Annotated in this window: 109 protein-coding genes, 1 tRNA gene, 1 rRNA gene and 1 pseudogene (1 of these 112 cut by a window edge); 91 read left to right on the plus strand and 21 right to left on the minus strand. The window is 75.6% G+C overall.

The window, feature by feature from the left end; translation table 11 throughout:
• Position 1: 1 nt before the first annotated feature.
• The 3 genes from rrf to ACI8AB_RS04830 all read left to right on the plus strand — a co-directional run bounded on the left by rrf (position 2) and on the right by ACI8AB_RS04830 (position 2,433).
• Positions 2–118 (plus strand): 5S ribosomal RNA (gene rrf / locus ACI8AB_RS04820).
• A gap of 995 nt (positions 119–1,113) precedes the next feature.
• On the plus strand, positions 1,114–1,974 hold the full coding sequence (locus ACI8AB_RS04825) for a tetratricopeptide repeat protein (RefSeq protein ID WP_456949150.1): 861 nt from the start codon (positions 1,114–1,116) through the stop codon (positions 1,972–1,974).
• A 99-nt stretch (positions 1,975–2,073) separates the two neighbouring features.
• A complete protein-coding gene (locus ACI8AB_RS04830) occupies positions 2,074–2,433 on the plus strand; it encodes a single-stranded DNA-binding protein (RefSeq protein ID WP_456949151.1) in 360 nt (119 codons plus the stop codon).
• A gap of 29 nt (positions 2,434–2,462) precedes the next feature.
• Here ACI8AB_RS04830 and ACI8AB_RS04835 read toward each other — a convergent pair whose 3' ends face one another.
• A complete protein-coding gene (locus tag ACI8AB_RS04835; RefSeq protein WP_456949343.1) occupies positions 2,463–3,815 on the minus strand; it encodes a DUF1015 family protein in 1,353 nt (450 codons plus the stop codon).
• A gap of 87 nt (positions 3,816–3,902) precedes the next feature.
• On the opposite strand from ACI8AB_RS04835, the gene ACI8AB_RS04840 reads away from it, so the two are divergent.
• From ACI8AB_RS04840 to ACI8AB_RS04870, 7 genes are all read left to right on the plus strand, one after another.
• Entirely contained in the window at positions 3,903–4,334 is a 432-nt protein-coding gene (locus ACI8AB_RS04840) for a tetratricopeptide repeat protein (RefSeq protein WP_387994417.1), read from the plus strand.
• On the plus strand, positions 4,331–5,407 hold the full coding sequence (locus ACI8AB_RS04845; RefSeq protein ID WP_456949152.1) for an HAD-IIA family hydrolase: 1,077 nt from the start codon (positions 4,331–4,333) through the stop codon (positions 5,405–5,407). Before ACI8AB_RS04840 ends, ACI8AB_RS04845 begins: the two co-directional genes overlap by 4 nt.
• A 175-nt stretch (positions 5,408–5,582) precedes the next feature.
• Positions 5,583–5,834, plus strand: a complete 252-nt coding sequence (locus tag ACI8AB_RS04850; RefSeq protein WP_456949153.1) for a hypothetical protein — start codon at positions 5,583–5,585, stop codon at positions 5,832–5,834.
• A complete protein-coding gene (locus tag ACI8AB_RS04855) occupies positions 5,834–6,631 on the plus strand; it encodes a TlyA family RNA methyltransferase (RefSeq protein ID WP_456949154.1) in 798 nt (265 codons plus the stop codon). The genes ACI8AB_RS04850 and ACI8AB_RS04855 overlap by 1 nt, the downstream gene beginning before the upstream one ends.
• Positions 6,632–6,743: 112 nt before the next feature.
• Entirely contained in the window at positions 6,744–7,796 is a 1,053-nt protein-coding gene (locus ACI8AB_RS04860) for an NAD kinase (protein WP_456949155.1), read from the plus strand.
• Complete coding sequence (recN, locus tag ACI8AB_RS04865) at positions 7,771–9,645, plus strand: DNA repair protein RecN (protein WP_456949156.1); 1,875 nt, start codon at positions 7,771–7,773, stop codon at positions 9,643–9,645. Before ACI8AB_RS04860 ends, recN begins: the two co-directional genes overlap by 26 nt.
• A gap of 146 nt (positions 9,646–9,791) precedes the next feature.
• On the plus strand, positions 9,792–10,508 hold the full coding sequence (locus tag ACI8AB_RS04870; protein WP_456949157.1) for a methylase: 717 nt from the start codon (positions 9,792–9,794) through the stop codon (positions 10,506–10,508).
• A gap of 107 nt (positions 10,509–10,615) precedes the next feature.
• On the opposite strand, the gene ACI8AB_RS04875 is transcribed toward ACI8AB_RS04870, so the two are convergent.
• Positions 10,616–11,236, minus strand: a complete 621-nt coding sequence (locus tag ACI8AB_RS04875) for a TetR/AcrR family transcriptional regulator (RefSeq protein ID WP_456902372.1) — start codon at positions 11,234–11,236, stop codon at positions 10,616–10,618.
• A 441-nt stretch (positions 11,237–11,677) separates the two neighbouring features.
• Between ACI8AB_RS04875 and steA the strand changes: the two genes are divergently transcribed.
• Genes steA through ACI8AB_RS04915 form a run of 8 tightly spaced genes read left to right on the plus strand, consistent with a single transcriptional unit; the run spans position 11,678 to position 22,038 of the window.
• Positions 11,678–12,814, plus strand: coding sequence for a putative cytokinetic ring protein SteA (steA, locus tag ACI8AB_RS04880; RefSeq protein WP_456949158.1), 1,137 nt, complete (start codon positions 11,678–11,680; stop codon positions 12,812–12,814).
• Positions 12,811–13,761 (plus strand): copper transporter, encoded by a 951-nt coding sequence (locus tag ACI8AB_RS04885; RefSeq protein ID WP_387994394.1) that lies wholly within the window; start codon positions 12,811–12,813, stop codon positions 13,759–13,761. The genes steA and ACI8AB_RS04885 overlap by 4 nt, the downstream gene beginning before the upstream one ends.
• Positions 13,758–14,600, plus strand: a complete 843-nt coding sequence (locus ACI8AB_RS04890) for a hypothetical protein (protein WP_456949159.1) — start codon at positions 13,758–13,760, stop codon at positions 14,598–14,600. Before ACI8AB_RS04885 ends, ACI8AB_RS04890 begins: the two co-directional genes overlap by 4 nt.
• Complete coding sequence (gene murJ / locus ACI8AB_RS04895) at positions 14,597–16,243, plus strand: murein biosynthesis integral membrane protein MurJ (protein ID WP_456949160.1); 1,647 nt, start codon at positions 14,597–14,599, stop codon at positions 16,241–16,243. Before ACI8AB_RS04890 ends, murJ begins: the two co-directional genes overlap by 4 nt.
• Complete coding sequence (locus tag ACI8AB_RS04900) at positions 16,236–17,366, plus strand: glycosyltransferase family 4 protein (protein WP_456949161.1); 1,131 nt, start codon at positions 16,236–16,238, stop codon at positions 17,364–17,366. Before murJ ends, ACI8AB_RS04900 begins: the two co-directional genes overlap by 8 nt.
• Complete coding sequence (locus ACI8AB_RS04905; protein ID WP_456949162.1) at positions 17,363–19,723, plus strand: hypothetical protein; 2,361 nt, start codon at positions 17,363–17,365, stop codon at positions 19,721–19,723. The genes ACI8AB_RS04900 and ACI8AB_RS04905 overlap by 4 nt, the downstream gene beginning before the upstream one ends.
• Positions 19,701–21,437 carry a CTP synthase gene (locus ACI8AB_RS04910; protein ID WP_456949163.1) on the plus strand — a complete coding sequence of 579 codons (1,737 nt, stop codon included), beginning with the start codon at positions 19,701–19,703 and terminating at the stop codon, positions 21,435–21,437. Before ACI8AB_RS04905 ends, ACI8AB_RS04910 begins: the two co-directional genes overlap by 23 nt.
• A gap of 1 nt (position 21,438) precedes the next feature.
• Positions 21,439–22,038: an NUDIX domain-containing protein gene (locus ACI8AB_RS04915; protein WP_456949164.1), complete on the plus strand. Its 600-nt coding sequence runs from the start codon at positions 21,439–21,441 to the stop codon at positions 22,036–22,038.
• A 78-nt stretch (positions 22,039–22,116) separates the two neighbouring features.
• Here the strand turns inward: ACI8AB_RS04915 and ACI8AB_RS04920 are convergent, their stop codons facing one another.
• Together ACI8AB_RS04920 and ACI8AB_RS04925 are read right to left on the minus strand one after the other, a co-directional pair.
• The gene (locus ACI8AB_RS04920) at positions 22,117–22,788 is read right to left on the minus strand and encodes a hypothetical protein (protein WP_456949165.1); all 672 of its coding nucleotides are present in this window, start codon (positions 22,786–22,788) and stop codon (positions 22,117–22,119) included.
• 48 nt (positions 22,789–22,836) lie between these two features.
• Positions 22,837–23,490: a hypothetical protein gene (locus ACI8AB_RS04925; protein ID WP_456949166.1), complete on the minus strand. Its 654-nt coding sequence runs from the start codon at positions 23,488–23,490 to the stop codon at positions 22,837–22,839.
• 180 nt (positions 23,491–23,670) lie between these two features.
• Between ACI8AB_RS04925 and ald the strand changes: the two genes are divergently transcribed.
• The 7 genes from ald (at position 23,671) to ACI8AB_RS04960 (ending at position 30,116) form a co-directional block, all read left to right on the plus strand.
• Positions 23,671–24,786, plus strand: coding sequence for an alanine dehydrogenase (ald, locus tag ACI8AB_RS04930; RefSeq protein ID WP_456902380.1), 1,116 nt, complete (start codon positions 23,671–23,673; stop codon positions 24,784–24,786).
• Positions 24,787–24,902: 116 nt separating this feature from the next.
• Entirely contained in the window at positions 24,903–25,820 is a 918-nt protein-coding gene (locus tag ACI8AB_RS04935; protein ID WP_387988050.1) for a site-specific tyrosine recombinase XerD, read from the plus strand.
• Positions 25,821–26,019: 199 nt separating this feature from the next.
• Positions 26,020–26,925: a ParA family protein gene (locus tag ACI8AB_RS04940; RefSeq protein ID WP_456902382.1), complete on the plus strand. Its 906-nt coding sequence runs from the start codon at positions 26,020–26,022 to the stop codon at positions 26,923–26,925.
• Positions 26,922–27,416, plus strand: coding sequence for a hypothetical protein (locus tag ACI8AB_RS04945; RefSeq protein ID WP_387988051.1), 495 nt, complete (start codon positions 26,922–26,924; stop codon positions 27,414–27,416). Before ACI8AB_RS04940 ends, ACI8AB_RS04945 begins: the two co-directional genes overlap by 4 nt.
• An 82-nt stretch (positions 27,417–27,498) precedes the next feature.
• Positions 27,499–28,344, plus strand: a complete 846-nt coding sequence (locus ACI8AB_RS04950; RefSeq protein WP_456949167.1) for a segregation and condensation protein A — start codon at positions 27,499–27,501, stop codon at positions 28,342–28,344.
• Complete coding sequence (gene scpB, locus ACI8AB_RS04955; RefSeq protein ID WP_456949168.1) at positions 28,341–29,195, plus strand: SMC-Scp complex subunit ScpB; 855 nt, start codon at positions 28,341–28,343, stop codon at positions 29,193–29,195. Before ACI8AB_RS04950 ends, scpB begins: the two co-directional genes overlap by 4 nt.
• Before the next feature lie 54 nt (positions 29,196–29,249).
• A complete protein-coding gene (locus tag ACI8AB_RS04960) occupies positions 29,250–30,116 on the plus strand; it encodes a pseudouridine synthase (protein WP_456949169.1) in 867 nt (288 codons plus the stop codon).
• Between the two features lie 18 nt (positions 30,117–30,134).
• Here the strand turns inward: ACI8AB_RS04960 and ACI8AB_RS04965 are convergent, their stop codons facing one another.
• From ACI8AB_RS04965 to ACI8AB_RS04980, 4 genes are all read right to left on the minus strand, one after another.
• Positions 30,135–31,241: a LacI family DNA-binding transcriptional regulator gene (locus ACI8AB_RS04965; protein WP_456949170.1), complete on the minus strand. Its 1,107-nt coding sequence runs from the start codon at positions 31,239–31,241 to the stop codon at positions 30,135–30,137.
• 164 nt (positions 31,242–31,405) lie between these two features.
• Positions 31,406–32,242: a carbohydrate ABC transporter permease gene (locus ACI8AB_RS04970; protein WP_456949171.1), complete on the minus strand. Its 837-nt coding sequence runs from the start codon at positions 32,240–32,242 to the stop codon at positions 31,406–31,408.
• A gap of 37 nt (positions 32,243–32,279) precedes the next feature.
• Positions 32,280–33,185 (minus strand): carbohydrate ABC transporter permease, encoded by a 906-nt coding sequence (locus tag ACI8AB_RS04975; protein WP_456949172.1) that lies wholly within the window; start codon positions 33,183–33,185, stop codon positions 32,280–32,282.
• Between the two features lie 79 nt (positions 33,186–33,264).
• A complete protein-coding gene (locus tag ACI8AB_RS04980; RefSeq protein ID WP_456949173.1) occupies positions 33,265–34,527 on the minus strand; it encodes an extracellular solute-binding protein in 1,263 nt (420 codons plus the stop codon).
• A gap of 135 nt (positions 34,528–34,662) precedes the next feature.
• Between ACI8AB_RS04980 and ACI8AB_RS04985 the strand changes: the two genes are divergently transcribed.
• From ACI8AB_RS04985 to ACI8AB_RS05020, 8 genes are all read left to right on the plus strand, one after another.
• Positions 34,663–35,937: an endo-1,4-beta-xylanase gene (locus tag ACI8AB_RS04985; RefSeq protein ID WP_456949174.1), complete on the plus strand. Its 1,275-nt coding sequence runs from the start codon at positions 34,663–34,665 to the stop codon at positions 35,935–35,937.
• Positions 35,938–36,019: 82 nt separating this feature from the next.
• A complete protein-coding gene (locus ACI8AB_RS04990) occupies positions 36,020–38,377 on the plus strand; it encodes a beta-xylosidase/alpha-l-arabinosidase (protein ID WP_456949175.1) in 2,358 nt (785 codons plus the stop codon).
• Positions 38,377–39,363, plus strand: coding sequence for an acetylxylan esterase (locus ACI8AB_RS04995; RefSeq protein WP_456949176.1), 987 nt, complete (start codon positions 38,377–38,379; stop codon positions 39,361–39,363). Before ACI8AB_RS04990 ends, ACI8AB_RS04995 begins: the two co-directional genes overlap by 1 nt.
• Positions 39,363–40,865: an arabinosylfuranosidase ArfA gene (gene arfA, locus ACI8AB_RS05000; protein ID WP_456949177.1), complete on the plus strand. Its 1,503-nt coding sequence runs from the start codon at positions 39,363–39,365 to the stop codon at positions 40,863–40,865. The genes ACI8AB_RS04995 and arfA overlap by 1 nt, the downstream gene beginning before the upstream one ends.
• 50 nt (positions 40,866–40,915) lie before the next feature.
• Entirely contained in the window at positions 40,916–42,106 is a 1,191-nt protein-coding gene (xylA, locus tag ACI8AB_RS05005) for a xylose isomerase (RefSeq protein ID WP_456949178.1), read from the plus strand.
• Positions 42,106–43,530 (plus strand): xylulokinase, encoded by a 1,425-nt coding sequence (gene xylB, locus ACI8AB_RS05010; RefSeq protein ID WP_456949179.1) that lies wholly within the window; start codon positions 42,106–42,108, stop codon positions 43,528–43,530. The genes xylA and xylB overlap by 1 nt, the downstream gene beginning before the upstream one ends.
• Before the next feature lie 50 nt (positions 43,531–43,580).
• Complete coding sequence (locus tag ACI8AB_RS05015; RefSeq protein ID WP_456949180.1) at positions 43,581–44,651, plus strand: ABC transporter ATP-binding protein; 1,071 nt, start codon at positions 43,581–43,583, stop codon at positions 44,649–44,651.
• On the plus strand, positions 44,648–45,565 hold the full coding sequence (locus ACI8AB_RS05020) for an aldose 1-epimerase family protein (RefSeq protein ID WP_456949181.1): 918 nt from the start codon (positions 44,648–44,650) through the stop codon (positions 45,563–45,565). Before ACI8AB_RS05015 ends, ACI8AB_RS05020 begins: the two co-directional genes overlap by 4 nt.
• A gap of 15 nt (positions 45,566–45,580) precedes the next feature.
• Here ACI8AB_RS05020 and ACI8AB_RS05025 read toward each other — a convergent pair whose 3' ends face one another.
• Together ACI8AB_RS05025 and ACI8AB_RS05030 are read right to left on the minus strand one after the other, a co-directional pair.
• Positions 45,581–45,835 (minus strand): hypothetical protein, encoded by a 255-nt coding sequence (locus ACI8AB_RS05025; protein WP_456949182.1) that lies wholly within the window; start codon positions 45,833–45,835, stop codon positions 45,581–45,583.
• Positions 45,832–46,170, minus strand: a complete 339-nt coding sequence (locus tag ACI8AB_RS05030; RefSeq protein WP_456949183.1) for a hypothetical protein — start codon at positions 46,168–46,170, stop codon at positions 45,832–45,834. Before ACI8AB_RS05030 ends, ACI8AB_RS05025 begins: the two co-directional genes overlap by 4 nt.
• Before the next feature lie 314 nt (positions 46,171–46,484).
• Here ACI8AB_RS05030 and aroH point away from each other — a divergent pair, with 314 nt between their 5' ends.
• The 3 genes from aroH (at position 46,485) to der (ending at position 48,984) form a co-directional block, all read left to right on the plus strand.
• Positions 46,485–46,847 (plus strand): chorismate mutase, encoded by a 363-nt coding sequence (aroH, locus tag ACI8AB_RS05035; RefSeq protein WP_456902392.1) that lies wholly within the window; start codon positions 46,485–46,487, stop codon positions 46,845–46,847.
• A 95-nt stretch (positions 46,848–46,942) separates the two neighbouring features.
• A complete protein-coding gene (gene cmk, locus ACI8AB_RS05040) occupies positions 46,943–47,641 on the plus strand; it encodes a (d)CMP kinase (RefSeq protein ID WP_456949184.1) in 699 nt (232 codons plus the stop codon).
• Positions 47,638–48,984 (plus strand): ribosome biogenesis GTPase Der, encoded by a 1,347-nt coding sequence (gene der, locus ACI8AB_RS05045; RefSeq protein ID WP_387988070.1) that lies wholly within the window; start codon positions 47,638–47,640, stop codon positions 48,982–48,984. Before cmk ends, der begins: the two co-directional genes overlap by 4 nt.
• 5 nt (positions 48,985–48,989) lie before the next feature.
• Here der and ACI8AB_RS05050 read toward each other — a convergent pair whose 3' ends face one another.
• Complete coding sequence (locus ACI8AB_RS05050; protein WP_456949185.1) at positions 48,990–50,513, minus strand: MDR family MFS transporter; 1,524 nt, start codon at positions 50,511–50,513, stop codon at positions 48,990–48,992.
• 176 nt (positions 50,514–50,689) lie between these two features.
• Between ACI8AB_RS05050 and ACI8AB_RS05055 the strand changes: the two genes are divergently transcribed.
• The 7 genes from ACI8AB_RS05055 to ACI8AB_RS05085 all read left to right on the plus strand — a co-directional run bounded on the left by ACI8AB_RS05055 (position 50,690) and on the right by ACI8AB_RS05085 (position 60,213).
• Entirely contained in the window at positions 50,690–52,114 is a 1,425-nt protein-coding gene (locus tag ACI8AB_RS05055) for a cytochrome ubiquinol oxidase subunit I (RefSeq protein ID WP_456949186.1), read from the plus strand.
• A 2-nt stretch (positions 52,115–52,116) separates the two neighbouring features.
• Positions 52,117–53,151, plus strand: a complete 1,035-nt coding sequence (cydB, locus tag ACI8AB_RS05060) for a cytochrome d ubiquinol oxidase subunit II (protein WP_387988073.1) — start codon at positions 52,117–52,119, stop codon at positions 53,149–53,151.
• A gap of 2 nt (positions 53,152–53,153) precedes the next feature.
• Positions 53,154–54,806, plus strand: coding sequence for a thiol reductant ABC exporter subunit CydD (gene cydD, locus ACI8AB_RS05065; RefSeq protein ID WP_456949187.1), 1,653 nt, complete (start codon positions 53,154–53,156; stop codon positions 54,804–54,806).
• The gene (gene cydC, locus ACI8AB_RS05070; protein WP_456949188.1) at positions 54,803–56,434 is read left to right on the plus strand and encodes a thiol reductant ABC exporter subunit CydC; all 1,632 of its coding nucleotides are present in this window, start codon (positions 54,803–54,805) and stop codon (positions 56,432–56,434) included. Before cydD ends, cydC begins: the two co-directional genes overlap by 4 nt.
• A gap of 76 nt (positions 56,435–56,510) precedes the next feature.
• A tRNA-Pro gene (locus ACI8AB_RS05075) sits at positions 56,511–56,584 on the plus strand.
• Between the two features lie 255 nt (positions 56,585–56,839).
• Positions 56,840–57,142: an alpha-L-rhamnosidase C-terminal domain-containing protein gene (locus ACI8AB_RS05080; RefSeq protein WP_456949344.1), complete on the plus strand. Its 303-nt coding sequence runs from the start codon at positions 56,840–56,842 to the stop codon at positions 57,140–57,142.
• A 32-nt stretch (positions 57,143–57,174) separates the two neighbouring features.
• Positions 57,175–60,213: an ATP-binding protein gene (locus tag ACI8AB_RS05085; protein WP_456949189.1), complete on the plus strand. Its 3,039-nt coding sequence runs from the start codon at positions 57,175–57,177 to the stop codon at positions 60,211–60,213.
• A gap of 528 nt (positions 60,214–60,741) precedes the next feature.
• Here the strand turns inward: ACI8AB_RS05085 and ACI8AB_RS05090 are convergent.
• Positions 60,742–62,451: an IlvD/Edd family dehydratase gene (locus ACI8AB_RS05090; protein ID WP_456949190.1), complete on the minus strand. Its 1,710-nt coding sequence runs from the start codon at positions 62,449–62,451 to the stop codon at positions 60,742–60,744.
• A 231-nt stretch (positions 62,452–62,682) separates the two neighbouring features.
• Here ACI8AB_RS05090 and ACI8AB_RS05095 point away from each other — a divergent pair, with 231 nt between their 5' ends.
• The 3 genes from ACI8AB_RS05095 to ACI8AB_RS05105 are packed head-to-tail and all read left to right on the plus strand — an operon-like array spanning position 62,683 to position 65,304.
• On the plus strand, positions 62,683–63,534 hold the full coding sequence (locus ACI8AB_RS05095) for a fumarylacetoacetate hydrolase family protein (protein WP_456949345.1): 852 nt from the start codon (positions 62,683–62,685) through the stop codon (positions 63,532–63,534).
• A complete protein-coding gene (locus ACI8AB_RS05100; RefSeq protein ID WP_456949191.1) occupies positions 63,531–64,562 on the plus strand; it encodes a zinc-dependent alcohol dehydrogenase in 1,032 nt (343 codons plus the stop codon). Before ACI8AB_RS05095 ends, ACI8AB_RS05100 begins: the two co-directional genes overlap by 4 nt.
• 1 nt (position 64,563) lies before the next feature.
• Positions 64,564–65,304, plus strand: coding sequence for an SDR family NAD(P)-dependent oxidoreductase (locus tag ACI8AB_RS05105; protein ID WP_456949192.1), 741 nt, complete (start codon positions 64,564–64,566; stop codon positions 65,302–65,304).
• Positions 65,305–65,367: 63 nt separating this feature from the next.
• Here the strand turns inward: ACI8AB_RS05105 and ACI8AB_RS05110 are convergent.
• Positions 65,368–66,036: pseudogene (locus ACI8AB_RS05110) on the minus strand (heme-binding protein); the annotation flags it as partial.
• Between the two features lie 17 nt (positions 66,037–66,053).
• Between ACI8AB_RS05110 and ACI8AB_RS05115 the strand changes: the two are divergent.
• Complete coding sequence (locus ACI8AB_RS05115; protein ID WP_456949193.1) at positions 66,054–67,022, plus strand: SDR family oxidoreductase; 969 nt, start codon at positions 66,054–66,056, stop codon at positions 67,020–67,022.
• A 20-nt stretch (positions 67,023–67,042) separates the two neighbouring features.
• Here the strand turns inward: ACI8AB_RS05115 and ACI8AB_RS05120 are convergent, their stop codons facing one another.
• On the minus strand, positions 67,043–67,903 hold the full coding sequence (locus ACI8AB_RS05120; RefSeq protein ID WP_456949194.1) for a helix-turn-helix transcriptional regulator: 861 nt from the start codon (positions 67,901–67,903) through the stop codon (positions 67,043–67,045).
• A gap of 235 nt (positions 67,904–68,138) precedes the next feature.
• Between ACI8AB_RS05120 and ACI8AB_RS05125 the strand changes: the two genes are divergently transcribed.
• From ACI8AB_RS05125 to ACI8AB_RS05270, 30 genes are all read left to right on the plus strand, one after another.
• The gene (locus tag ACI8AB_RS05125) at positions 68,139–69,176 is read left to right on the plus strand and encodes a zinc-binding dehydrogenase (RefSeq protein WP_456949195.1); all 1,038 of its coding nucleotides are present in this window, start codon (positions 68,139–68,141) and stop codon (positions 69,174–69,176) included.
• A gap of 237 nt (positions 69,177–69,413) precedes the next feature.
• Entirely contained in the window at positions 69,414–69,821 is a 408-nt protein-coding gene (locus ACI8AB_RS05130; RefSeq protein ID WP_456949196.1) for a YciI family protein, read from the plus strand.
• Positions 69,818–70,975 (plus strand): RNA polymerase sigma factor, encoded by a 1,158-nt coding sequence (locus ACI8AB_RS05135; RefSeq protein WP_456949197.1) that lies wholly within the window; start codon positions 69,818–69,820, stop codon positions 70,973–70,975. Before ACI8AB_RS05130 ends, ACI8AB_RS05135 begins: the two co-directional genes overlap by 4 nt.
• Positions 70,976–71,091: 116 nt before the next feature.
• Positions 71,092–72,357, plus strand: a complete 1,266-nt coding sequence (locus tag ACI8AB_RS05140) for an ROK family transcriptional regulator (RefSeq protein ID WP_456949198.1) — start codon at positions 71,092–71,094, stop codon at positions 72,355–72,357.
• Positions 72,358–72,577: 220 nt separating this feature from the next.
• Positions 72,578–73,735: an ROK family protein gene (locus ACI8AB_RS05145; RefSeq protein WP_456949199.1), complete on the plus strand. Its 1,158-nt coding sequence runs from the start codon at positions 72,578–72,580 to the stop codon at positions 73,733–73,735.
• A gap of 266 nt (positions 73,736–74,001) precedes the next feature.
• Positions 74,002–75,243, plus strand: coding sequence for an ABC transporter substrate-binding protein (locus ACI8AB_RS05150; protein ID WP_456949200.1), 1,242 nt, complete (start codon positions 74,002–74,004; stop codon positions 75,241–75,243).
• 63 nt (positions 75,244–75,306) lie between these two features.
• Positions 75,307–76,260, plus strand: a complete 954-nt coding sequence (locus tag ACI8AB_RS05155; RefSeq protein ID WP_456949201.1) for a carbohydrate ABC transporter permease — start codon at positions 75,307–75,309, stop codon at positions 76,258–76,260.
• A 13-nt stretch (positions 76,261–76,273) separates the two neighbouring features.
• On the plus strand, positions 76,274–77,107 hold the full coding sequence (locus ACI8AB_RS05160; protein ID WP_387988095.1) for a carbohydrate ABC transporter permease: 834 nt from the start codon (positions 76,274–76,276) through the stop codon (positions 77,105–77,107).
• A 185-nt stretch (positions 77,108–77,292) separates the two neighbouring features.
• On the plus strand, positions 77,293–78,372 hold the full coding sequence (locus ACI8AB_RS05165; protein ID WP_456949202.1) for a Gfo/Idh/MocA family protein: 1,080 nt from the start codon (positions 77,293–77,295) through the stop codon (positions 78,370–78,372).
• Positions 78,369–79,268, plus strand: coding sequence for a thioredoxin family protein (locus tag ACI8AB_RS05170; RefSeq protein WP_456949203.1), 900 nt, complete (start codon positions 78,369–78,371; stop codon positions 79,266–79,268). Before ACI8AB_RS05165 ends, ACI8AB_RS05170 begins: the two co-directional genes overlap by 4 nt.
• A gap of 28 nt (positions 79,269–79,296) precedes the next feature.
• Entirely contained in the window at positions 79,297–80,523 is a 1,227-nt protein-coding gene (locus ACI8AB_RS05175) for an ABC transporter ATP-binding protein (protein ID WP_456949204.1), read from the plus strand.
• 15 nt (positions 80,524–80,538) lie between these two features.
• Positions 80,539–81,546: a sugar phosphate isomerase/epimerase family protein gene (locus ACI8AB_RS05180; RefSeq protein WP_456949205.1), complete on the plus strand. Its 1,008-nt coding sequence runs from the start codon at positions 80,539–80,541 to the stop codon at positions 81,544–81,546.
• Positions 81,546–81,932: a C-glycoside deglycosidase beta subunit domain-containing protein gene (locus ACI8AB_RS05185; RefSeq protein ID WP_456949206.1), complete on the plus strand. Its 387-nt coding sequence runs from the start codon at positions 81,546–81,548 to the stop codon at positions 81,930–81,932. Before ACI8AB_RS05180 ends, ACI8AB_RS05185 begins: the two co-directional genes overlap by 1 nt.
• A gap of 11 nt (positions 81,933–81,943) precedes the next feature.
• Complete coding sequence (locus ACI8AB_RS05190) at positions 81,944–82,354, plus strand: C-glycoside deglycosidase beta subunit domain-containing protein (RefSeq protein WP_456949207.1); 411 nt, start codon at positions 81,944–81,946, stop codon at positions 82,352–82,354.
• Positions 82,351–83,382: a sugar phosphate isomerase/epimerase family protein gene (locus ACI8AB_RS05195; RefSeq protein ID WP_387988102.1), complete on the plus strand. Its 1,032-nt coding sequence runs from the start codon at positions 82,351–82,353 to the stop codon at positions 83,380–83,382. Before ACI8AB_RS05190 ends, ACI8AB_RS05195 begins: the two co-directional genes overlap by 4 nt.
• Entirely contained in the window at positions 83,379–84,920 is a 1,542-nt protein-coding gene (locus tag ACI8AB_RS05200) for a GMC oxidoreductase (RefSeq protein WP_456949208.1), read from the plus strand. The genes ACI8AB_RS05195 and ACI8AB_RS05200 overlap by 4 nt, the downstream gene beginning before the upstream one ends.
• The gene (locus tag ACI8AB_RS05205) at positions 84,917–86,443 is read left to right on the plus strand and encodes a GMC oxidoreductase (protein WP_456949209.1); all 1,527 of its coding nucleotides are present in this window, start codon (positions 84,917–84,919) and stop codon (positions 86,441–86,443) included. The genes ACI8AB_RS05200 and ACI8AB_RS05205 overlap by 4 nt, the downstream gene beginning before the upstream one ends.
• 54 nt (positions 86,444–86,497) lie before the next feature.
• A complete protein-coding gene (locus ACI8AB_RS05210; RefSeq protein ID WP_456949210.1) occupies positions 86,498–87,280 on the plus strand; it encodes a nuclear transport factor 2 family protein in 783 nt (260 codons plus the stop codon).
• Positions 87,280–88,749: an MFS transporter gene (locus tag ACI8AB_RS05215; protein WP_456949211.1), complete on the plus strand. Its 1,470-nt coding sequence runs from the start codon at positions 87,280–87,282 to the stop codon at positions 88,747–88,749. Before ACI8AB_RS05210 ends, ACI8AB_RS05215 begins: the two co-directional genes overlap by 1 nt.
• A 108-nt stretch (positions 88,750–88,857) precedes the next feature.
• Positions 88,858–89,826 (plus strand): sugar phosphate isomerase/epimerase family protein, encoded by a 969-nt coding sequence (locus ACI8AB_RS05220; RefSeq protein WP_387988107.1) that lies wholly within the window; start codon positions 88,858–88,860, stop codon positions 89,824–89,826.
• Entirely contained in the window at positions 89,823–90,797 is a 975-nt protein-coding gene (locus ACI8AB_RS05225) for a sugar phosphate isomerase/epimerase family protein (RefSeq protein ID WP_456949212.1), read from the plus strand. The genes ACI8AB_RS05220 and ACI8AB_RS05225 overlap by 4 nt, the downstream gene beginning before the upstream one ends.
• Entirely contained in the window at positions 90,794–91,759 is a 966-nt protein-coding gene (locus ACI8AB_RS05230; RefSeq protein WP_456949213.1) for a sugar phosphate isomerase/epimerase family protein, read from the plus strand. The genes ACI8AB_RS05225 and ACI8AB_RS05230 overlap by 4 nt, the downstream gene beginning before the upstream one ends.
• On the plus strand, positions 91,756–92,748 hold the full coding sequence (locus ACI8AB_RS05235) for a sugar phosphate isomerase/epimerase family protein (protein WP_456949214.1): 993 nt from the start codon (positions 91,756–91,758) through the stop codon (positions 92,746–92,748). The genes ACI8AB_RS05230 and ACI8AB_RS05235 overlap by 4 nt, the downstream gene beginning before the upstream one ends.
• On the plus strand, positions 92,748–93,158 hold the full coding sequence (locus ACI8AB_RS05240) for a C-glycoside deglycosidase beta subunit domain-containing protein (protein WP_456949215.1): 411 nt from the start codon (positions 92,748–92,750) through the stop codon (positions 93,156–93,158). Before ACI8AB_RS05235 ends, ACI8AB_RS05240 begins: the two co-directional genes overlap by 1 nt.
• On the plus strand, positions 93,155–94,213 hold the full coding sequence (locus ACI8AB_RS05245; protein ID WP_456949216.1) for a sugar phosphate isomerase/epimerase family protein: 1,059 nt from the start codon (positions 93,155–93,157) through the stop codon (positions 94,211–94,213). Before ACI8AB_RS05240 ends, ACI8AB_RS05245 begins: the two co-directional genes overlap by 4 nt.
• Before the next feature lies 1 nt (position 94,214).
• Positions 94,215–94,991, plus strand: coding sequence for a TIM barrel protein (locus tag ACI8AB_RS05250; protein WP_456949217.1), 777 nt, complete (start codon positions 94,215–94,217; stop codon positions 94,989–94,991).
• On the plus strand, positions 94,988–95,905 hold the full coding sequence (locus tag ACI8AB_RS05255; RefSeq protein WP_456949218.1) for a ThuA domain-containing protein: 918 nt from the start codon (positions 94,988–94,990) through the stop codon (positions 95,903–95,905). The genes ACI8AB_RS05250 and ACI8AB_RS05255 overlap by 4 nt, the downstream gene beginning before the upstream one ends.
• A 26-nt stretch (positions 95,906–95,931) precedes the next feature.
• Entirely contained in the window at positions 95,932–97,197 is a 1,266-nt protein-coding gene (locus ACI8AB_RS05260) for an ROK family protein (protein ID WP_456949219.1), read from the plus strand.
• Positions 97,194–98,303: an FAD-dependent monooxygenase gene (locus tag ACI8AB_RS05265; protein ID WP_456949220.1), complete on the plus strand. Its 1,110-nt coding sequence runs from the start codon at positions 97,194–97,196 to the stop codon at positions 98,301–98,303. Before ACI8AB_RS05260 ends, ACI8AB_RS05265 begins: the two co-directional genes overlap by 4 nt.
• A 434-nt stretch (positions 98,304–98,737) precedes the next feature.
• The gene (locus ACI8AB_RS05270) at positions 98,738–99,115 is read left to right on the plus strand and encodes an amphi-Trp domain-containing protein (RefSeq protein WP_456949221.1); all 378 of its coding nucleotides are present in this window, start codon (positions 98,738–98,740) and stop codon (positions 99,113–99,115) included.
• Positions 99,116–99,149: 34 nt separating this feature from the next.
• Here the strand turns inward: ACI8AB_RS05270 and ACI8AB_RS05275 are convergent, their stop codons facing one another.
• From ACI8AB_RS05275 to ACI8AB_RS05285, 3 genes are all read right to left on the minus strand, one after another.
• Positions 99,150–99,803 carry an ATP-binding protein gene (locus ACI8AB_RS05275; protein ID WP_456949222.1) on the minus strand — a complete coding sequence of 218 codons (654 nt, stop codon included), beginning with the start codon at positions 99,801–99,803 and terminating at the stop codon, positions 99,150–99,152.
• A gap of 99 nt (positions 99,804–99,902) precedes the next feature.
• Positions 99,903–100,676, minus strand: coding sequence for a HupE/UreJ family protein (locus ACI8AB_RS05280; RefSeq protein ID WP_456949223.1), 774 nt, complete (start codon positions 100,674–100,676; stop codon positions 99,903–99,905).
• A 225-nt stretch (positions 100,677–100,901) separates the two neighbouring features.
• Positions 100,902–101,204, minus strand: coding sequence for a hypothetical protein (locus ACI8AB_RS05285; protein WP_456949224.1), 303 nt, complete (start codon positions 101,202–101,204; stop codon positions 100,902–100,904).
• 176 nt (positions 101,205–101,380) lie between these two features.
• Here ACI8AB_RS05285 and ACI8AB_RS05290 point away from each other — a divergent pair, with 176 nt between their 5' ends.
• The gene (locus ACI8AB_RS05290) at positions 101,381–101,974 is read left to right on the plus strand and encodes a hypothetical protein (protein WP_456949225.1); all 594 of its coding nucleotides are present in this window, start codon (positions 101,381–101,383) and stop codon (positions 101,972–101,974) included.
• A gap of 199 nt (positions 101,975–102,173) precedes the next feature.
• Positions 102,174–102,659 carry a universal stress protein gene (locus ACI8AB_RS05295; protein WP_456949226.1) on the plus strand — a complete coding sequence of 162 codons (486 nt, stop codon included), beginning with the start codon at positions 102,174–102,176 and terminating at the stop codon, positions 102,657–102,659.
• Positions 102,660–102,684: 25 nt separating this feature from the next.
• Here the strand turns inward: ACI8AB_RS05295 and ACI8AB_RS05300 are convergent, their stop codons facing one another.
• Positions 102,685–103,182, minus strand: coding sequence for an Lrp/AsnC family transcriptional regulator (locus ACI8AB_RS05300; protein ID WP_387988120.1), 498 nt, complete (start codon positions 103,180–103,182; stop codon positions 102,685–102,687).
• A 155-nt stretch (positions 103,183–103,337) separates the two neighbouring features.
• On the opposite strand from ACI8AB_RS05300, the gene hppD reads away from it, so the two are divergent.
• Positions 103,338–104,543, plus strand: a complete 1,206-nt coding sequence (gene hppD / locus ACI8AB_RS05305) for a 4-hydroxyphenylpyruvate dioxygenase (protein WP_456949227.1) — start codon at positions 103,338–103,340, stop codon at positions 104,541–104,543.
• An 87-nt stretch (positions 104,544–104,630) separates the two neighbouring features.
• Positions 104,631–105,836, plus strand: a complete 1,206-nt coding sequence (locus tag ACI8AB_RS05310) for a cupin domain-containing protein (protein WP_456949228.1) — start codon at positions 104,631–104,633, stop codon at positions 105,834–105,836.
• Here the strand turns inward: ACI8AB_RS05310 and ACI8AB_RS05315 are convergent.
• Positions 105,797–106,417 (minus strand): hypothetical protein, encoded by a 621-nt coding sequence (locus tag ACI8AB_RS05315; protein WP_456949229.1) that lies wholly within the window; start codon positions 106,415–106,417, stop codon positions 105,797–105,799. The two genes, ACI8AB_RS05310 and ACI8AB_RS05315, sit on opposite strands and share 40 nt — an antisense overlap.
• Before the next feature lie 224 nt (positions 106,418–106,641).
• On the opposite strand from ACI8AB_RS05315, the gene ACI8AB_RS05320 reads away from it, so the two are divergent.
• Entirely contained in the window at positions 106,642–107,514 is an 873-nt protein-coding gene (locus tag ACI8AB_RS05320; protein ID WP_456949230.1) for an MIP/aquaporin family protein, read from the plus strand.
• On the opposite strand, the gene ACI8AB_RS05325 is transcribed toward ACI8AB_RS05320, so the two are convergent.
• On the minus strand, positions 107,477–108,046 hold the full coding sequence (locus tag ACI8AB_RS05325) for an N-acetyltransferase family protein (protein ID WP_456949231.1): 570 nt from the start codon (positions 108,044–108,046) through the stop codon (positions 107,477–107,479). The two genes, ACI8AB_RS05320 and ACI8AB_RS05325, sit on opposite strands and share 38 nt — an antisense overlap.
• 93 nt (positions 108,047–108,139) lie before the next feature.
• Here ACI8AB_RS05325 and ACI8AB_RS05330 point away from each other — a divergent pair, with 93 nt between their 5' ends.
• The 4 genes from ACI8AB_RS05330 to ACI8AB_RS05345 all read left to right on the plus strand — a co-directional run bounded on the left by ACI8AB_RS05330 (position 108,140) and on the right by ACI8AB_RS05345 (position 110,609).
• On the plus strand, positions 108,140–108,391 hold the full coding sequence (locus tag ACI8AB_RS05330) for a hypothetical protein (RefSeq protein ID WP_456949232.1): 252 nt from the start codon (positions 108,140–108,142) through the stop codon (positions 108,389–108,391).
• A 91-nt stretch (positions 108,392–108,482) separates the two neighbouring features.
• On the plus strand, positions 108,483–108,986 hold the full coding sequence (locus tag ACI8AB_RS05335; protein ID WP_456949233.1) for a copper chaperone PCu(A)C: 504 nt from the start codon (positions 108,483–108,485) through the stop codon (positions 108,984–108,986).
• Between the two features lie 90 nt (positions 108,987–109,076).
• On the plus strand, positions 109,077–110,045 hold the full coding sequence (locus ACI8AB_RS05340; protein ID WP_456949234.1) for an NADPH:quinone oxidoreductase family protein: 969 nt from the start codon (positions 109,077–109,079) through the stop codon (positions 110,043–110,045).
• A 108-nt stretch (positions 110,046–110,153) separates the two neighbouring features.
• Positions 110,154–110,609 (plus strand): RDD family protein, encoded by a 456-nt coding sequence (locus ACI8AB_RS05345; protein WP_456949235.1) that lies wholly within the window; start codon positions 110,154–110,156, stop codon positions 110,607–110,609.
• A gap of 10 nt (positions 110,610–110,619) precedes the next feature.
• On the opposite strand, the gene ACI8AB_RS05350 is transcribed toward ACI8AB_RS05345, so the two are convergent.
• Positions 110,620–111,303 carry a hypothetical protein gene (locus tag ACI8AB_RS05350; RefSeq protein ID WP_456949236.1) on the minus strand — a complete coding sequence of 228 codons (684 nt, stop codon included), beginning with the start codon at positions 111,301–111,303 and terminating at the stop codon, positions 110,620–110,622.
• A 193-nt stretch (positions 111,304–111,496) separates the two neighbouring features.
• Here ACI8AB_RS05350 and ACI8AB_RS05355 point away from each other — a divergent pair, with 193 nt between their 5' ends.
• From ACI8AB_RS05355 to ACI8AB_RS05375, 5 genes are all read left to right on the plus strand, one after another.
• Positions 111,497–111,748, plus strand: a complete 252-nt coding sequence (locus ACI8AB_RS05355; RefSeq protein ID WP_456949237.1) for a lipopolysaccharide assembly protein LapA domain-containing protein — start codon at positions 111,497–111,499, stop codon at positions 111,746–111,748.
• A 7-nt stretch (positions 111,749–111,755) separates the two neighbouring features.
• On the plus strand, positions 111,756–112,181 hold the full coding sequence (locus ACI8AB_RS05360; RefSeq protein WP_456949238.1) for an ester cyclase: 426 nt from the start codon (positions 111,756–111,758) through the stop codon (positions 112,179–112,181).
• Between the two features lie 79 nt (positions 112,182–112,260).
• Complete coding sequence (locus ACI8AB_RS05365; RefSeq protein ID WP_456949239.1) at positions 112,261–113,112, plus strand: MEDS domain-containing protein; 852 nt, start codon at positions 112,261–112,263, stop codon at positions 113,110–113,112.
• Entirely contained in the window at positions 113,109–114,044 is a 936-nt protein-coding gene (locus tag ACI8AB_RS05370; RefSeq protein WP_456949240.1) for an anti-sigma factor RsbA family regulatory protein, read from the plus strand. The genes ACI8AB_RS05365 and ACI8AB_RS05370 overlap by 4 nt, the downstream gene beginning before the upstream one ends.
• A gap of 93 nt (positions 114,045–114,137) precedes the next feature.
• Positions 114,138–114,391: the start of a Gfo/Idh/MocA family protein gene (locus tag ACI8AB_RS05375; protein ID WP_456949241.1), read on the plus strand. 964 nt of this gene lie beyond the right edge of the window; only the first 254 of its 1,218 coding nucleotides appear in the window; it begins with the start codon at positions 114,138–114,140; the stop codon falls past the right edge of the window.

Genomic DNA, 114,391 nt, shown 5'->3' on the forward strand with positions numbered 1-114,391 from the left:
TTACGGCGGCCATGGCGAGAGGGAAACGCCCGGATCCATTCCGAACCCGGAAGCTAAGCCTCTCAGCGCCGATGGTACTGCCCCGGAGACGGGGTGGGAGAGTAGGACGCCGCCGGACAACTCTTCAGGAACGGGGGTCGGAGCCATTGGCTCCGGCCCCCGTTTCGCGTGTCCGGCACACCATTCCGGTGCTCGAACGAGTGCCGCCCTTGCGACCGAGGTACTGACGACGACATGACTGCTCCTCGACGAGGCTCCGCCGGACGTGGCCGGCCCGACGACCAGGACCCGCGCGGCGGTGCACGCCCGCGGCGGGACGACCGGGCGGGCGGCTCCTCCGGCGGGGGTGCGACCGGTCAGCGGGGGTCCGGCTCCGGCCGGCAGAGCGTCCAGAGCCGCCGTGACGGCGCAGCCTCCGGTGAGCGCAGCGGTCGACCGTCGGCCAGTGGCCGCCGGACCGGCGGCCAGCAGGAGCGGCGCGCCGGTGGCGACCGCGGTGACGCGGGGTGGCAGGACCGCCGTCCGGTCGCCGGTGGACGGTCGGAGGGTTCGTGGCGGGACCGTCGTCCCGCCGGCGACCGGGCCGAGCGCTCCTGGCAGGACCGCCGTCCCGGTGCCGACCGCACCGAGCGGCCCGGTCAGGACCGCCGTCCCGGTGCGGATCGCCCCGAGCGGGCTGGTCAGGACCGCCGTCCGGGTGGGGATCGCACCGAGCGGACGTGGCAGGACCGCCGTCCCGGCGGTGACCGCCCGCAGCGGTCCTGGCAGGACCGGCGTCCCGGTGCCGACCGCACCGAGGGCTCCTGGCGTGATCGCCGGACCGGTGGCGACGACCGGCCGGAGGGCGCGTGGCGGGACCGCCGCCCGTCCGGGGACCGTCCTGGCGGCGACCGTGGCCGGGACGGCCGCGGAGCCGGCCCCCAGGGCGGCGCCCGGTCCTGGGAGGACCGCCGCTCCGCCCGTCCGGCGGACCGGAGCGAGCGCCCTGCCGGCCGGGACCAGGCCGCCGGCCGCCCGGCGGGTGCGGGACGTCCCGACCGCTCGGGCGGGGGGAACTGGCGCGAGCGCCGGCCGAGCGAGGACCGTCGCGGCCGCCCCGGTGGGCCGGCCCGGGTGGACCGCACGCCCCCGGCGCCCGCCGGTCCCCCGCTGCCCGACTGGGCCGACCCGCGAGACCTCGACCCCGCCGTCCGCGCGGGCCTCCGGGGGCTCGACTTCCGCAACGCCGAGACCGTCGCGCGGCACCTGGTGGTCGCCGGCACGCTGGTCGACGAGGACCCCGAGCAGGCGCTCGCGCACGCCCGGGCGGCGCGCGACCGGGCGTCCCGGATCGCCCTCGTGCGGGAGGCCGTGGGGGTCGCCGCCTACCACGCCGGTGACTACGCCGAGGCCTCGCGCGAGCTCCGCGCCTACCGGCGGATGAGCGGCGACCAGGGCTACCGAGCCGTGCTGGCCGACTGTGAGCGGGCGCAGGGACGTCCCGAGGTGGCGCTGCGGCTGGTCCGCGAGGCGCTGGCCGAACAGCCCGACCGCGACGAGATCGTGGAGCTGCGCCTCGTCGAGGCGGGCGCCCGTCAGGACCTCGGTGAGGAGCCGGCGGCCCGGCTGGTGCTCGAGGGCGCGCTCGGCGGACGGCCCCGGCCCGACGGCGTGGACTGGGACGACGAGCCCACCCGTCGGCTGGCGGTCGCCTACGCCGACCTCCTCACCGCCACCGACGACCCGGCCGCCGACGCCTGGCAGGAGGCCGTGGCCGCTGCCGCGCCCGAGGAGGACGACGTCGCCTTCGGCGAGGAGGAACTGCCGGAGGTCCCCGACGTGGATCCGGCCGCGGACGACGACGCCGTGGCGGCGGACGGGGACGACGCCGACGCGGGGGACGACGAGCCGGACTTCGACGCCGACGTGGAGCGCGAGGTGGCCGAGCTGCTCGGTGAGGTCGAGCCGCCCGCCGAGGACGAGCCGGGGCACTGACCACCGACGATCGAGTCCCCGTCGTCCACACGGCGGCCGCCGGTCCACAGGCGCCCCGGGGCGCCTCCCGGGCGTCCGCGGCCGGGTGAGGCTGCCGCCATGAGCGTGGCAGTCATCGACCGGAACGACGTGGTGCTCCGCGGGCGGCTCTCGGCCCCCGCGGAGCTCGAGGCCCTCCCCAGCGGGGACAACCTGGTCACCTTCCGCCTGGTGGTGCGCCGGCCCGAGACCCGGGCCCGCGGGCAGTCGGTCGACGTGCTGACCTGCGTCACCTACGACCGCGCGCTGCAGCGGCGGGTGGCGGCCTGGGAGGCCGGGGACGTCGTCGAGGTCGAGGGCGCGCTGCAGCGGCGGTTCTGGCGCACGCCGGGCGGCACGGCCTCGGTGTGCGAGGTCAACTGCCGGCGCGGTCGCAAGGTGCCGCGGAGCGGTGCCGGGGGGACGGTGCGGACGGCGTGAGCGGCGGCGGGCCGGGCCGGCGCCGTCGGTCAGTCCCCGTGGGGGCGCAGGACCAGCCCGGTCCGCGGCTTGGGCACGAACAGCGTCGACTTGCGCGGCATCCGGGCGCCCGCCCGCGCCACCGCGGCGACGTCCGTGGGGGAGGGCGGCCGCAGCAGCAGCGCCACCCCGTGGCGCCGGTCGGCCAGTCCCAGCGCCTCGGGGACGTCGTGGGCGACGAGCACCGACCCGGGGTCGTCGGTCCGGCCCCACAGGTGCCCGATCAGCCCGGTGGTGGCCAGCACGACGTCGAGTCCGCGCCAGGCCGGCGGCGCCTCGGCCGGCACGGTCGCCCGGACCTCGGCCGACGGCTCGGACAGGCGCAGCAGCCGGCGGCCGTCGCTGAGCAGGAACAGACCCCCGGCCGAGGCGTGCGCCTGCCGGACGGCGACCTCGAGGTCGTCGGGGTCCGGGCCGGCGGGGACCTCGGTGACGGTGAAGCCGCGGGCGGCGGCCTCCGCGGCCACGTCGAGGGAGAGGTCGGGCACGACGCGGTGGATCGCCTCGACCCGCAGCCCGCCGGCGCCCATCGGCGTCAGCAGCGCGAGCACCCGGCAGTCGCCGTCGGGACGGGTCCGGTGGAGCGCGCGCGCCGCGGCGAAGCGGTGGTGGCCGTCGGCGATCACCGCCCCGGTGCGGGCGAGGGCCCCCGACAGGCGGCGCAGCACCTCCCGGTCGGCGACCCGCCACAGGCGGTGCCGGACGCCGTCGGGATCGGTGACGTCCATCGTGGGCGGGCCCGCCGGCGCCGCCTGCGTCAGCGCGGCGACCTCCGGCTCCGGGTCGTGGGCCAGGACGATCGGCTCGAGGTCGGTGGCCGTGGCCGCGAGCAGCGCCCGGCGGCCCTCGACGGCGGCCGGGAAGGTGTCCTCGTGCGGCAGCACGGCGCGGCCACCCGCGGCGGCGACCGCGACCGCTCCCAGCCAGCCGACCGTGGCCGCGCCCTCGACCGGCTGCATCCCGTACAGCCACAGGGCCGCCTCGCCGTCCCGGACCAGCACCCCGGCGTCCTCCCACTCGCGCAGCGTGCGGGCCGCGCGGGCCGCGGTGCCCTCGCCGGTGCTGCCGCCGCAGGGGCCGGTGGCCCCGGCCGTGCCGGGTCCGGACGTGCCGCCGGGCAGGATGAGGCGGACGATGTTGTGCGGATCGGCGGCGGCCAGCCGCTCGCGGCCGTCCGGCGTCACCAGGTCGTAGGCTGGCGAGCTCACTCGGGCCAGGTGCCCGGGGTCGTGTCGCCGGTAGGTCAGGGCCCGGAACGGACGGACGTCCAGTCCCGCCACAGCGTGGGGCAGGGGGCCCGCCGACGACGAGTGCACGACGGGATCGTAGGAGCCGTCGGCCACGCACCGCCGCGGCAGCCGGGTCTCCGGTCCCTGCCGGGCCTCGCGCCGGCCGGCGCGCACGCGAGCGGCAGGAGCGGGAGGACAGCGGTGTCGACAGCAGGCTCACCGGAGGACGACCTCCCGGGCGGGGGTGTGCCCGGGGGCGGGGTCTACGAGTGGTACCGGCGCGGCCTGGACCTGCTCAGCGGCGGCGACCCGGCGGCCGCGGCGACCCTGCTCGCCCGGGCGGCGGAGGCCGAGCCCGGCTCGCGCAGCATCCTCGAGGCGCTGGCCCGCGCGCAGTACGACGCCGGGCGCTACCGGGACGCCCTCGACAGCTTCGCCGAGCTCGCGGCGGTCAACCCCACCGACGACTACGCCCAGTTCGGCCTGGGCATGGCCGCCAGCCGCGCCGGCGAGCTGGGCCTGGCCGCCGAGCACCTCGCGCTGGCGGTCGCCATGCGCCCGGACCAGGCGCACTACGCCCGCGCGCTGCGCGGGGTGCGGGCGCGGCGGGCGTCGGGAGGGGGCACGGCGTGAGCGACCCGTCCGCGCGGCCGGCTCTCGCGGCCGGCAGCCCCCGGCCGCCGGCCGAGGGGCACGACGTCGCGCTGCTGGACCTCGACGGCGTCGTCTACGTCGGGCCGGACGCGGTGCCCGGCGTGCCGCAGGCCCTCGCCACCGCCCGCGGGCGGGGGATGCGGCTGGGCTTCGTCACCAACAACGCCGCCCGACCGCCGGAGGAGGTGGCCCGGCACCTGACCGACCTCGGCGTGCCGGCGAGCGCGGACGAGGTCATCACCAGCTCCCAGGCGGCGGCGTCGGTCGTGGCCGGGATGCTCGGGCCGGGCGCGCGGGTGCTGCCCGTCGGCGGTCCCGGTGTCGCGGCGGCGCTGCGGGCGGCCGGGCTCACCGTCGTCGAGCGCGCCGAGGACGAGCCGGCCGCAGTGGTGCAGGGCTACGGCCGCGAGGTGGGCTTGGCGCAGCTGGCCGAGGCGGTGGTCGCCGTCCGCAACGGCGCCCGTCACGTGGCCACCAACGCCGACGCGACCATCCCCTCGCCGCGGGGTCCACTGCCCGGCAACGGGGCGATGGTCGGCGTGGTCCGCGACGTCACCGGCCGCGAGCCGCTGGTCACCGGCAAGCCGGACCCCGCCATGCACGCCGAGTGCGTCCGCCGCACCGGGGCGGAACGCCCCCTGGTGGTCGGCGACCGGCTGGACACCGACGTCGAGGGCAGCCACCGGGCCGGCGCGGCCAGCCTGCTCGTCCTCAGCGGGGTCACCGTCCCCGCCACCCTGCTGGCCGCCGGCCCGCTGCACCGTCCCGACCTGCTGGCCGCCGACGCCGGCGGGCTGCTGGTGCCGCACCCGCCGGTCACCGCCGAGGACGGCGGGTGGCGCTGCGGGGGCTGGCTGGCCACCGCGGACGGCGACGGCCTGCTGGAGCTGCGCGGCGGGGAGGGCGCGGGCGCCGGCGACGGCCTGGACGGGCTCCGCGCCCTGTGCCTCGCCGCCTGGACGGGGACGCCCGGGGGCGGGCCGGCCCGGGTGCTCGCCGCGGACGGGGAGGCGCGCCGCGCGCTCGCCACGTGGGGGCTGGCGGAGCGGTGAGACAGCGGGCCGGCACGAGCGGCCGGGGGAGCCGACGGGGTGTCCTCGGTGTCCTCGGGCGGCCCGCGCCGTCGTCCCCGGCCGGTACCCTCGCGGGCCAGGGGCGCCGCACCGCGCCGCCCCGTGCCCGCCGTCCGGCGACCCCGTCCCCCATCCCGTCCGAGAGGTCAGCACCATGACCGAGCCGACCCGGCCGCGACCGGTCCCCGGCCCGCCGCGGCCCGGTCCCGCGGGCGTTTCGGCCCGGCCCGTCCCCGCGGGGCCGGTCGTCGACGCGACGGACGCCGACCGGGTCACCGACGTGCCCGGGCAGCCGGGGACACGGTTCGCCGACCTGGCGCAGCGCCCGGCGGGGGAGCACGTCGCCGTCTTCGAGGCCGAGCACGACCGGCTGGAGCGCGAGCTCGGCACGATCGACCAGCTCTGATGCCGCGCCGCAGCCGACTCGACGCCGAGCTGGTCCGCCGGGGCCTGGCCCGCTCCCGCGAGCACGCCGTCGAGCTGATCACCGAGGGGCGGGTCGCCGTCGCCGGGCGCGCCGCCACCAAGCCGGCCACCGGCGTGGAGGCCGGCACGCCCGTCGTCGTCCGCACCGACCCCGACGAGCACCGCTGGGTCTCCCGCGGCGCGCACAAGCTGATCGGCGCCCTGGACGCCCTCGCCGTACCGGTCGAGGGCCGCCGCGCCCTGGACGCCGGCGCCTCCACCGGGGGCTTCACCGAGGTGCTGCTGAGCCGGGGCGCCCGCGAGGTGGTCGCCGTCGACGTCGGCTACGGCGAGCTGGCCTGGTCGCTGCGCACCGACGACCGGGTGCGGGTGCACGAGCGCACCAACGTCCGCACGCTGACGCCGCAGCAGATCGACGGCCCGGCCGACCTGGTGGTCGCCGACCTGTCGTTCATCTCGCTGCGGCTGGTGCTGCCCGCGCTCACCGCCTGCGCGACCGACGACGCCGACCTGCTGCCCATGGTCAAGCCGCAGTTCGAGGTCGGCCGCGAGCGGCTGGGCTCGGGCGGGGTGGTCCGGGACCCGGCGGCGCGCGCGGCGGCCGTGCTCGAGGTCGCCGAGGCCGCGGCCGCGCTGGGCTGGGGCACCGCCGGCGTGGTCGCCAGCCCGCTGCCCGGCCCGGCCGGCAACGTCGAGTTCTTCCTGCGGCTGCGCCGCGACGCCGGCGCGCCGGCCGAGGAGGACGTGCGCCGCGCCGTCGCGGAGGGACCACGGTGACGCGGGGGACCGGCCGGGCGGGCACGCCCGTCCGGGGGGACGCTGGGGACCGGCGGCGGACACCGCGGCACAGGGCACAGGCGGGCAGAGCAGCCCGGATCGAGGAGGACCGATGAGCGAGGCCGGCCAGGGCGGATGGCGCCCGGGAGGCGGGCGGCACGTGCTGCTGGCCGTGCACACCGGGCGGCAGGACATCACCGAGCTGGCCCGCAGCTCCGCCGCGCGGCTGGCACGCGCCGGCATCACCGTGCGCGTGCTCGACGACGAGGCCGAGGCGCTCGGCATCGAGGGCGCCGAGGTGGTCCCCGCCGACGCCGAGGCCGCCCGCGGCGCCGAGATCGTCATGGTCTTCGGCGGCGACGGCACCTTCCTGCGCGCCGCCGAGCTCGCCCGCTACAGCCACGCCGCGCTCATGGGCGTCAACCTCGGCCGCGTCGGCTTCCTCGCCGAGACCGAGCCGGAGGCGGTCGAGGAGACGCTGACGGCGATCGAGCAGTGCGCGTACGCGGTCGAGAAGCGGCTGGCCATCGAGGTCGACGTGCTCGACGCCGCCGGCAACGTCGTCGCCGGGACGTGGGGGCTCAACGAGGTGTCGGTGGAGAAGGCCGAGCGCTCGCGGGTGCTCGACGTGGTGGTCTCCATCGACGGGCGGCCGCTGACCAGCTTCGGCTGCGACGGCGTCCTGTTCGCCACCCCCACCGGCTCCACCGCCTACGCGTTCTCCGCCGGCGGCCCGGTGGTGTGGCCCGACGTCGAGGCGATGCTGCTGGTCCCCAGCAACGCGCACGCGCTGTTCTCCCGGCCGCTGGTCACCTCGCCCGACGCCGTGCTCTCGGTCGCGGTCCCGCCCGACGGCAACCGCGCCCGGGTCTCGGCCGACGGCCGGCGTGCGCTCGACGTCCCCGACGGCGGCCGCGTCGACGTGCGGCGCGCGGCCCGGCCGGTGCGCATCGCGCGGGTGCACACGACGACGTTCGGGGACCGGCTGGTCGCCAAGTTCGGGCTGCCGGTGCGCGGCTTCCGCGAGGTCCGCCGGCACGACCCCGGCCACGAGCTGCGGCCCTCGCGCAACGTCCTCGCCCGCGACGTCGTGTCCTACCCGGGCAACGGCGACGGGGGCGTCCGGGAGGAGGTGCGCGGTGGCGCCGCGGACCCCGACGCGTGAGCGCACCGGCCGCGCGCGCACCGCGCCCGCCGCCGACCCCGCCGTCCCCGCCGACACCGACGGCGGCCGCCCGCCCGCCCGCCGTGAGGACGCCGCGCCGCGCACCGCGCACGGCCTCGGCCGGCTGACCGAGCTGCGCATCCGCGGCCTGGGCGCCATCGACGACGTCACCCTCGAACTCGGCCGCGGCCTCACCGTGGTCACCGGTGAGACCGGCGCCGGCAAGACGATGGTCGTCACCGGCCTGACCCTGCTGTTCGGCGGCCGCGCCGACCCCGGCCGGGTGCGCGCCACCGGGCGGGCCGGCATCGAGGGCCGGCTCGAGCTGCCGCCGGACTCACCGGTGTGGGAGCGGGCCGCCGACGCCGGCGCCGAGCCCGACGACGACGGCAGCCTGATCCTCGCCCGCACGGTCAACGCCGAGGGCCGCTCGCGGGCGCACCTGGGCGGGCGCAGCGTGCCGGTCGGCGTCGTCTCCGAGCTCGCCGAGGGCCTGCTGGCCGTGCACGGGCAGAGCGACCAGCTGCGGCTGTCCCGCCCGGCCGAGCAGCGGCACGCCCTCGACCGCTACGCCGGTCCGGCGCACCTGCAGCTGCTGGAGACCTACCGCGCCGCCCACGCGCGGTGGCGGGAGCTCGCCGCCGACCTCGACCGCCGCCGCGGCCAGGCCCGTGAGCTGGCCCAGGCCGCCGAGGTGCTGCGGCACGGCCTGGACGAGATCGAGGCGCTGGCGCCCGAGCCGGGCGAGGACGAGGCGCTCGACGCACAGGCCAAGCGGCTGGGCGACGCCGACGCGCTGCGCGCCGCGGTCGACGAGGCGCGCACGGCGCTGGTCGGCGACGTCACCGGCGACCTCGGCGCCGAGGGGCTGCCGCAGGACGCCACCGCGGCGCTGGCCACCGCCGAGCGCGCGCTGGCCGGCACCGACGACCCCGCGCTGGTCCTGCTCGCCCGCGACCTCGCCGACGCCGTCGCGGTCGTGTCCGACGTGAGCGTGCAGCTGGCCGGCTACGTCGCCGACCTCGACGCCGACCCCGCCCGGCTGGCCGAGGTGCTCGACCGGCGCGCGGCGATCACCGCGGTGGTGCGCAAGTACGCCGACCCGGGCGAGGGGTTGGCCGGCGTCCTGCGCTGGGCCGAGGACGCGCGCGCCAAGCTCGACGCGCTCGACGTCTCCGACGAGGCCCTCGAGGCGCTGGAGGCCGCCCGCGACACCGCCCGCGCCGAGGTCGACGACCTCGCCGCCCGGGTGTCGGCCGGCCGCCGCGCCGCCGCCGACGGGTTCGCCGCCGAGGTGGGCCGGGAGCTCGCGGGCCTGGCGATGAAGAGCGCGCGGGTCTCCTTCTCGATCGACAGCCACCCCGACCAGCCGGGGCCCGACGGCGTCGACGAGGTCGCGCTGCTCATGGCCGCCCACCCCGGCGCCCCGCCGCGGCCGGTGCACCGCGGCGCCTCCGGCGGTGAGCTGTCCCGGGTGATGCTCGCGATCGAGGTGGTCTTCGCCGGCGCCGACCCGGTGCCGGTGATGGTGTTCGACGAGGTCGACGCCGGTGTCGGCGGGCAGGCGGCCGGGGAGATCGGGCGGCGGCTGGCCCGGCTGGCCCGCGACCACCAGGTCGTCGTCGTCACCCACCTCGCGCAGGTGGCCGCCTTCGCCGACACCCACCTCGTGGTGGACAAGTCCCCGGACACCGCCGCGGGCGTCACCGCCACCGACATCCGGGCCGTCGACGGCGAGGACCGGGTGCGGGAACTGGCGCGCATGCTCTCGGGCCTCGCCGACAGCGAGACCGGGCAGGCGCACGCCCGGGAGCTGCTCGCCGTCGCCGCCGCGGCCCGCACCGCGTAGGAGCCCGCCCGGTCGTACACGACCGGGTGGTGGGACGCAGGAGTGTCGATCGGGTGACGGGGGTAGGCGGGACCCGTGCGCGTCGACGTCCCGCTCCCGTCACCCCTCGCCGCGGCCTGCCCCGCCCGGACCGCCGGGGGTGACCGGTGAGCTGCTTCAGCTCCGCCGACGAGTCGGCGCACTACGGCTTCTCGGTCTGCATGCTGCTGCAGCAGTACCGCGAGCAGCTGGGGTGGGAGACCGCGCCGCTGGTCGAGCTGGGCACCGGTGACGCCTCGGCGATCGCCGACGTCGTGCAGGGCCTGCCCGGCCTGCGCGTCCGCAGCTACGACATCAGCGAGGACTCGGTGCGGAAGGCGCGGGCCAACATCGCCGGGCGCGGGGTCGCCGACCGCTACACCGTCGAGCTCGGCGACTTCTTCGACCAGGCCGACGCGGCCGGCGGCGAGCCGGTGACCACCGCGATCGCCAACCCGCCCTACATCCCGGCGCCCGACCGCGACATCCTCATGCCCGAGTTGTGGGGCGGCGTCCGCGGCAACGACCTCACGCTGCAGCTGCTCAAGGCCGGCTACGACCACGTGGTCACCGCGGTCGCGAGCTACGCCGACCCGGTCACCACCGTCAGCACCGCCGCCGACCTCGGCTACCGGGTGGTCAACTTCCTCGCCATGGGCCTGGACTACGGGCCCTACAGCAGCGAGCCGAAGGTGCGCGAGCAGATCCGCCGGATCGTCGCCGAGGGCCGCGGCTGGGCCGGCGACGACGAGTACATGGTCGCCGTCGCGCTGTTCACGAAGGACCCGGACATCCCCGGCGACCGCGCCGACCAGCTGCTGCGGGCGCTGCAGCTGCCGGCCTGAGCCGGGCGCTCAGCGCAGCGGCACGCACAGCGCGGCCGGGTGCCCGCCCGCGGGGCGCCGCCGTCCGCGGCGGTGAGCTCGACGGTCGCGGCGAGCCCTCGGCGCGGTCAGCGGCGCTTCGCGTAGCCCGCCAGGCCGAACTGCAGCAGCGACAGCCCGCGGCGACCGGCGGTGCGCAGCTCCTCGGCCAGCTCGGGGCCGGTGACGCCGGCCAGCACCCGGTCGCGGGCCAGCTCCAGCAGCCGCCCGTAGAGCGCGGTGACCGCCGCGGCGGTGAGCTCGGGTTCGACCGCGCCGTCGCCGGCGCCGGTCTCCGCGCGGATCTGCGCCGCCAGCGCCGCGGTGAGCTCGCCGAGGATCTCCCGCTCGCGGGCCTGCAGCGTCCGCGAGCCCCGGACGACCTGGGCCATCGCGGCCACGCCCTCGGCGGCCTCGGGCGTGCCGAGCATGGACATCGCCCGGACGACGAACGTCCCCGCCGCCGCGGCCACCGACTCCCCGGCCGGGCGGGTGGCGACGGCGTCGAGCAGCGCGGCCCGCATCGGCGGATCGGCGGCGAGGACCAGCCCCTCCTTGACCGGGAAGTGGTTGAAGACCGTCTTCTCCACCACGCCCGCGCGCTGCGCGATCTCCACGACGCTCACCGCGTCGAAGCCGCGCTCGGCGAACAGCTCGGCAGCGGCGTCGACGATCCGGTCGTGGGTCTCCCGCCGGCGGCGCTCCCGCACGCCCGAGCCGCGCCGCTCCCGCCGCCGGGCGGCCCGGCGCTCCCCGGCCGGCGCGTCCCCGGGCCGCCTCGCGGGGGCGGGCGGCGGGCCGGGCACGGGGGCCGGTGCGGGCGCCGGGCCCCCGGGCACAGCGCGGATGTGCGAGGGAGCCGTCGTCTCCGGCCCTTCCTCCGCGGCCCCGGGACGGGTCGCCGGGATGCTGGCAGCAGGAGCCCCACGTGTCACAGCGGGCAACGCTAGACAGCGCCGCTGGGAGATGGAGCGGTGCTGGTGGGGCGTGCGTGCCGGGCGTGTCGCGTCGGCCGTGGTGTCGGGCACCCTGCGTGACCAGACCGTTGCAGTTGCGCGTCGGAGGAGAACCGCCGACGGCGTGCGTGGGACCATCGGCCAATGCGCATCGGCACCCTGCGACGGAGCCGGGCCCAGGAGGCGGCACCCGGGGTGAGCGGCACCGTCCGGCTGGACCGTCGCACGAAGAACCTCACCAAGCGCCTGCGGCCCGGCGACATCGCCGTCATCGACCACGTGGACATCGACCGGGTCAGCGCCGACTCCCTCGTCGCCGCCCGGGTCGGCGCCGTCGTCAACGCCGCCCCCAGCATCTCCGGGCGCTACCCGAACCTCGGCCCGGAGATCATCACCGCGGCCGGCATCCCCCTCGTCGACGGCGTCGGCAAGGACGTGTTCGCCGCGCTCAAGGAGGGCGCGCAGGTCCGCGTCGAGGGCGACACGCTCTACGGCCCCGACGGCACGGCCGTCGCGAAGGGCACCGAGCAGACGCCGGAGACCGTCGCGACCGCGATGGCCGAGGCCAAGGCCGGGCTGTCCACGCAGTTGGAGGCGTTCGCCACCAACACGATGGAGTACATGAAGCGCGAGCGCGCGCTGCTGCTCGACGGCGTCGGCGTGCCCGACGTGCAGACGGCCATCGACGGCCGGCACGTGCTCGTCGTCGTCCGCGGCTACGACTACAAGGAGGACCTGCAGGCGCTGCGGTCCTACATCCGGGACTACCGGCCGGTCCTCATCGGCGTCGACGGCGGCGCGGACGCGCTCATCGAGGCCGGCTACTCGCCGGACATGATCATCGGCGACATGGACTCGGTCAGCGACCACGTCCTCAAGAGCGGCGCCGAGGTCGTCGTGCACGCCTACGTCGACGGCCGCGCCCCCGGCCTCAAGCGGGTGCAGGACCTCGGCGTCGACGCGATCACCTTCCCGGCCGCGGCGACCAGCGAGGACATCGCGATGCTGCTGGCCGACGAGAAGGGCGCCAAGCTCATCGTGGCCGTCGGCACGCACGCCACGCTGGTGGAGTTCCTCGACAAGGGCCGCGGCGGCATGGCCTCGACCTTCCTCACCCGGCTGCGGCTGGGCGGCAAGCTGGTCGACGCCAAGGGCGTGAGCCGGCTCTACCGCAGCCGCATCTCGACCGCCGCGCTGGTCGTGCTCGTGCTCGCCGCGCTGGTCGCCATCGTCGCCGCCCTGGCCGTCACCACCGCCGGGCGGATCTACTTCGACCTGCTGGTCGACCAGTGGGACAGCTTCGTGTTCTGGTTGGAGAACCTCTTCTCGTGATCGACTTCCGGTACCACCTGGTCTCCCTGATCGCGGTGTTCCTCGCGATCGCCCTGGGGCTGGTGATCGGCGCGACCCAGCTGTCGGGCCCGCTGCTGGACAACCTGCAGGGCCAGGTCACCTCGCTGCAGGACGACAAGCGCGCGCTGGAGGACACCACCCAGGACCTGCAGACGCAGGTCGACAGCAGCCAGGCCTTCGAGTCCGCCGTCGCCCCGGCCCTGGTGCAGGGCGCGCTGACCGGCCGCAGCGTGCTGCTGGTGCAGGCCTCCGAGGAGGTCACCACCGACACCGTCGAGGAGGTCACCGCGCTGGTCACCGAGGCCGGCGGGACGATCTCCGGGCAGGTCTCGCTCGCGCCGGAGTACAGCGACCCGGCCAGCGAGGCGGGCCTGCAGAGCTACGTGACCGGCCCCGGCCGCCCGGCCGGCGTCGTGCTGCCCGAGACCGACGACACCGGCCAGCTGGTCGGCGCGCTGCTCGCCCAGGTCCTCATGGTCCCGGCCGACGGCACCCCGGCCCCCGACACCGCCGCGGTGTCCACCGTGCTGGCCGGGCTGTCGGCGCTGGAGGTCCTCTCCCAGGACTCCGCGTCGGTCACCCCGGCCGACTTCGCCGTGGTGCTCACCGCCGGGGCGCCGACCGGCGAGGACGCCGCCGACCGCAACGACGTGCTGCTGGACCTGGTCACCGCCCTCGACGCCGAGGGCTCGGGCGCGGTCGTGGCCGGCGACGCCGACTCGGCGGGGGAGACCGGCCTGGTGGGCGTCGTGCGCGCCGACCCCGCGGTCTCCGCGGCGGTCTCCTCGGTGGACAACGTGACCAGCCCCTCGGGCCAGATCAGCACCGTGCTGGCGCTGGGCCGCGAGCGCGAGGGCACCTCCGGCAAGTACGGCACCGGGGAGGACACCCAGCCGGTCCCGCCGGTGCCCGCCACCACCCCGTGACCGGCCGCCGGTTCCTGCTCGCCGCCGCCGGCGCGGCCGCCGCCCGGGCGGGTCTCGCCGCCGCGGCCGCGCTCGACGCCCGCCCCGCCGGCGCCCCGTGGCGGCGCACCAACTACGCCGGGCGGCCGGTGACCCTGCTCGGCGGGCCGGCGCTGGCCGCGGCCGCCACCGCCGGCGCCGTGCTCGGCGCCCCGGCCGGCACCCGCGCCGCCGCCGCCGTCGCCGGGGCGGTGTCCGGGCTGGTCGGCGGCTACGACGACCTCGCCGGCGCCCGCCCCGAGCAGGCGCGGGACAAGGGCCTCGCCGGGCACCTCGCCGCGCTGCGGGCCGGCCGGGTGTCGGCCGGCGCGGTCAAGGTCGCCGGGATCGGCGCGGCCGCCGCGGTCGCGGCGCTGCTCTCGGCGCGCGCGCGTGGGGCCCGAGGCGAGCGGGGGATCGCCGACGCCGTCCTCGCCACCGGCCTGGTCGCCGGCACCGCCAACCTGGTCAACCTGCTCGACCTGCGCCCCGGCCGCGCGGCCAAGGCCGGCGCGCTCGCCGCCGCGGCGGGCCTGCGCGGCCCGGCCGGCGGCCTGGCCGCCGGCCCGCTCGGCGCCGCGCTGGCGGTGCTGCCCGCCGACCTCGGCGAGCGGGTGATGCTCGGCGACGCCGGCGCCAACGCCCTCGGCGCGGTGCTCGGACTGCGGGCCGCCACCGTCCCCTCGCGCCCGGCGCGCGCGGGCCTGCTGGCCGCGGTCACCGCGCTCACCCTCGCCAGCGAGCGGGTCAGCTTCACCCGGGTCATCGAGGCCACGCCGGGCCTGCGGGAGCTCGACCGGCTCGGCCGCCGCCCGGCGTGAGCGCGGGACCGGCGGTGCGCCCGCCCGGCCGCCGCGTCGCACAGGGGGTCGCCGGCGCCGCCGCGCTGATCGCCGTCCTCACCGTGCTGGCCCGCCTCGCCGGCTTCGGGCGCACGCTGGTCTTCACCAACGCCGTCGGCGCGGACAGCACCGGCGACACCTACACCGCGGCCAACACCGTCCCGAACATCGTCTTCGAGGTGGTGGCGGGCGGGGCGCTGGCCTCCCTCGTCGTGCCGATGCTGGCCGCCGGCATCGCCGCCGGGGATCGCGAGCAGGTCCGCCGGACCGCCTCGGCGCTGCTGGGCTGGACGCTGCTGGTGCTCGCGCCGCTGGCCGCGCTGCTCGCCGTCCTCGCGCACCCGGTCGCCGAACTGCTGCTCGGCGGCGGCACGCCCGCCGAGGTCGACCTGGCCGCCCGCTTCCTCGTCGTGTTCGCGCCGCAGGTGGTGCTCTACGGCCTCGCCGTCGTCGCCACCGGCGTGCTGCAGGCCCACCGCCGCTTCGCCTGGCCGGCCCTGGCGCCGCTGCTGTCCAGCGTCGTCGTCGCCGCCGCGTACGCCGCCTTCGCGTGGACCGGCGGCGGCCGGGAGGTCCGGGACCTGACGACGACGGGCGAGCTGGTCCTCGGCGTCGGGACGACGCTCGGCGTGCTGGCCCTGGCCCTGGCGGTGCTGCTGCCGGTGCGGGGGCTGCACCTGGGGCTGCGGCCCGCGCTGCGGTTCCCGGTGGGCGCGGCGCCGCAGGTGCGCCGGCTGGCGGTCGCCGGGGTGCTCACCCTCGCCGGGCAGCAGCTGGTGGCCGCGGTCGCCATCCGACTGGCCGGCGACGGGCCCGACGGCACCCAGGTCGCCTACACCGCCGGGCTCACGCTGTTCCTCGTGCCGTGGGCGGCGGTCGCGGTGCCGCTGGCCACCTCCGCCTACCCGCTCATGGCCGAGCGCGCCGCGGTCGGGGACCTGCCCGGCTACCGCCGCGCGCTGGCGCCGGTCACCGCGCTGGTCGTGGCCGCCAGCGCCGGGGCCGCCGCGGTGCTGGCCGCCGTCGCCGGGCCGATGGCGCGGGTGTTCCTCGTCGACGGGGAGGCCGACCGGGTCGCCGCGCTGCGCGACGCCGTCGTCGCCTTCGCCCCGGGCCTGGTCGGCTACGGCCTGGTCGCCGTCCTCACCCGGGCGCTCTACGCCCGCGGGCTGTGGAGGGCGCCGACGGCGTGCGTGCTCGGCGGGTGGCTGCTCGCCGTGGCCGCCGACGTCGTCCTGTCCGCCGCGCTGCCGGTCGCGGACCGGGCGCTGGCGCTGGCCGCCGGGCACAGCGTCGGGGTGACCGCCGCGGGCCTCGGCCTGCTCGTCGTCACGGCGCGGACGGCGGGGCCCACGGGGCTGGCCGGGCTGGCCCGCCTGGGGCTGCCCGCGCTGCTCGCCGCCGGGGCGGGCGCGGTCGCGGGCCTCGCGGTCGCCCGCGCACTGGGCGCCGACCCGGTGCCCGGCGGCTCGCTGCTCGCGACGGCGGGGGCGGGGCTGCTGGCGGCGGCGACCGTGACCGCCGTGGCGGCGGCGGTCATGATGGGGACGGCGCGCCGCCCCCTGACCGCGGCGGTGCGCGCGCTGCGGACGCCCGGGGGGACGGAGGTGCACGGTGGCTGAGGCCCGACCGCTGGCCGGCCGCCGGGTGGCCGAGGTGCTCGCCACCAGCACCGGCGGCGTCGGCACCCACCTGCGCTCGGTGCTGCCCGCGCTGGCCGGCGCCGGCGCCGGGGTCACCGTCTGCGGGCCCGCGGCCACCGACGCGCTGTTCGGCTTCTCCGCCGCGGCCGGCTTCACCCCGGTGGAGATCTCCGCCGGGCTCGACCCGCTCGCCGACACCCGCGCGGTGCTCGCGTTGCGCCCCGCCGCCGCCGGGGCCGACCTCGTGCACGCCCACGGGCTGCGCGCCGGCCTGGTCGCCGCCGCCGCGGTGCGCGGCGGCACCCGCCGCCCGCTGGTGGTCACCCTGCACAACGCGCTGCCCGAGCGCTCCGGCCCGCTCCGCCGGGTGCTGGCCGCCGCCGAGCGGGCCACCGTCCGCGCCGCCGACGTCGTGCTGGCCGCCTCCGGTGACCTCGCCGACAACGCCCGCCGCCTCGGCGCCCGCGACGTCCGGGTGGCGCCGGTGTCGGCGCCCGCGCTGCCGCCGGCCCGCCGGTCCCGCGACGAGGTCCGCGCCGGCCTGGGGCTGGCCGACGGCCGCCCGCTGGTGCTCGCCGTCGGGCGGCTGCACCCGCAGAAGGGCTACGACGTCCTCCTCGACGCCGCCGCGGCCCTGGCCCGTGGAGCGGCCGGGGACCGCGCGCCGCTGGTCGCGATCGCCGGTGACGGGCCGCTGGAGGCCGAGCTGTCCGCCCGGATCGCCGCGCAGCGGCTGCCGGTGACCCTGCTCGGCCGCCGCGACGACGTCGCCGACCTGCTGGCGGCCGCCGACCTGGTCGTGCTGCCCTCCCGCTGGGAGGCGCGCTCGCTCACCGCCCAGGAGGCGCTGCGGGCCGGCACGCCGCTGGTCGCCACCCGCACCGGCGGGCTGCCCGAGCTGCTCGGCGACGGCGCGCTGCTCGTGCCCGCCGGCGACGCCGCCGCGCTGGCCGGCGCGGTCGCCGACCTGCTGGCCGACCCCGCCCGCGCCGCCGCGCTGGCCGAGGCCGGGCGGGCGCGGGCGGCGGGCTGGCCGGACGAGGCCGCCACCGCCCGCACCCTGGTCGCCGTCTACCGCGAGCTGCTGGGGCCCCCGCGGTGAGGCGCGCCGCCGTCCTGCTGTCCGTGCTGCTGGCGCTGCTCGCCCTCGGGCTGCCCGGATCGGCGGCGGCGGACGACGGCCGGCGCGCCGACCGGGTGCTCGTCGTCGGCGTGCCCGGGCTGGTGTGGGACGACGTCGACCCCGGGCGGACGCCGGCCCTGTGGGAGCTGGCCGACACCTCGCCGGTCGGGGCGGTGTCGGTGCGCGCGGCCCGCTCCACCACCTGCCTGCTCGACGGCTGGGCCACCCTCGGCGCGGGCAACCGGGCCCGCTTCCCGGCGCCGGACGAGATGCTGCCGATGGTCCCGCTGCCCACCGTGCCGCTGCCGGGGGAGACACCGGACGCCCCCGGCGGGTCCGGCGCGGCCCCCTCGCAGGAGCCCGTGCCGGCCGGGCCGCCGGCCAGCCCCGAGCTGTCGCACTGCGGACTGCAGGAGCGGCTGGCGGAGGCGGGGCTGGCCGATCCGCTCAGCGCCGTCCGCGCGGTCGCCGAGGACGACGCCAGCGCCCGCTTCGGCGCCGAGCCGGGGGCCCTCGGCGCCGCGGTCGGCTGCGCGACGGTCGTCGGCCGGGCGGCGGCGCTGGCCGTGGCCGCGCCCGGGGTCGGGCTGACCCGCGAGGACGCGCTGCCGGCCGACCCGGCGGCGCTGGCCGCGCTGCTGGAGCCCTGCCCGCTCACGCTGGTCTCCCTCGACGGCCTGGTCGACGCCGGCGTCCCCGCGCCCGAGGGCAGCGAGACCGGCACCGACCCGGTCTCCCGCGAGGCCGCGCTGGCCGCCGTCGACGAGCAGGTGGCCCGGCTGCGCGCCGCCGTGGACACGCTGCCCGGCGAGACGCTGCTGCTGGTGCAGGGCGTCTCGGAGGTCAACGACGGCCGCCCGCAGCTGCACGTGGGCATCGCCTCGGGCCCCGGGTTCCCCGGACCGGGGTGGCTGACGTCGGCCAGCACCGGCCGGGCGCCGTTCACCCAGCTCATCGACGTCGCCCCGACGGTGCTGCGCGCGCTGGACCTCGAGCAGCCGGCGTCGGTCAACGGCCAGCCGCTCACCGTGGCCGGGGGCCGTCCGGCCACCGCGGAGGCGGTCGCGGAGCTGGAGCGGGCCAACACCGCCGCGGTCACCCACCACCGCAGCACCGGCACGTTCTTCACGGCGCTGGTGGCGGTGCAGGCCGCCGTCGTCGTCCTCGGCGTGCTGGTGCTCGGCCTCACCCGCGGCGCGCGGCCGCGCGCCCGGCTGCGGCCGGTGCTGGAGCTCGCGGCCCTGGCGGCCGCGGCGCTGCCGGTGGCCACCTACCTGGCCGGGCTGCTGCCCTGGGAGCGCGCCGGCTCGCCGCGGTGGGCGCTGGCCGGGGCGCTGCTGGTGGCCGACGCCGCGGTGGTCGCGGTCGCCGTCCTGGGGCCGTGGCGCCGCCGCCGGGGCGGGCCGCCGCTGGCCGTCCTCGCGGTCACCGTCGGCACGCTGGTCGCCGACGTGCTCACCGGCTCGTCGCTGGAGCTGGACGGGCTGCTCGGCTACGACGCGATCGTCGCCGGGCGGTTCACCGGCTACGGCAACCTCACCTCCGGCCTGCTGGCGGCGGCCGCGCTGGTCGGCACCGCCGTCGTCGCCACCGCGGCCGGCCGCCGCGCCGGGCGGGACGACGGCGGGCGGCGGGCGCGGCGGGTCACCGGCGCCGTGGTCCTGGGCGCCGGGCTGGCCACCGTGGTGCTGGTCGGCGCGCCGGGGCTCGGCCGCGACTTCGGCGGCGTGCTCGCGGTGCTGCCCGGCTTCCTGCTGCTGGCGATGCTGCTCACCGGCGTGCGGGTGACCGCGGTGCGGCTGGCCGCGGTGCTCGGCGCCGGGGTGGTCGCCGTCGGCACGCTGGCGTTCCTGGACTGGCTGCGGCCGGCCGCCGAGCGCAGCCACCTCGGCCGGTTCGTCGAGCAGCTGCTCACCGGTGAGGCGTGGACGGTGGTGAGCCGGAAGGCCTCGGCCAACGCCGGCATCCTGCTCGGCAGCGCGCTGGCCTGGATGCTGCCGGTGGCGCTCGTGGCCGCCGTCTGGCTGGTGCGTGGCCGCCGGCCCGCGCTGCTGCGCGGTCCCGGCCTGCTCCGCGACGGCGGCTCGGGCCTGCGCCCGGCCGACGCCGCCGTGCTGCGCGCCGGGCTGGTCGCCGCGGCGATGGGCCTGGCCCTGGGCGCCGCGGTCAACGACTCCGGCGTCGCGCTGCCCGCGACCGCCGCCGCGCTGCTCGTGCCGCTGCTGGTGACGCTGGCCACGACCGCGCCGGGCCGGCGGGGCGTGCCCGCGGACAGCCGGGACGAGGACCCGGACCGTGTTACGGTGGGTTCCCGTGGGTCGACCTGGAATGCGTGATCGCGGGCTCCTCCACAACTCCCAGCCGACGAAGTTCGTCTTCGTCACCGGTGGAGTTGTCTCCTCTCTCGGCAAGGGCCTGACGGCCAGTTCCCTCGGCGCTCTGCTGTCCGCCCGCGGCCTGCGGGTGACCATGCAGAAGCTGGACCCGTACCTCAACGTGGACCCCGGGACGATGAACCCGTTCCAGCACGGCGAGGTCTTCGTCACCGAGGACGGCGCCGAGACCGACCTCGACGTCGGCCACTACGAGCGGTTCCTCGACACCGACCTCGGCCGGCGCTCGAACGTCACCACCGGGCAGGTCTACTCCGACGTGATCGCCAAGGAGCGGCGCGGGGAGTACCTCGGTGACACCGTGCAGGTCATCCCGCACATCACCAACGAGATCAAGTCCCGCATCCTCGCCGCCGCGGAGTCTGGCACGGAGCACGACGAGGGCGTGGACGTCGTCATCACCGAGATCGGCGGCACCGTCGGCGACATCGAGTCGTTGCCCTTCCTCGAGGCCGCCCGGCAGGTGCGCCACGAGATCGGCCGGGACAACTGCTTCTTCCTGCACATCTCGCTGGTGCCCTACATCGCGCCGTCGGGCGAGCTGAAGACCAAGCCGACGCAGCACTCGGTCGCCGCGCTGCGCAACATCGGCATCCAGCCCGACGCGGTGGTCTGCCGCGCCGACCGCGAGATCGGCACCGGCCTCAAGCGCAAGATCAGCCTGATGTGCGACGTCGACGCCGAGGGCGTGATCTCCTGCCCCGACGCGCCGTCGATCTACGACATCCCCAAGGTGCTGCACCGCGAGGGCCTGGACGCCTACGTCGTCCGCCGGCTGGGCCTGCCCTTCCGCGACGTCGACTGGACCGTGTGGGGTGACCTGCTCGAGCGGGTGCACCGCCCGAAGCAGACGGTGACGATCGCGCTGGTCGGCAAGTACGTCGACCTGCCCGACGCCTACCTGTCGGTCAGCGAGGCGCTGCGCGCGGGCGGGTTCGCCCACCGCGCCCGGGTGCAGATCCGCTGGGTGCCCTCCGACGACTGCCAGACCCCCGAGGGGGCGGCGGCCGCGCTGTCCGACGTCGACGGCGTGTGCGTCCCCGGCGGCTTCGGCGTCCGCGGCATCGAGGGCAAGCTCGGCGCGATCCGCTACACCCGCACCAACGGCATCCCGACCCTGGGGCTGTGCCTGGGCCTGCAGTGCATGGTCATCGAGTACGCCCGCAACGTGGCCGGGCTCGAGCAGGCCAACTCCGCCGAGTTCGACCCCGACACCCCCGACGCGGTCATCGCCACCATGGCCAGCCAGGTCGACGTCATCGCCGGCGAGCGCGGGCTGGGCGGCACCATGCGGCTGGGCAGCTACCCGGCGCACCTGCTCAAGGGCTCGCAGGCCGCGGCCGCCTACGGCTCGACCGAGATCACCGAGCGGCACCGGCACCGCTACGAGGTGGCCAACGCCTACCGCGACCGGCTCTCCGACGCCGGCCTGGTGTTCAGCGGCACCTCGCCCGACGGCCTGCTGGTCGAGTTCGCCGAGCTGCCGCGCGAGGTGCACCCGTTCTTCGTCGGCACCCAGGCCCACCCGGAGCTCAAGAGCCGGCCCACCCGCCCGCACCCGCTGTTCGCGGCGTTCGTCGACGCGGCCATCGACCGCGCCGAGTCCGCCCGGCTGCCGGTGCCGGTGGAGGTCGAGGCGGAGAAGGTCGGGATCTGAGGTGACCGAGCCGGCCGCCGACGGCGACTACCGCGTCCTCGACAGCGAGACGGTCTACGAGGGGCGGGTCATCTCGCTGGTCAAGGACACCGTCGCCATGCCCGGCGGCGGCGACAGCGTGCGCGAGGTGGTCCGCCACCCGGGCGCGGTCGCCGTCGTCGCGCTGGGCGACGACGGGCAGGTGGTGCTGCTGCGGCAGTACCGGCACCCGGTCGGCGGCTACCTGTGGGAGCTGCCCGCCGGCCTGCGCGACGCCGACGGCGAGCCGCCGCTGGAGACCGCGAAGCGGGAGCTGGCCGAGGAGGTGCGCATGGCCGCCGAGCGGTGGTCGCTGCTCACCACGAGCTTCAGCACCCCGGGCTTCTGCGACGAGCTGGTGCTGGTCTACCTCGCCGAGGGCCTGTCCGACGTCGACCGGCCCGTGGGCTTCACCGTGGAGCACGAGGAGCTCGACATGACCGTCGAGCGGGTGCCGCTGGACGACGCCGTGCAGTGGGTGTTCGACGGGCGGATCCGCAACGCCGCCGCCGTCATCGGCCTGCTCGCCGCCGCCCAGCACCGCGCCGCCGGCCCGCGCCTGCGCCCCGTCGACGCCACCTGACGGCCCCCGCCCGCACCGGGATCGGCGATCTCGTGGCCGTCAGGCGCTGATCGCCACGACGTCGCCGATCTCGCCGCGTCAGCCGATGACGACGGGGCTGGACCAGCCGACCTGCTCGTACTCGGTGACCTGAGTGCCGGCGTCGAGGACGAGCTCCTCGAGCCAGAAGACGTAGGGGACGCCGCTGGTCAGCCCGCCGACGCCCGCGGTCACCTCGCCGCAGTCGCCGCGCTGCCCGACGGTCACCTGCGGCGGCGCCGGCTGCGGGCCGGGGACCAGCTGCTGGCTGACCGCCGTCACCCGGTAGCCCTGCACCGACTCCCGGCCGTCGGCCTGCCAGCTCACCGTCGCCGACCCCACCCCCGGGACGACGCCCGGCGGCACCTGGCGCAGGCTGCCGTAGCCGCCGCACTGCGCGGGCGGCGGCGTGGTCTGCAGCGGCTCGCCGCGCGGGACCAGCGGGCTCGGCACCTCGACGTGCAGCCGGCGCGGCACCGGCAGCGCGAGCACCGGGGCGTCGACCACCGGCCCGGGCGCCGCCGCGACCGGCTGCGGCGCGTCGGCCACGCGGGCGGGCTCCGGGCCGTCGGCGGTGCCCGCGTCGCGGAACGGCGCCCAGGACGCGGTCACCTGCGCGGCGAGGTCCGTGGCCGGTGCCGACAGCACGACCAGCCCCACCGCCGCCACGGCGGCCACCCGCCCGGCGATCCCGCCGGCTGACGGGCCCCGCCGCCGTCTCGCTCGTCCCACGGTCACCTCCCGGCTCGGGAGGTGACATCGGCACCGGTGGCCGCGTCCTCAACCCGAGAGCGGCGGCGCGGTGGCGCCGGAGCCCGCCGCGTCCGGGACGGGCAGCCGCAGCCCCAGCCGCCCGGCCTCCAGCGCGGCCAGCGCCCGCACCGCGGCGGGGTCGCCGGCCCGCCAGGCCGCGCCGGTTCCCGGCGGCAGCGCGGCCAGCCGGGGGAGCGGAGCGGTGGCGACGGCGCGGGCGGCGAGTAGGTGCAGGTCCGGGTCGGGGCCGCCGGCCAGCCGCTCCACCGCCGTCGCGTCCTGCACCCAGCGCAGCCGCCACGGCAGCCAGCGCAGCAGCAGCCAGCCCACCGGCAGCACCACCAGGACGACGGCGAGGAGCAGCGCGAGCGTGCCGACGGCGTCCTGCGCCGCCTGCCCGGCGCCCCGCACGGAGCCCGCGGCGTCGCCGAGCGCGTCGAACGGGGAGGACAGCTCGTCGCCGACCACCGGCACGTCCTGCGCGGCGTCGGCGGCCGAGCCCATGCTGTCGGCGACCGACGTCCCGAGGTCCTCCACCGCCCGGCCGGGCGCGGCCAGCGCCAGCACCGCCCCGTGCACCGCGCGCGCCACCAGCACCCACAGCACGGCCCAGGCCAGCAGTCCGGCGTCGGCCGCCGCCTGGCGCAGGCGGGCGTCGGGTCGGGCGGCGTACAGGCGCATCAGCGGGTCCTCCCGGGGGTTCGGTGACGCGTTCCGGCCTCCGCCATCGTCGGCGCTGCGCGCGGTCCCGGCAGCGCGGGAGCGGCCAGGCTCTAGGGTCCGGAGTGAGCTCCCTCACCCGGGAGCGGACGGCAGGCGCGGGCCGACGACCTCGGCCCGGTCGAACATCCAGGAGTGGTCATGCGCGTCGGTGTGCCCCGCGAGGTCAAGAACAGGGAGTACCGGGTGGCGTTGACCCCGGCCGGGGTCACGGAGCTGACCCGGGCCGGGCACACGGTGCTCGTCGAGCAGGGCGCGGGGGAGGGCAGCTCCATCCCCGACGCCGACTACACCGCCGCCGGCGCGCGGATCGTCGCGAGCGCCGACGACGTGTGGGCCGACGCCGACCTGCTGCTCAAGGTCAAGGAGCCGGTCGAGGAGGAGTACGGGCGGCTGCGCGCCGGGCAGACGCTGTTCACCTACCTCCACCTGGCCGCCTCGCGGGCGTGCACCGAGGCCCTGGTCGCCTCCGGCACCACCGCGATCGCCTACGAGACCGTGCAGACGGCCGGCGGCGCGCTGCCGCTGCTCGCGCCGATGAGCGAGGTCGCCGGGCGGATGGCGCCGCAGGTCGGCGCGCACAGCCTCGAGCGCGCGCACGGCGGCCGCGGGGTCCTGCTCGGCGGGGTGTCGGGCGTCTACGCGGCCAAGGTCGTCGTCATCGGCGCCGGGGTGTCGGGCATGAACGCCGCGACCATCGCCCTGGGCATGCAGGCCGAGGTCGTCGTCCTCGACCGCGACGTCGACAAGCTGCGCGCGGCCGACCGGGTCTACCGCGGCCACCTGCAGACGGTGACCTCCAACGCCTACGAGGTCGAGCGTGCCGTCCTCGACGCCGACCTGGTGATCGGCGCGGTGCTGGTCCCCGGCGCCAAGGCGCCCACGCTGGTGAGCAACGAGCTGGTCAGCCGGATGAAGCCGGGGTCGGTGCTCGTCGACATCGCCGTCGACCAGGGCGGGTGCTTCGAGGACTCCCGTCCCACGACACACGACGACCCGACCTTCCGGGTGCACGAGTCGGTGTTCTACTGCGTGGCGAACATGCCCGGCGCCGTCCCGAACACCTCCACGCACGCGCTCACCAACGTGACGCTGCCCTACGTCATGGCCCTGGCCGAGCAGGGGACGCGGGCGGCCGTCGCCGCGGACCCGGCGCTGGCGCACGGCGTCAACGTCGTCGCCGGGCAGGTGACCCTGTCCGAGGTGGCCGAGGCGCACGGGATGACCGCCGTGCCCTGGGAGGAGGTCCTGTCCTGACGACAGCGACGGGAGCGCCGCAGCGGGGGACGAGCGAGGAGCGGACCGGCGCGCAGGGCCGGGCCGGGGGGCGGGGCCCGACGACGACGCCGGGTGCCGGTCCCGACGTCGAGCGGGTGGTCGGCGGCTACCTCGACCACCTCGCCGTCGAGCGCGGCCTGGCCGCCAACACGATCGCCTCCTACCGGCGCGACCTGCGCCGGTACGCGCGGTTCCTCGCCGACGCCGGGGTGCGGGGCCTGGGGGAGGTCGCGGAGAGCGACGTCTCCGGGTTCCTCGCGGCGCTGCGGGCCGGCGACGACGAGCACCCGCCGCTGTCGGCCACCTCGGCCGCGCGCGCCGTCGTCGCCGTCCGCGGGCTGCACCGCTTCGCGCTGCTCGACGGGCTGGTGCCCGGCGACGTCGCCGCGGAGGTCCGCCCGCCCGCGCCGGCGCGGCGGCTGCCCAAGGCGATCCCGGTCGAGGCGGTGGTGGCGCTGATCGAGGCCGCGGGGTCGGTCGAGGGCCCGCGCGGGCTGCGCGACCGGGCGCTGCTCGAGGTGCTCTACGGCACCGGCGCGCGCATCTCCGAGGCGGTCGGCCTCGCCGTCGACGACCTCGACCGCGGCCAGGCCGTGGTGCGGCTGGCCGGCAAGGGCGGCAAGGAGCGGATCGTCCCGGTGGGCAGCTACGCGCTGCGCGCCGTCGAGGACTACCTGGTGCGCGCCCGCCCGGCGCTGGCCGCGGCGGGGAGGGGCGGCGTCCGGGGCGGGCGGCTGTTCCTCAACGCCCGCGGCGGGCCGCTGTCGCGGCAGAGCGCCTGGGCGATCCTGCGGTCGGCGGCCGAGCGGGCCGGGCTGGACCCCGACCACGTCTCGCCACACACGCTGCGGCACTCGTTCGCCACCCACCTGCTCGACGGCGGCGCCGACGTCCGCGTCGTGCAGGAGCTGCTCGGCCACGCGTCGGTGACGACGACCCAGGTCTACACCCTGGTCACCGTCGACAAGCTGCGCGAGGTGTACGCCAGCAGCCACCCGAGGGCCCTGTCCTGACGAGGGCGGTGGCGCCCGTCTGGCAGGTCCTGCCCACGGCTACCCGCCGGTACTCCGGAACCTGGGCGACATCCGCCAGCAACCGGCGTGTCCCGTGGATCGTTCGTGGTGATCTCCCTACCGTCGGAGAGGACCCGAGCGGACCGGGCCGGCCGAGACCGCGGCCGGCTCCGCCGGGGAGCACGGAGGAGTGGCACTCATGGCGATCCGAGGGGACGTGGCCGGGCAGGCCCTCGCACTCCCGGCCGACGGCGGGGAGATGGGTGCGGCCGCCTCGAAGCTGGACCCCGCCCGCGCGCGGCAGCGCAAGCTGCCCGAGCCGCCGCCGCTGACCCAGCACGGCCCGGCGCGGGTCATCGCGATGTGCAACCAGAAGGGCGGCGTCGGCAAGACGACGTCGACGATCAACCTGGGTGCCGCGCTGGTCGAGTACGGCCGCAAGGTGCTGCTGGTCGACCTGGACCCGCAGGGCGCGCTGTCGGTCGGCCTGGGTGTCCCCTCCCAGCAGCTGGACCGCACGATCTACAACGCCCTCATGGAGCAGCGGACCACGCTGGCCGACGTCCGCGTGCCCACCGACGTCCCGGGCCTGGACCTGGTGCCGAGCAACATCGACCTCTCCGCCGCCGAGGTGCAGCTGGTCAGCGAGGTCGCCCGCGAGCAGACGCTGCTGCGCAAGCTGGCCGACGTCCGCGACGAGTACGACTACGTCCTCATCGACTGCCAGCCGTCGCTGGGCCTGCTCACGGTCAACGCCCTGACCGCGGCGCACGGCGTGGTCATCCCGCTGGAGTGCGAGTTCTTCTCGCTGCGCGGCGTGGCGCTGCTGGTCGACACGATCGACAAGGTGCGCGAGCGGCTCAACCCCGAGCTGGAGATCTCCGGGATCCTCGCCACGATGTACGACACCCGGACCGTGCACTGCCGGGAGGTGTTCAGCCGGGTGGTCGAGGCCTTCGGCGACACCGTGTTCCAGACGGTCATCCAGCGCACCGTGCGCTTCCCGGAGACGACCGTCGCCGGCCAGCCGATCACCACCTGGGCGCCGACCTCGTCGGGTGCGGCCGCCTACCGCGACCTGGCCAAGGAGGTCATCGCCCTGTGACGCGTCGCCCCGTCCTCCCCGGCGCGGCCGAGCTGTTCCGCCGCACCGACGTGCCGCAGGCGGAGGTCACCGAGCTGCCGAGCGTGAGCTCGGCGGTCAGCTCCCCGGCGCTGCGGGGTTCCCGCCGCGCGGCGGAGACGGCCCCCGACGACGAGTCGCCCGCCCCGCTCACGCTGGTCCCCGGCGGCGCGCCGGCCGACGCGCTGGCCGCCTTCCGCGCGCCGGCGCCGGCTCCCGCCCCCGGCGCCCGCACCCGGGGCAAGCCCGCCCGGGCGGCGGGCAACGGCCGCACCCGGCACGACGAGAAGATCACCGTCTACCTCTCCGCCGAGGAGCTGCTGGCGCTGGAGAGCGCCCGGCTCACGCTGCGCGCCCAGCACGGCGTGGCCGCCGACCGCGGCCGCATCGTGCGCGAGGCGATCGCGGTGCTGCTCGCCGACCTCGAGGAGCAGGGCGAGGACTCGGTGCTCGTCCGCCGCCTGCGCGGCTGACGGAGGCGCCCCGTGCCCCCCGCCGCGCACACGCTCGCGGCGGGCCCCTGCACGGAGGCCAGGGCGCATACGCTTGCTCCCCGTGAGCGGTGAGGTGCAGGCGGTGGCGGAGCGCCCGGCGGAGCCGGCGCGCTTCACCGTGCGGCTCACCAACTTCGAGGGCCCGTTCGACCTGCTGCTGCAGCTGATCGGCAAGCACCAGCTCGACGTCACCGAGATCGCCCTGTCGGTGGTCACCGACGAGTTCATCGCCCACCTGCGGGCGCTCGGCGACGTGCTCGACCTCGACCAGGCCAGCGAGTTCCTCGTCGTCGCCTCCACCCTGCTCGACCTCAAGGCCGCGCGGCTGCTGCCCGCCGCCGAGATCGAGGACGAGGAGGACCTCGAGCTGCTCGAGGCCCGCGACCTGCTGTTCGCCCGGCTGCTGCAGTACCGCGCCTACAAGCAGGCCGCCGCGTTCCTCCGCGAGCGCGAGACCGTCGCCGCCGGCCGGTACCCCCGCGAGGCGCCGCTGGAGCCACGGTTCGCCGAGCTGCTGCCCGAGGTGCTGCTCGGCGTCACCCCCGAGCGGTTCGCCGCGCTCGCCGCGAAGGCGCTCACGCCGAGGGAGCCGCCGACCGTCGGCGTCTCGCACCTGCACGCGCCGCCGGTGAGCGTGGCCGAGCAGCTGCTCGCCGTCCGCACCGCGCTCATCGGCGCCGGGACGCTCACCTTCCGCGCGCTGACCGCCGAGTGCGGCTCGACCCTGGAGGTCGTGGCCCGCTTCCTCGCCCTGCTGGAGCTCTACCGCCAGCAGCGGGTCACCTTCACCCAGCTGACGCCGCTGGGGGAGCTGCACGTGCGGTGGACCGGCCCGGTGCCCTCCGGTCCCGCCGACCCGGCCGCGGAGGACCCGGCCGACGACGTCGCGACGGAGGACCTGCCGTGAGCGACCGGCCGGGTGAGCAGGAGCCGGACGGGCGGGAGGTGGAGGGGCGGGGCCCGATCTCCTGGGAGGCCCTGGCCGCCGAGCTCGAGGCCACCCGCGAGCGGGACCCCGACCGCCCCGACGCGGCCGACCCCGCGGTGTGGGACGCCGTCGCCGCGGAGCTCGCCGCCCGCGTCGCCGAGCGGCCGGCCCCGGGTCACGACGACGTCCCGCCGGTCCCCGAGGAGCCGCTGGTCCTCCCGGGGATGCCCGAGCCCGAGCCGGCGCCGGCACCCGAGCCGGAGCCGGAGGTGGCGCTCGACCCGGCGGAGCTGCGCGGCGGGCTGGAGGCGCTGCTGTTCGTGGCCGACGGGCCGGTCGACGAGGCGACGCTGGCCGGCGCGCTCCGCTGCCCGGTCGCCCGGGTGCGCACCGCGCTGGCCGACCTCGCCGCCGACCACGACGCGCGCCGGTCCGGCATCACGCTGCGCCGGGTGGGGGAGGGCTGGCGGTTCTACACCCGCGAGGAGTTCGCGCCCGTCGTCGAGCGGCACCTCGCGGAGGGGCAGCGGACCCGGCTGACCCAGGCGGCGCTGGAGACCCTCGCCGTCATCGCCTACCGGCAGCCGGTCACCCGCGCGCGGGTGTCGGCGATCCGCGGGGTCGGCGTCGACGGCGTCATGCGCACCCTGCTCGCCCGCGGCCTGGTCGCCGAGGTCGGCACCGACCCCGACAGCGGCGGCGGCCTCTACGGCACGACGCCGCTGTTCCTCGAGCGGCTCGGGCTCACCGGCCTCGACGAGCTCCCGCCGCTGGCGCCGCTGCTGCCCGACCCCACCGCGCTGGCCCGGGAGGAGGACCCGGACCGGTGAGCGTCCTCCCGCACCGACCGGCTCCCGCCGCGGGGGTGGGAGACTGGGCGCGACATGGACACCGCACCGCACAGCGACGAGTACACCGACCCGGACGAGACCCCCGGCACACCCGGCGGTGAGGGCTGGTCGGAGGACATGGAGCTCGCCCCGGCCCACCCCGGCGACCGCGAGCCGTCCGCCGCGCCGGAGGAGCGCGAGGGGGAGCGGCTGCAGAAGGTGCTCGCCCGCGCCGGCGTCGGCTCCCGCCGCGTCTGCGAGGAGATGATCGACCGCGGCCGGATCAGCGTGAACGGCCGCGTCGTCACCGTGCAGGGCATGCGGGTCGACCCGCACACCGACAAGATCGCCGTCGACGGCCGGCGGATCGAGCTGCGCGACGACCGGGTCACCTACGCGCTGAACAAGCCGGCGGGCGTCATCACCGCGATGAGCGACGACCGGGACCGGCCCACCGTCGGCGACATGATCGGCGACCTCGCGCCCGGGCTGGTGCACGTCGGCCGGCTCGACCAGGACACCGAGGGCCTGCTGCTGGTCACCAACGACGGCGAGCTGGCGCACCGGCTGGCGCACCCCTCCTACGAGGTGCGCAAGACCTACCTGGCGCAGGTGTCCGGGTCGATCCCGCGCGACCTGCACCGCCGGCTGCGCGCCGGGATCGAGCTCGACGACGGCCCGGTGAAGGTGGACGCCTTCCACGTCGTGGACACCCACGCCGGCCAGTCGGTCGTCGAGGTGGTGCTGCACGAGGGGCGCAAGCACATCGTCCGGCGGCTGCTCGATGCGGTGGGCCTGCCGGTGTCCCGGCTCACCCGCACCGCGATCGGCCCGATCTCGCTGCAGCGGATGCGCAGCGGCTCGATCCGCCGGCTCACCCGCCAGGAGGTCGGCGCGCTCGAGGAGCTCGTCGGGCTCTGACGGAGGACCCCGGCCCGGTCAGGACGCCTGCCCCGGAGGGGCGGTGGACGCCCGCAGCAGCAGCGAGGTGGTCAGCGTGCGGTGCCGCTCGGGGAGCTCCTTGCCGGACATGAGGGCCAGGAGCATCTCCGCGGCCTCCTGGCCCATCCGCCGGATCGGCTGCTGCACCGTGGTCAGCGGGGGATCGGCGAGTGCGGACTCCGGGATGTTGTCGAAGCCCACCACCGAGAGCTGACGCGGCACGTCCAGCCCCAGCTCGGTCGCGACCTCCAGCGTCGCCAGCGCCGAGAGGTCGTTGGCCGCGAAGACCGCGGTCGGTGGCTCGGGGCGCGTGAGCAGCTCGCGGGCCGCGTCCCGCGCCAGCTCCGGATCGAAGCCGCCGGACCGCACCAGCGTCTCGTCCACGGGCAGCCCCGCGGCGCCGAGCGCGTCGCGGTAGCCCTGCTCGCGTTGCTGTGCGGACAGCAGGTCCGACCGTCCGGTGATCATGCCGATCCGGGTGTGTCCGCACGCGAGCAGGTGCTCCACGCCGACCCGCGCACCCTGCAGGTTGTCCGCAGTCACCGAGGGCAGCCGCGACGGCCCGGCCTGCGGATCGACCGCCACCACCGGTCCGTCGGCCGGGACGTCCGTCACGGTCGGCGTGACGAGCACGGCACCGTCGACGAGCGTCGCCATCAGCCGGCTCAGCGATCGGCGCTCCCACCCCGTGTGCGCCTCGACGTGCCCGCCGGCGGAGTAGGCGATCAGTTCGTAGCCGGAGCCGTGGACGGCGTCGGCCACCCCCTTGAGGACCTCGGTGCTGAAGGGCTCGAAGTCCATGACGAGGAGGCCGATGACGTTGGTACGGCGGTTGCGCAGGCTGCGTGCGACGAGGCTCGCCTCGTAGCCGAGGCGATCGATCACCCGGGCCACATGGTCGACGGTCTCGGCGGACACGCCGTACCGCCCGTTGATGACCTTCGACACGGTGGAGATCGAGACGCCGGCCTCCGCGGCCACCTGCTGCATCGTCACCCGGCCGCGGAGGGACGGCGCGGGAGGGTGCCCGTCGGTCGTCCCGTTGCCCGGCCCCCCGAGGAGGGCGGAGCCGACGACGTCGTCACTCGGGGAGTCGAGCTGCATGGGTCAACCTCTTCTCGGTCGGGCCCTCGGTGGTCGGATCGCCGGGGGTGGGTGCGGCGCGGTCCTGGACAGTGCACTGTCGAGGACAGCGCACTGTCCAGGAAGTCGGACACGGAGCACCCGGGGCGGAGCCGGTCCGCACGGCTCCGGGCGCCGGAGCCGGCTCAGCCCTTGACCGCCCCCTGCAGCCCGCCCACGATGCGCCGCTGCATGGCCAGGAACAGCATCAGCGCCGGGATCATCGCGATGGTCGTGAACGCCAGCACCCCCGCGGTGTCGGCCGAGTGCTCGGTCGAGTAGTCGGCCACGCCCAGCGGGAGGGTGCGCATCTCCCCCTGGAGCAGCAGCAGCGGCAGGAGGTAGGCGTTCCAGGACGCGACGAAGGCGAGGACGCCGACCGTGACCAGCCCGGGCATCGACAGCGGCAGCGCCATCCGCCAGAAGATGCCGATCCGGGAGGCGCCGTCGATCATGGCCGCCTCCTCGACCTCCCGGGGCAGCGCCATCAGGAAGGGCCGCAGGATCACGACCGTGGTCGGCAGCGCGAACGCCGCCTGCGGCAGGGCGACCCCCCACCAGGTGTTGCCCAGCTGCAGGTCGCGCGTCACGAGGATGAACAGCGGAACGATCGCCACGGCCGCCGGGAAGAGCAACCCCAGGACGAACACCATGAACAGCGGTTCCCGGAACCTGAACTGGTAGCGCGCCAAGGGGTAGGCGGCCATCACGCCCGCCAGCACCGCCACGGCCGTGGTGAGGAGGGCGATCACCGTGGAGTTCAGCGCGTACTGCCAGAAGTCCGGGTTGGTGACGACGCCGGTGTAGTTCTCCAGCACCCACGGGTCGGGGAGCCCGGCGGGGTCCCGCGCCAGCTGCTCGTTGCTGCGGAAGCCGCCGAGTGCGCCGTAGAGCACCGGCCCCAGCGTGAGCGCCACGACCGCGAGCGCCACCAGGTAGACCAGCGGGCCGCCCCGCCCGTACGTCGTCGCCCGTCGGGCCATCACCGGGCACTCCTCTCGCGTGTCTCGTCCACCGGGTTCACGTGTCCGCCTTCGTGTCGCGGCGCAGCACCAGCAGCTGGTACGCGACGGCCATCGCGAACCCGATCAGGAACAGCACGACCGACGCGGCTCCGGCGATCCCGAAGTTGCTCCGCTGCGTGCCCTGGCTGACCAGGTACGTCGCCATCGTCGTCGTCGCGTTCGCCGGCCCCCCACCGGTGAGGATCCAGACCATGTCGAACAGCTGCAGGGAGCCGATCATGGACAGGAAGACCCAGGTCCGGATCGTGGGCGCGAGCAGCGGGATCGAGATGCGGCGCTGGACCTGCCACCACGAGGCACCGTCGAGCTGCGCGGCCTCGTGGAGCTCGTCGGGGACCCCCTGCAGCCCGGCCAGGAAGAGGAGAACGGCCAGGCCGAGGTACTTCCACGTGAGCACGACGAACACCGTGGCCAGGGCCAGGTCGGGGGTGCCGAGGAAGCCCTGCGCGGGGACCGGGAACCCCACCGACGTCAGCATGGTCTCGAGGAGGCCGGACCGGGGCTGCAGCAGCTGGAACCACACGACGCCGGCGATCACCTCGGCCAGCACGTACGGGACGAAGATGATCGTCCGCAGCAGGCCTCGCGCCCTGATGCGCCGGTTGAGCAGCAGCGCCAGCGCCAGTCCCAGCGGCAGCTGCACGAGGATCGACGCGAAGACGATGATGAAGTTGTGCACGACCGCGTCGGTGAAGACGTCGTCGGCCAGCACTCGGACGTAGTTCTGCAGGCCGACGAAGTCCACCATCGGGCCGAAGCCCTTCCAGCGGTAGAACGACATCCGGGCTGCGGAGAAGACCGGGTAGACGACGAAGATCGCCATCAGCGCCAGGGCCGGCGCCACGAAGAAGAGGATCTCCAGGCGCTTCCGGCCCCTGTCACGACCGGAACGGCCGGTCACCCGGCGCGCCTGCGCGCGCCGGGTGACCGCTGTCCCCGGGTCAGCCGCCGTCACGGCGCCCTGGGAGGTCATCGTCGGATCACCCCTCCTGGTCGGCGGCCTGCTGGGTCTGGTCCACGATGTCCTGCGGCGTCGCCTCGCCCGCGAACTGCAGCGCGATCGCGTCGTTCATCGCACCACCGACCGACGCCCCGAACGCGGTGTCGAAGTACAGCTGGACGTACGGCGCCGCATCGCGGACCTCGAGCAGCTGGGCGAGCGCCGGGTCGGAGACCGAGCCGTAGGCGGCCGGGTTCGTCGGGAGACCCATGTCGTTCCCGGCGAAGCCCGTCTGCACCTCGTCGGAGAGCAGGTACTTCACCAGGTCGACCGCCTCGTCCGGGGCCTCCTGCGCCACGGCCCACGCGTCGCCGCCACCGAGCTGGGCCTGGGGGTCACCCTCGCCGCCCTCGACCGCCGGGAACGGGAACCAGCCGGTCCTGTCGCCGAGACCCTGGCCGTCCTCGGTGAGGCCCTGCATGACGCCGGGCTCCCAGTGGCCCGTCAGCTCCATCGCGACCTGCCCGGTCGCGAGCAGGCCGGAGGCCGACGTGGCGCCCTCCTGTGCCGGCGTCGTCAGGAAGCCGGGGTTGAACGGCTCGGTGTCGATCAGCCTCTGGACCTCCTCGCCCGCCTGGACGAAGCACGGGTCGGAGAAGTCGAGGCTGGTGACCGCGTCGGTCAGCACGTCCTCGGAGCAGGCGCGCACCGCCGCGTAGTACCAGTAGTGGGCGGCGGGCCACTTGTCGCCCGCGCCGAGCGAGATCGGCGTGATGCCGGCGCCCTTCAGGGTCTCGATCGTGGAGACCAGCTCCTCCATCGTGGTCGGCGGTGCCGTGATGCCCGCCTGCTGGAAGAGCTCGGTGTTGTACCAGAAGCCCACGACGCCGACGGAGAACGGCAGCGCGTAGGTCTTGTCGTCGACCTGCCAGCCGGCGACGGAGCCGCCGATCTTGTCGACCTCCTCCGCCGCGTCCTCGGAGAGGTCGCGCACCAGGCCGGCCTCCACGTGGTCGGCCAGCTCGCCGCCGCCGCGCTCCATGTAGACGTCCGGCACGTCGCCGCTCTGGAAGGCGGCCTCGAGCTTGTCGACCATGTCCTCGTGGGCCATGGCGACGACCTCGACCTCCACGCCCGGGTTGGCGGCCTCGAAGTCCGCGGCCACCTGCTCGTAGTAGCCCTTGCCGGGCTCGTTGTTCGAGTTGTGCCACCAGGTGATCGTGTTGTCGTCGCCTCCCGAGGCGCTGCTGTCGCCACCGCCGCAGGCAGTGGCCGTCAGCAGCACCGCGCTGCTGCACAGCACCGAGAGAGCTGCTCGCCCCGTACGCCGCATATCTGACCCCTTCGTCACTCCGTACGCCTCGGTGGCGTGGAACACATTCGAAGAAGGTGGCAGCCGGGTCTTGCGCTGTCAATCGTTGTCGATAACGATTTCGGGGTGACCTGCTCCACATCCACCCTCGCCGACGTCCGGTGCTCCGAGGCGACGCTGACCGTGCGCCACGCCGACGGCTCGCCCTGCGCGGACCGGGAGGTGGTGGTCCAGCAGGTGCGGCACGACTTCGCCTTCGGCAACATCGGCTTCGACTTCGTGGGGCTGGCCAACGGGGAGCGGGGCGAGTCCCGGGAGAACGTCTTCGGCGGAGCCGACCCGGCGGCGGCCGAGCGGCTCGAGCACCTCTGGCTCGACCTGTTCAACACCGCCACCCTCCCGTTCTACTGGGCCGGCTTCGAGCCGGTGGAGGGGCAGCCCGACACCCGCCGCCTGCAGGCCGCGGCAGCGTGGTTCCGGGAACGGGGCGTGTCCGTCAAGGGCCACCCGCTGGTCTGGCACACGCTCGCCCCGGACTGGCTCAGGGAGTACTCCGACCAGGAGGTCGAGGAGATCGTGCGGGCGCGGGTCCGGCGGGAGGTCGGGTCCTTCGCGGGGCTGGTCGACACCTGGGACGCGATCAACGAGGTCGTGATCATGCCGGTCTTCGCGAACGAGGACAGGCAGAACGCGATCACCCGTCTGTGCCGCCGCATCGGTCGCATCCCGACCATCCGCCTGGCCTTCGAGGAGGCGCGCGCGGCGAACCCCGCGACCACGCTGGTCCTCAACGACTTCAACCTCTCGACGGCGTACGAGTGCCTCGTCGAGGGAGTCCTCGAGGCCGGGGTGCAGGTGGACGCGATCGGTCTGCAGAGCCACATGCACCAGGGCTACTGGGGCGAGGAGCGGACGCTGGAGGTCCTGGAGCGGTTCGCCCGTTACGGCCTCCCGCTGCACTGGACCGAGACGACGCTGGTGTCCGGGGACCTGATGCCGCCGGAGATCGTGGACCTGAACGACCACCAGGTCGACGAGTGGCCGTCGACGCCCGAGGGCGAGGAGCGACAGGCCGACGACGTCGTCCGCCACTACCGGACGCTCCTGTCGCACCCCGCGGTCCAGGCCGTGACCTACTGGGGCATCACCGACCGGGGGGCCTGGCTCGGCGCCCCCGCGGGCCTGGTGCGCGCCGACGGCAGTCCCAAGCCGGCGTACGACGCCCTCCGCGGCCTGGTCAAGGGGGAGTGGTGGCTGGCGCCGACCCGGCTGCGCACCGATGGCGAGGGCCGGGTGTCGGTGCGCGGGTGGGCCGGTGACTACCTGGTGTCGGCGGGGGACGGCTCCGGGTCCTGGACGCTGCGGCACGACGCGCTGCGGCCGGAGGTCACCCTGACCTGACCGCTGCACCGACCACCCAGCACCGCCGGCGACGCCGGCCCACCGCGATCGCAACGACGAGATTGGACGGACTCCCGAGGGCATGGGCACCAACGACGAGATCGGCAAGGACACCGGACAGGCGCCGTGGCGGAATCCCGCCGTCCCCGCGGAGGACCGGGTCGCAGACCTCGTCGCACGCATGACGCTGGAGGAGAAGGTCGCCCAGCTGTACGGCGTCTGGGTGGGCATCGACGAGACCGAGGGCGAGGTGGCCCCGCACCAGCACGACATGGCCGCGGCGCCGGTGGACTGGAACGAGCTGATCCGCAGCGGGCTGGGGCAGCTGACCCGGCCGTTCGGGACCGCGCCCGTCGACCCGTTCGTGGGGGCCAAGGGCCTGGCGGAGAGCCAGCGGCAGATCGTGGCGGCCGGCCGCTTCGGGATCCCCGCGCTGGTGCACGAGGAGTGCCTCACGGGTCTCGCGGCGTGGACGGCGACCGTCTTCCCCTCGCCGCTGTGCTGGGCGGCCAGCTTCGACCCGGACCTGGTCGAGCGGATGGGCGCGCTCATCGGGGAGGGCATGCGCCGGCTCGGCGTCCACCAGGGGCTCGCCCCGGTCCTGGACGTCGCCCGAGACCTGCGCTGGGGACGGGTCGAGGAGACCATGGGCGAGGACCCGCACCTCGTGGGCACGATCGGCAGCGCCTACGTCCGCGGCCTGGAGTCCAGCGGCGTCGTCGCGACCCTCAAGCACTTCGTCGGCTACTCCGCCTCCCGCGCGGGGCGCAACCTCGCGCCGGTCTCCGCGGGCCCGCGTGAGATCGCCGACGTGTTCCTCCCGCCGTTCGAGATGGCCCTGCGGGCGGGTGCGCGGTCGGTGATGAACTCCTACACCGACATCGACGGCGTGCCCGCCGCGGCGGACCCGGCGCTGCTCACGTCCCTGTTGCGGGAGACCTACGGGTTCACCGGCACCGTCGTCGCCGACTACTTCTCGATCGCCTTCCTCCAGACCCTGCACGGCGTGGCGGCCTCGCCGGCGGAGGCGGCCGCGCGTGCCCTGGAGGCGGGGATCGACGTGGAGCTGCCGACCGTGAACTGTTACGGCCGGCCGCTGGTCGAGGCGGTGCGGAGCGGAGCCGTGGACGAGGGCCTGGTGGACCGGGCGCTCCGCCGGGTCCTGCTGCAGAAGTGCGAGCTCGGCCTGCTCGACGCCGGCTGGTCCCCGGACTCGCCGGCGGTCCTGGAGGGAGCGGTGAGCCTGGACTCCGAGGAGTCCCGGGCCGTCGCCGGGGAGCTCGCCCGCCGCTCGGTCGTGCTGCTCGCCAACGACGGGACGTTGCCGCTGCGGCCCGGACTGCGCCTGGCGGTGGTCGGTCCCCGCGCCGACACCGCCCAGGCGATGCTCGGCTGCTACTCGTTCCCCATGCACGTCGGCGTGCACCACCCGGACGTGCCGGTGGGCGTCGACATCCCGACGCTCGCCGACGCGCTGAAGGCGGCCCCGGAGGCGTTCGACGTCGTCGTCGCGGAGGGCTGCCCGGTGCTGGGTGGCGACGACGAGGGGATCTCGGCCGCCGCGCGAGCCGCGGCCGACGCCGACGTGTGCGTCGCCGTCCTCGGCGACAAGGCGGGCCTGTTCGGCAACGGCACCTCGGGGGAGGGCTGCGACGCCGTGGACCTCCGGCTCCCCGGCCGCCAGGAGGAGCTGCTGGAGGCCCTGCTCGCCACGGGCACCCCGGTCGTGCTGGTGCTGCTCGCCGGCCGCCCGTACGAGCTCTCCCGGCAGGTCGACCGGCTCGCCGCCGTGGTGTGCGGGTTCTTCCCCGGGGAGGAGGGCGGTCCGGCGATCGCCGACGTCCTCAGCGGGCGGGTGGGCCCCTCGGGCCGGCTGCCGGTCAGCTTCCCGCGTGCGGACAGCAGCCAGCCCGGGACCTACCTCGCGGCGCCCCTGGGCCGGCGCAGCGACGTCAGCGTGGTGGACCCGACCCCGCTGTTCCCCTTCGGCCACGGGCTGGGGTACGGCTCGGCGACCTGGGCGGGTGTCCGGTCGGTCAGCGGACCGGAGTGGGGCACCGACGGGACCAGCGAGCTCGAGGTCGAGCTCCGCAACGACACCGACCGCGAGGTCACCGAGGTCGTGCAGGTCTACCTGCACGACGTCGCGGCCGAGGTGGTCCGGCCGGTGCAGGCGCTCGTCGCCGCCCGGCGGGTCGACCTCGCGGCGGGGTCCGCCGCCACCGTGCGGTTCACCCTGCACGCCGACCTCACGTCCTTCCCCGGACGCGACGGCAGGCGGATCGTCGAGCCGGGTGAGGTGGAACTGCGGGTGGGTGCCTCCAGCGCCGACGTGCGGGAGGTGCTGCGGTTCACCCTCACGGGCAGCCGCCGCACGGTCGGGTTCGAGCGGGTGCTGCACCCCGAGACCGCTGTCGACCCGGGAACGGCTCCCGCCTGATGCCGCAGACCGACCTCCCGCTGGAGGAGCTCCGGCGCTACCGCCCGGAGCTCCCGGCTCCGGACGACCTCTGGGACTTCTGGGAGGCGACCCTGGACGAGGCGGCCGAGCGGCCGCTGGACGTGTCGTGCACACCGGTCGACACCGGCCTGGTGACCGTCGAGACCCACGACGTGTCCTTCGCCGGTTTCGGCGGCTCCCCGGTGAGGGCCTGGCTGCACCTGCCTGCCCGCGCACTGCGGGGCGACGGCCCGCTGCCCGGGGTCGTCCAGTACCAGGGCTACAACGGCGGGCGGGGTCTGTCCCACGAGCACGTCTTCTGGGCGTCGGCGGGCTTCGCCCACCTCGTCGTCGACACCCGCGGGCAGGGGAGCGGCTGGAGCGTGGGGGACACCGGCGACCCGGTGGGCTCCGCAGCCGCCCAGCCGGGGTTCCTGACCCGTGGCGTGCTGTCCCCGCAGGAGTACTACTACCGGCGGGTCCACACCGACGCCACGAGGGCTCTGGAGGTGCTGCGCGGCCACCCGGAGGTCGACGGCGACCGGGTCGCGGTGACCGGCATCAGCCAGGGCGGCGGCATCGCGCTGGCCGTCTCGGCGCTCGCCCCCGGGGTGCGGGCGGTCATGCCCGACGTGCCGTTCCTCTGCGACTTCCCCCGGGCCACGCGCATCGCCGGCGGCGACCCGTACGCCGAGATCGTGCGGTACCTCAAGGCCCACCGCGACCGCGTGGACCGCGTCTTCCGGACGCTCGCCTACTTCGACGGCGCGGTCCTCGGCCGCCGGTCGTCCGCGCCGGCGCTGTTCTCCGTCGCCCTCATGGACGAGATCTGCCCGCCGTCGACGGTCTTCGCGGCGTACCACGCGTACGGCGGACCCAAGGAGGTCGAGGTCTACCCGTTCAACGACCACGAGGGCGGGGAGGCCCACCAGCAGCGCGTGCAGCTGGCCTGGCTGCGCAGCCGCCTCGAGGTGCGGGGCGTCTGATGCTGCGTGCACACCTCACCCTCGACCCGGCGCGACCGGTGGGCCCGGTGTCCCGCCGGCTCTTCGGCGCCTTCGTCGAGCACATGGGACGCGGCGTGTACGGCGGCATCTACGAGCCGGGGCACCCCGAGGCGGACGAGGACGGCTTCCGCCGGGACGTCATCGACCTCGTCAAGGAGATGGGGGTGACGACGGTCCGGTACCCCGGCGGGAACTTCGTCTCCGGCTTCCGGTGGGAGGACGGCGTCGGGCCGCGCGAGGACCGCCCCGTCCGGCTCAACCTCGCCTGGCACAGCACCGAGACCAACGAGGTCGGGTTGCACGAGTTCGCCTCGTGGCTGGAGAAGGTCGGCGCCGAGCTCATGCTGGCGGTGAACCTCGGTACGCGCGGCACGCTGGAAACGCTCGACCTGCTCGAGTACGCGAACGTGCCCTCCGGCACGACGCTCGCGGACCAGAGGATCCGCAACGGACGTGCCCGGCCGTTCGGCGTGCGCATGTGGTGCCTCGGCAACGAGATGGACGGTCCGTGGCAGCTCGGCCAGCTGTCCGCCGAGGACTACGGGAAGCTCGCCGCCCGGACCGCGAAGGCCATGCGCCAGCTCGATCCGGAGCTCGAGCTCGTCGCCTGCGGCTCGTCGGGCGCGACCATGCCGACCTTCGGCGAGTGGGAGCGGGCGGTCCTCACCCACGCCTACGACGACGTCGACTTCATCTCCTGCCACGCCTACTACGAGGAGAAGGACGGCGACCTCGGCTCCTTCCTCGCCTCCGCGACGGACATGGACCGCTTCATCGAGACGGTCGTCGCCACCGCCGACCACGTGAAGGCCGTGCGCAGGAGCCCGAAGACGATCGACGTGTCCTTCGACGAGTGGAACGTCTGGTACCTGTCCCAGGTGCCGGCGGGCCTCGCGAAGCGCATCGACGACTGGCCCCTCGCGCCACCCGTCAGCGAGGAGCCCTACACCGTGGCGGACGGCGTCGTCGTCGGGAACCTCCTGATGTCGCTGATCCGCCACGCGGACCGGGTGACGAGCGCCTCGATGGCCCAGCTGGTCAACGTGATCGCCCCGATCGCGGCCGAGCCGCAGGGCCCGGCGTGGCGCAAGTCGACGTTCTTCCCGTTCGCGACCACCGCCCGCCTGGCGCGGGGCGTCGCCCTCCACGTGGGCGTCGACTGCCCCGGCTACGACACCGCCGTGCACGGCGAGGTGCCCGTGGTCGACGCCGCCGCCACGGCCGACGCCGGCGCGGCCGCGCTGTTCCTCGTGAACCGCTCGCAGACGGAGGAGGCGGAGGTCACGGTCGACGTCGCAGCGCTCGGTGTGAGCACCGTCGAGGAGGCACTGACGCTGTCCGACCCGGACCCGCACGCGGCCAACACGACCGACCGGCCGGACCGGGTCCGGCTGCGGCCGAACACCCGAGCGGCTTTGATCGAGGGCAGACTCCGGGTCCGCCTGCCCCCGGTCTCCTGGACAGCCGTGTCCCTCCACTGACCGCAGGCTCCCGCTCCACCTGCACCACACCACCCACGAGAGGAACCCCCGTGTCGACACCTCAGCCCACCCGCGAGGACAAGTTCTCCTTCGGTCTCTGGACGGTCGGCTGGACGGCGCGCGACCCGTTCGGCGAGGCCACCCGCCCGGCGATCGACCCGGTCGAGAGCGTCCACAAGCTCGCCGAGCTCGGCGCCTACGGCGTCACCTTCCACGACGACGACCTGATCCCGTTCGGCAGCGACGACGCCGCCCGCACCCAGCGGATCGACGCCTTCAAGAAGGCCCTGGCCGACACCGGCCTGGTCGTGCCGATGGTGACCACCAACCTCTTCACCCACCCGGTGTTCAAGGAGGGCGGGCTCACCGCCAACGACCGCGGGGTCCGCCGCTTCGCGATGCGCAAGATCATGCGCAACATGGACCTGGCCGCCGAGCTCGGTGCGCAGACCTACGTGCTGTGGGGCGGCCGCGAGGGCACCGAGGTCGACAGCGCCAAGGACCTCAAGGCCGCGCTCGACCGCTACCGCGAGGGCATCGACACCCTCGCCCAGTACTCCGAGGACCGCGGCTACGGCCTGCGCTTCGCCCTGGAGCCCAAGCCCAACGAGCCGCGGGGCGACATCTTCCTGCCGACCATCGGCCACGCCATCGCCTTCATCAACGGCCTCGAGCACGCCGACCTGGTGGGCGTGAACCCGGAGGTCGGGCACGAGCAGATGGCCGGCCTCAACTACACGCACGGCATCGCCCAGGCGCTGTGGCAGGACAAGCTCTTCCACATCGACCTCAACGGGCAGAAGGGCCCGCGCTACGACCAGGACTTCGTCTTCGGTCACGGCGACCTGCTGAGCGCCTTCGCCACCGTCGACCTGCTGGAGAACGGCTTCCCGTCCGGCGGCGCCCGCTACGAGGGCCCCCGCCACTTCGACTACAAGCCGCTGCGCACCGAGGACGGCAAGGGCGTGTGGGAGTCGGCCGCCGCCAACATGCGCACCTACCTGCTGCTCAAGGAGCGGGCCGCCGCGTTCCGCGCCGACCCGGAGGTGCAGGAGGCCCTCGCCGACGCCGCGGTGCCCGAGCTCGCCCAGCCGACCCTCGGCGACGGCGAGTCCTACGAGCAGCTGCTGGCCGACCGCTCGGCGTTCGAGGACTTCGACGCCGAGGCCGCCGGCGCCCGCCGCGGCGGTCAGGTCCGCCTGTCGCAGCTGGCCCTCGAGCACCTGCTCGGCGCCCGCTGATGTCCCTGGTCGCGGGGGTCGACACCTCGACCCAGGCCTGCAAGGTCGTCGTCCGGGACGCGGCGTCCGGTGCCCTCGTGCGTGAGGGCCGGGCGCCGCACCCCGACGGCACCGAGGTGGCCCCCGCGGCCTGGGCGGCCGCCCTGGAGCAGGCGGTGGCGCAGGCCGGCGGGCTCGACGACGTCGCCGCCGTCGCCGTCGGCGGCCAGCAGCACGGCATGGTCTGCCTCGACGAGGACGGCCGGGTCGTGCGCGACGCGCTGCTCTGGAACGACACCCGCTCCGCCGGCGCGGCCGCCGACCTCACCCGCGAGCTCGGCGGCCCGCAGGCGTGGGCCGACGCCGTCGGCCTGGTGCCGGTGGCGTCGTTCACCGTCACCAAGCTGCGCTGGCTGGCCGAGCACGAGCCGGCCAACGCCGAGCGCACGGCCGCGGTCTGCCTGCCGCACGACTGGCTGACCTGGGTGCTCGCCGGGCAGCCGGGCAGCGGTGGCGAGGACTTCGACGCCCTGATCACCGACCGCGGCGACGCCAGCGGCACCGGCTACTGGTCGGCGGCGACGGGGGAGTACCGGCCCGACCTGCTGGAGCGCGCCTTCGGCCGCACCCCGGTGCTGCCGCGGGTGCTCGGCCCGGCCGAGGCGGCCGGCACGGTGGCGTGGGCAGGCGCCACCGGCGCCGTCCTCGGCCCCGGCACCGGCGACAACGCCGCCGCGGCGCTGGGCCTGGCGGCCGAGCCCGGCGACGTCGTCTGCTCCATCGGCACCTCCGGGGTCGTCTCGATCGTCTCCACGACGCCGGCCGCCGACGCCAGCGGCGCCGTGGCCGGGTTCGCCGACGCCACCGGCAACTACCTGCCGCTGGTGGCCACGCTCAACGCCGCCCGCGTCCTGGACGCCACCGCGCGGCTGCTCGGCGTCGGCCACGACGAGCTGTCCCGGCTGGCGCTGTCGGCCCCGGCCGGCGCCGGCGGCCTGGTCCTCGTCCCCTACCTGGAGGGCGAGCGGACGCCGGACCGCCCCGACTCCACCGGCGCGCTGCACGGGCTGACGCTCGCCACGTCCACCCCGGCCTCGCTCGCCCGCGCCGCCGTCGAGGGGCTGCTGTGCGGTCTCGCCGACGGCCTCGACGCCGTCCGCGCCACCGGCGCGGAGGTGCGGCGGGTGCTCCTGGTCGGCGGCGGCGCCCGCTCGGAGGCGGTCCGCCGGATCGCCCCCGCCGTCCTCGGCGTGCCGGTGCTCGTGCCGCCGCCGGGGGAGTACGTGGCCGACGGCGCCGCCCGCCAGGCCGCCTGGGTCCTGTCCGGCGCCGCCGCGGCGCCGGACTGGCCGCGCCCGGGCACCGAGGTGCACGAGGCAGACCCCACCCCCACCGTCCGCGAGCGCTACGCCGAGGTCCGCGACCTCACCGCGGGCCGGATCTGATCCACCCCGCACGACCGGCACCGTCGCCGTATCCACGAGGAGCAACTCCCATGGCCACTGTCACCTACGACTCCGCGACGCGCGTCTACCCCGGCGCCGAGCGGCCCGCTGTCGACGCGCTGGACCTGCAGGTCGAGGACGGCGAGTTCCTCGTCCTCGTCGGCCCGTCCGGGTGCGGCAAGTCCACGTCGCTGCGGATGCTCGCCGGCCTCGAGGACGTCGACGGCGGCCGCATCCTCATCGGCGACCGCGACGTCACCGACCTGCCGGCCAAGGACCGCGACATCGCGATGGTGTTCCAGAACTACGCGCTGTACCCGCACATGACCGTCGCCGACAACATGGCCTTCGCGCTCAAGATGGCCAAGGTCGGCAAGGCCGAGATCGGCGAGCGGGTGCGCGAGGCGGCCCGGCTGCTCGACCTCGAGCAGTACCTCGACCGCAAGCCCAAGGCCCTCTCCGGCGGGCAGCGGCAGCGCGTGGCGATGGGCCGGGCGATCGTCCGCCAGCCGCAGGTCTTCCTGATGGACGAGCCGCTGTCCAACCTCGACGCCAAGCTGCGCGTGCAGACCCGCACCCAGATCGCCGCGCTGCAGCGGCGCCTGGGCATCACCACCGTCTACGTCACCCACGACCAGGTCGAGGCCATGACGATGGGCGACCGGGTGGCCGTCCTCAAGGACGGGCTGCTCATGCAGGCGGGCCGGCCGCGGGACCTCTACGACCGGCCCCGCAACGTCTTCGTCGCGGGCTTCCTCGGGTCGCCGGCGATGAACCTCGTCGAGCTGCCCGTCGTCGACGGCGGGGTGCGCCTCGGCGACGCCGTCCACCCGGTGGAGCGGGAGCTGCTCGGCCGGGCCGGGGACCGGCTGGTGCTCGGCGTCCGCCCCGAGGACCTCGAGCTCGCCGAGCACGGCCTGCCCGTGGAGGTCGACGTCGTCGAGGAGCTCGGCGCGGACGCCTACGTGTACGGGCACGCCGACCTCGGCGACCAGCGGCATCCGATCACCGTGCGGGTCGACGGCCGCCGTCCGCCGATGAAGGGCGACCGGCTGCACGTCCGCCCGCTGTCCGGGCACGTGCACCTGTTCTCCACCGTCGACGGCGAGCGGCTCGGGTGAGCCTCCCGCCCACCGGCGAGCAGCACGTCCTCCGCCGCGGGGACGCCGAGGCCGTCGTCGTCGAGGTCGGCGGCGGCCTGCGCACCTACCGGGCCGGCGGCCGCGACGTCGTCGACGGCTACGACGTGGCCGAGATGGCCGCGGACGTGCGCGGGCACGTGCTCGCGCCCTGGCCCAACCGGCTGCGCGACGGCGTCTGGTCCTGGGACGGCCTCCGGCACGTCACCCCGGTGACCGAGCCGGAGCGCGGGACGGCGATCCACGGCCTGGTGCGGCACGTGCCCTGGCGGGTGCTCGACCGGGCCGAGGACCGGGTGGTCCTCGGGTACGTGCTGCACCCGCAGCCGGGCTACCCGTTCACCCTGCGGCTGCGGGTGGCGTGGGAGCTCACCGACGACGGCCTGCGGGTGACCACCACCGCCACCAACGAGGGCGGCACCGACCTGCCCTACGGCGAGGGCCACCACCCCTACCTCGCCGCCGGCCCGGGGCTGCGAGTCGACGACTGCACCCTCACCCTCCCCGCGGCCACCCGGCTGCTGACCGACGACCGGCTGCTGCCGGTCGGCCGCGAGCCGGTGGAGGGGACGCCGTTCGACCTGCGCGCCGGACGGCGGGTCGGCGACCTGGTGGTCGACGACTGCTTCACCGACCTCGCCCGCGACGCCGACGGCCTCGCCGAGGTGCGGCTGGTCCGCCCGGACGGCAGCGGCACCGTCGTCTGGATGGACGCCTCCTACGGGCACCTGCAGGTGTTCACCGGCGACGTCGTCGAGCCGCCGTCGCGCCGCCGGCACGGGCTCGCCGTCGAGCCGATGACCTGCCCGCCGGACGCGTTCCGCTCCGGCGAGGCGGTGCGGCGGCTGGCGCCGGGGGAGTCCACGACCGGCACCTGGGGCATCCGCCCGCTCTGACCGCCGAGGCGCGGGTCAGGCCGTCAGCGCGAGGCAGATCCAGCACAGCGGGTCGCCGGCGTCGTCCCGGTCCTCGGGCCAGGACCACACCGCCGGGTCGAGCAGCGTCACCGGGGCCAGGCACACCGACCGGCCGACCAGCAGGCCGTCGCCGCCCACCGCGTGCAGGCGGCCCATCGGCAGGTCCAGCGACTCCCCGCCGCACTCGAGGGGGCGCACCGCGTCCGCGCCCATCGTCCAGTGCTCGCGGCGCCGCGTGTCCGCGTTCACCGGAGGACGAGGCGCTCGCCGGCGGGCATCCGGCGGGCGAGGTCGGCGAGCAGCGCCCGGGCGTCGTCGGCGACGGTGGCCGCGTCGAGTTGCACGACGACCTTCCGGTGGCCCAGCCGCCGGAGCCCGGTCACGGTCCGGCACAGCGCCTCGGCGCCGATCCGGTCGAGCCGGCCGCGGACGCTGATGACGCCGGTGGTCCGGTCGGTGCGCGCGGTGGACAGCGGGGGCAGCGGGCGGGCCCCGTCCTCGGGTGCCCGCTGGGTCGCGGGCGGTCCCGAGGGGGCGCGCCGTCGGCTGGATCGGGTGCGGCGGTGGGCCTCTTCTCGACTCACACCCCGACCGTGACGAATCCGTCCGTAACTCCCCAGAGCCCTAGGTCCCTGCCGGCCCCGGCGGACGGCGACCCGCGTGGACCGGCACGGACGGGAGGTGCTCCGTCACAGGTGGTTGCCGGTCGGGGCGCTGAGGACTCGCCCTCCGGTCGCCGACTCCCCGTCGTCCCAACTGATCGGCACCCTGGGCGCCGTTGCGCGCCGCCGGCGACCCCGGCGGGTCCGGTCACCGGCGACCGGGAGGTGGCGCGGGGTACCTAGACTCGACCGGGCACCCCTGATCCGGGAGCCGGGACCGAACGAGGAGGGTGCACGTGGCCGTACGGGCCATCCGGGGCGCGACACAGGTGGACGCCGACGAGCGCGAACAGGTCCTCGAGGCCACGCGGGAGCTGGTGAGCACCGTGGTGGAGCGCAACGGCCTCCACCACGACGACATCATCAGCATCCTGTTCACCGCGACGCCGGACCTGGTCTCGGAGTTCCCGGCGCTGGCCGCGCGCGAGCTCGGGATGGGCGACGTGCCGCTGATGTGCGCCACCGAGATCGGCGTGCCGCACGCGCTGCCGCGGGTGCTGCGGCTCATGGCGCACGTGGAGACCGAGCGGCCGCGCGGGGACATCCAGCACGTGTACCTGCGGGGTGCCGTGGCGCTGCGACGGGACATCGCCCAGTGAGCGAGCGTCAGCGAGCGGAGACCACGGCGCGGAGCGACAGCGCGGTGAGCGAGCGCCGGCGAGCGGAGACCACGGCGCGGAGCAGCGACAGCGCGGTGAGCGCGCAGGGGTTCCGGGGGCAGGTGACGCTCGACGGGCCGTCGGGCACGGGCAAGTCCAGCGTCGCGCGCGCGGCGGCGACCCGGCTGGGCGCGGCCTACCTCGACACCGGTGCGATGTACCGGGCCGCGACCGTGGCCGTCCTCGACGCCGGCGTCGACCCCGAGGACGCCGAGGCGGTGGCCCGCGTGGTCGCCGGCGCGCGCATCGAGGTGGGGACGGCGGCGGACACCGAGCGGGTGGAGGTCGACGGCACCGACGTCGCGGTGCGGATCCGCGGCGCCGAGGTGACCCGCAACGTCTCGGCGGTCTCGGCGGTACCTGCGGTGCGCCGGCAGCTGGTCGACCAGCAGCGCGCCCTGGTGGCCGCCGCCGACGCCGTCGTCGTCGAGGGCCGGGACATCGGCACCGTGGTGCTGCCGGACGCGACCGTGAAGGTCTACCTGACCGCCGCGCCGGAGGCGCGCGCGCAGCGGCGCGCCGCCCAGCTGGGGTTGACCACCCCGGACGAGATCGCCGACCTGGCCGCCGACCTGCGCCGCCGGGACGAGTACGACAGCAGCCGCGCGGACAGCCCGCTGCGGCCGGCCGCCGACGCGGTGGTCGTGGACAGCACCGACCTGGACCGGGAGGGCGTCGTCGACCGCATCGTCGAGCTGGCGCTCTCGGCGGTCGGTGCGGGGGAGAGGGCATGAGCGAGGAGGGCACCGGCGGCCCGCTGCCGGTGGTGGCGATCGTCGGCCGGCCCAACGTGGGCAAGTCGACGCTGGTCAACCGCGTCCTGGGCCGGCGCGCCGCGGTGGTGCAGGACGTCCCCGGGGTCACCCGGGACCGCATCTCCTACGAGGCGCTGTGGAACGGCCGGCGGTTCACCGTCACCGACACCGGCGGCTGGGACCCGAAGGCCGAGGGGCTGGGCGCGTCGATCAGCCGGCAGGCCGAGCACGCCATGCGCACCGCCGACGTCATCGTGTTCGTCGTCGACAGCCAGGTGGGCGCCACCGACACCGACCTGGCCGCCGCGCGCATCCTGCGGCGCAGCGACCGGCCGGTGATCGTCGTCGCCAACAAGGTCGACGACGAGCGCAGCGAGGCCAACGCCGCCGAGCTGTGGTCCCTGGGCCTGGGCGAGCCGCAGCCGGTCAGCGCGCTGCACGGGCGGGGGAGCGGTGACCTGCTCGACCTGGTGCTCGACGCCCTGCCCGAGGCGCCGCGCGAGCAGCCCGAGGAGGGCGGCCCGCGGCGGGTGGCGCTGGTCGGGCGGCCCAACGTGGGCAAGTCCAGCCTGCTCAACCGGCTGGCCAGGGAGGAGCGCTCGGTCGTCGACTCGGTCGCCGGCACCACCGTGGACCCCGTCGACTCGATCATCACCCTCGGCGGCGAGGAGTGGCGGTTCGTCGACACCGCGGGGCTGCGCCGCAAGGTGAACACCGCCAGCGGCACCGAGTACTACGCCAGCCTGCGCACCGAGGCCGCCATCCAGGCCGCCGAGGTCGCCGTCGTGCTGCTGGCCGCCGACGAGGTGATCAGCGAGCAGGACCAGCGGGTCATCACCCAGGTCATCGAGGCCGGTCGCGCGCTGGTCATCGCGTTCAACAAGTGGGACACCCTCGACGAGGACCGGCACGCCCAGCTCGAGCGCGAGATCGAGCGCGACCTCGCCCGCGTCAGGTGGGCCAGCCGGGTCAACATCTCGGCTGCCACCGGCCGCGGGATCGGCAAGCTGCCCGACCACCTGCACGCCGCGCTCGCCTCCTGGGAGACGCGGGTGCCGACGGCGGAGCTCAACGCCTACGTCCGGCAGCTGGTGCAGGAGACGCCGCCGCCGGCCCGCGGCGGTCGCGCACCGAAGATCAAGTACGTGACGCAGGCCGACGTCCGGCCGCCGCGGTTCGTCGTCTTCTCCACCGGGTTCCTCGAGGCCGGCTACCGCCGGTTCCTCGAGCGGAAGCTGCGCGAGCGGTGGGGCTTCCAGGGGACGCCGCTGGACATCTCGGTGAAGGTCCGCGAGGGCCGGGGGAACGACCGGCGCGGCTGACCGCGTCAGCCCGCCGGGGCCGGGTCGTCGTCGAAGCGCAGCGGCTCGGTCCGGCGGGGCATGGCCAGCACCGCCAGCGCGATGACGACGGCGGTCACGGCGGTCGCGACGAACACGCCGTGCGAGGCCGTGTGCAGGCTCTCCCGCGCGAACCCCGCGACGGCGCCGCCCTGCGACAGCGCCGCGGTGGTGCTGTCGACGTCGGTGGGGACCTCGCCGTCCAGGCCCGGCGGAGGTGAGGCGAACCGGGCGGCCAGCGTGGTGTTGGCGATCGCGCCGAACACCGCCGCGCCGACCGCGGACCCCATCGACCGGGCGAACATGTTGGTGGCGGTGACGACGCCGCGCCGGTCCCAGCCGACCACCGACTGCACCGCGACGATCAGCGGCGACGACGACAGCCCGAGGCCCGCGCCGGTGACGAACATCCACGCCCCGACCTGCCACAGCCGGGCGTCCGCGCCGAGCAGCGCCGTCCCGGCGGTCCCGGCGACGGCGAGCGCGACACCGAGCAGCGCGGTGTTCCGGAAGCCGATCCGCAGGTAGAGCCGGCCGGCGAGGCTCGCCGCGATCGGCCACCCGAGGGTCAGCGCGGCGAGCGCGAAGCCCGCCTCGAGCGCGCCGGCGCCGAGGACGCCCTGCGCCCAGGTCGGCAGGTAGGAGCTCAGCCCGATCAGCAGCGCGCCGAGGCCGAGCGCGGCCACGTTGCCGGACAGCAGGATGCGGCGGCGCAGCACCCACGGCGGCAGCACCGGCTCCGCGGCCCGCCGCTCGACGAACGCGAAGGCCGCGAGCAGCACGACCGCCGTCGCGAGGACCGCGATCGAGGTCCCCGACGTCCACGCCCACGCGCTGCCGCCCTGCAGCAGCCCGAGGATGAGGAGCGCGAAACCGGCCGACAGCAGCACGGCGCCGGCGACGTCGAAGCGGTGGGTGCGGCGCTCGACGCGCTCGTTCCACCGGCGCAGCAGCGCGACGAACGCCAGCGCGCCCAGCGGCAGGTTGACCAGGAAGATCCAGCGCCAGGACAGGTAGTCGCTGAAGACGCCGCCCAGGGTGGGCCCGAGCACCGAGGAGACGCCCCACACCGAGGCGAGGTAGCCCTGGACCCGGGCGCGCTCCTCGACGGTGTAGATGTCGCCGATGACGGTCATGCCGATCGGCTGGACGGCGCCGGCGCCGATGCCCTGCAGCGCCCGCCCGACGATCAGCGCCGGCATCGACCAGGCCAGGCCGCAGAACAGCGAGGCGGCGACGAACACCGCGATGCCGAACAGCAGCACCGGCTTGCGCCCGAGGACGTCGGCGAGCTTGCCGTAGACCGGCACGGTCACCGCCTGGGTGAGCAGGTAGACGCTGAACAGCCAGGGGAACTGGCTGAACCCGCCGAGGTCGTCGACGACGGCGGGGACGGCGGTGGCGATGATCGTGCTGTCGAGGGCGATCAGCGCGGTGCTGAGCATGACCGCGCCGAGCACGGGGCCGCGCTCGGAACGGAGCCCGACGGAGGCGCGGGTCACGGTTGTCACGGACAACCACCAACGCGGGCCGGCGCGGGGCATTCCCGCGGGGCCCGGGCCCGGGCGCCACCACTCGCCGTCCGTGGTGCAGGTCACAGAGTTGCGTGCAACCCTGAGGCCCGGGAGCCCGGCCCGCGCCAGCCCGGCGCGCTTCCCCACCGGGCCCCGACCGAGGTGGTGTCCGCGTGGACGTGGTCGAGCTCTCGCGCTTCCAGTTCGCCTCGACCAGCATCTTCCACTTCTTCTTCGTCTCGCTGACCGTCGGTCTCGCCTTCCTCATCGCGGTCATGGAGACGATCGCCTACGCGCGCCGGGACCGGCGCGAGGTCTACGGGAAGATGACCAACTTCTTCGGTCACCTCTTCCTGATCAACTTCGCCGTCGGCGTGGTGACCGGGATCGTGCAGGAGTTCCAGTTCGGGATGAACTGGAGCGAGTACTCGGACTTCGTCGGCAACATCTTCGGCGTCCCGCTGGCGCTCGAGGTGCTCATGGCGTTCTTCCTCGAGAGCACCTTCATCGGGCTGTGGTGGTTCGGGAAGGACCGGCTGCGGCCCTGGATGCGGCTGGCCAGCATCTGGCTGGTCGCGATCGGCACCCAGATCAGCGCGTTCTGGATCGTGCTGGCCAACGCCTGGATGCACCACCCCGTCGGCTACGAGGTCGTCGACGGCCAGGCCCGCCTGACCGACTTCGGCGCCGTCGTCTTCAACTACAAGGCCTGGCTGTACTTCGCCCACGTCCAGGGCAGCGCCTGGGTCGTCGCCGCGTTCTTCGTGCTGGGCATCAGCGCCTTCCACCTGCTGCGCCGGCAGGACACCGACGTCTACTCCCGGTCGCTGCGCATCGGACTGGTCTTCGCCGCCGTCGGCACCGTGTTCTCCGTGGTCAGCGGGCACACCGAGGCCCAGGTCGCCCGCGAGGACCAGCCGATGAAGTTCGCGGCCATGGAGGCCCAGTGGGAGACCTCGGACTCGCCGGCCCCGTGGTCGTTGTTCGCGGTCATCGACCAGGGGCGGCGGGAGAACCCGTTCAACGTCGAGATCCCCTACGTCGGCTCGATCCTGGCCTACAACAGCCTCGAGGGCCGCTACGACGGGATCAACCAGATCGAGGAGCAGTACGACGAGGCCTACGGGGAGGACGACTACACCCCGCCGGTGGCCTGGGTGTACTGGTCGTTCCGGATCATGGTCGCGATCGGCTCGCTGCTGCTGGCCACCGCGTTCCTCGGGCTGTTCCTCTGGTGGCGGCGCAGGCGCGGACTGGACACCACCCGCTGGTTCCTCCGGGCGCTGGTCCTGTTCATCCCGCTGCCCTGGATCGCCAACTTCACCGGGTGGATGGTCACCGAGATGGGCCGCCAGCCGTTCATGGTCTACGGCGAGCTCACCGTCACCGAGGGCGTCAGCCCCAACACCGCCGGGGAGGTGCTGGCCGGACTCGTCGGCCTGTGGGTGGTGTACCTGGCCCTCATCGGCCTGGACGTCTACCTGCTCAGCGTCACCGCCCGGGCGGGCATCCACCGCAGGCCGGAGGCGCAGCTGGTGGCCGCGCCGGCGCCGGACTACGAGGGTGCCGGCTTCCAGGGGTACGAGAAGAGGGACTGACGGTGGACCTGGTCACGCTGTGGTTCTGGCTGATCGCGCTGACGTTCACGCTCTACTTCTTCCTCGAGGGCTTCGACTTCGGCGTCGACATCCTGCGGCCGACGCTGGCCCGGACCGAGGCCGAGGAGCGGGCGCTCACCGGCACGATCGGGCCGTTCTGGGACGGCAACGAGGTGTGGGTCATCGCCGCGGCCGGGCTCATGTTCTCGACGTTCCCGGTCTGGTACGGCGCGGTCTTCAGCGGCATGTACCCGCTGTTCGTGCTCATCCTGCTGGCGCTGCTGCTGCGCGGCGTCTCCTTCGAGTACCGCAACCAGGTCGACAGCGAGCGGTGGCGGGCGTTCTGGGACTGGATGTCCTTCGGCGGCAGCGTCGTCCCGTCGTTCCTGTGGGGCGTCATCATGGCCAAGCTCATCGAGGGTCTGCCGGTCAACGCCGACGCGCGGGTCGAGGGCGGGTTCGCGGCGATGTTCACCCCGTTCTCCCTGGTCGGTGGGGTCACCACGCTGCTGCTGTTCACGCTGCACGGCGCGAACTTCCTGCTGCTGCGCCTGCACACCGACACCGTCCTCTACAACCGCGCGCGCAAGGCCGCGCTGCGGTGGGGGGCGCTGGCCACGGCGGCGATCGTGGCGTTCGTCGTCATGGGCTACGTGACCGAGGACCTGTTCGAGGACTTCGGCGTCGTGCCGTGGGCGTTCCCGATCGCGGCGTTCCTGACCCTGGCCAGCATCTGGCTGGCCCTCGTCCGCCGCCGGGACACCCTGGCCTTCACGATGAGCGGCCTGACGGTCCTCTTCGCCACCGTGACGGTCTTCATCGCGCTGTACACCCGCGGCGAGGTGCTGCCCTCCACCCTCGACCCGGACTTCGGCCTGACGCTGGAGGAGACGGCCAGCCAGCAGTACACGCTGGTGCTGATGACCTGGGTGGGCGGGATCTTCCTGCCGCTGATCATCGGCTACCAGATCTGGAACTACTACGTCTTCCGCGAACGCGTCCGCCCCGACGAGGGCGCCCTGAACCACGGCTACTGACCGTGCGGGGACCCACCGGGCGCCTGCTCGCGCTGTCCGGGCCACGCCGGCTGGTGCTGCTCTGCGCCCTGCTCGGGGTGCTCACCTGGGCGCTGCTGGTGGTGCAGTGGTCGCTCGTCGCGGCCTTCGTCGCCGCGGTCGTCGGCGGTGGGGACCCGGCCGGGCACGCCGGTGTCCTCGCCGGCGTGGTCGCCGCCTGGGGAGCGCGCGCCGCCGTGGCCGCCCTCCGCGACCGGGCGGCGCGGCTGGCCTCGGCGCGGGTGCGGCGGACACTGCGCGCGGCGCTGCTCCGGAAGCTGCTCGACCTCGGTCCCGCGCGCACCGCCGGGGAGCGGGCCGGGGAACTGGTCACCACGGTGACCGAGGGCGCCGCGAAGCTCGACGGCGTGGTCGGCCGGCTGCTGCCCGGGGCGGCGACGGCGGCCGTCGTCCCGCCGCTGGTGGCCGCCACGGTCCTGGTGCTCGACCCGGCCAGCGGCGCGATCCTGCTGCTGACCGGCCCGCTGGTGCTCGTCTTCCTGTGGCTGACCGGTGCCCTCGCCGCGCGGTCGGCCCGCGCCTCCTGGGAGGCGCTGGGCCGGCTGGGGGCGTCGCTGGTCGACACCCTGCGGGTGCTGCCGACCCTGGTCGCGTTCGGTCGGGCGCGCAGCACCGCCCGCTGGCTGACCGACGTCAGCGAGGCCCACCGCGTGAGCACGATGCGGCTGCTGCGGGTCGCCTTCCTGTCCGGCTTCGTCCTCGAGTTCGGCGCGGTGCTGAGCACGGCGCTGGTGGCGGTGACCGTGGGTGTGCGGCTGTTCCAGGGCGGGATGGACCTGGAGCGGGCGCTGCTCGTGCTGCTGCTCACGCCGGAGTTCTTCGCGCCGCTGCGCGCGCTGGGGGCCGACCGGCACGCGAGCCTGGAGGGCCGGCCGGCCGCCGAGCGGGTGTTCGCGCTGCTCGACGCCCCCGGGCCGCCGCGCGGCACCCGGCCGGTCCCGGACGGGGTCCCCTCCGTCGCGCTGCGCGGGGTGACGCTGCGGTACGGCGGGCGCACTGCCCTGGCGGACGTCGACCTCGAGCTGCCGCCGCGGTCCAGGACCGCGCTGGTCGGCCCGAGCGGGGCGGGCAAGAGCACGCTCGCCCGGCTGCTGCTCGGCCTCGCCGCCCCGGACGAGGGCGCCGTGCTGGTCGGGGGCGTGCCGCTGACCGAGCTCGACCCCGACACCTGGCGGGCCCGCGTGGCCTACGTGCCGGAGCGGCCGTGGCTGCTGCCCGGGACCGTCGCCGACAACGTGCGGCTCGGGCGCCCGGCCGCCACCGACGCCGAGGTCGAGGAGGCGCTCGCGCGTGCCGGGCTCCTCGACGTCGTCCGCGGGCTCCCCGACGGCGCCGCGACGCGGCTGGGGGAGGACGCCGCCCGGCTCTCCGGCGGGGAGCGGCTGCGGCTGGCCCTGGCCCGCGCCTTCGTCAAGGACGCGGCGCTGCTGGTCCTCGACGAGCCCACCGGGCAGCTCGACGAGGCGACCGAGCGGCAGGTGCTGGCCGCCCTGGACGAGCTCGCCCGCGGCCGCACCGTCGTCACGGTCACCCACCGGCCCGGTCCACTGGCGCTGCACGACCGGGTCGTGGACCTCGACGCCGGACGGCTGCGGGCGCCGGAGGTCGCGCGGTGAGGGAGCTGCTGGCGCTGGTCCGGGGTCCGCGGACGGCGCTCGCGGTGGTCCTGGGATCGCTCACGGTGCTGTGCGGCGCGGCGCTGCTGGCCACCGCCGGGGCGCTGATCACCGGCGCGGCGCAGCGGCCCTCGACGCTGCTGGTCCTCATGCCGCTGATCACGGGGGTGCGGCTGTTCGGCGTGTCCCGCGCCGCGGTGCGCTACGCCGAGCGGCTGGTCACCCACGACGTCACGCTGCGCCTGGTGGCGCGGGTCCGCGCCCGGCTGCTCGAGCGGCTCACCCCGCTCGCGCCGGCCGCGCTCACCGGCGCCCGCGGCGGCGAGCTGCTGTCCCGGGTGCGCACCGACGTCGACGAGCTCCAGGGCGTGGTCGCCCGGCTGGTCGTGCCCACGGGCGTGGCCGTCCTCGCCGGCGGGGGCGCGGTGGTCCTCACCGCGGTGGTGTCGCCGGCCACGGCCGTCGTCGTGGCCGCCCTGCTGCTGGTGCTGGGGGTGGCCGTCCCGGCCGCGGCGGCCCGGGCGGGGAGGGCGGCCGCGCTCGCCGCGGCCCGGGCCGACGCCGACCTCGCCGCCGACTCCCTGGACCTGGTGCGCGGCCTGGCCGACGTGCTCAGCGGGGACGGCGGCGCGACCGCCCTGCGCACCCTGGGCGCCTCCCTCGACCGGCAGGAGGAGGCCGAACGGGCGGCCGCGCGGCTGACGGCGGTGACCACGCTGGCCCGGGAGGGCGTGCCCGGGGTGGGCCTGGTGGCGGCCCTGTGGCTGGTGGGGACCGGCGTCGCGGCCGGCACCACGTCGCCGCTGCTGCTGGCCGCCTGCGCGCTGGGGGTGCTCGGCGCGTTCGAGGCCGTCGGCGGGTCGGGAGCGGCCTGGAGCGCCGCGGGCGGCATCCGCGCCGCCGCGGAGCGGGTGCGGGCGCTGGGGGAGCAGCGGCCCGCGGTGACCGAGCCGGGCGACCCGCAGCCGCTCCCGGCCGGCTCCGCGCTGCGCCTCGAGTGCGTGACGCTGCGGTACCCCGGTGCCGCCGCGCCCGCCCTCACCGGCCTCGACCTCGCCGTCGCCGACGGGGAGAAGGTGGCCCTGACCGGGCGCAGCGGCGCAGGCAAGAGCAGCGTCCTCGCGCTGGCGGTGCGGGCACGCGACCCCGACGCCGGCCGGGTCACCCTCGGCGGCACGGACCTGCGCCGGCTCCCGCTCGACGGCGTCCGGTCGCGGCTGGCCTGGTCGGCGCAGGCACCCCAGGTGCTCGGCGGCACGCTCGCCACCAACCTCCGCCTGGGCCGGCACGACGCCACCGACGACGACCTGCTCGCCGTCCTGGTCGACGTCGGGCTGGCGGACGTCGCCGCCACGCTCGGGCTGCACGGCTGGGTGGGGGAGGGCGGCGAGCGGCTGTCGGCGGGGGAGCGGGCCCGGCTGGCCCTGGCGCGGGCCCTGCTCAGCCGTGCCGACGTGCTGCTGCTCGACGAGCCGACCGCCCACCTCGACCCCGCACTCGCCGCGTCCGTCCTCGACCTGCTCGGTCGCGACCCGCGGACCGTCCTGCTCGTCACGCACGACGGCGCTGCGCTGGACGGACGGTGGCGGGTGGTCGACCTCGACGCCGCGGTCACGGCGCGCGGGTGACCACCGGGCCGGAGGGGCGAGCGGGTGCGGTAACCTGCTCCACGCAGCGATCGGGCGGTGCGAGCCGCCCGGCGCTCGGGCTGTAGCGCAGCTTGGTAGCGCACTTGACTGGGGGTCAAGGGGTCGCAGGTTCAAATCCTGTCAGCCCGACAGCGGGAAACCGCAGCTCAGGGGCCGTGTCCGGAGAGATCCGGAACGGCCCCTGACCGTTCCTGGGTGGTTGACCACCTCCTCGACCACCACCGGGCCACCCTCGCTCGCCCAAGGCGCCGCCCAGGACGTCCATCGCCTCGCGCGCGACGCCAGGGGCGACGTGCCCGGAGACGTCGTGGGCGGTGGCGATCGACGCGCGGCCGAGCATCCCCGACACCTCGTCGAGGGCACTCGGGGATCGTCGTGGCCCCCATGGTCACGGGGTACAGCCCCCGGCCCGGCGGCCGGCTGACCTCCGCGTCCACCGCCCACCTCACGCCCTACGGGCGCGCGGCGGTCGCCTGGCGTCGGGAGGGCGGGCGGCTCACCGTCGACGTCGCCGTCCTGACCGGGACCACCGCCGTCATCACCCTGCCGCAGGAGGGGGCGCGGCCGGAGCGGGTCGGGCCGGGACGGCACCGGTTCGAGTGGGCCCTCCGGGCGCCCCGGTGGCGAGAGCCGCCCTCGGTGTCGCTGGCGCCGAGACCTTCCTCGGTGAGTGATACCCGTGTTTGACTTCGGGTGCGGGGACGCGGCCGGAGGTCGATGTGCTTCCCACGGGAACGGTCACCTTTCTCTTCACGGACATCGCCGGGTCGACGAGGCTGCTGCGCGAGGACGCGCTGGGCTATGCGGATGCGCTCGCGGAGTACCGATGTCTGCTCCGGGCAGCCTTCACCGCGCACGGTGGCCATGAGGTGGACACCCAGGGAGATGCGTTCTTCGTCGCCTTCCCCACGGCCGGACAGGCAGCGGCGGCGGCGGCTCAGGGCCAACGGTCGCTCGCGGCGCACCGTTGGCCTGATCGCCAACGCGTCCTGGTGCGGATGGGGCTGCACACCGGCGAGGTCATGGCCACCGAGGACGGATACGTGGGCCTTTCCGTGCACCAGGCGGCGCGGATCGCGGCGGCCGCCTCGGGCGGACAGGTGGTGCTGTCGGAGGCAACCGCGGCTCTTCTGGCTCGGGCGCTTCCCGGAGGCAGCGCCCTGCGCCGGCTCGGCGACTACCGGTTGAAGGACTTCCCTCAGCCAGAGGTGCTGTACCAGCTCGACATCGCCGGGCTACCCACCGACTTCCCGCCGCTGCACACCCTGGAGGTAGGTCAGCGGCTGCCGTCCCCGACCGGAACGCTGCTGGGCCGCGGTCGTGAACTCGCGGCCCTCACGTCCCTGCTGACCGATGTCGAGACACGGCTCGTGACCCTCACCGGCCCAGGAGGCATCGGCAAGACACGACTGGCGCTCGAGGCATCCTCCGACGTCGTCGCCGCCTTCCGTGACGGCGTGTTCTTCGTGGACCTGAGCGTGGAGCACGAACCGGAACAGGTCTTCGCCGCCATCGTCCGGACCGTGTCGCTTCCCGGCGTGACCGAGGACGAACCGCTGGAGGCGCTCCGACGCGGTCTGCGCACCGCCCGGATGTTGTTGGTGTTGGACAACTTCGAGCAGGTGGCCGAGGCGGCCACCGGTCTCAGTGACCTGCTCCAGCACTGTCCGCACCTCACGGCGCTGGTCACGAGCAGGGAGTCGCTGCGGGTGCGCGGTGAGGCCCTCTTCGCGGTCCCTCCTCTGTCGCTACCGGAGCGAGAGACGGTGACGGTCGGGGAGGCGGAGGCATCCGAGGCCGTGCGCCTGTTCGTCCAGCGAGCTGCTGCCGTGGTCACGGGGTTCGGACTGACCGACGAGAACGCCACCGACGTGGCGGCCATCTGCCGGCTGCTGGACGGCCTGCCTCTGGCCATCGAGCTCGCCGCGGCGCGAGTGAGGCTCTTCGCGGTCGACGAGTTGCGCGCACGCCTCGAGCTGCAGCTGGACGAGCTCCGGGGCGGGCCGCGCGACCTCCCGGAGCGCCAGCAGACGCTTCGTCGCGCCATCGAGTGGAGCACCGAGCTGCTCCGCGATGCGGACCGTGCCGTGCTGAGCGTGCTGTCGGTGTTCGCTGGGGCCCGCCTGGCCGATGTGGAGGCGGTCATCGGGCGTGTGCCGAGCCTCGGCGGGCTCGACGTCGTCGAGAGCCTGGGCTCGCTGGTGGACAAGAACCTCGTGCGCAGCACCCAGGCAGGCGATGGTCGGCCCCGTCTGTCCATGCTCAACACCATCCGCAACTACGCGGCCGAGCAGCTCGCGTCCTGGCCGGACGTCGCGGCGGCCGCACGTCGCGCTCACGCTGAGCACTACACGGAGCAGGCGCGCGCGTGGGGGAGCCCGTCCGGTCACGCCGATCGAGCCGAGGTGCTGGCCGCGCTGTCCCTGGAGCTCGGCAACTTCCGGGCGGCCTGGTCCTACTGGGTCCGCGAGGGCGCCGTCGCGCGGCTCAACGACCTGCTGGAACCGCTGTGGGGTTACTACGACGCGCGTGGCAACTACCGAGGGGCGGTGGAGCTGGGGAGCGACCTCCTCGCTGTGCTGTCCGTCCAGCCGGAGACGCCGGAGCGGATCCGGGATGAGATCGCCGTGGAGACGAGCCTGGCTCGGTCGATGATCGCCGTCAGCGGCTACACGGCCGAGGTCGAGCGGCGCATCCGAGCCGCCCTCGATCGGTCGGATGCTGCGGGTGGTGTGCCTCAACGCTTCTCGGTGCTCCGGACCGTGGCGACGCTGCACCTGCTCCGCGCCGACTTCGAGCGCGGTGCTGCCGTGGGGCGTGAGCTGTTGGCTCTGGCCGAGCAGAACCGGGAGCCCGCCCTGCTGGCCGATGCGCACCTCGTCGTCGGTGCCGTCGCGACGGAGGACCTCACCGGGAGCCTGCGACACCTCGACGAATCCATCGAGCACTTCCTCGAGCAGCGGACGTCCCGGGTGCAGTTCCGCGTCGGTCCGAACCCCGGGGTGGTCGCCTACGTCGTCTCCGGGTTGCTGCTCTGGGAAGCGGGCTTCCCGGACCGTGCCGAGGTGCGCATCGAGCGGGGGATCGAGCTCGCGGGGCAGATCGGACATCCCTACTCGTTGGCCTACGCCTACTTCCACGCGTCGTTCGCGGCGCTCGGCCAGCAGGACCTCGCGCGCGTGGCCGAGTACGCCGAGGAGCTGCTGCGGATCGCCGAGGCGCAGGACTACCCGATCTGGCGGGCACTGGCCTTCGTCATGCGCGGAACTGCACGAATAGGGTTCGGAGAGCGGGACGAGGGACTCGCCGACGTCGAGCGCGGCTTCGGCCTCTACGAGGGACTGTCGACCCCGCCGGTCTTCTGGAGCAGCCTGCTCATGGTCCGAGCGGCTGGGTGCCTGATGGCCGGTCAGCCGGAGCGTGGCGCGGCCTTCGTGGAGGAGGCGGTGTCCACGGTGTGGAGCCAGGGCCTCCAGGACCCGCAGCTCGACATCCTGTGGGGAGACCTGCTCCTCGCGTCCCCGGTCGCCGACGTCTCCGCCGCCGAAGAGCTGTTCGAGCGCGCCGCGGCATCCGCGGAAGCGTACGGCGCGCGGATGATCCATCTTATTGCGGCGACGCGACTCGCGACCCTACGACGTTCGACCCCTCGTCGCGACGAGGCACTCGCCGACCTTCGCGCCGCGTACGACGGTTTCACGGAGGGTTTCGACACCCCACAACTCGTCGCCGCACGCGCCCTCCTCGACGGAGCTTGACGGCCCTGGCGCACGCGCTCTCGGACGACGAGCGGCCCCTTCGTCGTGGCGCGGGCGTCCATCGGGGGCGCACACCCCAGCGACAGGGACGCGGGACCTGCAGGTGACGGAGACCGCGCGAGGCGGCTCCCACCCCGTCGACCCCGCGTGCTCATCCCCGCAGCCCCGGCCGCGCCGCGTCAGCGGGTCGCCGCCGCGTCAGCGGGTCGCCGGCCACCGTCGTCACGGCTCCCGCACCGACCTCAGCCGAGCTGTCGGCGGTCGCTGAGTCCTCGATCTCCGCTCCCGCCCGGATCCGCACGGCGACACGCGCGACCGCCGGGGGACCCGTGGCAACGGGTGCAGCAACCAGCCTCGGACGAGGGCGGATGAGCGGGAGGTGGGACGTACGTGCCCCGTCGTCGATCCACGCGGACGACTCGAGGCGAACGAGCGTGGACCCCACGCAGGTGGCCGGGGGCAAGGGGGCGCAGGTTCGCATCCTGTCGGCCCACAGTGCAGAGCAGGGCCGTTCGAGAGGTGCGGCGGTCAGTGCGACTCGCGGCTGACCCGCGAGCCGCTGGAGCCGACGAGGAAGTCCAGGTCGGCGCCGGTGTCGGCCTGCCGCACGTGGTCGACGTAGAGCCGCTCCCAGCCGCGGCGGGGGTTCGCGAAGCCGTCCACGGTGGCCTGGTCCGGGGTGCGGGCGGCCAGTTCGTCGTCGGGGACCTCGACGTCGATGCGCCGGGCCGCGACGTCGAGGCTGATGACGTCGCCGGTGCGGACCAGCGCCAGCGGCCCGCCGGCGGCGGCCTCCGGGGCGACGTGCAGGACGACGGTGCCGTACGCGGTGCCCGACATCCGGCCGTCGCAGACGCGGACCATGTCGCGCACGCCCTGCTCCAGCAGCTTCTTCGGGATGGGCGTGTTGGCCACCTCCGGCATGCCGGGGTAGCCCCGGGGCCCGCAGCCGCGCAGCACGAGGACGGAGTCGGCGTCGACGTCGAGGTCGGGGTCGTCCAGCCGGGCGTGCAGGTCCTCGATCGAGTCGAACACCACCGCCCGGCCGCGGTGCCTGAGCAGGTGGGGGGAGGCGGCCGCCGGCTTGATCACCGCACCGGAGGGCGCGAGGTTGCCCCGCAGCACGGCGATGCCGCCGTGCTCGACCAGCGGCTCGCGGCGCGGCCGGATGACCTCGGGGTCCCAGACCGGGGCGTCGTCGAGGTGCTCGACCAGCGGCTTGCCGGTGACGGTGAGCGCGGTCGGGTCCAGCAGGTCGCGGACCTCGGCGAGGACGGCGAGCAGGCCGCCGGCGCGGTGGAGGTCCTCCATCAGGAACCGCCCGGCCGGCTGCAGGTCGACCAGCACCGGCACGCCGGAGCCGATCCGGTCGAAGTCGTCCAGGGTCAGGTCGACACCGAGCCGCCCGGCGATCGCGAGCAGGTGGACGACGGCGTTGGTGGACCCGCCGATCGCGGCCAGCGCCACGACCGCGTTCGCGAACGACGCCTTCGTCAGGAACGTGGACGGGCGGCGGTCGGCGGCGACCATCTCCACGGCCAGCCGGCCGGTGCCGTGCGCGGCCTCCAGCAGCCGGCTGTCGGCGGCCGGGGTGCCGGCGAGGCCGGGGACGACGGTGCCCAGCGCCTCGGCGACCAGCGCCATCGTCGAGGCGGTGCCCATCGTGTTGCAGTGGCCGCGGCTGCGGATCATCGACGACTCCGAGCGCGTGAACGCCTCCTGGGACAGCGTCCCGGCCCGGACCTCCTCGGACAGCCGCCACACGTCGGTGCCGCAGCCCAGCGGGACGCCGCGGAAGGTGCCGGTCAGCATCGGCCCGCCGGGGACGACGACGGCGGGGAGGTCGACCGAGGCGGCGGCCATGAGCAGCGACGGGATGGTCTTGTCGCAGCCGCCGAGCAGCACGACGCCGTCGATCGGGTTGGCCCGGAGCATCTCCTCCGTGGCCATCGCGGCCATGTTCCGCCACAGCATCGCCGTCGGCCGGACCTGCGTCTCACCCAGGGAGACCACCGGGAGCTCCAGCGGGATGCCCCCGGCCTCGTGGATGCCGTTCCGCACCGACGCGGCGACCTCGGTCAGGTGCGCGTTGCACGGCGTCAGGTCCGAGGCGGTGTTCGCGATGGCGATCTGCGGCCGGTCGAACGCGTCGCCCGGTACGCCGCGGCGCATCCACGCGCGGTGGATGTAGGCGTTGCGGTCGTCCCCCGCGTACCACTGGGCGCTCCGGAGCTCCACGGCCGTCCGCCTTCCGACTGTCGACCCGACGGTCTAGCTTCTGGAACCCGATGGACGGTAACCACCCGGCCGCGGGAACGACAGCACCCGGCACGGGCAGCGGGGCCCGGCTCGGCGAGAGCCGGCTCGTCGGTTCCGACCGGGTACCCGGCGTCCGCCCGGCGACCCGGACACGCCCCTGACCTCCGCGGTCACCTCCGACGACCCCTGGAGTCCCCGCCCGTGCACCTCATGCGCATCGGCGCGCCCGGCGCCGAGAAGCCCGTCGCCCGCATCGACGACGCCACCTACGTGGACCTCTCCGACGTGACCGGGGACGTCGACGAGGCGTTCCTCGGCAGCGGCGGCCTCGAGCGCGTCCGCCCCGTCGTCGCCGAGCGGGCCGCTGCGGGCCGGGTGTCCCGGTTCGCCGGCGAGCGGATCGGCGCGCCGATCGCCCGCCCGCACCAGATCCTGTGCATCGGGCTGAACTACCGCGACCACGCCGCCGAGACCGGCCAGCCGGTGCCCGCCGAGCCGATCCTGTTCACCAAGTCCCCGAACACGCTCATCGGCCCGGACGACGACGTGCGCATCCCGCGCGGTTCCACCAAGACCGACTGGGAGGTGGAGCTCGGCGTCGTCATCGGCCGGCGCACCAGCTACCTGGACGCGGTCGAGGACGCCCGCGACGCCATCGCCGGCTACTGCGTCGTCAACGACGTCAGCGAGCGCGCCTTCCAGATGGAGCGCGGCGGGCAGTGGACCAAGGGCAAGTCCGCCGAGACGTTCAACCCCGCCGGCCCCCGGCTGGTCACCCCGGACGAGATCGACGACGTCCTGGACCTCGACGTGTGGCTGGACGTGAACGGCGTCCGCCGGCAGACCGGCAACACGAGGACGATGGTCTTCGACCCGTGGTTCGTCGTGCACCACCTGAGCCAGTTCATGGTGCTGGAGCCCGGGGACCTGATCAACACCGGCACCCCGCCCGGCGTCGGCATGGGGCTGTCCCCGCCGGTCTGGCTGCAGCCGGGGGACGTGGTGGAGCTCGGCATCACGGGACTGGGCCGCCAGCGGCAGCGCGTGCTCGCCCCCCGGTGAGCGCATCGACCGTGCGGGCCCTCGTCGTCACCGGCCCGGGGGAGGCCGAGGTGCAGGAGGTCCCGGCGCCGGTGGCGGTGCCCGGGGAGGTGGTCGTCGACGTCGAACGGGTCGGCGTCTGCGGCACCGACGTGGAGTTCTTCACCGGCGAGATGGCCTACCTGCACCAGGGGCACGCCGCCTATCCGATGCGGCTGGGCCACGAGTGGGCCGGCACCGTCTCCGCCGTCGGCGACGGCGTCGACCCGTCCTGGGTCGGCCGGCGGGTCACGGGCGACACCATGCTCGGCGACCGGACCTGCCGCCGCTGCCGCAGGGGACACCAGCACGTCTGCGCGCAGCGGCAGGAGGTGGGCATCCGCGGCGGGCGTCCCGGGGCGCTGGCCGAGCAGCTCGCCGTCCCCGCCTGGTCGCTGCACGCCCTGCCCGGCGCGGTGGACGCGGTGCTCGGCGCGCTCGTCGAGCCGGGCGGCAACGCGCTGCGCGCCGCGCAGGCGGCGGCGGTCGGCCCGGGGGACCGGGCGCTGGTGCTCGGGCCGGGGGCGATCGGGCTGCTGACGGCGATGTTCCTGCGCGCCGGTGGTGCCGAGGTGCACCTGATGGGCCGCACCGGGGAGTCGCTCGCCTTCGCCCGCGACCTCGGCTTCGCGCACACCTGCACCGAGGACACCCTGCCGGACCTGCCGTTCGACGCCGTCGTCGACGCGTCCAACGCCGCGCACCTCCCGGCCCTGGCGCTGGAGCTGGTCGAGCCGGCGGGCCGGGTGGTCTACATCGGCCTGGCCGGCGCCCCCAGCCGCATCGACACCCGCACGCTGGTGCTGGAGGACGTCACCGCGGTCGGCATCCTGTCCGCCTCCCCGGGACTGGCCGACACCATCGCCGCCTACGCGAGCGGCGCCGTCGACCCCCGCCCGCTCGTGGCCGCCACGGTGGGCCTCGACCAGGCCGGCGCCGTGCTGGCGGGGGAGCGCATCGAGGGCGCCGGCCCGGGACCCAAGATCCACGTCGACCCCAGGAGGACCTGACATGGCCGAGTTCGAGGGACTCGTCGCCGTCGTCACCGGCGGCGCCAGCGGGATCGGCGCGGCCACCGCCCGGCTGCTCCGGCAACGCGGCGCCCGGGTCGCCGTCCTCGACCGCGCGACCGACGCGGCCCCGGAGGGCGCGCTCGCCGTGCCGTGCGACGTCACCGATCCCGCCGCCGTCGACGCCGCGGTCGCGACGGTGGCCGAGCAGCTCGGCGGCCTGGACGTGCTGGTCAACAACGCCGGCATCGGCGCGACCGGGCACGTGGGCGAGAACGACGACGCCGAGTGGGCACGCGTGCTCGACGTCAACGTCACCGGCATCGCCCGGGTGACCCGCGCCGCCCTGCCGCACCTGCGGCGGTCGCAGCACGCGGCCGTGGTGAACACGTGCTCGGCCGTCGCGTTCCTCGGCGTCCGGCAGCGGGCGCTCTACAGCGCGAGCAAGGGAGCGGTCCTCGCGCTCACGCTGGCCATGGCCGCCGACCACGTGCAGGAGGGGATCCGGGTCAACGCCGTCGCGCCCGGCACGGCCGACACCCCGTGGGTCGGCCGGTTGCTCGCCGTCGCCGAGGACCCGGCCGCGGCCGCCGCGGCCCTGCGGGCCCGCCAGCCGCTGGGCCGCCTGGTGACCGCCGAGGAGGTCGCGCACGCGATCGCGTCGCTCGCCTCCCCGCTCGCCGCCTCCACCACCGGCACCGTCCTCCGCGTCGACGGTGGCATGACCAGCCTCCGCGTCTGACGGGAGAGTCCGCGGCCCGTCCGTCCGGGCTGACGCGGCGGGGTACCTCCGGATGGCTGACACCACCAGCCGGTGGCCCTCCATCTGCGGCGGCCCGGAGACGGCGACCGCGCCGACCGGTCCGACGCAGCGCACGACGACGGGGAACGCGCCGCCGTGCGCCGCGTGGTGCGGCACGTCCTTCGAGCCCGTACACGTCCCCGAAGGACGTGCCGCGCTCACGCCAGAGCCGTCCGGCAGCGAGCGAGCTGTGCCCGCAGCGCTGCGCGACGCGCGACGTGCGCTCGATCCGGTCCTGCGGGTCGCGCGGGCGACGCCCTCCGTCCGGGTCACCGCCGTCGTCCTCGACGCCGGCCGGGCGACGCTGGAGATCAACGGACCCGCGCCACGCCGGGCACACCGACGAGGTCGGGGTGGGCCACCGCGTCCCGGCCCGGATCCGCGTCGCGTTCGAGGTCCCCGATCCCAGGGCCACGACCGCGGACCTGGTCGGGGCCGGCGCGGACCTGGTCGGGGACGGCTGCTGCTGACCGTCTCCGGTCCCGTGGAGGAGCAGCCGTGGCGTCCGGGCCGCAGCGGCGGCGGCTTGCGTCCCGGCACCGGACGGGAGCCGCGCCGGCCCGCCGGGGCGTGGTGCGCCCCGGCCGGCGTCGCCGCGGCCGGGGACCGGCGATCCGCGGATCGGCCGTCCCTGAACACGGGCGCCTCGCGCGGTGAGGCTGGGGTCCCCACGACCCGAGGAGCACCCGATGCCGCGTCCCCGCCCCGACGTCCCCGTCCCCGACCTCACCGGCCGCCGCGCCGTCGTCACGGGAGGCAGCGACGGCGTCGGCCTCGTGCTGGCCCGCCGGCTCGCTGCGGCCGGCGCCGAGGTGGTCCTGCCGGTCCGCAACCCGCGCAAGGGCGAGGCCGCGGTCGCCCGGATCCGCGCGCAGGTCCCGGACGCCGACGTCTCGCTGCGCGACCTCGACCTGTCCTCCCTCGCTTCCGTCGCGGCGCTCGGCGAGACGCTCCGGGCCGAGGGGCGGCCGGTGCACCTGCTCGTCGCCAACGCCGGCGTCATGCGGCCGCCGGACCGGCGGACGACGGCCGACGGCTTCGAGCTGCAGTTCGGCACCAACCACCTGGGGCACGTCGCGCTCGCCGCCGCGCTGCTGCCGCTGCTGCGGGCCGGCCGGGCGCGGGTGACCTCGCAGACCAGCGTCGCGGCGCGCCGCGGAGCGGTGAACTGGGACGACCCGAACTGGGAGCGGACCTACGACGGGCAGCGGGCCTACGCCCAGTCGAAGGTCGCCGTCGGCCTGTTCGCCCTGGAGCTGCAGCGGCGCAGCGCCGCCGGCGGCTGGGGGATCACCAGCGACCTGTCCCACCCCGGGATCGCGCCGACCAGCCTGCTCGCGGCCCGGCCGGAGGTCGGCCGCGCCCGGGACACCACCGGCGTGCGGCTCATCCGCGTGCTGTCGCGGCTGGGCCTCACCGGCACCGTGGAGAGCGCGGCGCTGCCGGCCCTGCTCGCCGCGACCGCGCCGGACGGCGGCGGCCGGTTCTACGGCCCGGACGGTCCCGGCTCCACCGCCGGCGCTCCCGCGGAGCAGGAGCCCTACCGCGCGATGCGCGGTGCCGGGGACGCCGAGCGGATGTGGCGCCTGTCCGAGCGGCTGACGGGGGTGTCCTTCCCCGCGGCCGCGCCCGACGGGGTGCGCCCCCTCCCGCGCTGACCGTCCCGGGCCGTCCCCGCTCAGCCGGGGACGGCCCGGTCCGCGGGCGCCGCGGCGGTGCCGAGGACGGCCAGCAGCTGCAGCCGCTCGGCGCTCTCGCTGCCCGGGACGGCGGTGTACACGAGCAGCCGGTGCGACTGGTCGGGGTCGACCAGCGACTGGCAGGCCAGCTCCAGCGGGCCGACGACGGGGTGGACGAACCGCTTGACCTCGCGCGGGCGGATGCCGACCTCGTGCGCGTCCCACAGCCGCCGCAGCTCCTCGCTGCGGGCGAGCGCCAGCTCGGCGAGGCGCGCGGCCCGCGAGCCGGGGCCGCGCAGGGTGACCAGCTCCCGCAGACCCGAGGCGTAGAGCCGGGACAGGAACGCGTGCTCCTCCGGGGCGTACAGCGCCCGCGCGGCGGGATCGGTGAACCACCGGTAGCCGAGGCTGCGCGCCGGCCCGGTGCGCAGGGTCGCGTCGCCGGTGAGCGCGACGGCGAGCGGGGTCTGCCGCAGCGTCTCGCCCAGCTCCGTGACGATCTCCGCCGGGGTGTCGTAGAGCCGGTCCAGGATCCGCAGCAGGCCGGGGCCGACGTGCTCGCCGTCGGCCCCGCGGGCGGGCGGGCGATGGCCGGCCAGCCGGAACAGGTGGTCACGCTCGTCGAGCGTGAGGTGCAGGCCCTGCGCGATCGCGGCCACCATCTGCTCCGACGGCTGCGGCCCGCGCTCCTGCTCCAGCCGGGCGTAGTAGTCGGTGGACATGGGGCAGAGGACGGCGAGCTCCTCGCGCCGCAGCCCGCTCGTCCGGCGCCGCGGCCCGCGGGGGAGGCCGACGTCCTCCGGCTGCAGCGCCTCCCGACGGCGGCGGAGGAACTCCGCCAGCCCGGCCCGGTCGATCACGTCGCCTCCCTCGTCGGTGCTGCGTCGTTCCTACCGTCGCCGGGAGCGGTCATCCACGGACCGCCGGTCCCTCCCTCGGCCGGGACGAGGACCACCGCCGGCCCGGCGACCCTTCGGCGCGAACGCGATGGACCTGTCGCTGCGCCCGCCCGCCGCCCGGGCGGGCCACGACCAGGGCAGGGCGCTCGCCGGGCGGGTCACCGGGTTCTGGCGCGACGCCTGACAGCATGTGCCGGTGCGCGCCGTCGTCGTCGACTCGGTCCGGGCCCGGCCCCGCGTGCGGGAGGTGCCCGAGCCTCCGGCCCCGCCCGGCGGGGTGGTGCTGCGGGTGATGGCCACCGGGATGTGCCGCAGCGACTGGCATGCCTGGGCCGGGCACGACGAGATCGCGTTCCCCCACGTGCCCGGGCACGAGCTCGCCGGGGTGGTGGTCGAGGTCGGGGCCGAGGTCACCCGCTGGCGGGCCGGTGACCGGGTGACCGTCCCGTTCGTCTGCGGCTGCGGCCGCTGCGCGTGGTGCCGGGCCGGGGAGGCGCAGGTCTGTCCGGACCAGCAGCAGCCGGGCTTCACCCACTGGGGGTCCTTCGCCGAGTACGTCGCCCTGCACGCGGCGGACACCAACCTGGTGCGCATCCCCGACCGGGTGGACTTCGCGAGCGCGGCGAGCCTGGGGTGCCGGTTCGCCACGGCCTACCGCGCCCTGGTCGCCCGCGCGCGGGTCGGCGAGGGGGAGTGGGTCACCGTGGTGGGTGCGGGCGGCGTCGGCCTGAGCGCGGTGGCGATCGCCCGCGCCCTGGGGGCCCGGGTGGTCGCGGTGGACCGCAACCCCGAGGCCCTCGCCGTGGCCGCCGCTCTCGGCGCGGAGCACACGGTGCGGGCCGACGGCCGCGACGTCCCGGCCGCCGTCGCGGAGCTGACCTCCGGCGGCAGCCACGTCGCCGTCGACGCCGTGGGGAGCGAGCAGACCTGCGCCGACTCGGTCCTGAGCCTCCGCCGCAGGGGGCGCCACGTGCAGGTCGGGCTGCTGCCGCCGGCCGACGGTCACCCTCGGGTCCCGATGGCCCGGGTGATCGGCTGGGAGCTGGACCTGCTGGGCAGCCACGGCATGGCCGCGTCCGACTACCCGGCCATGATGGCGCTCGTCGAGCAGGGCTCGCTGCAGCCGCAGCGGCTGGTCGAGCGGACCATCGGCCTCGACGAGGCGGCGACCCTGCTGCCGGGGTTCGACCGGGCGACCGTCGCCGGGATGACCGTGGTGGACCCCGCGCGCTGACCCCCGCCCCGGGCGCCCGTCCGGCGGCGGCTACCCGCCTCCACCCTCCGCGGACGGGCCCGGGGGTGCGTCCCCGCCGCCGGCCTCCTGGACCGACCGGGCGGCGGGTGCCCGCAGGAGCCACCGCCCCGTCCGGCGCCGGAAGATCCGCAGGCGATGTCGAGAACGCGGGACCGGCTCCGTCCCCGGGGTGCGAGCGGCCAGGATGGGCCGCACCGGCACCGAGGAGAGACCACGATGGCCAAGTACCTGCTGCTCAAGCACTACCGCGGAGCCCCGGCGGCGGTGAACGACGTCCCCATGGAGAAGTGGACGCCGGAGGAGATCTCCGCCCACGTGCAGTACATGGAGGACTTCGCGGCCAGGCTGGAGGGGACCGGCGAGTTCGTCGACGGCCAGGCGCTCTCCCCGGAGGGGCTGTGGGTCCGGTACGACGGCGAGGGCCGCCCGCCGGTCACCGACGGCCCGTTCCCCGAGACCAAGGACCTCATCGCCGGCTGGATGGTGATCGACGTCGACAGCCAGGAGCGCGCCGTCGAGCTGGCCGGCGAGCTGTCGGCCGCCCCCGGGGCGGGCGGGCAGCCGATCCACGAGTGGCTCGAGGTCCGTCCCCTCCTGGGCGCACCGCCCACCATCACGGAGTGACCGCCCCGCTGGACGAGGTCCTGCTCCGCGGCCTCACCCCCGGCGTGCTGGGCGTCCTCGTCCGCCGCGGAGCCGACTTCGCGGCGGCCGAGGACGCCGTGCAGGACGCGCTGGTCGAGGCGGTCCGCACCTGGCCGGCCGATCCGCCGCGGGACCCGAAGGGCTGGCTGGTGACGGTGGCCTGGCGCCGGTTCCTCGACGCGACCCGCGCCGACGCCGCCCGCCGCCGGCGCGAGGACGTCGTCGAGGAGGAGCCCGCGCCCGGGCCCGTGCCCGCCGCGGACGACACGCTGCACCTCTACTTCCTGTGCGCCCACCCGTCGCTGACGCCGTCGTCGGCGGTCGCGCTCACGCTGCGGGCGGTCGGCGGGCTGACCACCCGCCAGATCGCCCAGGCCTACCTGGTGCCCGAGGCGACCGTGGCGCAGCGCATCAGCCGGGCCAAGCGCACCGTCTCCGGCGTGCGGTTCGACCGGCCGGGCGACGTCGCCACCGTGCTGCGCGTCCTGTACCTGGTCTTCAACGAGGGCTACTCCGGCGACGTCGACCTCGCGGCCGAGGCCGTCCGGCTCACCCGGCAGCTCGCGGCCGTGGTCGACCACCCCGAGGTGCAGGGACTGCTCGCCCTCATGCTGCTCCACTCCGCCCGGCGCGCCGCCCGGACCGCGCCCGACGGGAGCCTGGTGCCGCTCGCCGAGCAGGACCGGAGCCGGTGGGACACCGGGCTGATCGCCGAGGGGATCGGGATCCTGCAGGCGGCCCTCGCCCGCGACCGGCTGGGGGAGTACCAGGCCCAGGCCGCCGTCGCGGCGCTGCACGCGGACGCGCCCACCGCGGCGGAGACCGACTGGGTGCAGATCGTCGAGTGGTACGACGAACTCGTCCGCCTGACCGGCAGCCCGGTGGTCCGGCTCAACCGGGCGGTGGCCGTCGGCGAGGCCGACGGACCCCGCGCGGGCCTCGCGGAGCTGGCGGCGCTGGACGACTCGCTGCCCCGCCACACCGCGGTCGCGGCGTACCTGCACGAGCGCGACGGCGACCTCGCGACGGCGGCGCGGCTGTACGCCGAGGCGGCCGGGAGGGCGACCGACCTCGCCGAGCGCGACCACCTGCTGCGCCAGGCCGCCCGGCTCAACGCGGGCCGGTCCCGCTGACGGGGCCCCGACCGCTCGCCGGTGACCCCTCGGGACGATCTCGTGCCGGTGGGCCGTCACCGTGCTGCACTTGCGCCGGATGATGGGAGCGACCGGACAGGGGAGGAGACGCAGTCGTGCCGAGTGACCGCTACGCCGGCCTCGCCGCCGTGCTCGGCGCCATCCGCAGCTCGTCGGACATCACGCAGCCGATGCTCGTGGAACAGGTGGGCCTCGGCCGGAGCGTCGTCGCGCAGCGGGTCGCGGAGCTGGAGGCGGCCGGCCTCGTCGTCTCCGACGGGTTCGGGCCCTCCACGGGTGGCCGGGCGCCGCGCCGCCTGCGCCTCCACAGCGAGGCCGGCTACGTGCTCGGCGCGGACATCGCCACGAACGAGCTCGTGGTCGGGGTGGCCGACCTCTCGGGCGCGCTGCTGGGGACGCGGCACCGGGAGATCGACGTCGTCGACGGACCCGAGATCGTCATCGGCGCCGTCGAGCAGCTGGCCGCCGAGCTGGTCGACGAGGTGGGCGCCCAGCGCAGCCTGTGGTCCTTCGGTGTCGGCATGCCCGGGCCGGTGGCCTACGACAGCGGCGAACCGGCCACCATGCCGACGCTGCCGGACTGGAGCCGGCACCCCATCAGGGAGCGGCTGGCCGAACGCTTCGGGGTCCCCGTCTGGGTGGACAACCGGACCAACCTCTCGGCTCTCGGTGAGCGCAGGGTCAACCCGGTCGCGGCGCGCTCGCGGCACATGATCTACCTGGGCGGTGGTTACGGCCTCGGCGCCGCGGTGGTGCTCGACGGCAGGATCCACCGGGGCGCCCACGGGCTCGCCGGCGGCATCGACCACGTCCCGGTGCCCGGCGCGGACGACGTGGCCTGCCACTGCGGCAGGACGGGGTGCCTGGAAGCGGTCGCCGGGCGTGCGGCCCTGGTCCGCGACGGCCGGCTGCTGGCCGAGACGGCGCAGAGCCCCGCCCTCGCCCAGGTCCTGGCCCGCACCGGCCGGATCCGCCCGGTCGACGTCACCGAGGCCGCGGGCCGGGGGGACGCCGCGGCCCGTGCGCTCCTGCACCGCAGCGCCACCATGATCGGGCGCAGTCTCGCGATCCTCGTCAACGTGTTCGACCCCGACCTGGTCGTGGTCGGCGGAGGCGTCGCCCGGGCGCGCGCCCACGTCCTGGCCGCGATCCGCGAGGAGATCTACCGGTTGGCCCTGCCCTCGGCGACCCGGGACCTGCGGATCGAGCCGTCGGCCTTCGACCAGGAGATCGCCGGGATCACCGGCGCCGTCGAGTTCGCGCTGGGGGAGCTGTTCAGTCCCGACCACCTCCCGGCGGTGCTCGACGCCCGCAGCGGCGGGGCCACGGTCACGGCACTCGACGGGCACGTCCCCGCCTGAACCGGGACGAGTTCCGTCGGGCGGTTCCGAACTTCTGCCGCAGAGAGGTAGAAGTTCCGTTACGCTGCGTCCGTGAACGTGGACACCGGCCGCCCGGGCGGTGCCGCCGGTGTCCGGTGACCGGTCGGACGGACTCGTCGCCGTCCTCGACGCCATCCGGACCTCCCCCGGGATCACCCAACCCCGGCTCGTCCAGCGGGTCGGACTCGGCCGGACCGTCGTGGCCCAGCGTGTCGCCCACCTGGAGGCGGCCGGTCTCGTCGCGCCGGACGGGCTGGCTCCGTCGAACGGCGGCCGTGCCCCGCGGAGGCTCCGGCTGCGAGGGGCGGCGGGGCTGGTCGCCGGTGCCGACATCGGCGCCACCGGGATGGCCGTGGGACTCGCCGACCTCTCCGGTCACGTCCTCGTGGAGACCCACGAGCCCGTGGACGTCGCCGACGGACCCGACGCGGTGCTCGGTCGGGTCGAGGAGCTGGTCGAGGGGCTGCTCGCCGGGCTGACGGATCCGCCGCCACTGTGGGGCGTCGGGGTGGGCGTCCCCGGCCCCGTCGAGTTCGCCACCTCGCGGCCCGTCGCCCCGCCGATCATGCCGGGGTGGGACGGCTACCCCGTCCGCGAGCGGCTGGCCGGCCGCTTCGCCGCCCCGGTCTGGGTGGACAACGACGTCAACGTCCTCGCGCTGGGCGAGTTGCGCACCAACCCCGCCGCCGCCGCGACGGGCGACCTGCTCTACGTCAAGATCGGCACGGGCATCGGCGCCGGCCTGGTGTCCGGCGGGCGGCTGCACCGCGGGGTCAACGGGTGTGCCGGCGACATCGGTCACGTGGCCGTCGCCGAGGCCGGCACGGTCGTCTGCCGCTGCGGCAACGTGGGCTGCCTGGAGGCGGTGGCCGGTGGGGCGGCGCTGGCCCGCGACGGGCGCCAGCTGGCGGAGCGCGGAGGCAGTCCGGTGCTGGCCGAGGCCCTCGCGGCCCGGGGCGACCTGACGGCCGCGGACGTGACCGCCGCCGCGGAGCGCGGCGACCCGGCGGCTCGCGCCCTGCTCGCGCGGGCCGGCCGGCTGGTCGGCGGCACGCTGGCGACCCTGGTCAGCTTCTACAACCCCGGCCTGGTGGTCCTCGGCGGCGGAGTGGTGCACGCCGGCGACCACGTCCTGGCGGTCATCCGGGAGTCGGTCTACCGGCGGTCGCTGCCGCTGGCGACGCGCACGCTGCGGATCGAGCCGTCCGCGCTCGGGGCGGCCGCCGGGCTGGCCGGCGCCGTCCACCTCGTCCTGGACAACCTCTTCACGCCGGACCGCCTGGCGCTGTGGCTGCCCTGGGGCTCCCCGTCCGGTCATCCGGAGATCGTGGACACGCCGGACCGCCCGTCCGTGTGACGGCGGACCGCTGTGGTCCACGTCATCACCGCGGCTGATGCCCGGCATCACCAGCGTTACGTCCACGTTGCATTGACTTCCTCCGCTCGATGGCAGAAGTATGTGGTTGCCATCACGCGGACGGCGCTCCAGCGGCCGGACGCGGTGCTCGACATCCAGCGTCGCAGTCGTCGTCCGGTCCCCGGACACGTGGAGAGAGGCAACACATGACCCAGCACCGTCACCGGGGGCTCCGCCGCATCGGGGTCCTCGTCGCCGTTCCGGCCGTGAGCGCGCTGACGCTCGCCGCCTGCGGGGGCGGGGACGAGGAGAGCGGCTCCGGCGGCTCCGGCGGGGCCGCGAACAGCTTCAGCTTCGCCTTCGAGAACGCCTCGGGCGGGCAGGAGAACCCCTGGCAGCTGCTCGCCGACCAGTACTCCGAGGAGACCGGCGTCCAGATCGAGACGCAGGGTCTGCCGCCGGACAGCTACGGCCTGTCCATGCGCACCCAGCTGCAGGGCGGCAGCGCCCCGGACGTCCTGATGTTCTCGCCCGGCGCCGGCAACGCCAACGCGGTGCTGCCCATGGCCGAGGCCGGCTACATCGAGGAGCTCGGCGAGGAGTCGGCGGCCCTCATCCCCGAGGGGAACGAGTCGCTGTTCGAGATCGACGGCAAGGTCTACGCGCAGCCGACCAGCATCATCCCCGTCGGCATGGTCTGGAACTCCAGCGCGGCCTCCGAGACCGGCGTCGAGGTCCCCGCGGACGAGTCCGCGATGATCGACGCCTGCGGCACCCTGGCCGGGGACGGCAAGTCGTTCCTCGCCGCCGCGGGATCCGCCCCGCCGAACATGGGCCTGATGGCCATGGCCATCTCCGCCACCCGGGTCTACGCCGAGACCCCGGACTGGAACGAGCAGCGCTCGGCCGGTGACGTCAGCTTCGCCGACAGCGAGGGCTGGCAGGCCACCCTGCAGACGATCGTCGACATGAACGAGGCCGGCTGCTTCCAGCAGGGCGCGGCCGGCGGTGGCTTCGACGCCATCACCCAGGGCCTGACGCAGGGCACCTCGCTGGGCGCCTTCGTCCCCGGGGCCGCCGCCACCGAGCTGGCCAACGCCAGCCCGGGGCTCAACCTGCAGGTGCAGCCGTTCCCGCCGGCCGACGGCGGGGAGCCGTTCCTGCTCGCCAGCCCGAACTACGCGCTGTCGATCAACGCCTCGGCCGACGAGGGCGCCAAGGAGGCCGCGCGCGAGTTCCTGGCCTGGATGGCCGAGCCGGAGAACGCCGCCCGGTTCACCGAGCTGCAGGGCGGGGTCGCCATCACCGGCCCGGACGAGAACCTGTCCCCGGTGTACGAGCCGGTCGCCGACCTGCTGGAGAACGGGGACTACGCGCCGCTGCCGAACCTGGCCTGGCCGAACCCGGGCGTGTACGACGCGCTGTCGACCGGCGTCCAGGGCCTGCTCGCCGGCCAGGGCGACGTCCAGTCCGTGCTCGAGTCGATCGACCAGGCCTGGGACCAGTGACCCGGGCCGGCTGATCCCGGCACCACCTCCGACCGCACCTCCGGACGCACCGAGGGACTGACGATGACCGCAACCATGGGCACCCCGCAGGACACCGGTGCAGTCGTCCGGGGCACGGTCCCGGCCGCCGGGGGCGGGCGTTCCGCCCGCTCCCGGCGGAGCCGGCCGCTCATCACCTACGGCCGCTGGTGGTGGGCGCTGCCCGCCGTCCTGGCGGTGCTGCTGATCCACTACGTCGCCACCGCCGGCGGGGCCTTCTACGCCTTCACCGACTGGACCGGGATCGGCGACTTCGACTTCGTCGGCCTGGACAACTTCCGCCGCATCTTCGAGGACCCCACCCTCATCGGGTCGCTGAAGAACACGCTGTTCCTGGCCTTCGGCTTCCTGATCGCCACCAACGTCGTCGGGCTGCTGCTGGCACTGGCCCTCAACCGCACGCTGAAGACGCGCTACCTGCTCCGGGTCCTGTTCTTCATGCCGGTCGTGCTGAGCCCGCTGGCGGTCTCCTACATCTGGAAGTTCATCTTCGACTTCAAGGGCCCGCTCAACGGCGTCCTGGGCTGGTTCGGCATGGCGCCGAAGACGTGGCTCGCCGACCCGACGCTGGCCCTGTGGGCGGTGCTGGTCGTCATGGCCTGGCAGACGACCGGCATGGTGATGGTCATCTACCTCGCCGGACTGGCCACCGTGCCGGCCGAGATCGAGGAGGCGGCGGCGCTGGACGGGGCCAGCACCTGGCGCCGCTTCCGGTACATCACGCTGCCGTCGATCCGCCCCTCGGTGGCGATCGCGTCGACGCTCATGCTCATCCAGGGCCTGCGCGTCTTCGACCAGGTCATGGCGCTCACCGGCGGGGGACCCGCGGGGGCGACGGAGACGCTGGCCACGCAGGTCTACAAGGAGACGTTCGCGCTGAGCAACTTCGGCTTCGGCGCCGCACTCGCGCTCCTGCTGACCCTCATCATGCTCGTCTTCTCGGTGCTGCAGCAGGCTGCCACCAAGGACCGGTCGTAAGGGATCCGAGCCGATGTTCCGCTACACGAAGGCGACGGCACTGCGCGAGGTGCTCGTCTGGGCCGTCGCCCTGCTGACCCTGCTGCCGTTCTACTTCCTCGTCATCAACGCGCTCAAGCCGGACGAGGAGCTGCTCACCACCGGGTCCTCGACCCCGCCGAGCCGGCCGACCCTCGAGAACTTCACCGAGGTGCTGACGGCCGGCGGTGACTCGAACATCCTGCTCGGCCTGTTCCACAGCGTGGTGATCACCGTGGGCAGCATCCTCGGCCTGGTCGCCTTCGGCTCACTGGCGGCCTACGTCCTGGCCCGCACGACGGCGAGGTGGGGGAGCGTCGCCTTCTACCTCTTCCTCGTCGCCATCGTGCTGCCGACCCAGCTCGGCCTCATCCCGCTCTACATCGGCGCCCGGCAGGTCGGCCTGGTCGGCTCGGTGTGGGGGATGATCGTCCTCTACGTCGGCACGCTCATGCCGCTGGCGGTCTTCCTCTACGCCGGCTTCTTCCGCAACCTCCCCCGGGACTACGAGGAGGCGGCCGCGCTCGACGGCGCCGGCCCGGCACGCGTGTTCCTCCGGGTCGTCCTGCCGCTGATGGCGCCGGCGACCGGGACGGTGGCGATCCTGACCGGCCTCATCGTCTGGAACGACTTCTTCACCGCGCTGATCTTCCTGGGCGGCTCGGACAGCCAGACGCTGACGGTGTCGATGTACTACTACGTCGGCTCGCTGGTCTCGGCCTGGAACAAGATCTTCGCCATCGTGATCATCTCGATGATCCCGATCCTGGCCTTCTACCTCTTCGCCCAGAAGCGCTTCATCCAGGGCTTCGCCGGCGGCATCAAGTAGGGCCCCGGGCTCCTCCCGCCGCCCGGTCGGCGGGAGGAGCGCCCCGCGCCGCCGCGCCGGCATCGACGGCGCCGATGCGCTCCATCACCAGGAACAGCACCCTCGTCATTGACTTCCTCCGACAATCGGAAGAAGTATGAGTCCCAGGTCACGCAGGTGGCCGCCGCACCACCGAAGGAGATCCCGTGGGCGATCGGATCCGGGCCGGCATCGTCGGTGTCGGCTTCATGGGCACGGTGCACGCCCGCGCCGTCCGGCGCGGCGGCGGTGTGGTCACCCGCGTCGCCGGGTCGACGCCGGAGTCCTCGCGGGCCGGTCGCGAGCGGATCGGGGCGGAGTCGGCCTGCGACACCGTCGAGGAGCTGCTGGCCGCCGACGACGTCGACGTGGTGCACGTGTGCACGCCCAACGCCTCGCACGCGCCGCTGGTGCGGGCGGCCGTCGCGGCCGGCAAGCACGTGGTGTGCGAGAAGCCGCTGGCCGTCGACGCCGCCGAGGCCGAGGAGCTGCGGGCGCTGGCCGCCGACGCCGGGGTGACCGCCACCGTGCCCTTCGTCTACCGCTTCTACCCGACCGTGCGCGAGGCCCGGGCCCGCGTGGCCGACGGGACGGCCGGCCCGGTGCGGCTGCTGCACGGCTCCTACCTGCAGGACTGGCTGGCCGACGGCGCCGACGACGACTGGCGGGTCGACGCCGTGACCGGCGGCGCCTCGCGGGCCTTCGCCGACATCGGCGTGCACTGGTGCGACCTGGTCGAGTTCGTCTCCGGCCACCGGATCAGCCGGCTGGCCGCGCGCACGCTGACCGTGCACCCGGAGCGCGGTGGGCGCCCGGTGTCCACCGAGGACGCCGCCGTCGTGCTGTTCGAGACCGACCGGGGCGCGGTCGGCAACCTGACCGTCAGCCAGGTGACCCCCGGCCGGAAGAACCGGCTGTGGTTCTCCGTCGACGGCGCGGCCGAGAGCCTGTGCTTCGACCAGGAGAACCCCGACTCGCTGTGGATCGGCGGCCGCGAGGTCAACCGGCAGCTGCTGCGCGGCTCCTCCGAGCACCCGGCCGCCGCGCGCTACTCCGTCGTCCCCGCCGGCCACCCGCAGGGCTACCAGGACTGCTTCGACGCCTTCGTCGCCGACACGTATTCCGCCGTCGGCGGCGAGGCGCCCGACGGGCTGCCCACCTTCGCCGACGGCGCGCGCGCCGCCCGGGTCACGCGGGCGGTGCTGCGGTCCGCGGCGACGCAGGCCTGGGTGGAGGTCGCGGCGTGACCGGCACCCGGCTCACCGTCGGCGACCCCGCGCCGTCGTTCGTCCTCCCGGACACCGAGGGGGCGGCGGTCCGGCTCGACCCCGGCGCGCACACGGCGACCGTCGTCGTCTTCACCGCCAACGGCTGCCCGTTCGCCCGCGCCTGGCACGGCCGCGTCCAGGACGTCGCCCGCTCCTACGCCGACCGGGACGTCGTCGTGCTGCAGGTCGTGAGCAACGACGAGACCGACCACCCCGAGGACTCCCTCGAGGGCATGCGGCGCCGCGTCGCCGCCGGCGAGCTCGCCGGTCCCTTCCTCCGCGACGCCGAGCAGTCGGCCGCCCGTGCCTACGGCGCCACCGCGACCCCCGAGGTCTTCGTCGTCGACCGGGCCGGGCTGGTCCGCTACCACGGCGCCCCCGACGGCGACCACGACGACCCGGCCCAGGACGCCGGCTGGCTGCGCGCCGCGCTCGACGACGTGCTGGCCGGGCGCGAGGTGGCCCGGCCGCTGACCTCGCCGGCCGGCTGCTCGATCAAGTGGCGGGTGGAGCTGCTCTGGTGGGCCGGCTGCCCCACGCACGACCGGGCCGCCGCCCTGCTCCGGGACACCCTCGCCGAGCTCGGCCGGGCGGACGTGCACGTCGTCGAGCGCGAGGTCCGCACCCGCGAGGAGGCGGCGCAGCTCGGCTTCCCCGGGTCGCCCACCTTCACCGTCGGCCGCCGCGACCTCTTCCCCGTGGACACCCCGCCCGCCCTCACCTGCCGCGTCTACGCCCGCGACGACGGCCGCAGCTCGCCGCTGCCGGACGCCGCCGACCTCGCCGCCCGCCTCCGGGACGCCCTCGCCCGCCCCTGGGACCTCCCGCACTGGGTGGACCCCCGCACGCCCGCCCGCGCCGACAGCCCGTCCTGACCGACCCCCACCCGCAGCAGGAGCAGCCATGGCATCGATCACCTACGACCGGATCACCAAGCGGTACCCGGACGGGACGCAGGCCGTCTCCGAGCTCGACCTGTCCATCCGCGACGGCGAGTTCCTCGTCCTCGTCGGTCCCTCCGGGTGCGGCAAGACGACCGCGCTGCGCATGGCCGCGGGCCTGGAGGAGATCTCCGACGGCCGGCTGCTCATCGGCGACCGCGTCGTGAACGAGGTGCACCCCTCGCAGCGCGACATCGCGATGGTCTTCCAGAACTACGCGCTCTACCCGCACATGTCCGTGCGGGACAACATCGGCTTCCCGCTGCTGTGCGCCGGTGTCGGCAAGGCCGAGGTCAGGCAGCGGGTGGACAGGGCGGCCGAGTCCCTCGGCCTCACCGACCTGCTGCACCGCAAGCCGAAGGCGCTGTCCGGCGGGCAGCGGCAGCGGGTGGCCATGGGCCGGGCGATCGTGCGCCAGCCGCAGGCCTTCCTCATGGACGAGCCGCTGTCCAACCTCGACGCCAAGCTGCGCGGCCAGATGCGCGCCGAGATCCGCAACCTCCAGCGCGAGTACCGGACCACCACGCTCTACGTCACCCACGACCAGGTCGAGGCCATGACCATGGGCGACCGCATCGCGGTCCTACGCAAGGGCGTGCTGCAGCAGCTGGGCACCCCGGACGAGCTCTACGAGTCCCCGGCCAACCTGTTCGTCGCCGAGTTCATCGGCTCCCCGCCGATGAACGTCCTGAGCGCCACCGTGACCCGGACGCCCACCGGCGCCGAGATCGTGCTCGGCTCCCAGCGGCTGGTGCTGCCGGCCGGCGCGCTCGACGCCCACCCGGCGCTCGCCGGCGCGGACGCCACCCCGGTCGCCCTCGGCCTGCGTCCCGAGGCGCTGCGCGAGGCGGCCGGCGCCGATCCCGCGTGGCCGCGGCTGGTCGCCGACGTCGAGCTGGTGGAGAACCTCCCTCCGGAGAAGCTGCTCCACCTCCGCGTCGACGCCGACCCCGTCGTCACCGAGGCGACGCTGGAGATCGCCGCCGACATCGACCAGGCCGCCGCCGAGGACCTGCGGGCGCTGGGCTCCGGCTCGGTCCTCCACGCCCGGCTGCCCGGGACCGCGGCCGTCCGCGAGGGCACCCGCGCGCAGTTCGCCGTGCCGCCGTCGGCCCTGCACTTCTTCGACCTGTCCACCGGGCAGGCCATCGCCCCCCGGTCGCCGCGCCTGGCCGCGGCGACCGCCTGACCGGGAGGGATCCCCGTGAGCGCACCGGCACACCAGATCAAGCGGGGCGTGAGCCTCTACTCGTTCCAGGAGGAGTACTTCCTCCGGACGCTGTCCGTGGAGGACTGCATCCGCGTCGCCGGCGAGATCGGCGCCCGGGGCATCGAGATCATTCCCGAGCAGATGATCCCGGGGTTCCCGCACATCAGCGACGAGTTCGTCGGGAACTGGTTCTCCTGGATGGAGCGGTACGGCACCACGCCGGTCGCCACCGACCTCTTCCTGGACACCAAGCTGCACCGCGACCGGTGGCTGACCCGCGAGGAGCAGGTCGCCTCGATCTGCCGCGACGTCGACATCGCCGTCCGGCTCGGCGCGACCGTCGTCCGGGCGATCATCAACACGCCGCCGGAGGTCATGGAGGAGGCGGCGCCCTACGCCGAGGAGCAGGGCGTCCGGCTGCTGCTCGAGGTGCACGCGCCCTTCCACTACGAGCACCCGTGGATCCTCGAGCACCTCGAGGTCATGTACCGCACGGGGTCGCCCGCGCTGGGGCTGATGCCGGACATGGGCGTCTACGTCGAGCGGTTCCCGCGCGTGGTCAGCGAGCGGGCGCTGCGGGACGGCGCCGAGCCGGGGCTGGTCGACCTGATCGTCGAGACCTACGACGACCACGGCGACACCCACGCCCTGATGGACATCGTCAACTACCGCGGCGGCGGCCCGGTCGACTTCGGCCTGGCCCGTCAGGCGACGCACTACATCTGGAGCGAGCCCAAGGCGATGCTCGAGCACATGCCCCTCATCGGGCACATCCAGGCGAAGTTCTACGAGATGACCGAGGACGGGGTCGAGTACTCGATCCCCTACGACCGGATCGTCCCGGTGCTGGTCGAGGGCGGCTTCGACGGCCACCTGTCCAGCGAGTACGAGGGCAACCGCCACATCCAGGACGTGCACCCCGTGGACAGCGTCGAGCAGGTCCGCCGCCAGCACGCCATGTTCGCCCGCCTGCTCGGCGAGACCACCGGAGAGGACGCCTGATGTTCGACAGGTACATCGTCTGCGAGGAGGGCTTCCGCGCCCTCGACGACGGCCGCACCGGCGGCGTCGTGGAGGTGCGGATGCCGTACTACCGCGGCCTGGCGCTGTCGATGGTCGAGGCCGTCGACCTCGTCCTCGACGGCCGGCCCGTGCCGCCGGCGCGCACCACCTTCACCGTGCACGGCAACACCTACACGTTCGACCAGCTGCCGCAGACCACCGACGACCGGTGGGAGATGGGGGAGCGGGCCCGGCTCACCTTCGAGACCGACGAGCCGCTGACGCCCGGGGAGCACGAGGTCGCCGTCGCGGTGCGCCTGCGCATCTCGTACATGCCGGTGCCGGGCGGCGGCCGCGACAGCAAGCGCCTGACGCTGGCCGCCTGAGAGGAACGGACATGGGACCCCTCGACGACCAGGTGGTGCGCGCCGACTCGCTCACCGCCACCCCCGACGGCCTGGACATCGCCGTCTACTCGCACTGGTACCGCGCCCTGCCGCTGCCCTCGCTGGCCCGCGTCGACCTCACCGTCGACGGCCGCCGGATCGACCCCGCCGAGCTGTCGGTCACCGTCAACGGCACCCGCCACCCGCTGTCGGAGGTGGCCGGGGCCGGCGACGAGTACTGGTTCACCACCGACCCGCTGGTGCTGCACACGCCGGTCGAGACGGCGCCCGGCCGCGAGCACCGGGTCCAGCTGCTGCTGGGCCTGTCGATCCCCTACATCCTCACCGGCCCGGACCGGGTGCCCCTGGTGGCACCCAGCGCCACCGACAAGACCCTGACCGCGGCGGGAGCACGCTCGTGACGGACACCGCGCCGGGGCTGCCCCGCCTCGGCACCACCCTGTTCAGCCTCACCCTCGAGCAGCGCCGTCCCGGCGGGGACTTCGCCTCGCTCGTCCGCGAGGTGGCCGCCCGCGACCTCGGCCCCGGCTTGGAGATGGTCGCCTTCCAGAGCCTGCGCGGCTGGCCCCGGCTGTCCGGGGACCAGGAGCGGGAGGTCCGCGGGGTTCTCGAGTCCTCGGGGCTCACGCCGTCGTGCCTGGCGATCAACAACGACCTGGGCCTGTACCCGGGCCGGCTGCTGTCCGACGACGAGTCCCACGAGTACGTCGCCGTGCAGCTGCGCGGGGCGGCCGCGCTCGGTTTCCCCGTCGCGCGCGTCGGCATCGAGACCGGCCCGGCGATCCTCGAGCGGCTGCTGCCGCTGGCCGAGGAGCTCGGCGTCAAGGTCGGCGTGGAGATCCACGCCCCGCTGACGCTCGACGCCCCGCCGGTCGCCGCGCTCAAGGAGCTGTTCACCCGGCTGGACACCCCGTGGCTGGGCTTCATCCCGGACATGAGCGCGAGCATGCGGGCGGTCCCGGACGCCGTCGACGACGCCCACCGGGCCGCCGGCATCGCCCCGGAGCTCACCGCGCTCACCAAGGAGCTGTGGGCCGAGCCCGGCCCGACCATGGCGAAGTTCCCGGAGCTGGAGCGGCGGGCGGCCGAGGCCGGCGCCACGCCGCCCCAGATCGGCAACCTCAAGATGCTGTTCACCATGCACGGGCGCATGGCGCCCGAGCGGTGGGCCGACTTCTTCCCCCACGTCGTCCACGTGCACGGCAAGTTCTACGGGATCGTCGAGGGCCCCGACGGCCTCACCGACCCGTCGATCGACTGGCCGGCCGTCGCGCGCGTCCTGCGCGAGCAGGGCTACGACGGCTTCGTCTCCAGCGAGTACGAGGCCCACGCCTACAGCGACCGGTACAGCGCCTTCGACCAGGTCCGCGCGCAGCACGACATGCTCAAGCGGCTGCTCGAGGCCGAACCCGCGGTGGCCGCCCGATGAGCACGTCCCACGACGTCGACGTCGTCGTCGTCGGTTCCGGGCCGGTCGGCACCGCCGTCGCGCGGGAGCTGGCCGACACCGGATCCGGCCTGCGCGTCCTGGTGCTCGAGGCCGGGCAGGCGCTCGGTGACCCGGCCGGCGGCCACGTGAAGAACATCGCCGACGTCGAGGCCCGCGACGCCGCCCTCGCGGCGCTGGCGACGGGGCCCGGGCCGCTGCCGGGCGGCACGCCGGCCCGGCCGGGCACCGCCCTGGTCGGCGCTCCGGACATGCCCAACGCGGCGATCTCGACCAACGTCGGCGGGATGGGCGCGCACTGGACCGCGGCCTGCCCGCGGCCGGTCGACGACGAGGTGCCCGACTGCGTGGACCCCGACGTGCTGGACGAGGCGCTGACCCGCGCCGAGGCGCTGCTGGCGGTGACGACGCACGCCTTCGACCGGGCGCCGCTGACCGGCGCGGTGCAGCGGGTCCTGGGCGAGCTGTTCGACCGGCCGCACCGCCGGCCGGTCGGCGCGATGCCGGTGGCGGTCACGGTCGGCGAGGACGGCTCGCTGCACTGGACCGGCCCGGCGATCATCGCGGGGGACCTGTGGGACCGGCCGGGCGTGGAGCTGCGCACCGGCACCCTGGCCCGGCGCGTCCTGCTGGACGGCGACCGGGTGACCGGCGTGGAGGCGGTCGACCTGGCGTCGGGGGAGCGGTACACGATCCCCGCCCGCGCCGTCGTCGTCGCCGCCGACGCCTTCCGCACGCCGCAGCTGCTGTGGGCCTCGGGCATCCGGCCGCGGGCGCTCGGCCGGTACCTCACCGAGCACCCGCAGGTGATGGCCGCCTCCCTGCTCGACGAGCGGTACGTCCGCGCGGACGCCCCCGTCGACGCGGACCTCCCGGTCACCGCCGCCGCCGCGCCGGGCGGCGGGGCGATCGTCCCGGTCTCCGGTGTCTCCTGGGTGCCCTACGCCGCCGACCGGCCGTTCCACGGCCAGGTCATGCAGATGGACGCCTCGCCGGTGCCGCTGGACCCCGGCCTCACCGTCCGGCGCGGCCAGGTGGTGGGGCTGGGCTGGTTCTGCCGCAAGGAGCTCTCGCCGGACAACCGCGTCCGGTTCGACGAGGGCGACCTCGACCCGCACGGGCTGCCGGCCATCCGCATCGACTACGCCCTCAGCGAGGCCGACCGCGCCTCCGTCGCCGCGGCCGTCGAGGAGGTCGCCTCGGCGGCACGGGCCCTGGGCCGCCCGCTCGGGGAGCCGTTCGTCATGCCCCGGGGCAGCTCGCTGCACTACCTCGGCACGACCCGGATGGGCCGCACCGACGACGGCACCAGCGTCTGCGACCCGACCGGCCGCGTCTGGGGCACCGCCAACCTCTACGTCGGCGGCAACAACGTCATCCCCACCGCGACCGCCTGCAACCCCACCCTCACCGCCGTCGCGTTCGGCGTGCTCACCGCCCGGGCCGTGGCCGCGCAGCTGGCCGCGCAGCCGGCCGCTCGGCCGGCCACGACCCCCGTCGCCGAGGAGGCGCACGCATGACCGCCCGCATCCTGATCGTCGGCAGTGGGCCGACCGGCGCCACCCACGCCCGGGTGCTGCTCGAGCAGCTGACCGACGTCTCGGTGCTCATGGTCGAGGCCGGGCCGCTCGTCAGCCGCCCGGCCGGCATGAACGTCAAGAACATCCCCGACCCGGAGGAGCAGGCGGCGGCGCGGCTCGCCTCCCAGGGGCGGTCCAGCGAGAGCGGCGTGTCGGGCATCCCCGGCGGCGTCGTCGTCGAGGGGACGATCACCGCCCGGCAGGGCACCCACCTCATCGGCCGCGCCGCCGACGGCTCACCGGGCATGCCCGCGGCGGCCGGCGCCACCTGCGTCGGCGGCCAGGGCGTCCACTGGACCTGCGCCACGCCGCGACCGGTGGGCAGCGAGCGGATCCCGTTCCTCGACGCGGCCGAGTGGGAGGAACTGGTCACCGAGGCCGAGGAGCTGCTGCACGTCCACCGTCCGGACTTCGCGGGCTCGCCGCAGGCGACCGCGATCCTCGAGACGGTCCGCGCCGAGTTCGCCCCCGACGGCATCACCGTCCGTCCGCTGCCGGTGGCCGCCGACCCGCGGCCGGACGGCTCCCTGCGCTGGAGCGGCACCGACGTCGTCCTCGACGGCGTCCCGGCCGACGACCGCTTCACCCTGCGCGCGGAGACCCTCTGCGTCCGGCTGGTCAGCGAGGGGGACCGGGTGGTGGGCGCGGTGCTGCGCGACCTGCGCACCGGCACCGAGGAGGAGGTGCGCGCCGACGCGGTCGTCGTCGCCGCCGACGCCCTGCGCACGCCGCAGCTGCTGTGGGCCTCCGGCATCCGGCCCGCCGCGCTCGGCCGGTACCTGACCGAGCACCCGCTGCTGTTCGGCGTGGTGGCCGTGCGGCCGGACCTGCTGCCCGAGCGGGAGGACCCGACGGCCCCGGTCGACCCGATCCGGGCGATCGTGTCCGTCGGCTTCGACGAGGAGCGGCACCCGTACCACGCCCAGCTGATGTGGAACCCGGTGTCGCCGGCGCCGCTGCCCGAGGGCAGCCGGTTCCGGGACAACCCCGCCGGCTACGTCGGCATGGGCTGGGGCATCCGCAAGTGGCCCCGCCCCGAGGACCGGCTGACCTTCGAGGACGACCGGCCCGACGAGCACGGCCTGCCGGGCATCCGGATCGCCTACGAGCTAACCGAGCGCGAGGAGGCCGAGTTCGCCCGCGCCCGCGTGCACCAGGCCCGCGCGGCCGCCGCGCTCGGGGAGTTCGTCGACGGGATGCCGAAGGTCATGCCCGCCGGCAGCTCCCTGCACTACATGGGCACCGTCCGCACGGGACCGGCCGACGACGGCACCAGCGTCTGCGACCCCTTCTCCCGCGTGTGGGGCGTGCCCGGCCTGGTGCTCGCCGGCAACGGGCTCATCCCGACCGCCAACTCGTGCAACCCGACGCTCACCAGCGTGGCCCTCGCCATCCGGGCCGCCCGGGCGCTCGCGGCCGACCTCGCCGGCGAGCCGGCGGTGGCGGGCGCGGCGAGCGAGTAGCGGCACCCCCGACGACCCCGACGACCCCGACGACCCCCCAGGACAGGAGCCGGCATGACGACCACGGAGACCTCCGTCGAGGCACTCGCCCGACGCGTCGACGAGCTGCAGGAGCAGCTGGAGCAGACACGGCGGGAGGCCACCCGCGCCGCCGACCGCGGCGCGGTGGACAACGTCTTCAACCGCTACATGCACTACCACAACGCCTACGAGGACGAGCGGATCATCGCCGAGCTCTGGGCGAAGCCGGGCACCCCCGGCATGTGGTCCCGCTACAACAACGTCGGCCGCTACACGACCTACGAGTCGGTGACCGCCTACCACCGCGGCCGCCCGCGCCCGGTCGGCAAGCTGCTGTTCCACTACGCGACCACCCCGGTCATCGAGGTCGGCGCCGACGGGCAGACCGCCAAGGGCATCTGGATCATGGCCGGCCTGGAGTCCGGGCTCATGGACCCGGAGGTCGCCGAGAGCGTCCCGCCGTGGGTCTTCTCCGGCGGGGAGGTCGACGGCAAGCCGGTGTGGGCGCACTGGGTGTGGTGCAAGTACGGCGTCGACTTCGTCAAGCAGGACGGCGAGTGGCGGATCTGGCACTTCCGCTGCTACGAGGTCGCCCGGGCGCCGTTCAACCGGGACTGGATCTCCTTCGCCAAGGACAACCAGGAGAGCCACGACTCGCAGCTCGCCTGGTTCGGCGACGACGGCGTCCCCGTCTTCCTGCCGCCGGTCGACGAGCCGGTGGAGACCGTCTACCACCCGTACGCCAACGACCGGGCGCAGACGCTCGACCCGGTGCCGCCGGCGCCGTACACCGAGTTCGAGGACACGTTCAAGTAGTGGGCGCCGCGACCCCGGAGCAGGTGGACGCCCCCGCGGCGTCCCCCGCTCCCGGCGTCGCGCGCGCCGGCGAGGTCCGGCGACCCGGGCTGGTCCTCGCGGTGGCGTGCGCGGCGCAGTTCATCTGTGTGCTCGACACCTCGATCGTCAACGTCGCGCTCCCGCCGATGCAGGAGAGCCTCGGCCTCTCGGCCACCGGCCTGCAGTGGGTGGTGAGCAGCTACACGCTCACCTTCGCCGGCTTCCTCCTGCTCGGCGGCCGGGTCGGCGACCTCTGGGGCCGTCGGCGGGCCTTCCTCGCCGGGCTGGCGATCTTCTCCGTGGCCAGCCTGGCCGGTGGTCTGGCCCAGGAGGGCTGGCAGCTGGTGGCGGCGCGCTTCGTGCAGGGCGTGGGTGGCGCGGTCCTGGTGCCGACGACGCTGAGCCTGGTGACCACCGGGTTCCCCGACCCGCGGGCCAAGGCGCGGGCGCTCGGACTGCTCACCGCGGCGGCCGCCGCCGGTGGCGGTCTGGGGGGCGTCATCGGCGGCGTGCTCACGGGCCTGCTGAGCTGGCGGTGGGTGCTGTTCGTCAACGTCCCCCTGGGGGCGCTGCTCGTCGTCGCGGCGGCCGGCGCGCTGGCCGGCCGGCCGCCCGGGCACACCCGGGGGCGCCTGGACCTGCCGGGGTCGGTGTCGGTGACGGCCGGGACCGCCCTGCTCGTCGCCGCGGTGATCCTCGGGGAGGAGCGGGGCTGGCTGTCGGGACCGGCCCTGGCCTGCCTCGGCGGTGCGGTCGCCGCGCTGGCGGCCTTCGTGGTGGTGGAACGCCGGGTGCCGCAGCCGGTGGTCCCGCTGTCGGTCCTGCGCGTCCGGCCGGTGTCGGTGGCCAACGGCCTGGCGGCGCTGACCGGCGGCGTCCTCCCGGCGATGATGTTCTTCCTTGTCCTGTACCTGCAGCAGGTCCGGGACCTGGACCCGCTGACGGCCGGGCTCGCGCTGGCACCGAGTGCGGTGGGCATCGCGCTCGGCGCGCAGCTGGCCCCCCGCCTGCTGGACCCGCTGGGCCCGCGGGGCGTGTTCCTCCTGGGGACGCTGCTGAGCGCGGCCGCGCTCGTCTGGCTGTCGGCCATCGACGTCGAGGGCTCCTATTCCCGGGACGTCCTCGTGCCGCTGGTGCTGGCGATGACCGGCTTCGGCGTCGCCGGGCTGCCGCTCACCGTGACGGCCACCTCCGGCCTGGGGAGCGACCGGGCGGGCCTGGCCTCGGGCCTGCTCACGACGGCCAAGCAGGTGGGCAGCGCCGTGGGGCTCGCCGCCCTGGTGGCGCTGGCGACCGCGCGGACGGCGTCGGCCGGTGACCCCGGGGAGGCCGCCCTGACCGGCGGGTTCGCCGCCGGCCTGCTCGGCGGCACCGTCCTGCTGCTGGCCGCCTGCCTCCTCGGCCTGGCGCTGCCGGGCCGGCGCGGGGGGCGGCATCAGCCCGGCTGATGCCGGGCATCGACCGGATGAGCTTGTGCCGCAGGTCACCGGTCGCCACGATTTCTGTACGGAACATGCATAAATGACCCGCCGGGCTCCGGCAGAGGGGAACCGACCGTGGCATGGACCAAGTGGTCCTACATGGACCACTGGGTGACGGAGACGCCGCAGGGGCCGCAGCCCCCGTCGTTCAACCGCGCCTACATGGACCGGTACGTCAAGCAGCTGTCCGCCCTGGGCTTCACGGGCTTCGACACCTTCTTCTTCTACCTGCACGCGCTCGCCGGGATGTACGGCTCGGTGCCGGGCTTCGAGCGGTTCCTGCAGGACAACGGGTTCGAGAAGATCACCGGGATCTTCTCCGCCTACCCGTCGGCCACGAGGTACACCGCGCCCCACGTCCGGGAGACGCACGACCGGATCGTCGCCGACTGCACGAACACCCTGCGCACCTGCGAGGGCCTGACCGGCGTCGAGAACTTCATCGTCATGCCGACGTCCACCCACTGGCAGACCGAACCGGTCACCGACGACACGATCAAGGTCGTCGCGGACCTGTGGAACCGGGTCGGCAGGCTGACCCTCGAGCACGGGATGAAGACCACCTGCCACTTCGAGTTCTGGGGCGCCATCCGCACCCGCCCGCAGCTCGAGCTGTTCTTCGAGTACACCGACCCGGAGTACGTCTTCTTCTTCTGCGACACCGCCCAGCACACGATCGCCGGCGTCGACCCGATCCAGCTGTTCCGCGACTACCGGGACCGCTGCACCGGGTTCCACTTCAAGGACACCAGGAACGTCGACGAGCACGAGGCCTACCGCACGCCGCCGGACCCGGAGCTCATGGCGCCGCACGTGACCCGGTGGTTCTACGAGATGGGCGAGGGCGGCCTGGTCGACTTCCCGACGCTCATGAAGGAGATCGTCACCTCCGGCTACGACGGCTGGCTGACCGTCGAGCACGACAAGGCCGAGCTCGGCGGCGGCAGCTACGCCGAGGCCACCGCCGTGGCCAAGTGGTACATCGACAACGTGCTCGCCGAGGCCGAGGCCGAGGCGCGCCGCGGACTGGAGAGCGCGCGATGAGGGACACCCTGCGCTGGGCCTACGCCCTCAACCAGTGGAACGTCCGGCTGGACGTCTTCGTCCGGCACGAGGACCAGCAGCGCGCGCTGAAGACCGTCTCCGCCTGCGGGTTCGACCACGTCGAGCTGGCGTCGGGCACCGGCCGCTGGGACAACATCAGCCGCCCCGAGGTCATCCTGCTCAACCACGGCAGCCACGCCGGCTTCCTGGACTTCCTGCGCCGGGCGGAGGTGCGGGGCGTCTCCAGCATGTTCTGGGACCCGCAGGCGCCCGCGGAGGAGGAGGAGGGGTACGCCTTCCGCTCGACGGCGGACCCGGACGACCACGACGCGATCGTCGAGTGGGCGAGGCCGTTCGTGGACTTCCTCGCCGGCGTCGGCGCGGAGCAGCTCGTCGTCCGCCCGGTCGGCTCGGCCTGGATGAGCCCGCCGCTCGGCGCCGACGGGATCAAGGTCGTCGGCGACGTCTGGAACCGGATCGGCGAGCTGACGTCCGCGGCCGGCCTGGGCCTGGCGCTGCACTACGACTGCCTGGGCGCCGTGCACACCGCCGACGAGCTGACGGCGCTGCTCGACGCGACCGACCCGGCCGCCGTCGGCCTCGCCCTGGACACCGCCGAGTTCACGATCGGCGGCATCGACCCGGTCGCCTTCTACCGCGAGCACGCCGACCGGGTGACCCACGTGCACCTCAAGGACACCCGCTACGCCGACACCGGCGAGGAGCACCTCATGCCCGGGGCCGAGAGCACGATGCTCAAGGGCGGCGCCGGACGGCGGATCGAGCGCTGGTTCTTCGAGCTGGGCACCGAGGGCGGGCTGGTCGACGTCCCCGGCTTCGTCGCGGCCCTGCGCGAGCGGGACTTCCCCGGCTGGGTCGTCGTCGAGAGCGACCACGGCGGCAACCCGGCCGAGCTGGCGATGCTCAACAGCTGGTACCTGCAGCACGAGCTGGGGGTGGTCAAGCGATGAGCGCACCCGGGACGGACGCCGGCGAGCGGCGCGTCAAGTGGAGCTACATGGACCACTGGCGCAGCAACGGGCCCTCGGGGCCGGTCGACCAGTGGCACTCGCACAGGACGATGTCGGCGTTCCTCAAGCAGGTGAAGGCGACCGGCTTCGACGCCATCGACACCTTCGACTTCCGCATCTGGCAGATCCTCGGCGACTACGGCGGTCCCGCGAAGTACCAGGAGATGGTGCAGGACCACGGCCTGGAGCGGATCGTCAACACCTTCCACGCCGCCGACTACGACCTGCGGAACTACGCGCCCCACCTGCCGGAGACCCACGGGAACATCCTCGAGGACTTCCGGGTGACCATGGGCCGCTGGTCGGAGATCCGGCTCGACAACATCATCGTGATGCCGGCGACGCTGTACTACGACATGGAGCCGGTCACCGCGGACAAGATCAAGACCACCGCGGAGCTGTGGAACAAGGTCGGCGAGATCACCGCGAGCCACGGCGTCCGGCTCACCTGCCACCACGAGTTCTTCTGCGGCATCCAGAGCGAGCCGGACATCGAGCTGTTCTACGAGCACACCGACCCGCGGTACGTGTCGCTGTTCGTCGACACCGCGCAGCACTGCATCGCCGGCGTCGACCCGGTGGCCCTGTACCGGCGGCACGCGCACCGGGTCAGCGGCTTCCACTTCAAGGACACCCGCAACGTCGCGACCGGGGACGACCACCGGCACCGGCCGGACTCCGAGATCATGGCGCCGACCACCGGGAAGTGGTTCTACGAGATGGGCACCCCGCACGGGCTCGTCGACTTCGAGGCGATGATGACCGCGGTCCGGGACAACGGGTACCGCGGCTGGATCTCCGTCGAGCACGACAAGGCCAACAAGGAGGGCGGCGACTACTCCGAGAGCACCGCGATCTCCCGCTGGTACGCGAAGAACGTCCTCGAGGAGATCTACCGGTGAGCGGCGTCCGGTGGTCCTACGCGATCAACCAGTGGAAGCCCCAGTTCGACGACTTCGTCCGCCGCGAGCAGCACGAGCGGGCGCTGAAGACCCTCTCGATCGCCGGGTTCGAGGGCGTCGAGCTCACCTCGGGCAGCGGCCGCTGGGAGCCGCTGGGCAACCCGCAGCAGCTGGAGGCGAACTTCGGTTCCCTCGCCGGCTTCCGCGCCTTCCTCGCCGACTGCGCCGTCGACTGCGTCTCCAGCTGGGCGTGGGACCCCATGCAGCGCTCGACGGAGCACCTGACCGGCCCGCTGTCGCCGCTGTCGGCGGACGACGCCCCCGCCCTGGCCGAGCGGGCGGGCGAGTTCGCCGCGGCCCTCGCCGAGCTCGGCGGATCGGTCCTGCTCGTCCGGCCGGCACCGTCGGCCGGGGCGGCGGAGCCCCTCGACGACGACGCGATCGGCCGGCTGGCCGCCTGCTGGGAGCGGGTCGCCCGGACCACCCGGCAGCACGGCGTCGAGACGGCGCTGCACGTGGACTTCCTGTCCGCGCTGCGCCGCGGCGACGCCCTCGAGCGGCTGCTGGCACGCACCGACCCCGACCTGGTCGGCCTCGCCGTGGACACCGGCGAGGACGCCGTCGCCGGGGTGGACTCGGTCCGGGTGATCGAGCAGCACGGCGACCGGATCCGGCACGTCCAGTTCAAGGACGCCCTCGCCGTCGACGCCGAGGAGGAGTACCTGCAGCCGGCCGCCGAGTACACGGTCCGGGCCCGCGGCGGCGTCCGCGAGGTGCCCCGCTGGTTCGGGGAGCCGGGCGTGGACGGCGGCCTCGTCGACTTCGCCGCGGTCACCCGCGCGCTCCTGGCGGCGCGGTACTCCGGCTGGATCGTCGTGGAGAGCGACCAGAGCCCGCACCCGGCCGCGAGCGCCCTGCTCGCCGGCTACCTCGTGCAGCGCGAGCTGCGGCCGCTCGTGGAGGGCGCCACACCGGAGGGGGTCTCCTGATGGCCACCGGCGACACCGTCCTCACCGCCGACAGCCTGGTCCGGCGGCCGGAGGGCCTCGGCATCGCGCTCACCCTGCCCTGGTACCGCAGCCTCTGGCTGTCCAGCGTCAGCGACATCGCGGTCTCCGTCGAGGGCCGCGCGGTCCCGGAGGACGACCTGCGGGTCGAGCTGGGGGAGCGGGTCTTCGGGGTCGGCGAGCTCCGGGAGCAGTGGGACGTCCTCTGGTTCGTCCAGGACCGGCTCGTGGTCGTCGTCCCGCTCGACGAGCCGCCGGCCGAGGGGCAGGAGGTCGACGTCGAGGTGACCGTCGACCTGCGGCTGCCCTACATGCAGATCGCGCCGACGACGTACGTCACCAACCACGCCCGCGACCGCCGTTCCCTGACCGCGCACGGAGCCGCCCGATGACCGCCACCGCTCCCGCGCGTGCCGCGGAGCCCGCCGTGCCGGGCAGCGGCATCACGCTCGGGCTCACGCTCTACTCGCTGACCGGCGAGTGGGCCGCCGGCCGCTACGACCTGGCCGGCCTGCTCGACGTCGTCGACGCCGCGGGCATCGGCCCCGGGATCGAGATCGTCGCCTCCCAGACGATCCGCACCTACCCGGAGGTGACGCCGGAGTTCGTCCGGGACTGGCGGGACGCGTTCGACCGGCACGGCTTCCTGCCCAGCTCGTTCGGCTGCAACCTCGACACGGGCCGCCGCCGCGACCGGGACATGACGCCGGACGAGGAGTTCGAGTTCACCGTCGCCCAGTTCCGCAGCGCGCACGCGCTCGGCTTCCCGCTGGTGCGCATCCAGAGCGCGAAGCCGGAGCTCATCCGCCGGCTGCTGCCGGTGGCCGAGGAGCTCGACCTCACCATGGGCTGGGAGCTGCACGCCCCGCTCGGGCCGAACTCGCCGAAGGTCCTGGAGATCCGCGAGACGTACGCGGAGATCGGCTCGGAGCGGCTGGGCTTCGTCGCCGACTTCAGCTCCACCATGCGCGCCATGTCGCCGACGATCCTGCGCAAGCTCGGGAGGATGGGCCTGGCGCAGCAGGACCTCGACGAGCTGCAGCGGATCTGGGCCACCGACGCGGACATCGACGCCCGCCACGGGGAGTTCGTCGAGTACCTGCACTCCCGCGGCACCGCCCCGGAGTCGCTCGGCTCCTTCGCCCGGCTGGCGTTCAACATGCACGGACACGTCGACCCCGCCGAGTGGGCCGACATCATGCCGCAGATCACGCACGTGCACGCCAAGTTCTACGACATCGACGAGCACGGCGACGAGCCGGCCATCGACTACCCGGCGATCGTGCGCGAGTTCGTCCGCGGCGGGTACTCGGGCTTCTTCTCCAGCGAGTGGGAGGGCCACGCCTTCGCCGACCTCGACGAGGCCGACCCGGTCGACCTCGTCCGCAAGCAGCACGACCTCATCCGCCGGTCGATCACGGCCGCCCTCTCCGAGAAGGACTCCTGACGTGTACCAGCTCTCCGCCAACATCGAACTGCTCTTCACCGAGGCCGGTGCCGACGCCGGCGACCGGGTCCGCGCCGCCGCGGCCGCCGGGTTCGACGCCGTCGAGATGTGGTTCTCCACCGACAAGGACCTCGACTCGCTGAGCAAGGCGCTGGCCGACACCGGCGTGCAGCTGACCTCGCTGCTCGCCGGCCCGCGGATGGGCTTCACCTTCCCGGGCACCGACCTCGCGCCGGCCCACGAGGGACTGGACGTCGCCGTCGAGCACGCGAAGCTCCTCGGCTGCCCGCGCGTGGTGCTCGCCTCGGGCGTGGGTTTCCCGGGCATGAACCGGCAGCGGAACCACCAGGTGATCATCGACATGTACGGGGAGGCGGTGGAGCGGCACAGCGACTCGGGTGTCGACTTCGTCCTCGAGCCGGTCAACTCCCGGGTGGACCACCCGGGCGCGCTCACCGACCGCACCGAGGACGCCGTGCACGTCGCTCGCGCCATCGGCAGCGACCGGTTCGGGATCCTCTACGACCTCTACCACTCGATCGCCCAGGGCGAGGACCCGGCGACCGAGCTGGCGAACGCCGCGGGCCACGTCAAGTACGTGCAGCTCGCCGACGCGCCGGGCCGGGGCGAGCCCGGCAGCGGCGCCGTCGACTGGCCCGCCCAGCTGGCCGTCCTGCGCGCCTCCGGTTACGACGGCCCGATCGGTCTCGAGTACTTCCCGACCGTCGAGACCACGAGGTCGGTCGAGTACATCCGGTCGGTCGCGGCGCAGGCGTGAGCGGGGACAAGCTCGACGTCCTCATCGCGACCGGCCGGGTCACCGTCGAGCACGACAACGAGCACCGCAGCTTCCGGCACCACACCGGCATGCTGACGGCGCTGCTGGAGTCGACCGGCCGGTTCCGCGTCCGGGTGCTCGAGGAGTTCCGCGGCGTCGGCGACGAACTGCTCGACCGCTTCGACGTCGTCCTGGTCGTGTACGAGGGCCGCGACGACTACCACTCGCCGGCCGAGCGGCTCGGGGACACCACCGAGCAGGCGCTGATCCGCTTCGTCCGCGACGAGGGCCGCGGGGTGCTGTGGTTCCACGGCTCCTCCGTGCAGGAGCCGGAGTGGGGCTGGCCCGAGGAGTTCGACCGGATGCGGGGGGCCACGCTCAGCAGGACCACGGGCCTGCGCCCCCGCCCCCAGGCGGAGGTGACCGTCCGGTTCCCGGAGCCGCGCCACGCCATCACCGAGGGCCTGCCCGCGGAGTGGTCCGTGGTCAACGACGACGTGCTGACCGGCGCGCGGATGGACCCGTCGGCGACGGTCCTGCTCACCGTGTTCGACGACGTGGCGACCTACCGGCGGGCCGGCTGGCCGAACGCGCACACCCCGGTGGACATCCCGCCCGGCGGGATCGAGGACCTGCCCGGCATGGACACCGACCAGCCCCTGGCGTGGGCCAACGAGTGGGGTGCGGGGCGGAGCGTGAGCATCGTCCTCGGGCACGACTGGGACACCTTCCGCAAGGTCCCCTTCATGACGCTGCTCGTGCGCGGCGCCGAGTGGGCGGCCACCGGGCAGGTCACACTCGGACCGCCCGAGCGGACCGGCGCGGCGCGGTGGCGGGTGTGGCCCTACTACGCCGGTGACCCGTCGCGGTTCGACCGGGCCACCCCCGCGGCCGCGGCCGCCGCCCGCCACTGACCCGTCGTCCCCCTCCAGGAGGGCCCGTGACCCGGCCGCCGTCGGCGCGCGACGTCCTCGTCCTCGCGCAGATCGTCGACCTCGTCCGCACCGGCGTCGCGGTCACCCGGCCGGAGCTCGAGGCGGTGACCGGGCTGGGCCGGACCGTCGTCAACGACCGGCTGCGCGAGGGGGTCGACCTCGGCGTGCTCGCGGAGGTCGACCCCCTCGCCACCGGCAGCCGGGGCCGCCCGTCACGGGCGGTGCGGCTGCGCACCGAGGCCGGCCTGGTGCTCTCGGCGTCCCTGGGGGCGGTGTCCCTGCACGCGGCGGTCAGCGACCTCGCCGGCACCGGACTCGCCCACCGGTTCGAGCGGATCGACGTCCGCGACGGACCCGAGCGCGTCCTGTCCCGGGTCGAGGCGCTGTTCGGGGACCTGCTGGCCGCGGTGCCGCAGCGGCTGGTGTGGGGGGTGGCCGTCGGCCTCCCCGGGCCGGTCGACGTCGCGACCGGCCGGGTCATCGCCCCGCCGATGATGCCGGGCTGGGACGGCGCCGACGTCCGGACCCGGTTCGGCGTCCGGTACGACGCGCCGGTCTGGGTCGACAATCAGGTCAACCTCATGGCGCTGGGGGAGTGGGAACGCGGCACACCCCGCGAGCGCCGCGACCTGCTGTTCGTCAAGGTGGCCACCGGCATCGGCAGTGCCCTGGTCACGGGTGGGCGGCTGCACCGGGGGGACAGCGGTGCCGCCGGCGACATCGGCCACGTGCGGGTGACCGACGACCCGTCCGCGGTCTGCCGGTGCGGGAAGACCGGGTGCCTGGAGGCGGTCGCCGGCGGCTGGGCGCTGGTCCGGCGGCTGACCGGGGAGGCGCGGGCCGGCCGCAGCCCGGTGCTGGCCGAGTGCCTGGCGCGCACCGGGCGGATCACCGGGGAGGACATCGGTGCCGCCACCGCCGCCGGCGACGAGGCCGCCCGGGCCGCGGTGGCCCGGGCGGGGCGCGTCACCGGCACCGCGGTGGCCGGCATCGTGAACTTCGCCAACCCGGGCACCCTCGTCCTCGGCGGTGGCGTGCTGCGGTCCGGTCCGCAGTTCTTCGCGGAGTTCGAGCGCGCGGTGTACGACGGCGCCATCGAGCTGGCCGCCCGCGCCCTGACCGTCCGCACCTCCTCCCTCGACCCGCGCGAGGGGACGACCGGCGGCGCGCTGCTCGTCGTCGACGCGCTGTTCCGGCCGTCGGTGATGCCGCTGTGGCTGGGCGCCGGATCGCCCCGGACCGCGGCGCCGCGACTGCAGGCGGCGACGTGAGGGCCCTGGTCGTCGGCGCCGGACCGGCCGGGTGCACGGCCGCGGTCGCCCTGGCCGGCCGGGGCGCCGACGTGGTGCTGGTGGAGGCGCACCCGGTGATCCGCCCGTCGGGTCCGGGGCTGCTCCTGCAGAGCGCGCCGCTGCGGGCGCTGGACTCCCTCGGGCTGCTCGAGGCCTGCCTCGAGCGCGGCCGCGCGCACGAGGAGCTCGACCTGTGCGACGCGAGCGGCACGGTGCGGACGGTGCTGAGGCCGCCGTCCCTGCTCGAGGGGCGCCCGGCCTCGGTGGCCATCTCGCGGGCGGCGCTCGGCGAGGTCCTGCTCGCCGCGGTGACCGCCTCGGGCACGGACCTGCGGCCGGCGACGACCGTGGCCGCCCTCGAGGACCGGGGGGACCGGGTCGAGGTCCGGCTCTCCGACGGTGCGACCGAGGTCGTCGACGTGGTCGTCGGCGCGGACGGGCTGCACTCGCGCACCCGGGCCCTGGTCCTGCCGGCCGCGCCCGGCCCCCGGCCGAACGGGCAGCTGATCTGGCGCGCGCCGGCCCCGCGGCCACCCGAGGTGACGCGGTACTCGATGCTCGACGGGGGTCCGGAGCGGGGGAAGGTCGGCGTCGTCCCGGTGTCGGACTCCTCGCTCTACGTCTGGCTGCTGGAGCCCGACCGCGGCGCGGAGCGCCCGCACCCCGACCGGCTGGCCGCCGCCCTCCGCGAGCGCCTGCGTCCCTTCGGCGGCGCGGTGCCGCTGGTCGCGGACCGCGTGGACGACGTCGACGTGCGCTCGCTGCAGTCGCTGCTCGTCCCGCTGCCGTGGTCCCGCGGCCGGACGGTGCTGATCGGGGACGCCGTCCACACCACCACGCCGCAGATGGCCTACGGCGTCGGCCTGGCGATCGAGGACTCCGTCGTCCTCGCCGACGTGCTGGCCGGGGACGACGACGTGCCGGCCGTCCTGCTCGGGTTCGGTGAGCGGCGGTTCGACCGCTGCCGGCTGGTCGTCGAGACCTCCGTGCGGCTGGGGGAGTGGGAGCAGCACCCACCCGCCGACCCGGCGCTCCCGGGACGCCTGACCGGACGGGTCCTGGCCGAGCTCGCCCGGCCCCTCTGACCGGCACCCGCAGCCCGCGCACGAGCGTCGGCGTCCCGCCCTGCGGTCCCTGTCCGGCGACATCCCGTCCGTCGGGACGACCCCGGCCGGCGGACCACCCCGGCGCCCGCCGCCTCAGTCGTGCGGTGCCCGCACGGCGGCCACCGCGGCCCCGAGCACGGCTCCGGTGCCGATGCAGCCGGCGAGGAAGCGCGCCGCGTCCCGGTGCCACCCCGTGATCCTGGAGTCGCTCCTGCGAGGGGTCGTACGCACTGCTGCGTCCATGCCCGACACGGTCCCGCTGCGGTCGTCACGCCGGACTCATCCCGGAGGGATGGGGGACCGGATCGTCCGGATGCCGGGTCCCGGGACCGTCGACGCCGCCGGCCCGCCGTGCCACCGTGGTCGGCAGGTGCGGTGCACCGTGCGGCGCGCCCGAGAGGACGGAGAGGGCCGTGGCGGACGTGAAGATCGAGCAGGAACTGACGCTCAGCCGCCCGGAGGTCGCCCGCCTCCTCCGGTCGCTGGCGGAGGGGCTGGAGTCCGACGACGGCGAGGTCGCCGTCCGGCTGGGGACCAGCACCGTCGAGCTGTCGGTCGGCGACCGGCTCCGCTGCGAGCTGGAGGTGGAGGTCGACGGCGACGAGATCGAGCTGGAGCTGGAGCTGAAGTGGCCGACCTCGCGCGGCACGGCCTCCGCCGCGCAGCAGGACCGCGCGGACGAGGAGGTGCCGACCGCCGCGGAGAGCTGGGCGGAGCCGGCTCCTCCCGCGCCGCGGAGTGCACCGGAGACCCGGACGAAGCCGGAGAAACGCCGCCCGTCGCCGGCCTGACCGCGCGGTCGGTGCGGTCGGCGCGGGCGGCGGGTCAGGGCCGGCGGGCGGCCCGCCGGCCCTGCGCCGCGTGGCGCCGGATGACCCGGGCGACCGTGCGGTAGCTGGCGGCGCGGTCGGCCCGGCCGCGCTCCACCGCCTCGGCGGTCAGCCGGTCGAAGGTCGCGGCGATCCGGGTGTCGGTGTCGGCGAGGAGCCGGCCGAGGTCGCGGGCCCGCTGGGTGGCCCGCAGCACGCGCTCGGGCGGCAGCAGCACCGGGGGCGGCGGGGAGCCGAGCCACGCCCAGACGGTCTTCCGGTCGCCGGCGGCCTCCCAGCCGTGCGCGGCCGACAGCCGGGCCACCATCGGCAGCCCCATGCCGCCGCGCGCCGCGTCCCGGTCCGGCGCCGGGAGCGGCGGGCGGTCGCAGGCCGCGTCGGACACCTCGACCAGCCAGCCGCCGTCGACGGTCACGGCGACGGTCACCGGTGGTCGCCCGTGCCGCAGGCCGTTGGACGCCAGCTCCTCGACCGCGAGCAGCAGCCGCTCCCTGGTGGCGTCGGGCAGCCCGTCGGCGGCGAGCGCCCCGCGCAGCCGCATCCGCATCCGCGTCAGCTCGGCGGCACTGCGCAGCTGCCCGCGCCACACCGTGGCGGCCCGGGTGCTCGGGGCGGGCGGCGGGTGCCGCGCCCACGTCGACCCGTCCATGCGTCCCGTCCCCGGGCGTCGGGCCTTGCTGTACCGGTTTCGTGTGGGTCCCCGCGTACCCACGGCGCGGCCCGCCCACGCACCGGGGGTGCGGGCGCCTCAGCGGGCCGACGGGACCGGCACCACGTCCCGCGCCGGACCCGCGGGACCCGCCGGGCGGTGGCGGTCGGCCGCCCAGCAGCCGGCGGCCACGAGCGCGAGCCCGGCGACCGCGGACCAGGGGTGGGCGACGACGGCCTCCTCCGCCCCGGCCAGCGGGTTCGCGAGCAGGCCGAGCCGGTCCAGCGCCCAACCGGTGGCGGCGGCCAGCGCCACGGCCGCGCCGGTCAGGCGCAGCGCCGGGTACCAGCGGGTCCGGGACACCACGTACAGCGACGGGGAGACCAGCGCCACGGTGAGCAGCTGGGCGAGCTCCACGCCCGCGTTGAACGCCAGCAGCGCGGGCACCGACGCCGAGCCGTCCAGGCCGAGGCCGGTGAGGATGCCCGCGAAGGCCAGCCCGTGCACCAGCCCGAAGCCGCCGGCGACCAGCACCTCCCCGCGGCGGGCCAGCGGCCGGGCCGCGTGCACGGCCGCCACCCCGACCGAGACGGCGATGAGGACCTCGACCGGCGCCCCGGGCACCGACACCCAGCCCAGCGCGGACGCGACCAGCGTCAGCGAGTGGCCCACGGTGAAGGCCGTGACGACCGCGAGCACCCGGCGCAGCGTCGGCACCGGGCCCTCCCGCCGCCGCCACCGCCCGCCGACCGCGACCAGCGGCGCGACCAGCAGCAGGGTGAGCAGGAACAGCAGGTGGTCGGCGCCCTCGAGCACGTGGTGCAGGCCGTACCCGACCACGTCGACCAGGCCGGGGGAGGCGACGTCCCCCACCTGCAGGGTGCCGTCGGAGGCGGTGAGAACGCCGGCGGTGGAGACGTCCCCGGCGGCGTCGGTGAGGACGACGACGGCCTCGTGCGCCGGGTCGGCCTCGATGATCCCGTCGTAGGCGAGCGTGAACGCCGACGGGTCGGCGCCGCCGGGGTCGAGCGCGACCTCGACGCCGAGCGAGTCGATGCCCTCGACCGTCTCCCGGACGACGTCGGTGTACGTCTCGGCTCACGCCGTCCCGTCGGCGCCGGTCACGGTCAGGTGCTCGTCGACGTACGCGGCGACCGCCCCGGCGTAGGACCCGACGTCGGTGGCGCTCGAGTGGTCGGTGCCCAGTGCCCGGTCCAGCGTCTCGAGCGCGACGGTCACGGTGGCGTCCACCGAGTCCTCGCCCACGCGGACCGACAGCGTGCTGCTGTCCAGGCCGTGCGCGCCGGCGACGGCGGGGGTGAGCAGGACGAGACCGGCCGTGAGGCTCCCGGTCAGGACGGCGCCGGCGGCGAGCGTGCGACGGCGGAGGAGGGAGGCCACGGCGCCCGACCGTGCCGGGCGTCCCTGGGAGGTCCCTGCACGTCGGCTGGCGGGTCGTCACCGAAGGCAACCATCCCCTCTCACAGCGTCCTCGCAGCGGTCGTCCAGGTCCCCCGGAGACGGCCCGCCCACGGTGGAGCCCGACCGACTCCCCCCTCGATCGAGAGAAGCCCCCGATGACGCTCCGCACGACCGTCGCCGCCGTCCTCCTCGCCGCCGTCGTCCCCGTCGCCGCCGCCTGCGGCACGACCGCCGAGGCCGCCACCACGGGCAGCGGCACCGGCAGCACGAGCACGACCGACACCGACACCGGCACCGGCACCGGCACGGATCCCGGCTCCCCGGGCGGTGGTGCCGAGGGCGGTGGCCCCGGCGGCGTCGACGTCTCCTCCGTCACCACCGAGGAGCAGCTGGTCGAGCTGGTCCAGGAGGCCTACGGCGACGCCGGCCTGGGCCTGCACCGCGGGCACCAGCCCGTCGAGGACGTGCTCGACGAGGTCCTCACCATCAGCCACGACGAGCTGCACGTGCGCATGGACGCCGGGCAGAACCTGGCCGCCGTCGCCGAGGACCTCGGCCTCGACCCGCAGGACCTCGTCGACGCGCTGGTCGAGTCCTGGAGCCCGGCCGTCGACACGGTCCTGGCCTCGGGCGGGATCACCGGGGACGAGGCCGAGCAGTACCGCGCCGCGCTCGAGGAGGCGTTCTCCTTCCGCGTGCACTGGGACGGCGAGGAGGCGACGCCGACCTTCCCCGGCCTGGCCGCCTGAGCCCCCCCACGACGCGACGGGGGCCGCGGGACGTCCGTGGCCCCCGTCCCGTGGAACTCCGCGGGCCGGCGGGCAGTTGCCCGTGTGACGGCGCCGCGCCCCTGCCCCCCGCGGTGCCGCTGCCGCCCGCGACCGGCGGGCGGGTGCGGGGCGCCGATCGCGAGGAGGGACCGGGCCGGTGGCCGAGGTGTGCGAGTCCGTGACGATCGACGGAGGGGTGCTCGTCGGGCACGACGGCTCCGCCGGCGCCCAGGAGGCGCTGGTGTGGGCGGCCGGCCTGGCCGGGCGGACCGGCCTCCCGCTGCACGTGCTCCGGGCGTGGAGCCTGGCCACCGCGCCGCGTCCGTCCACCCGGGAACCGGGCTACGTCCCTCCTCTGGAGGACTCCGAGCAGGCCGTGCGCCACGACCTGGAGCGCTGCGTCGCCGCGGCCGGCCTCGACCCGGCGGTGCGGGTGCGCACGCACGCGGTCCACGGCCCGGTGGCCCGGGTCCTGGTGCAGGCGGCCGGGGGCGCGGACCTGCTCGTCGTCGGCACCCGGGGCGGCGGTGGCTTCGCCGGGCTGCTGCTCGGGTCGACCAGCGACCAGATGGTCCACCACGCGCCGTGCCCGGTGACGGTGGTCCGCACCGGCACCGGACGCCCGCTCTCCTGGACCGCGGCGCCCGGGGAGGCCACCGCCTGACGTCGCCGCGCGTCCGGGCCCCCGTTCAGGCGCGGGGCATCCGCGAGCGGCCGGCGTCCGGGGCGGCCCCGGTCCGCAGCAGCGGCAGGGTCCGCCGCGGCACCAGCTCCGACAGCGCGACGACGCTGGTCGACCGGACCACCGACGGCGACCGGTTGAGCTCGACCAGCACCTGCTGCAGCGCCTCGTGCGACGCCGCGCCCACCCGGCACAGGACGTCGCCACTGCCCGTCGTCGCGTGCGCCTCCAGCACACCGGGGATGGCCTCGAGGTCGGCGCGGACCGCCTCGATCGCGCCCTGCGCGATCTCCAGCGTCACGAACGCCTGGACGCCGAACCCGGCCGCGGCGACGTCGACGTCCGGGCCGTAGCCGGTGACGACGCCGGACCGCTCGAGGCGCGCGACGCGGGCGGTGACCGTCGCCCGGGCCACGCCGAGCAGGCGGGACAGCTCCAGCGCGCCGGCACGGGGGTGCTCCCGCAGCGCCTCCAGCACCGCGACGTCCAGCGCGTCGAGCGTCATGCGTCCTCCCGGGGCGCGAGCTGTGCAGTCCGCCCAGTCGGCAGGCCGGTCCGCTGGGCCAGCGGTGCAGCCGGACCAGCCCCTGCGGTCAGGGTTGCACAGCACGGCCTCCGGCAGTGGGCTCTCCCCACGTCCCCGCGCAGAGGAGGCCTCCGGTGTCGATCGAGCAGACCCTCAACGACGAGGAACGCCTGGCCGGACTCGACCTGCGGCAGCTGGAGCAGCTGGTCGGCCTGGTGCAGTACGACGAGTCGGCCGACCCGTTCCCGGTCTCGGGCTGGGACGCGCTGGTGTGGGTCGTCGGCAACGCCGTGCAGACGGCGCACTTCCTGCAGTCCGCCTTCGGCATGGAGCTGGTCGCCTACTCCGGCCCCGAGACCGGCAACCGCGACCACCGCGCCTACGTGCTGCGCTCCGGCGCCGCCCGCTTCGTCGTCACCGGCGCCTACGACCCCGCCAGCCCCCGCGCCGACCACCACCGCGCGCACGGCGACGGCATCGTCGACATCGCCCTCGCCGTGCCCGACGTCGACCGGTGCGTCGCCCACGCCCGCGCCCAGGGCGCCACCGTCGTCGCCGAGCCGCACGACCTCACCGACGAGCACGGCACCGTCCGGCTGGCCACCATCGGCGCGTACGGCGACACCGTGCACACCCTCGTCGACCGCTCCCGCTACACCGGCCCCCACCTGCCCGGCTACGTCGCCCGGACGTCGTCCCACCGGCCGCGGCCCGGCCGCCCGCGCCGGCTGTTCCAGGCCGTCGACCACGTCGTCGGCAACGTCGAGCTCGGCGCCATGGACCGCTGGGTCGACTTCTACAACCGGGTCATGGGCTTCACCAACATGGCGGAGTTCATCGGCGACGACATCGCCACCGACTACTCCGCGCTGATGAGCAAGGTCGTCGCCAACGGCAACCACCGGGTCAAGTTCCCGCTCAACGAGCCGGCGGTGGGGAGGAGGAAGTCGCAGATCGACGAGTTCCTCGAGTTCTACCGCGGCCCCGGCGCCCAGCACGTGGCGCTGGCGACCGGCGACATCGTCGCCACCGTCGACGCCATGCGCGCCGAGGGCGTCGAGTTCCTCGCGACGCCGGACTCCTACTACGAGGACCCCGGGCTGCGGGCCCGCATCGGCGAGGTGCGCGTGCCGATCGAGGAGCTGCAGGCCCGCGGGATCCTCGTCGACCGCGACGAGGACGGCTACCTGCTGCAGATCTTCACCACGCCCACCGGCGACCGGCCGACGGTGTTCTTCGAGCTCATCGAGCGGCACGGCTCGCTCGGCTTCGGCAAGGGCAACTTCAAGGCACTCTTCGAGGCCATCGAGCGCGAGCAGGAGAAGCGCGGCAACTTTTAGGAGGACCACCCTTCCCCCCACGCCTCGCTCCGCTCGGCGTGGGCCCCTGAAGGGTGGCCGTTCCAGTCCCTCACCAGGGAGGCCACCATGGCGTTCTACCGGAGGGTGGGCGAGGTCCCGCCCAAGCGGCACACGCAGTTCCGGCGTCCCGACGGCGGCCTGTACGCCGAGGAGCTGATGGGGGAGGAGGGCTTCTCCAGCGACTCCTCGCTGCTGTACCACCGCGGCCTGCCCTCGGCGCTGGTCGACGCCCGCCCCTGGGAGCTGCCCGACCAGACCCTGACGCCGAACGCGCCGCTCGTGCCGCGCCACCTCAGGCTGCACGACCTGTTCCCCGGGGAGGAGCACAAGGGGGTCGACCCGGTCACCGGCCGGCGGCTGGTGCTGGGCAACGCCGACGTCCGCATCTCCTACGCCGTCTCGTCGCTGCCCAGCCCGTACTACCGCAACGCGGTCGGCGACGAGTGCGTGTTCGTCGAGCGCGGCACCGCCACCGTGGAGACGGTGTTCGGCGCGCTGGAGGCCGGCGCGGGCGACTACGTGGTGGTCCCGCGGGCCACCACCCACCGCTGGGTCCCCACCGGCGACGAGCCGCTGCGCACCTACGCGATCGAGGCCAACTCCCACATCGCGCCGCCCAGGCGCTACCTGTCCCGCTACGGGCAGTTCCTCGAGCACGCGCCCTACTGCGAGCGCGACCTCCGCGGCCCGGACGCCCCGCTGCTGGCCGAGGGCACCGACGTCGAGGTGTACGTCAAGCACCGCGGCCCCGGGCCCGGCGGGCTGGCCGGCACCGTCCACGTGACGCCGGAGCACCCCTTCGACGTCGTCGGCTGGGACGGCTGCCTCTACCCCTACGCGTTCGCCGTGGCGGACTTCGAGCCGATCACCGGGCGGGTGCACCAGCCGCCCCCGGTGCACCAGGTGTTCGAGGGCGTGAACTTCGTCATCTGCAACTTCGTGCCGCGGAAGGTCGACTACCACCCGCTGGCCGTGCCGGTGCCCTACTACCACTCCAACGTCGACAGCGACGAGGTCATGTTCTACGTCGACGGCGACTACGAGGCGCGCCGGGGCTCGGGGATCGGCAGGGGGTCGGTCTCGCTGCACCCCGGCGGGCACAGCCACGGCCCGCAGCCCGGCGCGGTGGAGCGGTCGCTCGGCGCGGAGCGGTTCGACGAGCTGGCGGTCATGGTCGACACCTTCCGCCCGCTCGAGCTCGGCGAGGCCGGCACCGCCTCCGACGACGGCCGCTACGCCTGGAGCTGGTCGGGCCGGGGACCCGGCACGTGAGCTGACGGGACCGGCCCGCCGGTCACCGGCGCGCGGGCGGCGGCGACGGCCGCGGCCAGCGTGGCCCGCAGCGCGGCGTCCCGCCGCCCTGCGGGCAAGTCCCACAGCGCCGCGACCGCCGCCTCCAGGCGGTGGCGCCCCGGCCCCTGCCGGTACAGCGGGTCCAGCCACCGGGCGAGGCCCGCCCACGGCCCGGTGCCGGCGACGCGGACGCACCGCCGCCCGGCGCCGGCGAGGTGCCGGCGCAGCACGGCCGGGTGTTCCGCCGCGGCGGCGGCGGCCCGCACCGCGGCGTGGACGACCGCGGCCGTGCGGCGGGCGTCCCGGAAGCGGGCGGCGCCGGCCAGGGCGGGGGCGAAGGCGGCCAGCAGCGGCCGCCCGTCGTCGGTGGAGGCGTCGTTCACCAGCCGGGCCAGCGCGGCCAGGGTGGGGTCGGTGCAGCGGGGGTGGTCGTCGAAGGAGGTCCCGGCGAGCACCGAGACGTACTCCATGAGACAGGCGCCCTGCTCCGGCGACGCGTGCCACCCGGCCCGGAGCCGGGGGAGCCCGTCGGGGACGACGGGCCGGTCGGTCCTCTCCATGGTCCACCACCCGGTTCGGTCGACGGACGGCGACGGCGCGGCCAGTGTCGCGCGCACCGCCGCGGCTGTGGGCCTGTCGGCACGCGCAGCCTCGTCGCGTGCGCCCGTCCGCACGTCGCCCCGACCGGATGAGTCGCGGCCGGCCGCGTCGTCCCCGGAGGACGGTGTCCGCGGGCGCGGACGCGGGCCACGGTCGTCGTCGGGCCCGGTGCGCGGAGGTGGTGATGACCGACGACACGACGCCGCCGCCGGAGCGGCGCCTGCTGCGCGCCCTGGGCACGCCCGGCTCGGTGCGCGACGCGTTCGACTTCCGGGACCGCCGCGAGGAGGGACGGCGCCTGTCCGCCGAGCTGTTCGGCACCTTCCTCCTGGTGCTCGTGGCCGTCGGCGGGGGGATGGTCGACGCCCGCTTCGGCGGGTCGGCCGTGCCCTACGGCGCGCTGGCCGTCGCCCCGGCGCCCGTGGTCACCGCCGCCATCCTGTTCATGGGCGCCGTCTCGGGCGCGCACCTGAACCCGGCGGTGAGCACCGCGTTCGCGCTGCGCGGCGACTTGCCGTTCCGGCCCGTGCCCGCCCACGTCGTCGCGCAGTTCCTCGGCGCCGTCCTCGCGACCCTGCTGCTGTGGGCCCTGATCGGCCGGCAGGGGAGCGCCGGGCTCACCCTGCCGGGCCCGGGCGTCCCGGCCACCACGGCGCTGCTGTGGGAGGCCGTCCTCACCGTCGGGCTGGTCAGCGTGATCCTGGGCGTGTCCTCGGGGGCGCAGAACGTGGGACCGCTGGCGGCGGTCGGCGTCGGCAGCTGGATCGCCCTGGCCGGGCTGTTCGGCTCGCCGGTGAGCGGCGCCTCGACGAACCCCGCCCGCTCGCTCGGCCCGGCGCCGGTCCTCGGCGACCGGACGGCGTGGTGGGCCCACCTGCTCGGGCCCGCCACCGGGGCGGTGGTCGCCGTGGCCGTCGCGGTCGTGCTGCGGGGCGCCGGGGGAGGGCGCATCGGTCGGCTCGCGGCCCAGGGGGCGCTGGGCGAGGACCGGCGGGCCCCCGCCGGCGGCGCGCCCGACGTCAGGGGACCGGGGGCAGGTCGGTCACCTCGACGGTGAGCTCGCCCCCGCCCTCGTGCCGCGCGGTCAGCCGGCCGGCCCGGCGCAGCATCCCCAGCGAGGCGCGGTTGTGCGCGGCCACGGTCGTGCGCAGCCGCACGACGTCGCGGGGCCGGCGGGCCAGCACGGCGTCCAGCAGCGCCCGGCCCACACCGCGGCCCTGCCAGGAGTCGAGCACGGTGACCGCGACGTCGGCCGTCTCCGGCTCGCCGGGCCAGCGCACCAGCCGGGCCACGCCGACCGGGCGGGCGCCGCCGTCGGCCGGGAAGGCGGTGAGGACGACGGCGACGTGGTCGACGCCGTCCACGCCGTCGACCAGGAGCCGCAGCAGGGAGTCGGACAGCTCGGGCAGGTCGGTGAGGAAGCGGGAACGCCGTGACTCGGGCGAGAGCTCGGCGTAGCCGGCCCGCAGCGCCTCGCCGTCGGTGTCCAGCAGCGGCCAGACCAGGGCCGGCGTGCCGTCGGCGAGGACGGCCTCCGTCAGCGGGCCGGCCGCGGCTGCCCGCTCGGTGGTCGTGCTCGGGGTGCTCACGAGGGGTACAACGCCCGCGGGGGTCGCAGGCGTCCGGGATGTGCGCGGGAGCACGTCGTTGCCACGGGGCGCCGCGGCCCGCACCCTCGCTGCATGACGCGCAGGGGGACGTCCACCGGCACCGTGGTCCGCTGGGACGAGCAGGCGCGCGGCGCCGTCGTCGAGGTGCCCGGCCTGCCCGGCGACTGCTGGGCCGACGCCGCCGCCGTCGACCCGGCCGGGGAGTCGCTGCGCGCCGGGCAGGTGGTCACCGTCGACTGGGTCGAGGAGCCGGCGCACGGGCGGCCGTTCCGCGCGGTGCGCGTCCGGCGGCGGGAGGACCTGCAGGCCACACCCGGCGCCTGAGCCGGACCCGCGCGCGACCCGCTGGGCCCGAGCGGTCACGCGGAGCACGATGACCGGTACGCCACAGTCCGTGCCGGCGTCAGGAGGCCCCGTGGAGCAGCGGACCGGAGCACGCGCACTACTCGGGACGGCGACGGGCGCCGCGGTCCTCGTCCTCCTCGCCGTCGCGTGCGGCACGGGGCAGGACGCGGAGACCGCGCAGGAGGTGCCGGACACCCCGGGCGTCGACGGCTCGGTCGGGCAGGTCGCCCTCAGCGACGTGTACCTCGACGCCGACGCGACGATCGGCGCCGGCGACTCGGTCGCCCTCCGCGGCGCGCTGACCAACGACGGGGACACCGACGACCGGCTGGTCTCGGTGAGCACGCCCGCGGCCGGGTCGGTCACGCTGCTCGACGAGCAGGGCGACAGCAGCCCCGACGGCATCGACCTGCCCGCCGACGGCTCGGTCGACGCGACCCGGGGCCAGGTCCGGATGCAGCTCGACGACGTGACCGCCGACATCACCACCACGGACACCGTCCAGGTCACGTTCGCCTTCCAGGAGGCCGGGCAGGTGCAGCTCGACGTGCCCGTCGGGACGGCGGGGTCGTAGGGCCGGCGGGGACCCGGCTCGGGCCGGCGGCGCCGCGGGCGTGCTCTGACACACTCGCCGCACCGTCTCCCGAGCCCTCCAGGAGGACCCGTGCGCGCCGCGCAGATCACCAGCCTCGACGGCCCCTCGGCCATCTCCGTCGCCGACGTCCCCGAGCCCGACGCCGGCGGCAAGGTCGTGATCGACGTGCACGTCGCCGGCGTGACCTTCCCCGAGGTGCTCCTCAGCCGCGGCGAGTACCAGCTCAAGCCGCCGGTGCCGTTCGTGCCCGGCAGCGAGGTGGCCGGCGTCGTGCGCAGCGCCCCGGAGGGCAGCGGGCTCGCCGCCGGGCAGCGGGTGGCGGCCTTCCCCGGCTTCGGCGGCTTCGCCGAGGTGGCCGCGGCCGACCCGGGCTTCGTCTTCCCGCTGCCCGACGGCGTCTCCTTCGAGCAGGGCGCCGCGCTGCCGATGAACTACCTGACCATGCACTTTGCGCTGCGCCGGCGGGGGCAGCTGCGCGAGGGCGAGACGGTGCTCGTGCACGGCGCCGCGGGCGGGCTGGGGACGGCGGGCGTCCAGCTCGCCAGGGCCTACGGCGCGCGGGTGCTCGCGGTGGTGTCCAGCGAGGCCAAGGGCGAGGTGGCCCGCGCCGCCGGCGCCGACGAGGTCGTGCTCGCCGACGGGTTCCGCGAGCGGGTGAAGGAGCTCACCGGCGGCCGCGGCGTCGACGTCGTCGCCGACCCGGTCGGCGGGGACCGGTTCACCGACTCGCTGCGCAGCCTCGGCCGCGAGGGCCGGCTGCTGGTGCTCGGCTTCACCGGCGGCGAGATCCCCACCGTCAAGGTCAACCGGCTGCTGCTCAACAACGTGTCGGTGGTCGGCGTCGGCTGGGGCGCGTTCTGGGCCGGGGACCCCGGCTTCGTGCGCGAGCAGTGGGCCGACCTGCTGCCGCTGCTCGAGCAGGGCCGCCTCCGGCCGGTGCTCGGCACGGTGCACGACCTCGCCGACGCCGCGGCCGCGGTCACCGAGCTCGACGAGCGCCGCGCCACCGGCAAGGTCCTGCTGCGCGTGCGCGACTGACCCGGGGCCCAAGGGCCCCGCGCGCCCGGGCCGTCCGGGCGTGGGGGCGGGACGGGTCACCCCGCGAGGCTGGGGCGGTCCGTCCCGCACCCGACGCAGGAGGCAGCCATGACGGCGCTCTCCGCCCCGTACGCCGCGACCACCGACGTCCACGTCACCGGCCGGCGCGTCCTCGCCACGCTCATCGACAGCGTGGTCGTCGGCGCCGCCTTCACCCTGCTGGCCGCGGGCACCGACTCCATCGAGCAGGTGGGCCCGTGGGAGTGGGTGTCCGACGCCCCGGCGTGGGCCACCGTGCTCTACGCCGTGGCCGCCGTCGCCTACTTCGTCCTCATGGAGGGGGCGCTCGGCCAGACGCTGGGCAAGATGGCGGCCGGGATCCGCGTCGTCGACGAGCGGTCCGGCGCCACGCCGCCGGGGTACGCCGCCGCGGCCGTCCGCACCGTGCTGCGGGTGGTCGACGGTCTCCTCGGCTACCTGGTGGCCTTCGTCGTCGTGCTGTCCAACCCCCGCCGGCAGCGGCTCGGGGACATGGCCGCGCACACCCTCGTCGTCCGGACCTGACCGGCGCCGGTCACAGCAGCTTGGGGAAGACCGCGAGCAGGCCGACGCCGACCAGGCCGAGCGCCACGGCGGTACCGAGCAGCACCCACTGCGAGCGGGCGGCGCGCACCCGCGCCGACATGGCCGCGAAGAACAGCACCGCGGCGAACAGCACCGTGAGGACCGTGTAGTCGTCACCGCGCTGGTCGTCGGTGAGGGCGGTGTCGAACGCCGCCGACGCCCGGGCGTCGAGGTCGGCGGCGACCTGCTGCTCCGGCAGGACGTAGGAGGGCATGTCGAACGGGGAGGCGGCGGCGGTGCCGCCGGCCGCCAGCCAGTCCCCGTGGGCGGTCGCCAGCGGCTCGGGGAAGCGGGCGACGAGGAACTCCGCCAGCTCCGGCTCCCCGGAGCCCTGCGCGACGACCCACTGGGTCCACAGCCCGATCTGGTTGGTCAGCCGGGCGTCGGCCAGGGCGGCCGCGCGGGCGGCCTCGATCCGGTCGGCCGAGGCCCGGCTGAACGCGATGGACGTCTCCCCGCCCCACTGGCCGGCCTGGAAGGCCGACCAGGCGGTGAGCAGGGTCGTGATCGACAGGACGACGACGGCGACGAACTCCAGCACCGGGCCCGGGCGCGGCGGGGCCGGGCGCGGCGGGTCCGGGCGGGCCGCCGTCTCCTCGGGGGCGGCCGGGCTCCGCTCGTCGACTCGGCTCACCGGGGACCCCCGATCTGCGGCGGGCGTCCAGGGTGCCCGCCGGGCCCGGCGCCGGGGTCATCCCGGCGGGACGGTCGGGCGGCGCCCGCGCCGCCCCGCCTCGTCCGCCCGGGGTGAGGCGGGACCCGCCGCCGCGACGGGACGGTGGCGCGTCCGGCCTCGACCGTGCCACTCCCGACCGGCGGAGGACCCCATGGCCAAGACGACACCCGCCAGGACCCCACCGCCCGCCCCGTCGTCCCGCCCGGCGCGGCGCCGGGTCCGGCCGGGGCAGGTCCTCGCGCTGGTCCTCGCCGTCGTGACGGTCGCGTTCATCCTGCAGAACCGCGACCGGGTCACCGTCGACCTGTTCACCGTCGACGTCTCGTCGCCGCTGTGGCTGATCCTGACGATCGTGCTGCTGGTCGGCGTGCTCCTGGGGATGATCCTGCGCACCCGGCGGTGACGGGCCGATGACCTTCGACGTCGACCGGCTGCTGCGGCTGTGGACCGACCCGCTGCCCGGCGGACCCGCCGCGGAGGAGGCCTTCCGCGCGGTCTACACCGACCCCGTCACGGTCAACGGCCGGCCGCTGGCCGCCGCCGACCTGGTCGCCCGCGCCCGGGCGGTGCAGCGCACCTTCGAGCGGGTGGAGCGGCAGGTCGTCGCCGTGGTCGAGGACGGCGACCGGGTCGTGGTCGCCTTCCGGATGGGCGGCCGGCAGGTGGGGCCGCTGCAGACCGCGGCCGGCCCGCTCCCGCCCACCGGCCGGGACGTGCGGCTGCGGGTGGTCGACGTCCTCACCCTCGACGGCGGCCGGATCGCCGACGTCTGGATGGTCGCCGACGAGCTCGGGGCGCTGGCCGCCGTCGACGCCGTCCGCCTCGTGCGCGCCTGACCAGGCCCTCCGCGAGCGCCCCCGGAACGGATCCGTCCGGGTCCTGACACCGGCGACGCGGGTGGGTAGCGTCATCCTTGTGACCACCCCGCAGGGTCTGGGCACCCCGACCGGACTCCGGCCGGGGGACCACGCCTGCTGGTCCGTCGGTGACGGCGCCGACCTGGCCGCGGCGGTCGTGCCCTTCCTCGAGGAGGGGCGCCGGCGTGACGAGCAGCTGGTCGTGGTCGGCCCCTCGCGGTCCGCCCTGCTGGCCGCGGTGTCGGGACTGCCGCACCGGGACGAGCTGCTCGCCGCCGGCCGGCTCGACCTGCAGACGACCGGTGACAGCTACACGGCCGCGGGCGGCCTCACCCCGGCCGGGCAGGTGGAGCACTACCGCGCCGCGACGCGGGCGGCGCTCGCCGGCGGGCGCACCGGCCTGCGGGTGGCGGCGGACGTCACCGAGCTGGTCAGCGGCGGGCCGGCCGGCCGCCGCCTGCTGCACGCCTACGAGCAGCTCGCCGACGAGCTCATGGCCGCGGTCCCCATGACCGCGCTGTGTCTCTACGACGCGTCGGTGGGCCCGGAGGTCCTCGGGCCGGTCGCCGTCCTCCACCCGCTGCAGCACCTCGGCGACCGGCTGCCGCTGGCGCACCTGTCCGGCCGCGGACCCCGGCTGTCGCTGCACGGCGAGGTGGACCTCACCGAGGCCGCGCACGTGGCGACCGCGCTGGTCGACGTCGCCGGCGACACCCCCGGCGAGCTGGTGCTCGACCTCGCGGACCTCGGCTTCCTCGACGTGGCGGGCGCCCGGGCACTGGCCGGCGCGGCGCGGGAGCTGGCCGCCCGCGGGATCGACCTGCGGCCGGTGGCGGCGCGCCGGAACGTGCTGCGCTGCCTGGAGCTGTTCGGCCTGGAGCCGTCCGGCACGGCCCCGGGGCAGCCGTGACCTGGCTGCGCCCGACCGGCGGCTGGGACGGCACCGGCCTCGCCCACGAGGGGTTCGTCTTCTCCTCCGACGCCGAGCTGGTCGAGCGGGTGGTGCCCTTCGTCCTCGAGGGCTTCCGCCGGGACGAGCCGGTGCTCGTCGTCGCCGGGGAGCGGGTGCGCAGCCTGCTGGCCGGGCAGCTGGGGACCGACCTCGGCCGGCTGGCGGTCTTCGCCGCCGCGGAGACCTGGTGGCGCGGCGGCCACGGCACGCTGCAGGCCTACGACCGCGACCTGCGCGCCCTCCGCGCCGAGGCGCCGAGCTGGCGGCTGGCCGCCGAGCCGGTGTGGCTGGCCCGGGAGGACGGGCGGGAGTGGAGCCGCTTCGAGGCGGTGGCCAACCGCTGCTACGACACGATGCCGTACTACAGCCTCTGCCTGCACGACGCCCAGCGGCTGCCCGCCGACGTCCTCGCGGCCGTCGCCCGCACCCACCCGCTCACCTGGGACGGCGCCGCCCCGGCACCCCAGCCGGCGTACGAGGACCCGGCCTGCTTCCTGCACCGGGCGCAGCCGGCCTGGACCCCGCGCCCCGAGGCCGCGGCCGTGCTGCCGGTGACGTCGCCGGCGCAGGGCCGCCGCGCGCTGAGCGTGCTGCTGCCGGCCGGCCGGCGCGCGCGGCTGGGCGACGTCGTCCTGGCCGCCCACGAGCTGCTGGTCAACGCGCTGGGGGCCGCCCCCTTCGCGGAGCTGTCGACCTGGACCGACGGGGACGCCTTCGTCGTCGAGGTGGCCGACGCCGGGCCCGGCCTGGCCGACGCGACGCTCGGCTACGTGCCCCCGGACCCCGCCGACGGCGCGCGCGGCATGTGGCTGGCGTGGAGCCTGGCCGACGACGCCGCCGTCCGCACCGGGCCGGCCGGCACCACGGTCCGGCTGTTCTTCCGCGCCTGACCCGGCGGCTCCCGACCCCACGGCACGGAGCGGTCCCCGCGGGCCGGTCCGGGCCTACGCTCGCTCCCACTCACGGGGCCGAGGGGGCGTGCCGTGGGCGGGAACGGGCCGGGGACCGGGCGTCCGGTCGGGGTCGCGGTCGTCGGGTTCGGCTGGATGGGCACCGTGCACGCCCGCGCGCACGCCCGGGTCGGCCACCACTTCCCCGGCCTGCCCGTCGCCCCGCGGCTGGTCGCCGTCGCCGACGACGTCCCCGGCCGCGCCGAGGCCGCCGCCGCCGGCCACGGCTTCGCCACGGCCACCACGGACTGGCGGGCGGTGCTCGCCGACCCGCGCGTCGAGCTCGT

This window comes from Geodermatophilus sp. SYSU D00698 (genome assembly GCF_054050335.1).

Excerpts from the sequence above, each read along its gene's own strand:
- ACI8AB_RS04830 (WP_456949151.1), top strand. The coding sequence starts at position 2,074 with ATGAGCGTGGCAGTCATCGACCGGAACGACGTGGTGCTCCGCGGGCGG.
- ACI8AB_RS04850 (WP_456949153.1), top strand. The coding sequence starts at position 5,583 with ATGACCGAGCCGACCCGGCCGCGACCGGTCCCCGGCCCGCCGCGGCCC.
- ACI8AB_RS04855 (WP_456949154.1), top strand. The coding sequence starts at position 5,834 with ATGCCGCGCCGCAGCCGACTCGACGCCGAGCTGGTCCGCCGGGGCCTG.
- ACI8AB_RS04860 (WP_456949155.1), top strand. The coding sequence starts at position 6,744 with ATGAGCGAGGCCGGCCAGGGCGGATGGCGCCCGGGAGGCGGGCGGCAC.
- ACI8AB_RS04925 (WP_456949166.1), bottom strand. The coding sequence starts at position 23,490 with ATGCGCCTGTACGCCGCCCGACCCGACGCCCGCCTGCGCCAGGCGGCG.
- ald (WP_456902380.1), top strand. The coding sequence starts at position 23,671 with ATGCGCGTCGGTGTGCCCCGCGAGGTCAAGAACAGGGAGTACCGGGTG.
- ACI8AB_RS04940 (WP_456902382.1), top strand. The coding sequence starts at position 26,020 with ATGGCGATCCGAGGGGACGTGGCCGGGCAGGCCCTCGCACTCCCGGCC.
- ACI8AB_RS04960 (WP_456949169.1), top strand. The coding sequence starts at position 29,250 with ATGGACACCGCACCGCACAGCGACGAGTACACCGACCCGGACGAGACC.
- ACI8AB_RS04965 (WP_456949170.1), bottom strand. The coding sequence starts at position 31,241 with ATGCAGCTCGACTCCCCGAGTGACGACGTCGTCGGCTCCGCCCTCCTC.
- ACI8AB_RS04970 (WP_456949171.1), bottom strand. The coding sequence starts at position 32,242 with ATGGCCCGACGGGCGACGACGTACGGGCGGGGCGGCCCGCTGGTCTAC.
- ACI8AB_RS04990 (WP_456949175.1), top strand. The coding sequence starts at position 36,020 with ATGGGCACCAACGACGAGATCGGCAAGGACACCGGACAGGCGCCGTGG.
- ACI8AB_RS04995 (WP_456949176.1), top strand. The coding sequence starts at position 38,377 with ATGCCGCAGACCGACCTCCCGCTGGAGGAGCTCCGGCGCTACCGCCCG.
- arfA (WP_456949177.1), top strand. The coding sequence starts at position 39,363 with ATGCTGCGTGCACACCTCACCCTCGACCCGGCGCGACCGGTGGGCCCG.
- xylB (WP_456949179.1), top strand. The coding sequence starts at position 42,106 with ATGTCCCTGGTCGCGGGGGTCGACACCTCGACCCAGGCCTGCAAGGTC.
- ACI8AB_RS05015 (WP_456949180.1), top strand. The coding sequence starts at position 43,581 with ATGGCCACTGTCACCTACGACTCCGCGACGCGCGTCTACCCCGGCGCC.
- der (WP_387988070.1), top strand. The coding sequence starts at position 47,638 with ATGAGCGAGGAGGGCACCGGCGGCCCGCTGCCGGTGGTGGCGATCGTC.
- ACI8AB_RS05080 (WP_456949344.1), top strand. The coding sequence starts at position 56,840 with ATGGTCACGGGGTACAGCCCCCGGCCCGGCGGCCGGCTGACCTCCGCG.
- ACI8AB_RS05095 (WP_456949345.1), top strand. The coding sequence starts at position 62,683 with ATGCGCATCGGCGCGCCCGGCGCCGAGAAGCCCGTCGCCCGCATCGAC.
- ACI8AB_RS05105 (WP_456949192.1), top strand. The coding sequence starts at position 64,564 with ATGGCCGAGTTCGAGGGACTCGTCGCCGTCGTCACCGGCGGCGCCAGC.
- ACI8AB_RS05115 (WP_456949193.1), top strand. The coding sequence starts at position 66,054 with ATGCCGCGTCCCCGCCCCGACGTCCCCGTCCCCGACCTCACCGGCCGC.
- ACI8AB_RS05130 (WP_456949196.1), top strand. The coding sequence starts at position 69,414 with ATGGCCAAGTACCTGCTGCTCAAGCACTACCGCGGAGCCCCGGCGGCG.
- ACI8AB_RS05155 (WP_456949201.1), top strand. The coding sequence starts at position 75,307 with ATGACCGCAACCATGGGCACCCCGCAGGACACCGGTGCAGTCGTCCGG.
- ACI8AB_RS05160 (WP_387988095.1), top strand. The coding sequence starts at position 76,274 with ATGTTCCGCTACACGAAGGCGACGGCACTGCGCGAGGTGCTCGTCTGG.
- ACI8AB_RS05175 (WP_456949204.1), top strand. The coding sequence starts at position 79,297 with ATGGCATCGATCACCTACGACCGGATCACCAAGCGGTACCCGGACGGG.
- ACI8AB_RS05185 (WP_456949206.1), top strand. The coding sequence starts at position 81,546 with ATGTTCGACAGGTACATCGTCTGCGAGGAGGGCTTCCGCGCCCTCGAC.
- ACI8AB_RS05190 (WP_456949207.1), top strand. The coding sequence starts at position 81,944 with ATGGGACCCCTCGACGACCAGGTGGTGCGCGCCGACTCGCTCACCGCC.
- ACI8AB_RS05200 (WP_456949208.1), top strand. The coding sequence starts at position 83,379 with ATGAGCACGTCCCACGACGTCGACGTCGTCGTCGTCGGTTCCGGGCCG.
- ACI8AB_RS05205 (WP_456949209.1), top strand. The coding sequence starts at position 84,917 with ATGACCGCCCGCATCCTGATCGTCGGCAGTGGGCCGACCGGCGCCACC.
- ACI8AB_RS05210 (WP_456949210.1), top strand. The coding sequence starts at position 86,498 with ATGACGACCACGGAGACCTCCGTCGAGGCACTCGCCCGACGCGTCGAC.
- ACI8AB_RS05225 (WP_456949212.1), top strand. The coding sequence starts at position 89,823 with ATGAGGGACACCCTGCGCTGGGCCTACGCCCTCAACCAGTGGAACGTC.
- ACI8AB_RS05230 (WP_456949213.1), top strand. The coding sequence starts at position 90,794 with ATGAGCGCACCCGGGACGGACGCCGGCGAGCGGCGCGTCAAGTGGAGC.
- ACI8AB_RS05240 (WP_456949215.1), top strand. The coding sequence starts at position 92,748 with ATGGCCACCGGCGACACCGTCCTCACCGCCGACAGCCTGGTCCGGCGG.
- ACI8AB_RS05245 (WP_456949216.1), top strand. The coding sequence starts at position 93,155 with ATGACCGCCACCGCTCCCGCGCGTGCCGCGGAGCCCGCCGTGCCGGGC.
- ACI8AB_RS05275 (WP_456949222.1), bottom strand. The coding sequence starts at position 99,803 with ATGGACGGGTCGACGTGGGCGCGGCACCCGCCGCCCGCCCCGAGCACC.
- ACI8AB_RS05290 (WP_456949225.1), top strand. The coding sequence starts at position 101,381 with ATGACGCTCCGCACGACCGTCGCCGCCGTCCTCCTCGCCGCCGTCGTC.
- ACI8AB_RS05300 (WP_387988120.1), bottom strand. The coding sequence starts at position 103,182 with ATGACGCTCGACGCGCTGGACGTCGCGGTGCTGGAGGCGCTGCGGGAG.
- ACI8AB_RS05310 (WP_456949228.1), top strand. The coding sequence starts at position 104,631 with ATGGCGTTCTACCGGAGGGTGGGCGAGGTCCCGCCCAAGCGGCACACG.
- ACI8AB_RS05315 (WP_456949229.1), bottom strand. The coding sequence starts at position 106,417 with ATGGAGAGGACCGACCGGCCCGTCGTCCCCGACGGGCTCCCCCGGCTC.
- ACI8AB_RS05320 (WP_456949230.1), top strand. The coding sequence starts at position 106,642 with ATGACCGACGACACGACGCCGCCGCCGGAGCGGCGCCTGCTGCGCGCC.
- ACI8AB_RS05330 (WP_456949232.1), top strand. The coding sequence starts at position 108,140 with ATGACGCGCAGGGGGACGTCCACCGGCACCGTGGTCCGCTGGGACGAG.
- ACI8AB_RS05345 (WP_456949235.1), top strand. The coding sequence starts at position 110,154 with ATGACGGCGCTCTCCGCCCCGTACGCCGCGACCACCGACGTCCACGTC.
- ACI8AB_RS05355 (WP_456949237.1), top strand. The coding sequence starts at position 111,497 with ATGGCCAAGACGACACCCGCCAGGACCCCACCGCCCGCCCCGTCGTCC.
- ACI8AB_RS05360 (WP_456949238.1), top strand. The coding sequence starts at position 111,756 with ATGACCTTCGACGTCGACCGGCTGCTGCGGCTGTGGACCGACCCGCTG.